The organism is Chondromyces crocatus (assembly GCF_001189295.1).
GTDB lineage: Bacteria > Myxococcota_A > Polyangia > Polyangiales > Polyangiaceae > Chondromyces > Chondromyces crocatus.
In genome coordinates, this window is the sequence record NZ_CP012159.1 from 8,292,501 (window position 1) to 8,407,843 (window position 115,343).

Genomic DNA, 115,343 nt, shown 5'->3' on the forward strand with positions numbered 1-115,343 from the left:
CGAGTTCCTCTGACGAGGAGCAGCGTTCCGACTCTGCGTTGCGCCTCGCTACACCCCGGAGATCACGCTCCGCTGTGCCGTTGGCGAATCCCTCTCGGCACTTTCGCGCCGCCAGGGAGGGCGGAATCTATTCAGGACTCCCCGTATGTCAACCCCTCTCCCTGTCGATTGTTGAAACACTCGGTTTCTCGGGGGAATTCGGCGCTCACACGGCCCGTGAGAGCGCCCTCCCCCGCCGCAGGAACTTGCTGACCCTGATTTCGCGCGACTGCTGACTCTGGTTGGACGTGGCGAACTGCTGACTCTGGTTGGGCGCGGCGGGAGGAGGCGTGTCGCGTCAACTGGTGGAGGGGTGTCCTGCATGAAGGCGTCTCCTCGGTTGTAGAATCGTGGCCCTCGCCCGGCGGTTGCTCGGCGCAGCTTTCCAAACAGGGGTCTCTGTGCAACTCGGCCAGCTTCTGGGGAACGGCGTGCGTGCATGCGTCGATCGGGCGAGGAGCACTTCGAGCCAGGCTCTGGGATCGGTTTCATGGTGACCGTCGTGGCGTGCCGTCGCTCGCTGGCGCGGGGAGAACTCATCTTCGGACGGTGAACGGGCTGGTTGGTTGGCCCGCGACGACGGTCGGAGCGCCGACGGACCCATCCGAGTCGACGATGGCGGTGCCTTTTCTCGCGGGTGCGGAGGAGTAACGTGTCGCGGCGTACGTGGCGGGGTGAGCGAGCTGCTGGAAGCTGGGCGAGCTGCTGGAAGTCGAGCTCTGGCTGGGAATCGAGCGCTGAGAGAAGGGCGCTGGGTGGGGAGTGCGTGATGGAGCGCGAGGGGGTGGGCAGGCGAGGCGCGGCTGCAGGCGGGTGGTGGGTGGCTGCGAGACGCGCTCGAGGTGGGATGAGGCCTGGTGGGTGGAGCTCAGCCGTCGACGCGCTCGTCGGCGAACCAGTGTCCCAGCCGCTCACGCACGAGGAGCATCTCGGCGCCGTTGTGGAGGCGGATGCGGAATCCTTGTTCGCGTGGTCGCAGGCCCAGCATGAATCCCATCACTTCGACGGGTTGCCAGTCGCCTTCGCCGCGCGTCCCGCGCAGGCGAGCAGGTCGGCCGCGATCCATCTCGACGTCGACGCCGTACCAGCGGGAGGAGGTGCGGGGTTGCTGCCAGCCGGCTTCCAGGCAGATGCGTGCGTCGGCATCGAGCAGGGCGCGATCGGATACGGAGAAGGCCGCCCGGGGATGGAGCAGCAGCACGATGGCGTAGCCTGGCTGGAGCTGACGGATGATGTAGCTGTGGGACCGGGCGCGGACGATGAACTGGCGCAGCGGCCCGAGGGGAGAGTCCGAGATCTCCGTGAGGACGATCAGCCAGTGCGCGGCTGCGACCTTCAGCTCGTAGGGATCCACGCCTCCGGCGTAGTCGACGGTCTCCCCTTCGAAGTCGACGAGCGCGGCGCCTCGGGCGCCAGGTGTCGAGGCGACCAGCTGCTCCAGGATGGCGGTGAAGGGAGAGCGCGCTTGGTCTCTGGGCGGCGAGGCATCTCGCCTGTGCGTCCGGGGAGGGCTCATGGCTCGATCTTGACGAGGGCAACGCTCGCATCGGCGTCATCGACGATGCGAACGAGGTTTCCGTGCTGCCGACGTAGCCCTTCCATGAGGGCGAGGTGTGCCGTGCGGGCGCGGGCGGTCATGACCTCCTCGTGCACCATGCGGCGACGCTCTTCACGGGGGAACACGGAAGCGGGGACTCTCTCGAGCAGCATGGCCACGTGCAGGCCGTGCGCAGAGGGGAAGACGCCGGTGATGTCGCCCCGGGCCTCCAGCTTGGCGACCGCACCGGAGAAGGCGATGTCGAACTGCTGGGGCTCGGGCCGGAGGACGCGACCGCTGGCCGTGACGGGGCTCAGGGCTTCCGCGGTCACCTTGAGGTCCTCGGTGGCGACGCTGGCCGCTGCGTCGAGGAAGGCTTTCTGAGCGGTGTCGGGGTTCTGGGCCCCGCGCTGTGTCTCGGGGGGCGGGTCCTGACGGGCGATGTCACCGCTCGGGACGACGGCAGCGCGGATCGCCTCTGCGATGCGCGTCGCCTTGGCGCGCGTCGCAGGGTCGGCATCCTCGGGGATCTGAACGACGGCGTGGACGGTGCGAAAGGCTTCGGGGCGATCGAGTTCGAGCCAGCGCCGGGAGGAGACTTCATCAAGCTCTGTGTCGGTGACTGGGCCAGCGCGCTCCGCCTCATCGAGGAGTGCTCTCAGCAGTCTCCGGCTCAGCAAGATGTTGCGCCGGTTCTGGAGTGCTCCAGCGGAAACCAGCCCGCGCTCGTGGGCCTCTCTCGCGAAGAGTTCGTCGTCGATCTGCTTCTCCAAGGCGAGCTGGGGCGAGACCCCCTGGGCCACCGCGACCCGAGCGACGGCGGCGGCGGTGATGGTGGCGTCGCCGACCCGGGCGACCACGCCTTCGAGCCGCTGTGTCGACGGCGGCGGGTCACCCGGTGGGCTCCCCTCATCGCGACAGCCGAGACCACACGCTGCGATACCGAGGCATCCAGCCAGCAAGAGTTCGTGGCTCACTGACCCCCTCCGCGGGGCCGCAGCATGTCGGTCGACGCACGGAGCGCCAGGGCTCCCACGATGAGCAGGTACAGCGCCTTGAAATCCTGTCGACTTCCCAGCGCATAAACGCCGAAGGCAAACGAGGCAGCTGCCGCGACGAGGAGGAAGCTGGCGAAGACGTCGATCACCCTGGACACCGCGCGCAGTGTACCTCGGTTCGGCTCGCCGAGGGGATAGCGCCAGCGATCTGGCGACGCTCATCCCCGTCTTCTTCCGCATGGGCCGTCAGCGGATCGCGAGGAGGACCGCTCCTCCGACCGCAAATACCAGCAGGCCGAGCAGCAGCTTCATGCCGTGGGGGGTCAAGCGGCGGGGTGGTTGCGTGCGGCGTCCCAGCGCGACCGCCACGTCCGCGGCCGCGGTCATGAGCGCGATCGCGCAGGCGATGGCGACGGCTTGCGCCATGAGGCCGCGGTCGACCTCGCGGACGCGCCAGGCGAGGAAGAGCAAGCCGAGCGCGGACAGCACGCCGATCGACGCGATGAGGCGCGCGGTGGGAGGGAGCCGCGAGCGGGCTTGCAGCACGGGCGCGTCGGTCTCGGGCGTCTGGGATGGACCACTCGACCAGCGATCACGCCAGGAGAGGGCGAAGACGCCCCACGCGATCGCGCCGATTGCGGCGCGGATGGGATCGAGGCGGAGGGGCTGGAGGGCGGTGGACGACAGGAGCCAGGTCAGCGAGGCCAGGGCGACGAACACGGAGATGCCGAGATGGCGCCCGAGCCTTCTCCGCACCAACGCGAGCGGCGGTGCGGCGAGTCCGCACGCGAGCGCCAGGACCGCCACGAAGCGCGCTTGCCCGAGAGAGCCCCGCGCGAACGCAGCGGGCGCGATGGTGATGGACCAGGCGACGAGCGCAGCGAGCATCGCCTGGATGGTCCTCACGTCGCGGAATCCGGCGAAGGCGCGCGTGAGCGGGACCTTCGCTTCCTCCGTCCGTGAGCCCTGGTCGCCAGGTTCTTCGGCGCCGAGAGGACTCCCCTGTCCTCCCGAGGCACGGACGGGCGATGCGTCTTCCACCTGGCTCCCCTCCAGGAGATCCGACGCAGGGGGTTCGTCCGTCGAGCTGACCATGGGCCTGTTGCTCAAGCGTTATGCGGTGTCCCGCAACAGACGCGTCGTCGGGACCATGTCGCCCAGGTCGCGTCCTTCTTTGTCGGCGCGTTCGTCCTGTGCGACCTCCAGGCCGAGCTGCTTCCAGAGGCGCTTGTCGAACAGGTGGCTCGGGCGGACGTTGCCCAGCGCGGCCAGCATGTTCTGGCGCACGCCGGGGTGGCGCGCTTCGAGATCTGCGAGGAGGCGGCTCACCGCTTTGCGCTGGAGGTTGTCCTGGGAGCCGCAGAGATCGCAGGGGATGATCGGGAATGCTTGCTCTGCCGAGAAGGCGGCGAGGTCGTCTTCTGCGCAGTAGATGAGCGGGCGGATGACCACGTTGTCGCCGTCGTCGGAGATCAGCTTGGGGGGCATGGCCTTGAGCTGTCCGGCGAACACCAGGTTGAGCAGCAGGGTGTTGATGGCATCGTCGCGGTGGTGTCCGAGGGCGATCTTGGTACACCCCAGCTCCTTGGCGAGGCGATAGAGGATGCCGCGCCGGAGCCGGGAGCAGAGAGAACAGTAGGTTTTGTTCTCCGGGATCTTCTCGGTGACGATCGAATAGGTGTCCTCCGAGACCATCATGAATTCATGCTGGCCTGCGGTCATGTAATCGCGGAGGAGGTGGCCGGGATAGCCCGGGTGCCCTTGATCGATGTTGACCGCGATGATGCTGAACCGCACGGGGGCGCGACGCGCGAGCTCGACCAGCAATGTGTGCATTGCATAGCTGTCCTTGCCGCCCGAGACCGCGCACATGATCCGATCTCCTTCGGAGATCATCTCGAAATCAGTCACGGCGCGGCTGAACGCCCGCTCGAGCTTTCGACGGATCTGCACAGCGTTACCGCGCGTAGCTCTCGACGAGCCTCAGGAAGGTGAGCACGCCGTGGCCCGTCCCGCCTTTGGTGTAGATGCCGTAAGGCTTGCTGGCCATGGAGGGGCCGGCGACGTCGACGTGGATCCAGGGGATGTCGCCCACGAACTCGCGCAGGAAGAGCGCGGCCGTGATGGCACCTCCCCAGCGGTCGGCGGTGTGCTTGAGGTCGGCCCACTCGCTCTTGAGGCCGTCGCGCAGCTCTTCCACGAGGGGCATCTGCCACATGGACTCTCCCGCGGTGCGGGCTGCAGCGCGCATCCGGTCGGCCAGCTCGTCGCGGTTGGCGAAGAAGGCGGACACGGTGGTGCCGAGGGCGACGACGCAGGCGCCGGTCAGGGTGGCGTTGTCGAGGATGAGGTCGGGCTTGAGCGTCCGGGCGTAGGCGAGGCAATCGGCCAGCACGAGGCGGCCTTCGGCGTCGGTGTTGATGATCTCGACGGTCTTGCCGTCCAGGGAGCCGAAGATGTCGCCGGGGCGGTAGGCGTCGCCGTCGGGCATGTTCTCGGCGGCGCCGATGATTCCGTGGACCTCGACGGCGGGCTTGAGCGCTGCAATCGCTGCCATGAGGGCGACGACGTTGGCCGCGCCGCCCATGTCGCCTTTCATCTCTTCCATACCGGGGGCCGGCTTGATGCACAGGCCACCGCTATCGAAGGTGAGGCCTTTGCCCACGAAGACGAGCTTGGCCTTGGGCTTCCCCTTGGGGACGTAGGCCATGTGGATGAGGCGAGGGTCGCGGGCGCTGCCCTGGCCGACGGCAAGCATCAGCTTCATGCCGCGCTTGGTGAGGGCGGCCTTGTCGAAGACGGTGACCTTGAGGCCGCGCTGCTTGCCGACGGTGGTGGCAAAGCGAGCGAATGCCTCGGGGTAGAGTTCATTGGGGGGCTCATTGATGAGGTCGCGGGCAATGCAGACCGATTCGCCAATCTGCTGGCCGAGGGCGACGGCGTCGCGACCCGCTTTGGTGACCTTGCCCTGGACGAGGACGCTGCCGCGCTCGAGGGTGGTCTTGGGGAGGCGATCGCCGGTGAAGTAACGGGTGAATCTGTAGGAGCCGAGCACGAGGCCTTCGGCTGCGGCCCGCTCCGCGCCGGCGATGCCCTCCGGCACCGAGAGGGTGATGGACTGGGCGCGGGCGCCGGTCGCGAAGCGGGCGCCTCGGGCCGCGAGCAACCTGACGTCGGCGTCGGAGAAGGGGCCCTTCCCCATCCCGAGGACGAGGACGCGGGCAGGCTTGATCCGCTCGTAGGTGGTGAACTCGACGCTCTGGTCTTTCTTGCCGGTGAAATCGTCGCGCTTGAGCTGTCTGGAGACAGCCTCACCGAGGGACTCTTGCAGCCGTGAGAAGACGCTTTCACTCAGTGCTGCCCCCTCGGGCACGCCCACGACGAGGACGTCGGCGGGGGTGCTCAGCGGGTCGGAGGAGGCGATTTGGATCTTGATGGGCATGCGCTGTCCGAATCTCAGTTCGTGAGGAATTTCATGTCACGAAGGGGGGGAGAGGGGCGGGAGTTAACCACGACAAGTCCCCTCTCCGGAATGCGGTTTTTGAGAGAAGCGGCGGCTTCTCCGCACCCATCGGGAGCGGACGGGAAAGCCGGAGCGCGCAAGCGTCCGGCTTTCGAGGCCCGGATCCGCACGGATCAGGGAGTGTCCTTGTAGATTTTCATGACGCCGGCGAGAAGCTTCAAGGCCTCGTCGCGGGGGCGCTGGAAGGCATTGCGGCCCATGATGGAGCCGAAGGAGCCGCCCTTGGCCAGCTCGCTGACGTCGGCCAGGACGTCGTCGATGCTCTTGGACTCGCCGCCCGAGAAGATGACGATGCGCTTGCCGCCGAAGGTGGCTTGCACGACGTGGCGAATGCGCTCGGACAGAGTGGCAATGGGGATGTTTTGCTGCTCGTAGAGCTTCTTCGCGGCGTCTTGCTCGATGTGCGCCGTCGGCGGCTTGACCTTGATGATGTGGGCGCCGAGCTGGGCCGAAATGGTGGCGGCGTAGGCGCACACGTCGATTCCGGTCTCGCCGGCCTTGGAGAGGCCGGTGCCGCGGGGGTAGGCCCAGACGACGACGACGAGGCCCTTGCGCTTGGCTTCGAGGGTGATCTCGCGGAGGTCTTCGTACATGCGGTTCCGGCCGCTGGAGCCCGGGTAGATGGTGTAACCGATACCGACGCAGCCCAGGCGGAGCGCGTCCTCGACGGTGGCGGTGATGGCGGAGTGGGGCTCGACCTTGGCGAGGGTGTCGCTGTTGTTCAGCTTGAGAATGAGCGGGATCTGGCCGGCGAACTTGACGGCGGAGGCCTCGAGCGAGCCCAGGGGGGCTGCGTAGGCATTGCATCCCGAGTCGATCGCGAGCTGATAGTGATAGTCCGGGTCGTAGGCTTCCGGGTTGGGCGCGAAGGAGCGCACGGGGCCGTGTTCGAATCCCTGATCCACGGGCAAGATCACCATCTTGCCGGTGCCCGTGAGGGCGCCGTGATTGAGGAGGCGGACGAGGTTCGTCTGGGTGCCGGGATTCTCGGAAGCGTACCAGGACAGGATCTGCTTAACGCGATCGGTGAGCGCCATGAATTGCTCCGTCAGGTTCGTACTGGGGACAGCTCTTGGGACGCAGGCATACTCCGGCTTGGCCGCCGACCCAACCTCCAAACGCACCAGGCCAGGGGGCCCGTCGACCTGGCCAGCGCGATCGGGCAGGCGAGCATCGTTCATCGTCCAGGCGAGCGTCGTTCGTCGTCGCGCTGCGATGGGTGCGGCGGTCGGGTGGGTCGGTGCGTCCGGATGCAGGCGGTGGACGTGGGTGGCGTGGCCGTCCTTACGTGAAGGGTTGCGACGTGAGGGGCGGCGACGCGAGACGTGAGGGGATGCTGCATTGTGTCCGTCGCGGATGGGTCGCATGCGTTCGGCGGGGGATGGATGTCGTCGAGCATGAGGGGGGCTCGCGAGGGGAGCGCCCTCGTCCGACGTGGCGAGTACGAAACTCCTGCGCGTTCTCGCGGCTCGCGTATGGTTTCCCCGAGTTCTCGATGCAGATCACGTACGCAGCTCTCGCCGTCATCGGTACGCTCCTTCCGCTGAGCCAGTTCGCGCCCTGGTTGGGGGTGCATGGTCTGGATCTGCCGCTGCTGGTGCAGCTCGCGACGGCGGATCGGATTGCGGCGTTCGCATGGGCAGACGTGCTCGTCTCGGGGGTGACGGTGCTTTGTTTCGTGCTCGTGGAGGGGCGCCGGCTCGGGATGCGCCAGCTGTGGTTGCCGCTCGTGGCGCTCTCGGTGGGGCCGTCGCTCGCGCTGCCGCTCTTTCTCTTCCTTCGCGAGCGGCATCGGGACGCCGTAAACAGGTGAGGTGAGCGAGTCGATGCGGCCCGATGTCTCGTGAGGGCGGCGAGGCTGGCAAATGTGAGGAGATGAGGGGTCGATATGTCCCGGGTGTTGCGGACGCTCGTGGGACATTTGCGGCGAGCCTCCCGGAGTTTGCTGCGAGCCTCCCGGAGTTTGCTGCGAGCCTCCCGGAGTTTGCTGCGAGCCTCCCGGAGTTTGCTGCGAGCCTCCCGGAGTTTGCTGTGAGCCTCCCGGAGTTTGCGGCGAGCCTCCGGGAGTTTGCGGCGAGCCTCCCGGAGTTTGCTGCGAGCCTCCCGGAGTTTGCGGCGAGCCTCCCGGAGTTTGCGGCGAGCCTCCCGGAGTTTGCTGCGAGCCTCCGGGAGTTTGCTGCGAGCCTCCCGGAGGTTTCGACAGGGGGGTCCCTTCAGTAAGTCATTGAAAACTGAGGAGGATTTCTCGTTCGGTGTGCGTTGAGGGAGGAGGACGCGAAGCTGCGTTTGCACCTTGGGCGGAGGTGCGTAAAAAAATCGACCGAGCCTGCGAATAACTTCACGCAGCCGAGCGTCTAGTGGGTCGCCCCGGGGACAGGAACGTCGCCGGCGGCAGTCGTCCCACATTGATGAAAGCTCAGGAGACAACTCATGTCGTTCGATCCGTCGACGCTCTCTGCTCAGGCCAAGGCGAGTTACATCGCGGTAGGGAAGCACTACAGCTCACACGATACGGTGGCACAGGCCAATGCCACGCTGGCAGCGCTGGGGAAGCATGGGGCGGCGCTCGTCGACCATGGTTTCAGCGCTGCGGATGGTGACTTGCTCGCAGTGGCGCGGGATGCGTTGATCTCGGGAGAGGTGACGCGCACGGGGCAAATGGGGGTCATGCGTCAGGACCGGCTGGCGTATGGGGATGCGCTCCAGGAGGCGAAGGCGCAGCGGGAGTCGGCGCGGGCGGTGTTGCTCGCAGTGATGACGGTGCTCCGCGCAGCAGGGGCGGCGGAGGAGGTTCAGCGTCGGGTGACGACGACGCTGGGGCAGACGTCGCGGGTCCCGAAGGGGCGGGGGGAGGCGATGCTGCTGCACGCGCACCTCGGGTTGCTGCTGGCGACGTTCGAGGTGCCCGATGTGGCGGCGGCAGCGGCGTCACGCGGGGGGCCCGGGGTGGCGCTCGGGCTGGGGGCGGCGATGACGAAGCTCTCGGCAGGGCTGGAGCAGCGGCCGGCACGGCGAGGGCCGATCGAGGAGACGGAGTATCTGAACCTGCTCGATGGGATCGTGGTGACGCTGGCGCGGCAGGCGCGGCGCGCGGCACGGAATGCAGGGCGGGCGCTGGGGACGCCGGTGGTGAGGCAGGCGTTCGCGCTGCGGTTCCTGGATGGTCCGCCGAAGAGGAAGGGCGGGGTGAAGCCGCCGCGTGGGGCGATGGAGGCGATGAGCGGGGCGCTCGCGCAGGAGAAGGTCGAGGACGGGAGGAAGAGCGGTGAGATGGCGGCGTCGACGCGGAGGGAGGCCGAGGCGGCGGGGGTCAGTGCGCCGGTCTCGAGGCGGGAGACGGTGAGCATGGAGACGTCGAGCGAGCCTGCTTGAGACGATGCGTCGAGGCGCGATGAGGGCGGCGCGATGAGCGCTCGATCGCGCTGAGATGAGATGAAGGGAGAGGTGGCGCCGGCGGGGTCCGAGGGTGGGGCCGTCGAGGGAGGCTGTACAGGCCTGGTCCTGAGCAGCTGATCCGTCAGTTCCCGCTGTCGCCAGCGTCTGCGCCACCGCCTCTCACTGTCATCGGCGTCTGCGCAACCGCCACCCTCACGTGATTCACGGTCCGTTGCGCGGACGCTACCCGCTCCACGCGCGCCACGCGCCTGCCCGCTGCGCAACTCCTCCCCTCAGCGGCCCTCGCGCTGCGTGCGCAACTCGACTCCCCTGCGCAACTCGACTCCCCTGCGCAACTCGACTCCCCTCCCCTGCGCAACTCGTCTCCCCTCCCCTGCGCAACTCGTCTCCCCTCCCCTGCGCAACTCGACTCCCCTCCCCTGCGCAACTCGTCTCCCCTGCGTCAGCTCTGCCGCCATGAAGTTGAAGGGCTGAAGCTCTTCTCCGTCACAGGGAGAAGGTTTGCCATCCCAGGAAGGACGTCTTCGCCATCATCAGGGTGAAGGACTGCCATCACCCTGTGACGTCTCTGCCGTCACAGGGTGATGGGATGGAGGCGCCGCTGTCGGGGAGCGCGGGGCTGATGTCTGTGCGTTCGTGGGGCGAGGAGCGGGCGTCCGTTCTCGGTGCCATGCGCGTCCGGGAGGAGGGCGCATCCGTCTGCGGTCTGGGGGAGGTGGGAGCGGGGGTCAGGGGCTTCTGGTGTCGCTCCAGTTGAGAAGAGGCTCTGGATGGGCAATCCTCGGGGCAGAGTCATGGGATGGAAGCTGGTGGGGCGTGATGCATGCCTCTTCGAGGTTTCCTGAGGGACGACATGGGGACTGAACCGGAGGGTCGATTGACGCAGAGCTGGACTCAACCGCCCGCGGCTTCGCGCGTGGGGATCACGCTGGAGACCTACATTCTCGATGGGATGATGGGGTTCCCGGAGGCGACGGGGGCGTTCACGTCGCTGCTCAACCAGATCGGGCTGGCGGCGAAGCTGATCACGTCGAAGGTGCGGCGGGCCGGGCTGGCCAACATCCTGGGGTACACGGGGGAGACGAACGTCCAGGGGGAGCAGGTCCAGAAGCTGGATGAGGTGGCGAACGAGACGCTGCTCAGCTCTCTGGGGCGGCGAGGGCACTGCGCGGCGGTGGCGAGCGAGGAGCTGGAAGAGCCGCGGGTGCTGTCGACCGATCCGAGGGCGCGGTACGTGGTGGTGACGGATCCGCTGGATGGGTCGTCGAACATCGATGTGAACATCTCGATCGGGACGATCTTCGGGATTCTGCGGAAGAAGGAGGACCGGGCGGGGGCTGAGGCGGCGGACTTTCTGAGGCCAGGGCGGGAGCTGCTGGCGGCGGGGTACGTGCTCTACGGGTCGTCGACGATGCTGGTGATCACGACGGGCGTGGGGGGGGTGCACGGGTTCACGTACGATCCGACGGTGGGGGAGTTCTTTCTGTCGCACGAGAACATCCGGATTCCTTCGGGGGGTGGGCTGTACTCGATCAACGAGGGGAACTCGGGGCGGTGGACGGAGGAGGTGCGGCGCTGGAATGCGTGGGTGAAGGAGGAGGACAAGGGGACGGGGCGGCCGTATGCATGCCGTTACGTGGGGTCGCTGGTGGCGGATGCGCATAGGACGCTGCTGAAGGGGGGGCTCTTCGCGTATCCGGCGGACAGGAAGAATCAGCGGGGAAAGCTGCGGTTGCTGTACGAGGCGAATCCGTTCGCGTTCGTGTTCGAGGCGGCCGGTGGGCGAGCGACGACGGGGAGTGAGCGGATTCTCGACATCGAGCCGACGGAGCTTCATCAGCGGGTGCCGGTGGTGCTCGGGGGGACGGAGGAGGTGACGCTGTTCGAGGAGTTCATGCGCGGGAAGCGCTGAACTCGATGGGGGGGACGCGCGAGGGCACGAGGCGCTGAGGTGGCCGAGGCGAGGTGGCCGAGGCGGTGGGGGCGCTGAGGCGCTGAGGCGCTGAGAAGGAAACGTCAGGAAGAGGGGTCGAGGCGTCCGTCGTAACGTACGCTGACCTCTCCGGCGGCGATCGCGCGGACCTCGCCGGTGTCGCGTCGGATGAGGAGGTGGCCCTCTGTGTCGATGCCGCAGGCGGTGCCGGAGAGGTCGCCGATCGCGACGTTGCGGCCGCGGAGCCAGTCGCGCTGGGCGAGTTCGTCGGCGAAGGCGCGGAGGCCTTCGCGTGCGAAGCGGTCGACGCTGTGGCCGAGGAGGGCGAGAAGCTCGGCGGCGAGTTCTTCGCGGGAGCGCTGGGCGCCGAGGAGGGCGAGGGAGGTGGCGCGGGCGGCGAGTTCGTCGGGGAAGCGCTGGGCGCTGACGTTGAGGCCGATGCCGACGACGAGGCTCTGGAGGGTGTCGCCTCGAATCTGGCCTTCGACGAGGATGCCGGCGATCTTTCGGCCGTTCACGAGGACGTCGTTGGGCCATTTGACGGCAACGTGGGCTGCGGTGTCTTCGCGCGGGGCAAGGGCGCGTTCGACGAGGGTGGCGACGGCGAGGCCGCAGACGAGGGAGATGGGGGCGGCTGCGGTGGGGGGGACGCGAGGTCGGAGGACGACGGAGAGGTAGAGGTTCTCTCCAGGGGGGGAGTGCCAGCGGTGGCCGCCTCGGCCTCGGCCAGAGGTCTGTTCGTCGGCGAGGAAGGTGGCGCCCTGGGGGGCTCCGCGCGCGGCGGCCTGGCGGGCGTCGTCGCTGGTGGATCCGGTCTGGGCGAGGAGGGTGAGCGGGGTGCCGAGGGTGGCGCCGTGGCGGGCGAGGGCGTGGCGGAGGGCCGCTTCGTCCAGGAGGGTCATGGGAGGTTGCGCGGGAGGGTCAGGAGAGGTCGAGGTCGTGAAGGAGGGTCAGGAGAGGTCGAGGTCGAGGGCGATGTCGGCGGCCTTGGCGGAGTGGGTGAGTGCGCCGACGCTGATGAGGTCGATGCCGGCTTCGGCGAGCTCGCGGATGCGTTCGAGGGTGATGCCGCCCGAGGCTTCGAGGAGGGGGCGGCGGTGCGGGATCTGGTGGACGCGGGCGACGGCGGTGCGGATGTCGTCGGTCTGGAAGTTGTCGAGGAGGATGATGTCGGCGCCGGCAGCGAGGGCTTCTTCGAGCTGGGGGAGGGAGTCGACTTCGACCTCGATGCGGGAGGTGTGGGGGGCGCGCTGGCGGGCGCGTTCGATGGCAACGGTGATGCCGCCGGCGGCGATGATGTGGTTGTCCTTGATGAGGACGGCGCTGCCGAGGCTGTCACGGTGGTTGTGGGCGCCGCCGATGCGGACGGCGTAGCGTTCGAGCGCGCGGAGGCCCGGGGTGGTCTTGCGGGTGTCGGTGATGCGGACGGGGGAGCCAGGGGGGAGGGCGGCAACGTAGCGGTGGGCCTGGGTGGCGACGCCGCTCATGCGCTGGGTGAGGTTGAGGGCGACGCGCTCGGCGGTGAGGAGGGAGCGCGCGGGGCCGCGTACGGTCCACAGCTGGGCGCCTGTGTCGACGGGGGTGCCTTCGGGGATGTGGAGTTCGCCTTCGACGGCGGGGTCGACACGCTGGAAGACGCGCAAGAAGACGGCGCCTCCGCAGACGACGAGGGGCTTGCGCGCAACGGCGTGGGCGACGGCGCGGGCGCCTTCGTCGACGCAGGCTTCGGTGGTGAGATCACCGCCGGCGAGGTCTTCGTCGAGGACGCGGTCGATGAGGGAGTCCAGCAGCCACGGAGCGAGCATCCCCGATCCGTATGTCATCGGGGAGCAGCGGTCGACGGGGATTCAGAAGCGGACGACGGCCGCTCCCCAGGTGTAGCCGCTGCCAAATGCGGCGAGGAGGGTGGTGGCGCCTTCGTGGAGGCGGCCTTCGGCCCAGGCTTCGCTGAGGCCGATGGGGATGGTGGCAGCGGTGGTGTTGCCGTAGCGCTCGATGTTGTGGACGACCTTGTCTTCAGGGAGGCCGAGCTTGCTGGCAACGAGCTGGTTGATGCGCATGTTCGCTTGATGAGGGACGAAGAGGTCGACGGCGCTCACGCCGAGGCCAGCCTTTTCGAGGACTTCGAGGGAGACTTCGGGCATTTTTTCGGTGGCCCAGCGGAAGACCTGTTTGCCGTTCATCCTCGGGAAGTGGTCGCCACGCTCCATCATCTCGGGGGTGAGTCGGGGGATGTGGCTGGAGGCAGGGGCCTGGAGCCAGAGGTCCTGTGCGCCAGCGCCGTCGGCGTGCAGGGCGATGGAGAGCAGGCCGCGTTCGTCGCCAGGGCTCTGGCCGATCAAGGCGGCGCCAGCGCCGTCGCCGAAGAGGACGGCGACGTCACGGCCGCGCTCGGAGAAGTCGAGGCCGGTGGAGTGGACCTCGGCGCCAACGACGAGGATGTTGCGGTAGGCGCCGGCGCGGACCCAGGCGTCGGCGATGCTGAGGCCGTAGAGGAAGCCCGAGCACTGGTTGCGGATGTCGAGCGCAGGGACGCCAGGGAGGCCGAGTTTGTGGCCGAGGAAGCAGCCGGAGCCCGGGAAGTTCACGTCGGGGCTGAGGGTGGCGAAGATGATCATGTCGACGTCTTCGACCTTGCGGCCGGCTCGTTCGACGGCCATGCGCGCCGCAGGGACGGCGAGGTCGCTGGCGCCGGTGCCGCTCTCGGCGATGAAGCGGCGTTCACGGATGCCCGTGCGCTGCTGGATCCAGGCGTCACTCGTCGGCATCAGCCGAGCCAGATCGTCGTTGGTGACCACCTTGTCAGGGACGTGATGCCCTACCCCGAGGATTGCTGATCGCGGCATGGGCGACCGGGTAGTCCGATGTTTGCGTCCAGGGAAGGTCGGATCGACCGACACAATGCGTCAGAGGCGTGCCAGACTGCAGGCGTTACGAGCCGGCGGTGGAGCTGCGCGGCTGCAGGGATGTCAGAATTTCCTGTTGCACCCTCGGGCTCCTCCGACGTACCGCGACTTCACAAGACAAGCAGGCTGGACGTCCAGGAGGCCAACCGTGCCTTCCGGTCACACGAAATCGACTGACGTCCGTCTACAAGCTTGTGAGACTCTCCCAGGACCTTCCCCACTCCCGACGGAATCCCATGCGCCCGCAGGTCGGTCAGGTCATCAACAACAAGTACCGTCTCGTCCGCCTCATCGGTGATGGGGGTATGGGGAGCGTCTACGAGGCGCGTCACGAGATGCTCGGGACGACGGTGGCGTTGAAGTTCCTCCACCCGGAGCTGTCGCGCCGTCAGGGGCTGGTGCAGCGCTTCCTGCAGGAGGCGCGGGTGTCGGCGCAGATCCAGAGCCCGCACGTGGTGCGGGTGAGCGACGTCGATCAGAACAGCAGCGGGCAGGCGTTCATCGTGATGGAGTACTTGCAGGGGCGAACCCTGCAGACGCTCTACGAGGATCTGTACCGGGCTGGGCAGCAGCTGTCGTACGCGGACGCGCTCGAGCACTCGATGCAGATGCTCGAGGGGGTGGAGGCTGCGCATCGGGCCGGGGTGGTGCATCGGGATCTGAAGCCCGACAACGTGATGATCACGACGACGCCGCGGGGTGAGCCGCTGTTGAAGTTGCTCGATTTCGGCATCGCGAAGCTGAGGGTGACCGGTGAGCTGGAGCGTGGTCTGACCCGTCCCGGGGTGGTGATGGGGACGCCGGAGTACATGGCGCCAGAACAGGCTTACTCGGCGGACAAGGTCGATGGGCGGGCGGACATCTTCTCGATCGGGGTGATGGTCTTCGAGATGCTGGCGGGGCGGCGGCCGGTCGGTGGAGACGAGCCGCTGCAGATCGCGATGGCCTACCACTCGGGGCAGGTGTCGCAGTTGACGGACCTGGCGCCGCAGATTCCGCGCGAGCTGGCGGCGGCGGTGCATCGGGCGATCTCGCCTCGGCCAGAGGATCGGTTCCCGACGGTGGCGGCGCTGCGCGAGGCGATCGAGCCGTTCGCGAAGGCGGCGCGGGTGCCGTCGGCGCTGACGCCTCCGCCGCAGCAGGTGAGCCAGGCGCCGACGCCAGCGCCCGTGGTCGCCGCAGCCAAGGCGGCGGAGTCGCCAGCGCAGGGGGATGGTTCGGGTGACGCCAGCGCAGGGGCGGCGGCGAACCGGGCGGAGTCCGGTGACGGGGGGAGCGGGTATCCGTCGGTTCCGAAGACGGTTCCGCCGGAGGAAGGCGGGGATTTCACGCCTCTCGGGAGCATGCTGCCCGCGACGACCGAGGCCACGCCGCTGGCGATGCTGGGGAATCCGACGCCGCTGGGAGGGTTCTCGGCCAACGCGAGGGGGTCGGGGACGTCGGCGCTGTCGCCCGTGCCAGGGATGTCGGAGCCGCTGGTTCCCGTGGCGGCGCTGTCCGCGGTGCGGGAGAGTCCGGTGCTGCCTTCGACGGTGAGCGCGCCGCCTTATGCGCCGATGAACGGTGGGGCCGGCGGTACGATGTCGGCGTTCCCGATGGAGCCTCCGCAACGGCCGGGTGGGACGGCGGTCGGAGGGTCGCCGGCGTTCGCGCCAGGGAACCAGGGGCATGGTGGCGCTCCGGCGTACGGGGGCGGGTATGGTCAGGGGCATCCGGCGGTGCATGCGCTGCCGGGGACGGCGTCGATGGCGCCGATGCCCTCGGCTGGGATGGCGGGGCAGCGCCACGGGAAGCGCTCGTCGGGTCCGCCGCTGATGCTGATCTTGCTCTCCGCGGCGGGGATCGCTGGTGCGGTGGTCGGCGGGGTCTACCTGGCCAATGAGCTCGGGAACGATCGGAGCAGCGGCCATCAGGAAGACCTGACGCCACCGACGCTGGGGCAGAGCCAGCAGGTGGAGGCGGAGACGCCGCAGGTGTCCACGCAGCCGACGATGACGTCGCCCACGCCGACGATCACGTCGCCTTCGGTGCCAGCGACGACGGCGCCGCCAGTCAGGACGACGACCACCACGACCACCACGACCAGGCCACCGGCGACGACACCGACGACGCCGCCGACGGTCACGACGTCGACGACGACGACCACGACGACCACGACGACGACCACGACGCCGCCGATCATCGTGATCCCGTCGACGCTTCCCACGACGCTGCCGACGTTCCCCGGCAACTGGCCGCTGCCGACGCCGACGCTTCACATCCCGACGTCGCCGAAGCCGCCGAACACGGCGCCGACGGCCACGTCGACGAGCACGTCGACGGGCACGTCGACGAGCACGGGTGGCGGAAGAAAGCCGATCAACTGGGGAATTCCGAAGAGCAACTGACCGTAGCCGTCAACGGGGCTACGATGGACGACCCATGAGCAACAACCCCAACGGCAGTCCCCCCGGATGGCCGGCTCCTCCGGCAGGTGCCCCCGGGAAGGGTCAAACCATCGTCGGAGAGCCGCTCTTCGTGGACAATGCGCCTCCGGGCACCTTCCCTGTTCCCGGTGTGGGGCCGCTCCCAGGGGCGGTCGGTGGGGCGGGAAACACGGTGGTGGATGGGGGGCCGCTCCAGGCTCCGCCTCCGGGTGCGGGTGCGGGGCCCTATGGGGGGCCGCCTTCTCCAGCCGGGAGGACCGAGGTGGGGGGGGCGCCGTATGGTGGCGCTCCGCCGCACGCGGGTGGGTTTCCTGGTGCGGCGCCGATGGGAGCGCCAGCGCCGTTTGCTCCGCCCGGGGGAGCAGCGCCCTATGGGGGGCCGCCGCCTCATGGTGGTCCGGGGCCCTATGGGGGGCCGCCGCCTTACGGGGGACCAGCGCCTTATGGCGGGCCGCCGCCCGGTGTCGGCGCGGCTCCGCCAGGGTATCTGGGGGGTCCGGCTCCTTATGGGGCGCCTCCGCCTGCACGGGGGGGAGCACCGCTGATGCTCATCGGGGCCGGCGCCTTCGTGGTCATCGGGGGGCTGGTGACAGGGTTCTTCCTGCTCAGCAGCGGGGGCAGCAGCTCGTCGGAGGAGATCGCGCCGATGCCCACGATGACGGCGCCAGAGGCGACGGTGGCCAGCGATGAGCCCGCGGGCGAGGCGCCGCCTGCGGTCGCGGAGGTGCCACCGGTCGCGGAGGTGCCGCCGGTGGTCACGCCGCCGAAGACGACGGTGCCAACGACGACGGCGACCACGACGACGACGGCGACCACGACGACGACCACGACCACCACGGCGCCGACCAGCACGACTACCGTCACGGTGCCGACGACGACGACCACGACGCCGAAGCCCGCGCCCACGACGACGGGGACGACGACCACCACGACCACGCCGACCTCGACGGGGACGACGACGACCACGACCACGCCGACCAGCAAGCGCGGCAAGATCGTGATCCCCAACCGCCCCAGGTGAAGGGCAGCGCGCGATGGGCCGGGCTCTCAGCGCGGCGGCGCTCGGGGTCCTTGAGCCCGGGGGGGCTCAGTAACCCCAGACGTACTCGGCGCGCGCGTAGAGCGTGAGGTAGCTCGTCGGGAACTCGGTCGAGGGGAGCAAGATCGAGTACTTGCCGGCGACGCCAAGGGAAAATTCGCGGGAGATGGCGTAGTCGAGGCCGAAGGGGACGCCGATGCCGAAGCGGCCATCGTGGCAGGCGGGGTCGCCAGGGCCGCCACACTGGCTGGCGCGGACGAGGTCGTAGCCGCCCACGGTCAGCCCGACGTAGGGGACCCACTGGAGGATGTCGATGACGTAGGTGGCACCGGCCGAGCCGCCGAAGGCGAAGAACTGGCCTCCAGGATGGGTCGCGAGATCGACCTCGACGAGGGCGTTGAACGCGTCGGTGAGACCGTAGGCGACGTGGAGGCGGCCGCCGAAGCCAGGGTACGTCCCGGGGTCGGCGAGCATGGCGTAGCCGAAGGCGGCGCCGGCGTGCCACTGGCGCTCGAATGCTTCCGCAGGGGACGCGGCGCCAAACGTCGCTCCCAGGGCGAGGGCAGAGAGCAAGATGTTCCGGATGCGCATGGGATGAGAGCGCCCGGAGGTGCAAGGAAGCCGGGGCACGGGCCGGAGGCTAGCACGCGGCAGGATCAGCGGGTCCGTTCCTTCCTCCATCGGGCCTGGTCGGCTTCCTCCGCTGCCTGGGCTTCGATCTCGGCCTGTTGCCAGTCGCTGCCGTCGGTCGCTGCCACGCGCGCAGGACCTGTTTCCGGTGGGACGAAGCGGCCTGCCTTGCCCGGGGGAGAGCCCCCAGGTCCCGCTGGGCGGCGCTGAAACCCGGGGAAGGTGTAGAGGATTTCTCCCTGGTCGCTCACCTCGACGCCCACTTCGTCCGGGCGTGATTTCGCCAGCTCGGTGAGCAAGGCGTCGGCTTGCTCCAGCGGGATGGCGAGGGCGTTCGAGGCGTCGCGGGCGGTGACGATGCCGCCTCGGTTCTGGGCGAGGGAGAAGAGGGCCTGGTTGCGTGCGCCTTGCTCGGCAGCCGCGCCGCTCTCGCGCAGTTTGCGGCCGCCGAAGAGGAGCAGCATGGCCGTGGCGAGAGAGGCGAAGCCGATGGGGAGCGACACGACCCATGGCGCGAGGGTGCCCGGGAAGATGGCCGCGAGCAGGAGGCCGAACAGCAGGGCCAGGGAGAGGCCGCCGATGAGGACCACCCAGCCGAACACCCGGGCGACGGTGCCACCTACCTGAGATGGCTTGCCAGCCAGATCCATGGGGCGGCCCGACATGGGCAGGCGTGCTTTGCCGCAGGCGGTGCAGGTCGCGGTGAGACCGCGGTGGACGATGGGAGCATTTTTGCCGCAGTGCGGGCACATTCGGGATCACCTCGCGGAGCGATGAGCGACAACGTACGAACGGTGTCGCTTCTCCGCCAGTCCGGAGCGCTCAGAACCCGAGGAACCGGGCGATCTCCGCCCGCTCGGGATCCGCGATCAGGGCGCGGAGTGTCTCGTAGCGGCGTTGCCAGGTCGCGGCGTGCTCGGTGTCACCTCGCCATCGGGCAGCGCCGGCGCGGGACAGGGCGAGCTCTCGGAAGGTGAAGCGGCGCGCATCCAGCGCCATGAGTGCATCGAGCCAGGTCTCGACGTCGCCTTCGCCTTCGGCAAGGAGTTCGCCGCCGAGGATCAGGTAGGCCCAGAGCGCAGGGGGGGCGTCGCCTCGGCGGCGGAGGGCCGCGAACCGGAGGGCGCGGCGTTCGGGAGGGGGGGCGCTCCGCGTGGCTGCCCACCGTTCGAGGGCGGTGCGGAGTGCAGGCTGCTCCGGGCGGGTCCAGGGGGCGTCAGGATCCGCAAAGCCGACCCAGGGCCACGGGAAGAGATGGGCGCCGTCGGAAGGGTGCGGGAGGACGGGTGCCATGCCTGGGGGCAGCGGTGCGGTGTTCGCGCGCCGCGAGAGGGCGAGGCGGGTCCAGCGGGCGCGCGCTTCGAGGCCAGGTGCCAGGCCGCCTGCGATGATCTCGTCGGCCTCCACGGCAGCGCGTCCGGCTTCGTCACGTCGTCCGAGGAGGGCGAGCAGCTCGGCACGCTGGAGGGTCACCGCGGCATGAGCGATGCGATGGGTGCCCGAGAGGTCCGGGGGGCGCGCGATCGACGCGAGTGCTTCGAGGGCACGCTGAGGGTCTCCGGCCAGGTACCAGACGCTCGATCGCGCAAGGGCGAGGGCCGTCGTGTCGATGGTGCGCTCATGCCGGTCGAGGACGTCCAGGGCCGCGGTGGGGTTGCCTGCAAGGGCGAACTCGCGCGCGGCCTCGAAGGCGAGGGCGCCGGCGGCGTCGAGGAGGAGCTGCCGGTCGTCGTTCCCGAGCTCAGGGCTCATCGCGAGGGTCGCCATGCGGGCGGCGGCAGCGACGAGGTGCTGCCCTGGCACCACGGGACGCCGCAGGCCCGGTGCGCGGAAGGACGGCAGCGCGAGCTGGAGTCCAGGTGCGAGGCGGGTGTCGTGGATCTCTGTGCGGGGCTGTACGAGGGCCACGAGAGTCGCGGGGTCGAGGTCGTTGGCCTCGGTGAGGACGGTGACGAGCAGCCCCGCGCGGCTCTCGGGAGGGCGATCGGACGAGAGGAGGAGCTCCTGGGCCCACGCTGCGACGCGGTGTAGGCCCGCTCGATCGTTGCGCGCGAACGCCAGCCGCCATGACTGGACGGCGCGCACGTCGACCAGGTCTTCGTCGCCTGCGTCGATGCGGGTGGGTCTGGGAGGAGGTTCGAGCCCTGCGCGGGCAGCGCACGCGATCAGCAGCACGCGGACGTCTCCCCAGCTGCGAGACATGCCCGCATAGCGCCTCGAGGCGCGGTCGTCCTGGGTGAGCGTGAGCATCTCCATGCCTCGCCGTGCGTCGTCGCCGAGACACAGGGTGGCGGCGACGGTCACCCGGAGATCTTCGTCGCGAGGATCGAACTCTGCGTAGCGCGCGGCGAGGGTCTGCGCGCGGGGCAGGTCGGCTTCCATGAGCGCAGCGCGCAGCGCGTGGAGGCGCACGTACCAGTCTCCCCAGGCGTCGGAGAGCTGGAGCAAGGTGCGGCGATCACCGAGCAGGCTGGCCTCTCTTCCGAGTCGGGGGAGAGGGGCAGGTGGGCCGAAGTCCTCGAAACGGAGCCGCTGCGACCCTTCGAGCACCAGCCGCTCCGCATTTTGCAAGGCGCCGCTTGCATGGTCGAGTGAAGCCCGATCGGGGTGCCCGACCGCCGCATCGGTGTACGAGGCGAGCGCTTGCCGTACCTGGAGTTCCTCAGAGGCATAGGTGGCGGCCTGGCGGGTCCACGGCACATGGGAGGGCACGGAGAACCAACGCTGTTGCTGGTTGCAGTCAGGCAGGGAGGGTCCGCGGGGCGCCTCGACCTCGGCGAGGCATGCCGCAGCGCGCCGCGATCCCACGGAGAGCAGCCACGAGGGCGCGAGCAGGGAGCCCACCGCGAGGGTGGTCAGGAGGGCTGCTGCGAGCGTCCGCCCAGCACCGAGCGGGATCGAGGAGAGACGGCGCAGGGCGAGGCGGACCACCGGGCGGTGGTTGTACTCGACGAGCCCGCGGGATCGAAAGCGTGACCCGCTCAGGCCCCTGGCCCGAGGGTGGACCACGCGACGGCCAGGCCGGCCGCAATCGAGGCGGTCGCGGCGAGGCCTTGCAATACCCGCACGCGCTCCGGGGCCCGACGCGCGACCGAGCGGAGTGGCAGTGCCAGGAGGCCCGCGACCGCAGCCATCACCAGCAGCGAGACGATGCCGAACACGGCGACGAATACGAGGGCTTCCGTGCGCTCGGGGATCGTGGTGGCGACCAGGAGCGGGATCGCTGCGGTCCCCGAGGCACCGTGGACCAGTCCGACGGCCAGGGGGCGACGCGCGGGAGGCTGGCGGTTCATGGCGTCGGTCGCGGGGGTTCGAGCCTTCGCCCGGAGGCGCCGCAACGAGAGCAGGGCAGCGACGCCCAGGCCGACGAGCATGCCTGCAACGGCCAGATCCAGGACGAAGGCCAGGGACTCTGGCACCTGGGCGCCGGTGGCGACCAGCGCGCCTCCGGCCACGACGATCACGAGGGAATGGCCGAGACCCCAGAGCGCGCCGGTCTTGGCCGCTCCGAGCACGCCGCCCCCCTGCGAGACGAAGTTGCAGACTGCGGCCAGATGATCCGCCTCGAGGGCGTGCCGCGCCCCGATGCCGAGGCCGAGGAGCGATGCTGCCACCAGGCTCATAGGTCGTGGACTCGTAGCACAGCGTGTTGAAATGGTGCTACTGACACCCGGTTCAAGAGGAGGAGTCGTCGCTCCAGGGCGGCCGACTGTCCCTGACCTGGCGCTCGAAGTCGAGGCCGCAGTCCTCGCACACCAGTGGCTGCGAGGAGGGTCCCCAGAGGAATGGGTTCGCGCGCAGCCGACGAGGTGCGCCCCCTGCGCCTCCACAGCGCGGGCAGCGACCGTCGGGCAGCGCCTGCGCGAGCTGGAGGGCAGGCGGCATGCTGGAGTGGCCCACCTCTCAAGGGTGCCATGATCAGGCGGCCTCGTGAATGGTCGGGGGCGCGAATCTCCCCGAAAACGCGTCTTCGGCAACCCTCCCCTGGGGGCCTGGGGTCCGGGCGTGCTCGACTCACCCCAGCAATGCCGTCGTCGGATCGTCCAGCTCGGAGAGATCTTCCACGGCGGTGACACGCACGTCGAGCGCACGGGAGAGCTGGGGAGCGCTTGCCAGGGCGAGGTCACGCACGGAAGGAGCCTTCCCCGTCAAGGCGAGGAGCGAGGACACGCCATGATCTCGGATCCCGCAGGGGACGATCAGCCGGAAAGCGTCCAGATCGACGTCGGCGTTGAGGGCGAAGCCGTGCATGGTCACCCAGCGAGAGATTCTCACGCCGATGGCTCCAATCTTGGCGAGCTCGCGTGACCAGGGCGCACCAGCCCACTCTCCGGGGGAGGCCCGGTCGACCCATACCCCGATCATGCCGTCCACGACGCCGGCTTCCACATGGTGTTCGCGGGCGAGAAGGATCATCACCTCGGCAAGCGAGCGCACGTAGCGACGGACGTCACAGCGATCGGGCTTCAGATCGAGGATGGGGTAGCCGACGAGCTGTCCGGGGCCGTGGTAGGTCACGTCTCCGCCGCGGCCCGTGACGACGAGGTCCACTCCCTTCGCAGCGAGCGCTTCCTCGGAGAAGAGCACGTTCCCTGGCTCGGCACCGCGCCCGAGGGTGATCACGGGAGCGTGCTCCAGCAGCAGGATGACGTCCCCGATCCGGTCCTCCACCCTCGCCTCGACGAGCTGCCGCTGGAGGTCGTGGATGGGTGCGTAGCGTCGGCGCCCGAGCCAAACGGCGCGCGCGTGGCGCTCGCTCACTCCGGCACCTTCTTCCCCAGCGCTCTCTGCTCTTCGCGCCAGTCCTCGATGAAGCCAGTGAACGAACCCGCGACATCGGGGTCGAACTGGCTCCCGGCGCAGCGCTCGATCTCCGCGATGGCCACCTCGTGGGGAAGCGCGCGGCGGTACGAGCGATCGCTGGTCATCGCGTCATACGTGTCGGCCACGGCGATGATCCTGGCGATGACCGGGATCTCGTTGCCGCGCATCTTGAGGGGGTAGCCTCGACCGTCCCAACGCTCGTGGTGCAGGTGCACGCCCGGGATGAGGGGGTGGAGGAACTTGATCGGGTCGAGGATGTCGCGCCCGTAGATCGGGTGCCGCTTGAACACCTCGTACTCGTCGTTGGTCAGCTTGCCGGGCTTGTTCAGGTTGAGCACGCAGCCGATCTTGCCGATGTCGTGCATGAGCGCGCTCTGCCGGACGATCTCGACGTCGTGAGCCGACATGCCGAGCTGCTTGGCAAGCATGACGGCGTAGATCGCGACCCGGTCGGAGTGGCCGGCGGTGTAGCGATCCATCTTGTCGATCGCCTTCGCCAGTCCCTCGATGGTCTGCTGAAAGGTGGCCTGTAGATCCTCGTAGAGTCGGGCGTTCTCGATCGCCGCTGCAGCGCGGGAGCCGATGATGCTGAGCAGCTTGCGCTGCCCCTCGTCGAAGCGTCTGGAGCGTGTGAAGGATGCCGCCGCCACGAAGCCGATCATCCTGCTCTTCACGCGGAGGGGGACCGCCGTGAGCGACGACAGGGGGAGATCCGGCGCTTCCTCGAAGAAGCGCAGCCCGCGCTGACCTTGCTCCAGCAGCGAGGCCTCGGAGCGGAGGTGCTCCAGGACGCTGCTGCACGAGAGCCGCCCCAGCGATGCGCCCTCGGGCAGCGTGCTCGATTGCAGGTTCTGCCGCTCGAAGTGGCCACCTTCACCGCTCTCGAGCCACGTCGAGACGAGGTCGGCGTCCATCTCGCTGAGGCAGCTGTCGGCCACCGTCTCCAGGACCTGATCGAGCGACAAACTCGCGGCGATCGCCTCGCTGACCTTGTAGAGCGAGAGCGCCTCGCGCAAGCGCAGGTTCTCCGCCTGCATGCGCCGCTTCTCGATGCCTCGCTGCACGACGTGGATGACCTCGTCGAGCTTGAAGGGCTTGAGCACGTAGTCGTATGCCCCCCTCTTCATCGCGTCGATCGCTGTCTCGACCGTCCCGAAGCCGGTCATGATCACGGTGAGCGCGCTCGGGGCCGTCTTGCCGATCTCATCGAGCAGCGCGATGCCGCCCATCCGCGGCATCTTGAGATCGCTGATGACGAGGTCATAGTGGCCCTTGGCCAGCTCGTTCACCGCAGCAGCACCGTCCTCGGCCGTGCGGACGTCGTACCCCTCCATCCCGAGGAAATCCGCCAGCATGTCGCGGATCACCTTCTCGTCGTCGACGACGAGGATGCGAGGTCGGTCTTCCGAGGGCAGTGACACGGGGTGGAGCGTACCAGATCGATCGTGCAGCGACGGCCTACTCGTCGTCACCGGTCGGGACGATCGGGTGCCGCAGGGTTCGCGGCGAATCATCGAGATCGGGCACCCGGATGGAGATGGGCATCGGCACCCGTATCGACGGCGGGACCGGCTCCCCTTCCTCGGGGATGTAGTAACGGCTGCTCGGCGCGGGCTCGTCCTGGACTGGCGAGACGGCGCTCACGCGGTTCTCACCGAGTGCGTGCTTCTGCTCGAGGAAGCGGATCACCGAGGGCCCCGTGGAGCGCTGCAGCGCAGAGCGCAGGTCGCCAGGGAGCGTGGACTCGATGATCAGCTTCACGCCGGTACGCGGGTGCGTGATCTCGATGCGCACGAGGTGCACGAACGAACGATCGAGGCCGTGTTTCTCCTCGAAGTATCGGTTCGTGGGGACGTGTCCGTAGCGCTCGTCGCCCAGCACCGGGTGCCCGATGGCCGCGAGATGGCGCCGAATCTGGTGTGTCCTTCCGCCATCCGGGATCACGCGGAGGATGGAGTGACCCGAGGCCACGGCCAGCCTGCGGTAGCGCGTACGCGCCGAGTAGACCCGGTTGCCCTCCCGCAGGTCACGCGTGATGGCTCCCTTGCCCGGCGTCACGCCCTTGGCGGCCGCCACGTAGATCAGCCGGCCCGTCGTGGCGAGCGCCTCACCCCAGCGGGCGAGCGCCTCCTCGTCTCGGGCCAGCATGCACAGGCCGCTCGTCCCAGGATCCAGTGCGTGGACCACATGGAGCAGATCGTTCACGCCCGGGATGCGCGCGCAGCGTGCCAGCAACGACCCCAGGTACTCCTGCTGCGGCCCCACGGGCTCGTGGGGACCCTTCTCCACGACGAGCACCCCGTCGTCGTCGTAGATCACCCGCGGTGGAGGCGCAGGGGTCCGCCGCAGCGCGACGATCGTCTCGACCTCCTCGGTGAGGGGGATCATGTCGAGGGGCGTCAGCTCGGTGGAGCTGTAGCCGAGCCGGCTCATATGATCGAGGTCGCGCGCGAGCGTGTCCGGATCGCACGAGACATAGACCAGCAGTGGCGCTGCGAGACGCGCCACGGCTTCCCGCGCGGTCGGTGAGATCCCGCGCCGCGGTGGGTTGATCACCACCGCGTGGAACCGCTCCCCGGCAGCAGCGAGCTGTGCCACGACGTCGGCAACGTCGCCGGTCCGCACCTCCATGAGCGACGACAGGTTTTGCGACTCGGCGGCTGCACGCGCATTCGCGGCCGCAGGCGCAAAGGACTCGACGCTGAGCACCCGGTTGCCACCGTGCGCGAGCGCCAGCGCGATCGCCCCCGATCCACCGTACAGGTCCAGCAACCGGAGCGGCTTGCGCTCGGTGATGGAGACGGGTGCGGGCTCGGTGTCGGTGGTCTCGGCGGTCGGGCTCTCGCGCTCCAGTGACGTGATCTCGCGCAGCAACATCGCGTGGACACGGGCTGCTTGCGTGCGGTGCGCCTGCACGAACGAGCCGAAGGCCGCGATGTGGTACGTCGGCCCGATCTGATCGGGGACGTGCGACACGCCGTCGAGCAAGATCGTTTCCGGTCCCAGGATCTGGGGCGCCTCCGCGTCATGGAAGTTCGCCGCCACCCCGACCACGCGCGGGAGCAGAGGCCGGATCGCCTTCCCAGCTTCGCGCAGCTCCTCCCGCGTCACGGCGCGCTCGCGCTGCAACACGAAGGTGATCAGCACGAACGACGGATCATCCTCCCTCGCGCCCAGCTCCTTGAACAGCGGAGAGCTCGCCGGCAAGTGGACCTCCCGGAGATCGATGGCGCGCAGCACGCCGCCCCGCGTCGGGTCGTAGGGAAGGAGAAGCGCGCGCGCCTCCGGAGGCGGCGCAGCGATGAGCTCGCGCAAGCGCGAGGTCACGGCCGAGAGCGCGGGGGCGAGGACCCGACAGCTCGGGATGTCGATCACCTCGTGGTGACCCGTGCGACCGTAGAGACCGATCGCGCCTGTCGGCGACACGATGAGCTTGGCGCGCCCCCGGTAGCCGACGATCGGATCGGCCGGGATGACGGGCTGTGTGTACAGCAGCTCGAGTGACGGGTAGTGCGCCACAGCGCTGCGCACACGAGCGCGCTTCGCCTCGAGCTGCTGCGCGTAGTCGTTCGCGATGTGGGGGCACCCCGCGCACTCGACCGCGTGCTGGCACTCGATCAGTGTGCTCGGGATCTCTCCTGCCTTGAGCGTGCGTCGCACGGCCGCGGACAAGATGCCGCCAGAGCCCTGAGTCCTCGGGCCATCACCGAGGCCGTGCGGTCCTTCGATACCTGCGCCGGAAGCCATTCTGGTGGAGCTTACAAGGGGTACTGCCCAGCGTCGAAGGTGGAAAATGGACGTGGTGAGAGCTTTTCCGCTCGACGCGACCCGGAGGATGACGGCTCGACCCCGCGACATCGACCTCCTCCCGCGCCTCCGACCGCACCCTGGGGCCTGAATTTCGGGCCCGCTCCGGGCGTCCTCATCCCGTCGGCTCCCCTACGGGACCGCTGCCTTCTCCGTGGCACTCTGCCCCGGACCGTGCGCTAGGATGGGCCACCCTGCGCGCCTTCCTCGCCGTTCTCGCTGCTTTGTCTTGCATCATGCTCCTCGGCCGACCTGCACTGGCGGGCCCAGGAGACGCAGAGGCCAATCGGGGCATCGCCCTGGCGAGGCGGGGAGATTGTGTCCAGGCGGTGCCTCTTCTGGAGGAGGGGGAGTCCAAGCGCCACCGACCCAACTCCGCCCTCGCCCTCGCAGAGTGCTACGCGAAGCTGGGGGACCTCCTTCGAGCCAGTGAGCTGTTTCACGCCATCGCAGCCGAGAAGCCCGGGCGAAAGTACGGATGGTGGGACAACGCTGCCATCAAGCGTGCCGCCGCAAAGGCCAAAGCGGTCGACGAGCGCATCCCGACCCTCACCCTCGAGATCGAGGAGCTCTACGGAGCGCTGGAAATCGAGATTGACGGGCGACCGGTCGAGGATACCACCCAGCCCATCAAGATCCCCCCGGATCGACCTGTCGCCCTCGTCGCGCGCGCCACAGGACGACAGGATCTGAAGGAAGAGGTGACGCTCCACGAGGGAGAGCGGCGCGTCATGAAGCTCAGGCTGCTGGCGCTTCCACCACCTCCTCCGAGAAAACCACCTGGGGACCCGGAAGAAAGCGATGTGTCCCCACATCCCGAGCCCCGTCTATGGATCGGCGGCGGCTACCAGGGGTTCATCGTCCCTTGGTTCATGTTCGGCTTCTTCGGAGACGGAGGCCGCACGATGCTGGTTCCCGGTGGGACCGTGTCGCTCGGCTTCAAGACCTCCGCCATCGACATAACCGTGGCGGCATCTTACGCGAGCTTCCGCCTCGGTGAGACCCCGTTCAAGCCGGCAGGATCACCAGACACCGACTACGAGATCATCGAGAGTGATCTGCAAGCGCTCCTCGCCAGCGTCCACGTGGCGTGGGATCTGCCTCTCGACGCTCGGGGGCGCTTTCATCTCCGCATCGGAGGCGGCCTCGGTCTCGGATGGGCGTTCACCGGCGATCTGTATCGATCCCAGGCCTATCCCCTCCCCGGAGCGGCAAACGATCTCGCACGATGGAAGCGTTGCCGTGGTCCGAACAACCCCGAAGGCACCTTCCTCTACTGCAATCAGCTCGATCACGACGCCGATCGCTACCCTGGCTACACCGAACCGAGCTGGTTTGCCGGCGGCTACCGGCCGACGTTCTTCCCTTACCTCGCGCTGCCAGAGATCGGCCTCGCCATCCACCCTTCCCCCAAGATCGCCATCGATTTCACCGTGGGAGCGTCCCTCACGGGGCTGCTCACCCGGGCGGGGGTCCGCTTCGGCCTTTGATCTCGCCGCGCCTCACCCACGTACGGCGCCGACGCCGCACCGCAGCAACCATCACGGACATCCCGAACAGCGCGATCGCGCCGCCTCCTGCCGTCGACGCGCTCGCTGGTGACATGCCGCAGCGCCCTGGCGCCTGATCGTCTCCACACTCGCGCGCAAAGCCATGACGCGGAATCGGGTTGCAGTGCCCGCTGCCCTCCTCGCGGGGCGGATACGTGGCGCAGATCCCTGCCGCATCATCCGGAGAGAGCACCCTGAAGTCCGTCGAGTACACGTCGTACACGGGGCGCATGGTCGCATCATCGGTCAGCGCGTGGCCCATGCCCAGGAAGTGACCGGCCTCGTGGGTCAGGACCGATCGGAGATCGTACATGTCCCCATCCACGAACTCGTAGTTGGCGGTGTTGACCTCGATGTCGGCGTTGTACAGCTCGCCGTTCCTGGGATCGTAGCTGACGGTGGTGAGCGCGATGTTGTGCTGCCCGTCGACGTGGGGCCACACCTCGTCGCGGAAGACGAGGATGTTCGCGTTGCCCGCCTTCTTGTTGTACTCGGTCTGATCGCAGGTCACCGTCCCCATGTTCTCGACGCTGATGCCCGGCGTCGCTCCTCCACAGTCCGCGGTCTGCCAGGCGTCGAAGGCAGCGTCGAGCGCCTCGTTTGCACGCTCCAGCGTCACATCGCTCGATGCATCTTCCTGGAGGGCGAAGCCGATGCACGAGCGCTTCCACTGCAGGGGCAAGCATCCCTCGATGATCTCCCCGTCACACGCATCCACCCCTCTGCAGGTGGTGGAGCGACAGTATGCCGCCGCCTCGCTCGTCGCGAGCAACGCAAAGGCCGAGGCGACGACCACCGCCGACGCACGCGAGCCAGAAGCCATCGTCAAAGAAGAGCGCCCGGGAACGCGGCATGCAAGCCCCTGCGCTTCCTCAGCACCATCCCCTGCGTTCAATGCGTTGCGCCAGGAGCCGCGCCCTTCGTTCACCTGGCCAGATGGATGGGCCTGCCGAGCTTCCGGGACAGCACCGCGTCCACAGCGTTCCAGAGCTCATCCCCGCTCTTCGATGCCACCCAGCGCCCTTCGTTGTGCCGGTAATCGAAGTGCCAGGCCGAACGCTCCGCGGCCATCCAGATCTGCCGCGCCGCACGGTGGCTGTTGATCACGAACTTCACCCCATCCTCGAACTCGATCGTCAGGATGCCGCTCGACAGATCCGACTCCGGTCCGTCGGTCAGATCCATGATCCGATCCTGCAGCTCCCGGAGCGTCCGATCTGCGGCCGCCTCATACACCTGCTCCGGAACCGACGCGTCGCTCATGGCAGGCGGTTATACCCGCACGCACGCCAGACGTCGCCCTGTAGATTTGGCCGTGCTCGCTCGCCGAGCCCCCTCTCCTGCCGACAGAACGCCCGCGTCCCTCTTCGAAGACAACGTCTGGACAGCCAGCAGGCCAGGCCGGAATGGCCTCCTGTAGCAGGAGGGATGAGCATCGGCGACAGCGACACACGCGCGTCGAAGGTTTGCCTCCGGTCCTGGGGCGTGCAACGCCCGACCCATCGATGCTCCGTTATCAGACCGTACTTTTCGATCTCGACGGCACCCTGGTCGACTCGATCCGTCTCATCCTCGACAGCTTCCACCACACCTTCGCCGCGTTCGGCCTCCCCCCACGCGACGAGGCCGAGCTGCTCCGCGGCATCGGCGTCCCCCTCGCCAAGCTGCTCTCCGGATGGAGCCCCGATCCCGCGACGGCCGACGCGATGCTGGCCACGTTCCGCGCATACAATCAGGAGCGCCACGACGCCACCATCCGCCCTTACCCCGGCATCCTCAGCGCCGTCGACACCCTCGGGGCGCTCGGCGTTCGCCTCGGCATCGTCACCAGCAAGACCCGGCGCTTCGCCGAGATGGGCCTCCGGGTGACCGGCCTGGAGGCGGCGTTCCCCGTCCTGGTCTGCGGGGACGAGGTCACCCACCCCAAGCCCCACCGGGAGCCGGTGGACCGCGCGCTCGCACTCCTGTACGCCGCGCCCGAGGAGGCACTCTTCGTGGGCGACAGCCTGCACGACCTTCACGCTGGCAACGCGGCCCACGTGGCCACCGGCGCCGCCCTGTGGGGCGCCTTCACACGCGAAGACCTGGTCAGCGGGAACCCCACACACTGGCTCAGCACGCCCCACGAACTGCTCGAGGTGGTGCAGGGGGAACGCCTGTCCACCACCAGTGGATCCGGGTAAGATGCCCCCAACCGTGCCCTTCAAGTCGACCATTTCCGTTCCAGCGTCGAGCGCCTCGCGCTCGCTCCGACGCCTTGCTCCCCTCTTCGCAGCCTTCGCCCTGCCTCTCGGGGCAGGAGGATGTTCGCTGATCGTCGAGCAGAGCACCACGCAGTGCGAGACGAACGACGACTGCGTGAGCTTCCCTGGAGCGATCTGCTCCGCGGAGAAGGTCTGCGTCTCGAGCGCCAACGCCGCCTGCTCCACGAACCAGGAGTGCGTGTCGCGACTCGGCAACAACTACGTCTGCGTCCCCTCCGCAGGTACATGCAAGAGCCTCGTCTCCGAGCAGTGCCAGACCATCGTCGGCACGCCAGCTCCGGATGACGCCATCATCCTCGGCTCGATCGCCCCGACCACCGGCGTCGATGAAGGCATCGGCGTCCCCATCGAGAACGCGGCTCGGGTCGCCGTCCACGACTTCCGCGATACTGCCGCCCAGATCGCCGACCGCCCCCGCCAGCTCGTCATGGTGGGCTGCACCGACGACAGCAGCTCGGAGACGGCACGGACTGCGACCCGCCACCTGCTCTCGCTCGACTCGCCCGCCATCATCGGGGCAGCGTTCAGCGGCATCACCATGGACATCAAGGACGAGACCATCGCCGCCGGGACGCTCCTCATGTCTCCCTCGGCGACCGCCGTCGGGCTCGGCGATCTCGTCGACAAGAGCCTGGTGTGGCGCACCGCGCCTCCCGACACGTACCAGGCCCAGGCGATCGCGCTCTACATCAGCCAGTACCTCGAAGGTCAAGTGGCCGAGTCGCCCCTCAAGGTGGCCGTCCTACACCGCGGCGACGATTACGGCCGGCAGCTCCGGCAGGCGCTGGAGAACGAGCTGATCCTCAACGGCCAGCGCCCCACCCACCCGACCAACAGTGCGAACTACCTGCGCTTCGACTACGGCGACCCCGACAACCCCGATACCAACCCGCCGAAGCTCCAGGAGGCCGTCAACGCGGCGCTGACGAGCCAGCCGCACATCGTCGTGCTGGTCGGGTACTCCGAAGCGGTCAACGACATCTTCGTGCCGCTGGAGAAGGCGCTGGCCGAGCGGCCCCCGGCCACGACCACATTGCCTTACTACGTGATGACGGACGGCGTGGTCAGCTCGGATCTCTGGGATACCATCGGGACCAACAACACACTTCGTAAGCGGGTCAGTGGGACGACCCCAGGGAGAGCGCGCTCGAACCCTGTGTTCCAGGCCTTCGCCAAGACCTACAAGGCGCGCTTCGACGACGGCGGCTCCGAGGTCTTCGGCGCCGCAGAGGCCTACGACGCCGTGTACGTTCTCGGCTACGCCGCAGCCACGCTTGGCACGAATCCGGTCACGGGCCCTGGGCTCGCAGAGGGGATCGGCAAGCTCATCCCGCCGGGCACCCCCATCGACGCCGGCGCCGCCGCCATCCCCGACGCGATCACACGGCTTCGCGCAGGCGAGAAGATCGACTTCACCGGCGCCTCCGGTCCCCTCGACTTCGATCTGGGCAAGGGCGAGGCAGCCGGCGACATCCAGATCTGGTGCATTCCCTCCGGCCTCGATGGCCGCGCCAGGAGCAACATCCTGGCTGGCCTCTTCCTCGACGCGGCGGATCCTGGAACCCTCAAGGGCTCCCTGAGCAGCGCCTGCGACTGACCAGCAGAGAACGCCTCGCTCTCACCAGGCCAGGATCGACAACGACACCATGTCGATGCTCCCTGAGTCGTTCGTGTCCCCATCCGCCACGCAGACCCGCCAGCTCCCGGTCGCGGGTTTCCCATGAAAGTCCGAGAAAGCGGTCCCAGGTCCCCTTTCCGGTGCGGGCGCGTAGTCGCAGCGGTTGTCGTCCTTGCAGACCACGCTGCCGCCACCGATCGAACTCCCCATCGTCTGCGCGGAGCGCGCCTCACCATCCGCGAAGCGGATGGGATGGGCTGCCTCGAGGTTCGAGGAGTCTCCGTTCGATCCGAAGGAAGAGTCTTCGGGATCGTTCACGCCAGGACGGCTCATGACCGTGAGCACCGTCTCGTCAGGACTGGCCACCTTGATGACCAGATCACCCAGGTAGGGATGCTGGATCCCAACGCTGAGTTCCACCTGCCGCACGAGAGCGTCACTGGCCGTCGTCACCGCGATGGGCACGCACACCATCGAAGCCAGACTGCCGTCATAACGCGCATCATCCGGGATCGAGATCCCCAGACGGGGCCCCTCGGTGAACGGCGTGAGCGTGGCTTCCTCACAGACGCTCGGCGCGCCGCTGCACGTGTACCCGTCGTCGACACCGCACGCCGAGCAGCCGTCTCCCGAGACCCCGTTGCCATCGTCGCAACGCTCACCGGCATCGATCGCGCCGTCACCACATCGCGGCACGGGCTCCCCCGAGCCTCCCTCTCCACCGGTTCCAGGTCCGCCACCGCCGGCATCGCCTCCCCCCTCGCCCGCACTGCCAGCGCTTCCCGCACCTGTGCCGCCGTTTCCATCCGGATCCGCCGCATCGGGTCCCGTTCCCATCACATCGAGGGTGCAGGAGAGCGCACTCATCGCCGCAGCGACGAGGAGCGCGACGCCAACACCTGTGCCGAGCTGTCGATCCGGGGTCCTCACAAGGACGAGCCTAACACGTGCTGACTCATCGTTTTTGCTCAGCTTTTACCTTCGAGTCCCGGCGCGGCGGGATCCGATCCAGCGAGCGTCGACGGCTTCACCCGGAGAAGAAAAGATCGGTGATGCGTACGCACACTGTCGCCCTCGACCTTCTTCGGCTCGTCATGATCCGGCCGCGCAGTGTTCGCCACCTCGCGCCGAACTGCAGCGCGCACCACCGTTCCACGCCTTCATCAGCATGAGGCTCCACGAGAACGCCCCGCCCCGCAGCGGCGCAGGCCGCGCACCGACTGCATGACGTCGATCCGGTCGGTGTTCTTCATCGAACGCGCCGGGAACAGGCCCGACGCAGCGCTCACATCGCTCTACCACGCATCATGTCCTCAGCGTGCTCTGTCCACGGACGCGTCGCTCACGCACATGCGTCGCGGCTCGTTCCGGCGCTGCATGCCGCGTCACCCTTGCCTCCACGGCAACCTTCGTGACCCTACCGCACGCGCTTCATGGCTCGCTGCATCGCCACATGCCGCGTCACCATGCCCGTGCAGCGACCTCCTTCACCCCTTCGCCATCACGGCCTCTCTCGCCGTCGGCATTCCGACTCGACGCGACACTCTCCCCCCTTACGGGGACGCGCCCCCGGCTGCCTCGATGCCGCACCTGCCAGCGCCCTCCCGCTCCTCCCACGAGGCCCTCGCGCGCCCTGCAGAACCCGCCTTCCCGAATGAGCGCCCCTCTCGCCCGCATTTCTTGCGCATCCCCCTCACCTCGTCCTCTTCGGCGCGGCTGTCTGGCACCTACCCGGGGGAATAAGGCACGCCACTCGCGCGTCCAGTCTGAACGTGTGGTGCCTGCGGCCGGCCCACCTTGAGCGAGTTCTCTCCCACGAGCGGTGGCAAAGCGACGGATCCGTCGATATAAGGACCGCCCAGAAAGGAGCCTCTGAATGTTCACCTCTCGAGAAGGTCAGCGCGTCCCTGACGTGACCCTCCGTGTTCGCCAGGACGGCGAATGGAAGGACATCACCACCAAGCAGCTTTTCGGAGGCAAGACGGTCATCGTCTTCGCCCTGCCCGGAGCTTTCACGCCCACGTGCTCCACGGCGCACGTGCCCCGCTACAACGAACTCTTTCCCGCGTTCCAGGCGCGCGGCGTCGACGAGATCGTCTGTGTCTCCGTCAACGACTCCTTCGTGATGGACGCCTGGAAGCAGGACCAGAAGGCCGACAAGGTCTCGTTCGTTCCCGATGGGAACGGCGTGTTCTCCGAGGCCATGGGCATGCTCGTCGACAAGGCGGACCTCGGCTTCGGCAAGCGCTCGTGGCGCTACTCGATGCTCGTCCGTGATGGCGTGATCGAGAAGCAGTTCATCGAGCCCGAGAAGCCCGGCGATCCCTACGAGGTCTCGGATGCAGACACCATGCTGCGCCACCTCGGCGGCACCGCGCACCACGACGTCCTGCTCTTCACCAAGCCCGGCTGCGGTCACTGCGCCCGCGCCAAGCGGCTCCTGGAGGAGAACAAGCTGCCGTATGCCGAGCTGCCCAGCTCCCCCCGCGTGCTCCGCGCCCTCCCGGGCGGCGGCACGACGCCCCAGGTGTTCGTCGATGGCAAGCACATCGGCGGCGCCGACGAGCTGGAGAAGTGGCTCCAGACGGCTGGCAAGTAAAGCCGACCGAGTCCTGTCGGTCGCGACGCAGGGTGCATCGCGCATCCTGCGTCCGCGCTCGAGCTTCCCCCCCTTCATCCCTCACGGCCATCACGCCGAGAACGACGCTCGAGCTGCCACGCAGCACTCGACGCGCCCTGCGCTCGACCTCACGCGTCATGAGCGACGGAGGTGCGTCCACGGGGCGCCCCAGAGCGCCCGCGCCCAGCGTTCAACCTTGCCTGAATCGAGCGATGGTGAGACCAGCCCCCCCGGCAGGGAGCTCCCGCGCCGCCACGTTGATCCCGGCCAGGTAGCGCCACCCCGTCCCATCGTGACGAAAGTCCGACAGCTCCACGAACGAGCGATCCCGCCCCCGCTCGAAGATCTTCGCGAGAAACAGCACCCGCGCGACGCCCACCTCGTCGACGTCCTCCGCGTCGAGCAGCGTGAGCCCCATGTAACGGAGCTGGCCATCCTTGATGGCGCGCGTGTACAGCGTCGCGTCGAGCGCGCGATCTGGATGTGCGGCGTCCAGCGTGCGCACGAGGTACGCGGCCTCCTTGAGCGCGAACGCCGCATACCGTGAACGAACGAGGGTCCGGGGATCCGGCGGCTCTCCCCCTGCGTGGAAGGGCGCGCAGCACGCGCGGTAGGACAGGCCGGAAGTGCAGGGACAGAGCTGAGGTTTCGGCATGGCTCGCGGCGCTGGGGTCAGTTGGCGCGGCCCCTCGCCGTCATCATCCTGCCGGCTGCCGGGAGAGAGGCCATCCTCTCGAAATCACTGGCACGCCCGGCAGGATTCGAACCTGCGACCCGCGGCTTAGAAGGCCGCTGCTCTATCCAGCTGAGCTACGGGCGCGTGCGACGCGGGCCCCTCGTAGCGCATCACGGGCTCAGAATCGAGCTTTCGCGAAAGCTCCCGACATTTCGCACGAGCCCCTGCTCCTCAAGGCACCGCGACGCGGCCGGCTTGCTCGCCCGTGCGGCCGTAACGCCGCTGGCGACGGCCATACGCAGCGAGGGCTTGGTCGAGCACGGACTCGTCGAAGTCGGGCCAGAGCACGTCGGAGAAGAACAGCTCCGCGTACGCGGACTCGTAGAGCAAGAAGTCGCTGAGCCGCTTCTCTCCACCCGTGCGCACGATGAGATCCGGGTCGGGCAACTCGCTCGTGGTGAGGAAGCTGCGCAGCGACGCCTCGTTGATCTCCTCGGGGATCACCAGCCCGGCCTGGGCGCGCGCGGCGAGGGTCCGCATCGCGTTCACCATGTCGCGCCTCCCGCCGTAGCTCAGCGCCAGCGCGAGGGTCATCGCCGTACCACCACGGGTCGCTTCGACCATGTGCTCCACCGCACGGCGGGTGAGCGTGGGAAGCTCGTCCAGATCGCCGATGACCTGCACGGCCACGCCCCTGCGGATGCACTCCTCGCGTTCACTCTCGGCGAACTCGAGGCAAACCCGCATCAGACCATCAATCTCGTCCTTGGGTCGCGCCCAGTTGGCGACGCTGAAGGCATAGAGGGTGAGGTTGGGGATCCCACGCTCCCTGCACGAACGCACGGCGAGGCGCACGGCCTTCAGCCCTTCTTCGTGTCCCTTCGGGCGCGGGAGGCCGCGCGTCGACGCCCAGCGACCGTTTCCATCGAGGATGATCGCGATGTGCCTGGGAAGGTTGGGATGCGCCATGAGCAGGTCCTTCTGGAAGTATGTTTTCACTCTGCACCAGAAACGCGCCTGACAGGCGCGGGTCCGATGGTGCCCTCATGGAGGTTTCGTGGAGGCGGAGCAGGCTGGCCCACGAGGGTGAAAACACACTGTCTTTGTGGAGGGTGCCATCGTCGCCGGGAAGGGCCCAGCAAATCCGCCTGGATCGGCGCACGGGCAGCCCCGAGCATGCTTCCGGAGGTGTCCCAGGCAGCGCGCGGGCGGCGCGCAGGCTGGAATCCTCACGCTGCAGGCAAAGAAAGCTGGACCTCCACGTCGGGAGGCCCACGCTCGATGCACTCGGCCGACCCACTGTGGGCTTCGGCGATTGCCCTCACGATCGCCAGGCCGAGCCCGGTGCCACCTTTGTCGGCCCGCGTGGTCACGAAGCGTCGGAACATCCGCCCCGCGATGTGACGCGCGATCTGACCTCGGCTCTTCACCGACAGGAGCACCTTGCTGTCCGCGCGCGTGAGCGCGACCCGCACCGGCGCCTCTGGATCGCCGTGCATCCGCGCGTTGTCGAGCAGGTTGTCCAGCGCGCGACCCAGCCACAGGGCGTCACCCCGCACGATCGCGCCCGCACCGGTCACCACCACGGCGCTCCCCCGCTCGCGCGCGCGGTCCGCTGCCGCCTCGGCCACGCTCATCAGATCCACCACCTCCATCTGCTCCACACCGCGCGCCTCCATCCGCGCGAGCGACAGCAGATCCCCGAGCATCGCCTCGATGCGCGCCGTCGCCTCCTGGATGCGGCCCACGAAGCGCGTCGCCTCCTCTCGATCATCGAGCGCGCCGCCCTCCAGCACCTCCGCGCTCGCCCGGATCGCGGCCACCGGGTTCTTCAGCTCGTGCGAGAGATCGGCGGCGAACGTCTCGACGAACGGCCTGCCCTCCAGATCGCGGCGCATGGTATCGATCGCGCGCGCGAGCCGCTGCACCTCGCGCCCATGCGCAGGTGGCGGCGGCGCCCTCCGCTCCCCCTCGCTCACGCGCACGGCGAAGTCGGTGAGCGACTCGATGGGCGCGGCGATCGCGCGCCCGATGATCAGCGACGACACCGCGGCGGCGGCGACCAGCACCGTGCTGAGCACCAGGATGGGCGGCGCGAAGTCGGCGACCATCCGCTCCACCACGATCGTCGGCTTGACCACGCGCACCGCCCCCACCCGCTCGCCGCGCACCAGCACCGGCGCGGTGACGAAGACGTTCCCTGGCTCCCCCGGGGAGGGGCCGCTCGACCTCACCGTCCTCCCCTCTGGATCGAGCAGCGCCAGGTTCAGCACCACGTCGAGCCCCCCCGCGTCGACGCTGCGCACATCCTCGAGGCGCACACCCCGCGTCTCGATCTCCATCGCCACCACGGCCGCGAACACCGCCGCCTCGTCACGCGCCGACCCCTCCGCGAGGAAACGCGCGCGCGCCTCGATACGATCGATGACCAGCACCCCCAGGCCCAGGGCGAAGGCGCCGATCACCGCGCCGAGCGCGATGAAGATCTGCATCCGGACGCTCATCCCGGCGGTGCGCGTCCGCACCAGGCGCGAGACGAAGATGGCGACGAGGAGGATGAGACAGATCGCGGCGGCCGCCGTGATGACCAGCCGGATCATGCTTCTCCCTTGCTCCCCTCCCCGTCCTGCGCGGGCCGATCCGTCACCCGGTAGCCCACCCCGCGCACGGTCTCGATGAGCGCCGCGTCTCCCCCCGCCTCCACCACCTTCTTCCGCAGCGCCTTCACGTGCGAGTCGATGGTCCGATCCGTGATCGCGAACCCGTCTCCCCACACGCGATCGATGAGCTGCGGCCGGGTGAACACCCGCCCTGGCGCGGCCAGCATGCAGGCGAGCAGATCGAACTCCACCCGGGTGAGATCGACCTCCTGACCACGCACGTGAGCCCGCCGCGTCGACTCGTCGACCTGGAGCGCGAGGGGCGCCGCCACGGGCGCCGGGGGCAGATCCGACGGCGCCGTCGCCACGGCGTGCCCCGCGGCGCGCCGCAGCACCGCCCGGACCCTGGCCACCACCTCGCGGGGGGAGAACGGCTTCGTCACGTAGTCATCGGCGCCGGTCTCCAGCGCAGCGACCCGATCCGCCTCGCTGTCACGGCTGGAGAGCACGATGATCGCCGGCCCGGCTGCGCTCCGCCGCGCCAGGCTCAGCAGCTCGAAGCCGCTCCCGTCGGGCAGCGTCAGATCCAGGATCACCAGATCGGCCCGAGGCAGCTCGCGCTCCGCGTCCGCAAGCGTGTTGACCACGGTGGTGCCGAAGCCGTCGCGCCGCAGAAAAAAGGCAATCGACTCCGCGATCGCCGGCTCGTCCTCGACCACCAGGACCTTCGCCATCGGCGCGAGCCTAGCGGAAACCAGAGGCCGTGCGCACCGCTCGACGCACGCCTACCTGGCGACGGCCGCGTCCACGATCTCCCGGACCGCCGTGAGCAGCAGCTCGTAACCACCGGGATGAGGATGCGCCCCGGCGAGGTGGACCACGACACCACCACGCGCCCGCAGCTCCAGGTGCCCTTGAAACCCTCGTTGCGCGAGCAGCCGTCGGAGCCGCGGGTGGAACGCCGCCGCCGCCACCTCGGGCGACGACGCGAACGTCGCCGCGTGCTCGTCCCACGCCGGATCACCGATCTTCACCGGGATGGGCGGCGGCCCTTCGAGAAAGATCGCCCGCGTGGTGAAGTGTTCACCGAAGCGCACCGCGGCCCGCCGCTGGACGCCGTTGTGCACGGCGAACCCGAGCAACGTGCGCTCCAGCGGCACCTCACCTTCGGCGGCGTACCACGGCTCCACGATGCAGATGTGGCCTCCATACGCCGTCCACGTGCAGGCGTTGTAGTACGTACCCGGCGGCGTGAGGGTGACGTACGGCTCCCACTGTCGAAACCACCCCTCGTCGGGGTGCGCGACGTAGGACAGGTGGCGCGAAGCAGCCCAGTGCGCGATGGCTTCGGATCCGAACGGCAACGGCATGACGACCTCGATCTAACCTCATCCGGGTCGTGCGTGACGCACATCGCGCCGAAGACCCTTGCCACGACGCCGACGCATCTGGTCCCCTCGGGGATCATGCAGCAGCCCCCTGGGTATCCGCCACCGCCCGGAGGCGCTTACGGTCCGCCGGGTCCACCCCCTGGCGGAGGTCATGGTCCTCCAGGCGGAGGGTTCGGCCCTCCGGGCTACGGCCACCCAGGCGGCCCCCACGGACCGGGAGGCTTCGGCCATGGCCCCCCGGGTGGCGGCAATGTTCCCCCGGGTGGCCCGTTTGGACCCCCGGGCTATTTCCCTCCCGGCGCAGGTCACCCCGGTGGCCATCAAGGCCCCCCGGGCGGCGGGTATGGCCCGCCCCCTCCACGGAAAGAGGGCACCTCGATCGCGGTCATCGCCCTCATCGCGTTGATCGGCTTCGGTGTCTTCGGCCTGGGAGGCTGCCTCGTCTGCTTCTACCTGGGAGCGTCCACATCGCCGACGTCGACGCCGACGGCCTCTTCCACCACCCCCACCGTCGCGCCGACTGCCACCGAGACCTCGACCTGGATCACGAGCGAGCGGCCGTTCGTGAAGTTCCTCGCCCCGCCCCGCTGGGACAAAGCGCTCAAGGACGACTGGGGGGTCTTCACCTCGCCGGACGGCCAGGCCGTCTTCGCCTTCACCACCTTCAGCCGCCCGGGCGAGTCCACCGCGCGCCTGAGCAGGGCCGCGTGGGCCCTCGGCGTGACGGACATCCAGTGGGGCTCGCCCTCCACCGGGACCATCGGCGAAGAGAAGTTCAGCGCGCGCACGGGCGAGGGCACGTGCAACTTCAACGGCCCGGGTGGCTACATCTGGTACGCCACGGTCAACCCCGGATCCGTCGAGCAGATCCTCCTCATCTACACGGTCAGCGCGAAGGGCGACCGCTCGCACAAGGACGCGGCGCTCACCTCGGTCCGCTCCCTCAGGCGACGCCCCTGATGACCGCTCGCCGCGACGAGGCCGACCTCGTCGCTTCGAAAAGCGAGCGACGTCCCCGGCCGCATGCATGAGCCCACGTCATTGTGGTCTCCGTGAGCGCCGCCCTGGCGGCGCTCGGGTCCGCCATCGTCAGAACGAGCCGGAGATCGACAGGCCGCCGAAGCCGTACCCCACCGAAGGCGCAATGTCGATCGAGGGGCCAGGAGGCGGCGCAGCCTCGCTGCCCTGCGACCCACCGCCTCCGTTCGCCGACGACGCCGTACCCGAGGCCCCCTGTGTCGGGTAGACCGGCACCGGCTTGTTGAAGATGAAGTGCCAGGCGAGGCCACCACCGACCGCCAGCGCGCCCGCGCCCATCACCACCCCGCCGATGGCCACTTGACTGCGACCTCGGTTGCCCTTGTCGGCGACCACGGGATCGCAGTTCGTCCGGCCACCACCGCAGTCCTTCTCGGCAGCCGAGATCGTGGAGAGCCCGATCGGGAGCAAGATCGCTCCCACGGCGACGGCCGCACCACCCGCGCCCGCGAGCACCAGCGGCGCATAGCCATAGGGGCGCACCATCTCCGGCTGGGGAGGCGGCGGTTTCACCACGACCGGCGGCGGTGTGGTCGTGACCGGCGGCGGCGTCCGACGCTCCTGCTCCGCCTTCAGGACAGCCTGCAGGTTCTGCACGCGCTCCTGGATGGTCAGCGCGTCCGGCGCGTCCGGCGCCCGCGTCAAGTACGTCTCGAGGGTCGCGACCGCCGCGGCCCGGTCCCCCTTCCGCTCGTACGCGCTGGCGATGTTGATCAGCACGCCGTGGGCGGTGCAGTCGAACTCATAAGCGTCGTTCCAGTAGCGGATCGCGCGGTCGTAGTCCGCCCGCTCATAGAACTGGATGGCCGCCTTGTGCGCCCCTTTCGCTCCCTCCAGGTCCGCCTCGGTGGGCGTCCGGGTACAGATGGGATCGTCAGCGGCCGGCATGGTGGGCTCTTGCGCAAGGGCCCAGCCGGTCGCGAGGAGCACTCCAGCGCCGAGACCGACCCGACAAGCGCGCATCACCCGCATGCGTTCCACCTCCAAAGGAGCGGCGGCAGCATACTTACGAGGCACGGTAGCCGCGAGAAAAACGTATAGCTTTCGGAACAAAGCGGACCTGCCTCGGCAAAGGAGCCACGGGAGAGAGGAAGGAGCCCGGCCGCCTTCGGCGTCATCCATGCGTCGAGCGGGCCTCGAACCCCTCGGGTTCTGGTACGCTGCCGGCCGTGATGCTCCCCGAGAAGAAGCAGATTCTCGTCGTCGATGATGAGGCGAACCTCCGCAGGGTGCTCGCCGCCCAGCTCAGCCGAGATGGCTACGAGGTCCACACCGCCGAGGACGGCGAGGAGGGCATCGCCTTCCTCAAAGAGCACCACATCGACCTGGTGCTCACCGACCTCCGGATGCCCAAGGTCGACGGGATGGACCTGCTCCGCGCCTCCCTGCGCGACGATCCCAGCCGCCCCGTCGTGATGATCACCGCTTACGGTACGGTCGACAACGCCGTGGAGGCCCTGAAAACAGGCGCCTTCGACTACATCACCAAGCCCGCGGACCAGGCCGAGGTGCGGATGGTGGTCAAGAAGGCCCTCCGCACCCGGGATCTGGAGCGCGCCGACGCCACCCGGGACCTGCCCCAGGCGCCCCACATCCGGTCCGAGTCCACCCGCTTCGGCATCATCGGCGAGAGCCAGGCCATCCAGGACCTCTACTCCATCCTGGAGCGGGTCGCGGACACCCCCACCACGGTGCTCATCGCGGGCGAGAGCGGCACAGGCAAGGAACTCGTCGCCCGGGCCCTGCACGACAACTCCAGCCGCCGCGAGCGCCCCTTCATCAAGGTCAACTGCGCCGCCATCCCCAAAGATCTCATGGAGTCCGAGCTGTTCGGCTACGAGCGCGGCGCGTTCACCGGCGCCGTCGGCTCCAAGCCCGGCCGCTTCGAGCTCGCCTCGGGCGGCACCCTCTTCCTCGACGAGATCGGCGAGATCCCGAACGAGATGCAGGTGAAGCTCCTGCGCGTCCTCCAGGAGAGCGAGTTCGAGCGGGTGGGCGGCATCAAGACGATCCGGGTGGACGTGCGCCTCGTCGCCGCGACCAACCGCGACCTGAAGCGCGAGATCGCGGCCGGCACTTTCCGCGAAGACCTCTTCTACCGGCTCAACGTCGTCCCCATCACCCTCCCCGCCCTGCGCGAGCGGAAGAGCGACGTCCCGCACCTCGCCGCGCACTTCGTCGCCAAGTTCAACGCGCGCCTCAAGAAGAACGTGGAGGGCGTCGAGCCCGATGCCCTCGAGCGGCTCACCTCGTACGAGTGGCCCGGCAACATCCGCGAGCTGGAGAACGTGATCGAACGCGCCGTGCTCTTCGCCGACGGCCAGCGCATCCGGGTGGAAGATCTCCCGGAGGACGTGCGCCTCGGTCGCTCCCAGACCGCGGCGACGGGCGTCTCCTTGACCGCAGCCCATCCGGTACACGAGGGCAACAACGGGCCCGACAGCAGCGCCGGTCAGGCCCCCGCAGGCGCCGAGCGCCGCGGGACGGAGGGGCTCAAGGAGCAGGTGAAGGCCGCCATGAGCAAGCTCGAACGCGACCTCATCGAGCGCGCCCTCAAGCAGACCAACGGCAACGTGACCCACGCCGCTCGCCTCTTGAAGATCTCGCGCAAGGGCCTCCAGCTCAAGATGAAGGAGCTGAACCTGCGCGAGCGCGATCCGGACTGACGATGCGCCGCTTGCTCGCCGCCCCACGACACACCTCTCGCGGGCGCGCGCTCCTCGGGACGGTGTCCCGCTGGTCGATGGCCCTCACCGTAGCCTTCACCTCCCTCGCCGGTTGTAACCGCGGCGGCGGCAACGCCGCTTCCGATCCTGACGCCGCACCCCCGTGGGCCGTCCCGGAGCCTCCCCCCGAGCCCCGTCCTGGCATGGCCTGGATCCCCCCTGGCGTGCTCCTCGCTGGCACCCCGCCCGACCGCATCCCGCGCATCGCCGACGAGGAGATGGCCGGAGAGCAGGTGGTGATGCGCGGCTTCTACATCGACCTCTACCCCTGGCCCAACGAGGTTGGTGCCATCCCCACCACCGCCATCACCCAGGACCAGGCACGCGCCCTCTGCGAGGAGAACGGCAAGCGCCTCTGCTCCGAGCTCGAGCTGGAGCGCGCGTGCAAGGGCCCGAACAACGCCACCTACGAGTACGGCGACGTCTACAAGGCGGCGACCTGTGGCACCGGACAGACCAGGAACCTCATCCCGAACGGCTTCAACGGCGCCTGCGAGAGCGCGTTCGGCGTACACGATCTCCACGGCGGCGTGTGGACCTGGACGTCGAGCCAGTGGCAGCGCGGCAGCGCGAAGCCGGGCCTCGTCGCCCTGCGTGGAGGCAACGGCCCGAACGGCGATCTCGTCGGACGCTGTGCCCACGGACGCGGCATCCGCCCCGACATGCGCCGCCCCGACATCGGCGTGCGCTGCTGTGCGGGCGAGCAGAACACCTTCGAGGTGGTGCTCGAAGTGACCCGCGGCCAGCCGCTCCGCCTTCTCAACCCCATGGATGAGCAGCTCGCCGCCCAGCTCGCCCAGATCTCGACCGTGGACCAGTTCACCGTGGAGCGCATCTGGATGTGGCATCCCCTCGGGAACGAGGAGCTGCTCCTCGGCGGCGGCTGCGCGCACACGCCCGGCCAGCGCAACCAGTGCGGCATCGTCGCGGCCCGCATGCGCTTCGACCAACCCGTGCTCCTCTCGTTCGTGCCCTCCGACTGGTGGACGCCGACCCTCGGTGAGTTCGAATCCGCCCGTGAGCTGATGCTCTATGGTGGCGACAACGAGGGCGCCTTCCGCAGACGCATGAGCTACGAGTGGGGCCGCATCGGCCTCGGCGACAAGGAGCGAAAGCTCAAGCGCAAGGGGAAGCGCGAGCCGACCTTCGACTGAAGGAAGAGGCGACCTCCAGCAGCACCCGGCGCCTCGTTCTCGCAACGGCCCACCGTGGCAACGAGCCCGGAAAGACGCGCGTTTCGGCCTCCAGCAGCGCAGAGCGCGTCGGACCAGCCCCCCTCCCCCCTGTCGCCTGAGCAGGACCCGACGAGAGGCCCGAGGGAAACTGCGAGCATCCAGCGCCGACGCCCTGACTTTCGCGGCGAAACTCCCCCGGTTCACGCGCCCGATCAGCAGGAGTCGAAGCCCTCTTCCTCATGCCGTGAGCCGCCGATGCCCCCGGTCTCGCAGCAGCACCCGTGGCCATGGCCCAGCGGGTAGCCGTCCCTCGGGAAACGCCCCCCTGCAGCGCCGACCCCGGGATTCGCACCAGCGAAAGCGCGACCATCACCCGCCGACGTACACAGTTTCGCAACGACAGCGCCCCCGTCAGGAACCGGCGGCGCACTCGGTTTCGCCAACCTCATCGCCACCGGACCGCCGACGTACCCAGTTTCACCGGCGACTCTCCCTGCGGGGCGCCGACGCACCCAGTTTCGCCAGCGGAACCGCGAGCATCAGCCGGCGACGCATGCACTTCACGGCGCCGCCTCGTCCCCCGGCCACCTCGACGCCGCTCCCCTGGGCTCGGGAAAAGCCCCTGAACGCCCCGAAAGCCCGCCACGACCGCGACGCGCTCGTCGCTCACGGGCCACGACCGCGGCATCCAGAGCGCTGGCGTCACCTGGGACGCTTCACCTGCGCCAGGATACTGCGCTCACAGCGACGCTTCACCCGACTCCGGCCCGAGCTGATCGACCTCGGACCACAGCGCGTCCAGATCGAGCGTCATCCCCTCGGCGCCAGGAACGAGCGTCACCACGCCATCCACCGCGGCGAGCGCGTGGACGTAGCGACCGTCGGCGCCCAGCTCCAGGATGTCGAGCGTCTGGTTCTGCGGATCGATGAGCCAGTACCAGCGCACGCCGAAGGCCGCATACTCGTTCAGCTTCTCGACCCGATCGCGGCGCGCGTCCCGTGGCGTCGGGGACACGACCTCCACCATGAGATGCGGTGGCGTACCGATCACGCCACGCCGCGGAGGCATCTTGCTCCCCGGCAGGTACGCCGACGCGTCGGGCTTTCGCCCTCGGGGGCCGCTCACGGCAAACTTCGCTTCGGAGCCCAGCACCAGCCCCCGCTGAGGAACGAGCCAGCCTCGCAACGCGCCGATCACCCAGGCGACGACGACCTCGTGAATGGCGTCCGGCACCTCTTCCTCCACGAGCCAGCCATCGACGAGCTCACCCGATTCGTCCTCGGGCAGACCGACCCACTCGGCGAGGCTCAACCTTCGCGCGCTCGAGAACTCTGCGAAAACGACGCGACCCATCACCGTACCTTCAACGTAGCACGCTTCGGGGAAGCCTTGCGCCCCTGTCAAGGCGCTGGCCGGCCGTTCGCCGTGCAGTGGGACCGGACCGCAGGGGCGATGGCGAGCCGTGGCGCTGCGGTCATCGCGACAGCGCGCCGCGGGCGACATGGCTGAAGACCGAAATCACTGCGGGCTGGGAGGCACGATGAACGCGATCTCCCGCGGTGCGCCCAGGTAGATCTCGTTCTGCGCCGAGCCGACGCGCGCACGCACGCGGAGGTTCGCCTTGAACACCTGCGGCATGGCCTGCTGCGGGAACGCCACGTTCGGCTTCGGCACGACCTGGAAACAGATCTTCTGACCGGGGACGACCTTGCGGGCCGTCTCGTTCACGCCATCGGGCTGGTTCACCGTGCCCTCGGGGCCGGTCCACTGATCCGCGAGCTGCTCGATCGCGTTCAGCGCGATGCAAGGGACACCGGGCTCTCCTTCGTCGTTGCCGCCGGGCGCGTTCACCGCGATCCGCTCGATGAAGGTGCTGATGGTGTTGGGCTGGCCCTGCACGGGCGCGGCCAGCACACGGACGTCGAGCTGGATGCCGCGGAGCAGCGCTTGCACGCCGGACACCACGCTGTTGGTGATGCCCACGCCGCCGGAGGTCACGTCGAAGATGAGCCGGCAGGTCCCGCCGGGGGACTGCTGGGTGGCCGGGCCGTCGGGCAAGATGAAGGCGCCGCTGAGGCCCGTCGCGCACAGGGTGCCGCCGAAGACCGAGGTGGGGACGTACGAGCCGAGCTGGTCGGCGAGGTAGGCCATGTCCTGGTACGGGTCGGCGCTGCCACGCACGCCGTCGGCGGTCGAGATGCCGAGGAACCTCGCGCCTCGCGCCTGCATCTCCGGGATGAGGGTGTCGATGGTCGGCGTGGGATACGGGGGCTGACCGTTGAACGAGTAGGGATCGTGGAGGAGGGAAGCGTTCTGAGCGCGCCTTCCGTTGTGGAACGGCGCGTCGGTGATCAGCACGAGGATGGGCAGCGCGCCCGAGCGGAAGTGGAGCGAGCCGTAGCGGCCCAAGGGGGCGCCCGTCGGCGCGAGCTGGCCCGAGTCCCAGATGAGGAACTGATCGGTGAGCGCGCGGTGCATCGCGGCGACCTGCGACTCCGGGGCGTCTTCCCCGTCGTGTACGTTCAGCGCCTGCACGGCGGCGAGGTTGTTCGCGAGCGAGGTGCTCACGTGACCCGTCGCGCCGGAGACGTAGAAGGGCAGGTCGAGCCCTGGCGTGCCGTAGTTGCCGGTCGGGAAGTCGTCGAAGCCGGCCACACCCACCGCCAGATCGGGGATGTGCTGGTAGAGCTGCTGGATGATGGTGCTCATCCCCGCCTTCAGGTTCGCGATCGCGCCCCCCATGGTCGCCGTGGTGTCGACGATGAACGCGACGTCGCCCTGGCTCAGGAAGGTGCGGAGCGGGATGATCCGGGTGAGCGGCTGGACGGGCTGCTGGTAGGGCAGGACGAAGTAGGACTTGCCCAGGGTGGCCGGGGTCTCCTGCGGGTTCCTGGGGTTCGAGGCGAGGGTCACCTCGATGAAGTCGCTGATGCCGTCGCCGTCGGTGTCGACGATCGTGGGGCTGGTCTCGTTCGGATCGAGGATGCAGTTGTGGTTCGCGTCCTCCACGGTGTCGAGGAGGCCATCGCCGTCGGCGTCGAGATCGAGGTGGTCGAACTTGCCGTCGTTGTCGGTGTCGGGCGGCATCGTCGCGAGCGTGTGGCCAGGGAGCACCTCGCACGCATCCGGGATGCCGTCGCCGTCGCTGTCCAGGTCGCGGAACGCGGGAATGCCGTCGCCGTCCGGATCCGTCAAGCCCTCGAAGATGTCGGCGATGCCGTCGCCGTCGCTGTCGAGGTCGTCCAGATCAGGGATGCCGTCGCCATCGGTGTCGACCCACGCGCCCGCGTTGAGCTCCACGGTGTCGAGCAGCGAGTCGCCGTCGTTGTCGGGATCGGCGTAGTTGGGGAGGCCGTCGCCGTCCGTGTCCGCCGGGTTCGGGCCGGAGCGAGCCGGGTCGTAGGGCTGGCCGTCGGGGTAGACCTCTTGCCGGTCGAGGAGGCCGTTGTTGTCGCTGTCGGTGTCCTGGAAGTCCGGGATGCCGTCGCCGTCCGAGTCCTGCGGGAAGTCGCACCCGAGCGTCGCGGTCTGGCCTTCGATCGCGTCGGGGATCGAATCGCCGTCGCTGTCGAGATCGAACATGTCGGGGATGCCGTCCCCATCGGTGTCGCCAGATCCTTCGATGTGATCGGGGATGCCGTCGCCATCGGCGTCGGGCGGGCAAGGCGAGATCGGTGTCTGGCCCCCCTCTCCACCGACACCACCGGCTCCGCCCGAGCCGGGTGACCCCTGTCCTCCCTGGCCCCCGCCACCCTCACCGTGGCTCGACGAGGAGGTCGAGGTCGTGAAAGATCCCTGCGCGCCGTCACCTCCAGGCGTGCAGCTTGCCGTCAGCGCTCCGGCCACGCTCAGCGCGATGACCCACTTTCTTTGATGTATGGCCATCGGAAACCGCACAATAACCTTGCACCCGAGGGCGGGGAAGAGCAGCGCATGGTCCAGCGCATGAAGGGCGACAGCCTGAACGAGGGAGGCTCCAGGAACCTGGAGGGAAGCGGAAGCCCGGACACAGGCCGAGCCCGCGCCGCCGCGGCCATGCACCGGCGGATGCGCGCCGCCGTGGCGCTCGGCCGGGAGCGGCTGGGGCGGACCCGGGGAGGTCGGTTCGGCCTGTTCGCTGCGATGGGGGTCGCACTGGGACAGGGCGCCTTGCTGGCGCTACTGCAGGACGGAACGAGCGCCGCCCCCGCACTCGACGGGACGCTGCGCTCGGCAGCGCAGTGGCTCGCCTGGATGGGCGCAGGGCCGCTGGCGCTCGCGGCGGCGAACGATCGGCCGGGCGCGGACCGGAGCGAGGGCATCGAGGTGCTCGCCGCCAGCCGTGGGACATACCCGGCGACATTTCATGCCGCACAGACGCTGGCCGCGATGCAGATGGTGGCGCTCGTCATCGCGGCCCCGGTGCTCCTCCTCGCGCTGCTCGGCGCTGGCCTCTCCAGCACACCAGCGGGGGCCATGCGCGCCCTCGGGCTCGGTGGTGGGGTGCTGGCCTTCGCCGTCACGACGGGGATCCTGCTGGGAGGGCTGGCGTCCATCAGCGGGCGCATCGCCGGGCCGCGGGGGCGCAGCCTGCTCGCGGCCATCGTCCTCGTTCCCTGGATCCTCGCCGACCTCGCTGGCAACGCGCGGTGGTCCATCCCCGGCGCGCTGGATGCCTTCCTCTCCCTGGCCACCGGAGGTGCGTCGTGACCGAGCCCAGATCCCCGGTCGACGACGCGCAGCCCCCCGCAATGCCGCCCGAGCATCCCGTCGACGACACGCTGTCGACCGCGGCGCCCCCCGAGCTGCCCGTCGACGACGCGCAGCCGCCCGCGGCGCCCCCCGAGCAGCTCGTCGACGACGCGCAGCTGCCCGCAACGCTTCCCGAGCATCCCGGCGACGACGCGCTGTCGACCGAGGCGCCTCCCTGGGGTCACGCCGTCGACGCGCAGCCGCCCGTCGTCTCTCCGGAAGCGCCTGTCGCGCCACCTCCGATCGTCTCGCTCGAACGGGTCGTCGCCCACGACGAGGCTGGCCCACGGGGTCGACCTCGGGGACGCCTTCATCACACGCAGATGGCCCTCGGGCCGGGGCGACACGCGATCCTCGGGAGCCCCGAAGACGGCACCCTGGCGCTCGCCCAGCTGATCACGGGTCACCGGCGACCCGTCAGCGGGCGGGTGCGCGTCGAAGGCCACGATCCCGCACGTCATGCGCCGACGCGCGCTCGGCTCGGCGCCCTGTTGCCCGAGCCCGACACCTGGGCCACCCGCTCGGTCGAGGCGTTCGTGGAGATGGCGCGGCGCGCCCGAGGTGAGGCATCCGGATCGGCAGCAACGATCCTGGAGCCGTTCGGCCTGGGTCGCCTCCTCCCCCGTCGCCCCGGGTCGCTCTCGTTCGCCGAGGCACGCGCCGTGGAGCTGGCGCTGGCGCTGAGCACGCCCTCTCCGCGTCTCCTCGTCCTGTTCGAGCCCTTCGCCGACATCGCGCTCCCGGCCGACGTCACGCGCGCTCACCTGCGGGCACTCGGGAGCGAGGGCGTCTGCGTCGCGCTGATCACGTCGTCGCGTGCCGACGCGCTGGCCGAGGCCGAGCAGATCCACGTGCTCCATCGGGGTGTGATGCTGCCCCCGGTGCCGACAGGTCGCGGGGGTGAGCTGGTCGTGCAGGTGGAGGAGCCTCCCCACGGGGAAGCTGGCCCCCCGGGCATCCGGACCCTGGCCGCTGCGCTGCTCGATGCGCCCAGCATCCAGGCGCTCGCCTGGGAGCGAGCCGAAACGTCGGCCCCCTCGGGCGCACCGGCTTCCCCCCAGCCGGGACCAGCCGTCCGTCCTCCTCACGCCACCCTGCGCGTCCGCTCGCCGGATCTCGAAGCGGCCTCGCTCGCCATCCTGGAGGCCGCGTCGCGCACCGGCGTCACCCTCGCCTCGATCCACGCGGCGCCGCTGAAGCTCGGGGAGTCACGTCGGAGGCACCCGCCACAGCACGGAGGTGGTCGATGAGTGTCATGGAAGCAGCGCGCACCGGCTTTGCCCTGAGCGGGCGGCGCTTGCTCGGGTCACGGCCCCTCGTGGTCCTGGGGCTCGGCCTCGTGCTCACCGGGACGAGCGCGGCCATCGAGATCTCCGCGTCCCCTCTCGGCGCGGTCGATCGAACCCTCGCAGCGACCTTCAGGCTGCTGATCCCCTTGGTCGCCTTCGCGCTCGCCACCGACGCCGCGGGGCGCGAGCACTTGCGCGAAGCGGCCTGGCCTGCAGCCCGCTTCGGGCTCGGGCGGGGCGCCGTCGTGCTGGGGATGGTGGCGGCGACCGTGGTGGGAACCGCTATCGCGGGCGCTCTCCTCGCCGTCCTCGCGGCGATCGCAGCGCACACGGCGCAAGCACCGCCGCTCGCCGGGGACGCGGTGACGAGTGGCGTCGTCGGAGCGCTGGCGGGCGCGGCATACGCTGGGTGGTTCTCTCTCGGGGGGACCCTGTTCAAGCGCGGCCGAGGTCGGGTCGCGCCGCTCCTCGCGGACCTGCTCCTGGGTGGCTCCACCGGCGTGCTCGGTGTCGTGCTCCCGCGCGGACACACGACGAACTTGATCGGCGGCGCGCCACCGCTGGGCCTCAGCCAGCCCGCGAGCGCCGGGCTCCTCGTGGCGGCCGCGCTGCTCCTGGGGCTCGCGGCAGCGCTACGGACGCGGGATTAGGTCGGCGCGGCCCGCGCCTCGATCGTCCGCTCTTCCCTGCACGCGCTCTCTACGTCACGATGGGGCGGTGGCCGAGCTGAACCTCGATCCTGCCGCTTCCCGCCTGACCCTCCGCACCCGCGCAGCCGGCATGCTCGCTCGGCTGGCACACGATCTCGAACTCGAGGCCAAACACCTCCGCGGTCACGCGCGCGTGGAGGGCGACACGTGGACCGCCGAGCTGCAGATCCCTGTCGAGAGCCTGTCGGTCGCGGGCACGCTCCGCGGAGAGCGCCTCGATCCGAGCGCCCTGTCGGCCAGCGATCGCGGCGAGATCGAGCGGCGTGTGCGGGACGAAGTGCTGCGAGGCACGCAAGAAGTGAAGATCCAGGCCTCCGGGCGGACCCGCACCCGCGCCGAGGTCCGGATCGTACTCCAGGGCGCGGAGACGCGGCTCTCCGCGGCGCTGGATACGCGAGAGGGGCCAGGTGGTGCGCTCACCGTCTCGGGGTCCTGTCGCCTCTCGCTGCGTGACCTGAAGATCGCCGAGATCAAAGGACCGCTCGGCGCCTTCAAGATCCGCGATGACGTCGAGGTGCGCTTCGACATCACGCTCCGCCCGACGTCCACCTGATCGAGCTCGCCGCCGCGTCTCACTCGCCCCCAGGCCTCACTCGCCGCCAGGCGGTTGGGCAGAGGAGGTCCCCGAGCCGAGCGACGGCGGCGCGATGGCGGCCGTGGTCACGCCCTGAGGCGCGGCGTCGCCCCGGCCGCAAGGACCATGCACCTGGTAGGCCTGCCCCTTGAGGCGCTTCGCGGCCGTGACTCCGCGGGTCATCAGGTAGGCCTTGTTGAACTGCATCATCTGCTCGGGGGCGAGGTAGGGGTTCCGCAGTCCGCTGAGCCCCACCAGGGCGAGCACCTGCTCGGCGACGCTCACCGGGCAGCCTTCGAGCCGCACGGTGGGCTCGTTGCGCGAGAGCGCCAGCTTTCCGGTCACCTTCACCATCTTGGCGAAGATGTCGTCATGGCGCGCTCGGTACGGGTCGAGCAAGCTCCGGTCGCGGTACAGGCTCTCCACCTGGACCAGCTTCCCGTTCAGCTTTCCCTTCCAGTTCGTACAGTCACCGATGAAGACCACCTTCTCGCCTGGCTTCGCGTCGATCCCGCCCGCATACGAGCCAAAGACCACGTGCATCCGGGGGATCTTCGCGTCGCACTGCGCGTCGTACTGCCGGAGGATCTCGATGGCCTCCTCGATGGCGCCCGGGCAGCCGCCCCAGCAGTAGTCGGTGTACTCCGTCTCCGGGGGCGGCCCGGCATAGGCGGTGATGTTGGTTCCCTCGAAGTACTTCTCCACGCGCACGAGGCCGACCTTGAAGCCGCGGGCCTTGAGCTGCGCCTCTTCGAGCGAGACGTCGCCGGTCACGTCGATCTGATCGAGATCGACGGGGCCGAAGCCGGCTTCGTGCGAGAGCCGGATGTGATCGACGGTCATGGGATCGATGCCGAGGATCCAGCAGCACACGGTGTCGAACGCCACCTGGTTGTTGCCGAGGATCACCAGGCCCAGATCCACGGGCGTGGGGGTGAGCATCCGCCCCTCACCGGCCGTGATCGCGTCGATGGCGATCAGCTCGGGCTGGAGGATGAACTGGAGGTCTCTGATCTTCTCGTTGAGCCGGTGGTCGTGATCGATGAGGCGGTGGCGGTCGTCCTGGATGCCGATGTAGGCCTTGATCGAGAAGGTGACGGTGGTCCAGGGGTGTGACTTGAACTTGGGGCAGTTGACGAAGAAGTCCGCCTTGGCGACCGGCTCGGGCGTGAAGAGGTAGTCGCGGAGCCGCCCCTCGTGGGTGAGGGGGATCTCGAGCTGGGGCTCTTCCTCGAAGTGGTAGTGCTTGAGCGCGAGGCGCTTGAACATCGGGTAGTAACCCGCGCCCTCGAAGGCCATGCGCGTCGGGATGGTGATGCCGCAGCGCTCGCCGACGGCAAGCTCGGCGACCTGTCCGTCGTCGCGATCCCGCAAGGCCTGGACGACGCCTTCGAGGAACTCGGGCCGTGTGTAGGCGTGCGGGAAGAACTCCCCCGAGGCGACGGTGTTCGGCTTGATCAGCGTCCGGCCGCGGGGGCGCAGGTCCAGCTCCTCCATGCCTTCGCGGACGATCCTGCGGATGCGCTCCACATCGTACGTCGGACAGCGGCGGATGATGACCCGAGGTCGGCGCACGATCTGCATGAGAGCGAGCGTAAAAGGCGCCCGGGGGTCGGGCAACGGTGGACGGGACGCGCCGGGATGAGCGCGCAGTGAACCACGCGCTCGGCGTCGTGAGGGGCGTCGCGGCGCAGCGCGGCATTCCACGTAAGGCGTCCGGGATCCGTCTCGGCTGGCCTCGGCTGGGTGCGCAGCAGGCGCTGTCGGGTGCGCAGCGGGCGCTGTCGGGCGCGCAGGGCCGCTGCTGAAGCGCAGGGCCGCTGCTGGCGAGGCTGTTACGTGGGGGGCACGGGCCGAGCGAGTCCGGCCAGCTCCGTTCGCATCTCGCGGTTGGCGTCGATCAGCCTTCCCTCGATGACGAAGGTGCTGCCGCTCTCCTCGCGCTTGCAGCGCGCCACCTTCAGCCGGATCGGCTTCTGGGATCCGACGGTCAGCGCGCCGTCGAGCGGGGTTCCAGGGGCAGCGGCGCGCGTGGAGCGCACGCTCACCAGGTCGTCGTCGACCTTGATCAGATCGGCCTCACCACCCCGCGTCCAGTTCACCTGTGCCATGGTCATCCTCGCCGCGCGCGCGCGACTGCCGCACGCGCCTCTCGGTCGGCCTCTTTCTCTTTGAGGCTCTCGCGCTTGTCGACGGCCTTCTTCCCCTTCGCGAGCGCAAGCTCCACCTTGGCGCGGCCCTCCTTGAAGTACATCCGCGTGGCGACCACCGTCATGCCATCGCGATCGACGGCACGCTGGATGTCCTCGATCTCTTCCTTGTGGAGCAGCAGCTTGCGCGGCCGCTTGGCGACGTGACCGAAGGCGGCGCCCGGCAGCTCGGGGATGTTGGCGCCGTTGAGGAACGCCTCTCCCTGGTGGATGGCGCACCACGCATCGGACAGGTCGGCCCCGCCGGCGCGCAGCATCTTCACCTCGCTGCCGATCAGCGACATGCCCGCTTCGTAGCGCTCTCCCAGCTGGTACTCGAAGGTCGCCCGCTTGTTGCGGACGATCAGCTTTTCGCCGGGGGCTTCCTTTTCTTTCTTCGTTCCGCGGCCCACTGCGACGCCGTAGCGCGCGGTCTTCCCGGCGTCCACTGCGCCGGGCGCACCCGACCAGGCCACTGCGAGCAAACCGACCCTTCCGGATGACCCGCAAAACTTTCGGGAGCGATCTTTCACCCGAACGGCGCTAAGCAACCCCGCCCGCCATCACCGGCTTTCGGCTCCGGCTCAGGCCTCCGGCGTGGCGCTCCAGTCGCTCCCTCTATGCACCCCATCCGACTTCGCGGCGCGCGCACCCACAACCTCCAGAGCATCGACCTCGACTTCCACCCCGGCGAGCTGGTGGCCATCACCGGCGTCTCGGGGGCCGGGAAGTCGTCGTTGGCCCTCGACACGCTCTACGCCGAGGGACAGCGGCGCTTCGTCGAGAGCTTCAGCCCCTACGCGCGGCAGTTCCTCGAGCGTCTGGAGCGGCCGCCGATCGAGTCGCTCGATCCGGTCGCGGCCGGTGTCGCCGTGGATCGCCGCGCGCCGGTGAAGAGTTCGCGCTCCACCGTGGCGACCATGGCCGATCTGGAGCCCTACCTGTCCGCGGTGTTTTCCCGCGAGGCCATCCCGGTGTGCCCGGATTGCCATGTCCCCGCCCAGCGCACGGATCCCGTCGCGGCAGCGGAGCGCGTCGCGACGGCACACGCGGGGGCGAAGGCGCTCGTCACGTACCGGGTCCCGGTGCTGGGTCCCGAGGCGTACCTCGATGTCCGCGAGTCACTCGCAGGGGCGGGGTATCGCCGGTTGCTGGTCCGCGGCGAGGCACGAGATCTCGACGAGATCGCGCCCTCGGAGGCTCTTTCGGGAGGGACGGCGATCGACGTGATCGTCGATCGGCTCCGGCTCACGGAGCAGGATCGGCGGCGGCTCGGCGCGGCGATCGAGGAGGCCTGGCGGCAAGGAGGTGGCGCGGCTGCGCTTCACGTCGTGCGGCCGGAGGCGAGCCCGTCCACGAACGGGTCGGTCGGGGGTGTCGCAGAAACAGAGGCAGAGGCGGCGCCGCTGGAGCCGCAGGAGAAGAAGCGAGGGAGGAGGGCCAAGACGCCACTCCACGATGCCTCCGTGGCGATGACCACGGCGGGCCGCGGCAAGGGTCGAGGCGCGACGAGCCGTGGAAAAAAGAAGGCCGCAGCCTCCGCCCAGGGGTCGGAGGCGCTCGATGCGAACGGGGCGAGCGTCAACACGCCCAGCGCAGTGAGTAGTGACGGGACGAGCGGGCAGGGTCTCTCCCGGGTTCCGCTCGTGCGGGGCCTTTCCTGTCCGTCGTGTGCGCGCTCGTTCGATCCGCCTCGCCCCGGGCTGTTCTCTTACCAGAGCCCAGCCGGCGCGTGCCCTGCGTGCCGCGGCTTCGGGCGCACCATCGGCATCGACTGGAACAAGGTCTTCCCCGAGCCGCATCGCGCCCTCGACGACGGCGCCATCCGTCCCTGGTCCGGCAAGTCGACGACCTGGGAGCGCCGGGTGCTGAAGCGCTTCTGCGAGCGAGAAGGGATCCCGTTCGATCGTCCCTGGTCGGAGCTGAGCGAGGCGCAGCAGAACCGTGTCCTCGATGGCGAGGGGTCGTGGAGCGGGGGGAAGTTCCCCGGTGTCCGGGCCTGGTTCAAGTGGCTGGAGACGCGGACCTACAAGATGCACGTGCGCGTCCTGCTCGCGCGCTACCGCGCGTACGATCCGTGCGATAGCTGCGGGGGGAAGCGGCTCTCCCCGGAGTCGTTGCTCTACCAGGTCGGCGGGCTGGATCTCGCGGCCTGGCACGGGCTGGAGCTGCGGGACGCGCGGACGCGCCTCGACGCGCTCCGGGCCACCACGACACAAGGGGAGCTCTCCCGGCGTGAGCTGTCGGCACGGCTGACGTACCTGGAGCGGGTCGGGCTGGGCTACCTGACCCTCGATCGGCAGGCCCGCACGCTGTCGGGCGGCGAGGCGCAGCGGGTCTCGCTCACGGCCGCGCTGGGGACGTCGCTCACCGGGGCGCTGTTCGTGCTCGACGAGCCGACGGTCGGGCTGCACCCCAGCGACATCCCGCCGCTGCTCGGCTGCATGCGCGAGCTGGCGGACAGCGGGAATGCGGTGCTGGTCATCGAGCACGAGCCGCTGGTCATCGAGGTCAGCGATCGGGTCGTGGAGCTGGGGCCGGAGGCCGGTCGCAAGGGCGGGAAGGTCGTCCACGATGGGTCGCCGGCAGCTCGCCCGCGCTTGCCACCCCCTGCCGCCAGCGTGCCCGCGCGCCGGTCTTTCAACGAGACGATCACCATCGTCGGCGCCCGCGCCAACAACCTGCGCAGCGTCACGGCGCGCATCCCGCTCGGGTGCGTCGTCGCCGTGACCGGTCCCAGCGGCTCGGGGAAGAGCACGCTCGTGGAGGAGATCCTCTACCGGCACATCGCGCGGGCGCGGGGCTACAAGGACGTCGACCCCCCGGGCATCTACACGCGTGTCGAGAACACGGCGGGCATCCGGGCCGTCACTCTCGTCGACCAATCGCCACTCGGCCGCACGTCACGCGGGAACCCTGCGACGTACAGCGGCGCGTGGAACCGGATCCGGGCGCTGTTCGCGCAGCAGCCTGGCGCGGTCGAACGCAAGCTCACGCCGAGTCACTTCTCGTTCAACGTGGCGCTCGGGCGCTGCGAGGCGTGCGCCGGCGAGGGCAGCGAGACGATCGAGATGCAGTTCCTCGCGGACGTCTCGGTCACCTGCCCGAGCTGCAAGGGGCGCCGCTTCCAGGACATCGTGCTCGAGGTGAAGCTCGACGGCCGCTCCGTGGCCGACGTGCTCGCGTTGACCATCGACGAGGCGCTGGAGGTCTTCTCCAGCGAGGGCGCCATCCAGCGCACGCTCCGGCCGCTCCAGCAGCTCGGCCTGGGGTATCTCGGGCTCGGGCAGCCGCTGTCCACGCTCTCGGGCGGCGAGGCGCAGCGGCTGAAGGTCGCGCGCGCGCTGGCCGACGCCTGTGTGGGGGCGCTGTTCCTGCTCGACGAGCCCAGCGCGGGCCTCCACCCGAGCGAGGTCGCACGGCTGAATGCAGCGCTGAGCGCCCTGGTCACTGCGGGGGCGAGCGTCATCGTGGTCGACCACGATCTCGACGTCATCGGAGCAGCGGACTGGATCCTCGACATCGGGCCAGGCGCCGGGATCGAGGGCGGGACGCTCGTCGCCGAGGGTACGCCGGAGGACGTGGCGCGCACGGACACGCGCACCGGCAAGGCGCTGGCGGCGTGGTTCGCGCAGGGAGTGCGTGCGGAGGGTGCGGCGGATCGAGAGGCTGGCGTGGCCTCGGCATCGCGCCCACGCCGACGGGCCGACGCGAAGAAGCAGGCTCCAGATGGCGCGGTGGCCTCGGCGGACGCTCCCGGAGCGGAGCGCAGGGAGGGGCTCCGCAGGCCTGCACACGCCGAGCTACCGCACGCGATCGAGGTCACCGGCGCGCGCGAGCACAACCTCCACGAGGTGTCGGTCTCCATCCCCCATGGGAAGCTCGTGGTCGTCACCGGGCCAAGCGGCTCGGGCAAGAGCACCCTCTCCTTCGACGTCGTCTTCGCCGAGGGCCAGCGCCGCTTCCTCGAGACGCTGACGCCCTATGCGCGGCAGTTCTTGCCCACGCTCCCGCGCCCCGACGTCGACCGGGTGACGGGCGTCCCGCCGTCGATCGCCCTGGAGCAGCGCACCACGCGCTCCGGCGCGAACTCCACCGTCGCCACGGTGACCGAGATCGCGCACTACCTGCGGCTCCTCTACGCCAAGGTGGGGGATGCGCACTGTCCCAAGTGCGACATCCCCATCCAGGGACGCGCGGCAGAGGCTCTTTACGACGACCTCCGCGCCACGCGGGGCAAGCGCACGCTGCTCGCGCCGGCGGTGGTCGCGCGCAAAGGTACCTACCTCGACGTCTTCACGGCGGCTGCGCGCGCCGGCATTCAGCAGGCCATCGCCGATGGGGTCCCTTGCTCGACCGACGTCCCGCCCAAGCTCGACAAGCGCAAGGAGCACTCGATCGACCTGGTGATCTACGAGGGTCGCCTCGCGGATCTCGATCGGGCGCTTTTCGACCGGGCCCTCACCTTCGGCAAGGGCTCGCTCAAGATCGTCGACGCCAAGGGGGACACGCAGCTCCACTCGACCACGCGGACCTGTCCCCGGTGCGGGCAGGGCGTCCCCGAGCTGGATCCTCGCTGGTTCTCGTTCAACACCAAGCAAGGTCGCTGCGAGTCGTGCGAGGGCACCGGGGTCTCCGGGCACGCGGACGACGCGCTCCAGACCCCCGAGCCGTGCGAGGCGTGCGAAGGTTCCCGGCTCGCGCCAATCCCACGCGCGGTGCGGCTCGCGGGAGAGCGCTACCACGAGGCCGCAGGGCGCGCCGTCGGGGATGCGGCGAGCTGGGCACGGACCCTTGCGTTCACGGGGGACCGTGCGCGCATCGCCGAAGCGCCGCACCGGGAGCTGTGCCGTCGCCTGGACTTCGTGACGGAGGTGGGGCTCGACTACCTCGCTCTGGATCGCCCGGCAGGGACGCTCTCGGGCGGCGAGATGCAGCGCCTCCGGCTCGCGGCGCAGCTCGGCAGCGGGCTCACGGGCGCGCTGTACGTGCTCGACGAGCCGACCATCGGCCTCCACCCGCGGGACACGCAGCGCCTGCTCGGCAACCTGCGGAAGCTCGCCGACACGGGGAGCACGATCCTGATGGTCGAGCACGACGCGGACACGATCCGCGCCGCCGATCACCTCGTGGATCTTGGCCCGTCGGGGGGTCGGAGCGGAGGCCGTATCCTCGCGGCCGGTACGCCGGCCGAGGTCCTCTCGTCGCCAGCTTCGCCCACGGGTCGCGCACTCGCCGCCGAAGCGTCGCTCGCCTCGCCAGCGCGACCCCCCAGGCCGCCGGCCGAGGCGCACGTCGAGCTGATCGGCGCCCGCGCGCACAACCTCCGCGTCGACCGGCTGCACATCCCGGTGGGTCGGATGACGGTGGTCGCGGGCGTCAGCGGATCCGGCAAGAGCACGCTGGTGCAGAAGGTCCTCTACCCGGCCATCCGGCGCGGGCTCGGCCTGGAAGCGCCCGAGCCAGGGCCGCACGAGGCGCTGCGGCTCCCGCGCGGGCTCACCCGGGCGCTGGCCGTCGATCAGTCCCCCATCGGGCGCACCTCTCGCTCGGTGCCAGCGACCTTCCTCGGCATCTGGGACGAGATCCGGCGGCTCTACGCGGCGACGCCGGACGCGCAGATCCGGGGCTACGACGCGGGCCGGTTCTCGTTCAACACGGCGAAGGGGGGGCGCTGCCCGACCTGCGAGGGGCAAGGCGTGATCAGCCACGAGATGGCGTTCCTGCCGGATGCCGTCACCGTGTGCGAGGCCTGCGGGGGCGGTCGGTTCGAGCCGGCGACGCTCGACGTGCAGTACAACGGGCGCAGCATCGGCGACGTGCTCGGGATGACCGCGGAGGAGGCGGTGGAGCTGTTCGCGAACCACCTCAAGATCCGGGCACCGCTGGCGACGATGTGCGACCTCGGGGTGGGCTACCTGCACCTCGGACAGGGGTCCCACACGCTGTCGGGTGGAGAGGCGCAGCGCTTGAAGCTCGCGAGCGAGCTGACCGCGGGCCTGCGCCCGAAGCCCACGCTGTACGTGCTCGACGAGCCGACCACGGGCCTGCACCTGGCCGACGTGGCGCGGCTGCTCGACGTGCTCGATCGGCTCGTGGAGCGTGGGGACACACTGGTGATCGTGGAGCACCACCCGGCGGTGATCGCGCGGGCGGATCACATCGTCGAGCTGGGTCCGGAGGGCGGCTCGGGCGGCGGTCAGCTCGTCGCCGAGGGGACGCCGCGGGAGATCGCGAAGAAGAAGACGGCGACAGGGAAAGTGCTGAAGGAGCTGTTCGGTCGGGTGGGGTGAGCGTGGAGCGCCCCCTGTCCGGCCCCTCACCGTGGTAGGTCGATCTCGATGAGACGCGCCTGGCTCTTCGCGCCGCTCGCCCTCGCGTGGGGCTGCGCCCCCGCCATGCCTCCCACGGCTCCGGCCCAGGGCTCACCGACGGGAGCCGCCTCCGGGGCGCCAGCGCCCTCGGCGACGCCTTCCGGCGATGCCCTCTCCACCCCCTCGTCCCTCCCCGCTCCCCACGTGGACTTGCCCCCCACACCCCCCACCGTCACTGGCACCATCGGCGGCAAGCCCTTCTCGCCCAAGGCAGCGCTCAACCTGGGGGGCAGCGACAAAGGGCGCGTGCTCATCGGCCTCACGGACTACGCGACGTCGTGCGACGACCTGGTCACGCCGGTGGCGGGCAACCAGATGCTCACCTTGCAGATCGAGTGGAAGGCCGGGCAGGTGGCGTTCGGAGCCGACCCGGGCAACCCGGCAATCATGAACCCGACCCACATCCTGACGACGTCGGATCCGGGACGACCGAAGCGCACGGTGCTGCCAGCGCAGGGCTCGGTCCAGCTCGTCTCGGCGCCCGAGAAGTCGGGCAGCCGCACGCGGATCAAGCTCGACCTCGCGACGGACAAGGACAGCGTGAAGGGAGAGATCGACCTGCAACTCTGCTGGGATGTGACCAGCGTCGACCTGTCCGCGAACTGACCGGCTGGCCGGAGCCAGCGGGGTCACCGCCCGGGTCGAGGGGGCTCGATCGCTCGAGCTTGCCCCTGATCGCTCAAGCTTGCCCGAGAGGCTGCGTGGCCGCGGCGGAGGCGATGCTCAGGATGCGCTGCTCGGTGGCGTCGAGATCCTTGCGGATGGCCTCCAGGCGCTCCGGAAGGACATCGAGCGGAGGTGGCAGCTCGGCCCCCGGCCCGAGCTGCGCGAGGCGACCCTCCAGCTCTTTCACGTAGGCCCGGGCCTCCCCCTGGGCGCCCCTCGCGGCGGCGAGTGCTTGCAAGCGCCACGCGGAGGCGCTCGTGGCTTCCGCGCTGGTGAGCCAGCCACGGGCGTTGTCGAGCTTTTGCCCTGCGCCGCGCAGCGCGGCGAAGATCGCGTCCAGGTAGCTCGTCTCCTGCACATCGGACGGCATGTTGGTACTCACGCCATAGTCTACCCCGTGAAGCACCGCGCGTCGTGGCCCGTGCGAGGGTCGAGCCCCCCCCTCCCCTCCAGCGCCGTCCCGAGCGCGTCGTCCTCCCCGCCCCGGTGTGGGACCAGAGGTACACTCGATGGCGCCGCCGCCCATGCGCTCGCCCAGGCACATCCCTCTGCGTCACCCGCCCCGGCCCCGCTCCCTGGGGCGTCTGCTCGGCGCGCTCTGCCCGTTCTTCCTGCAGATCACCACGGGCTGTGTCGGTCCCGCGGTGGTCGGTTCGCCCAGCCCGGGAACGACCCCACCCCCCGTCACCTCGAAGGCCGACCCCTCGACCCAGGGGCAGGTCGCCTCTTCATCCACCCCTTGCCAGACCCCGGTCGATGCCAGGACGTTCGGCGCCGGCCAGGGCGCTCCCGAGGGGGATGGTCCTGCCATCCAGCGCGCCATCCGCGCAGCCAGCGCGCAGCAGGCCCCCTGCGTGCAGTTGCCCTCGGGCGACTACGTCATTCGCCAGGCGCCAGGCCAGGCGCTGCGCGAGGTGCCCATCCGTCCCGAGGTCGATGGGCTCACCCTCGAAGGCGCGCCCGATGGCACCACCCGCATTCTCCTGGAAGCCGACAGCTTCGCGATCCTGGTCAACAAGGGGGATACGCGGCCCTTGCTGCCCGTGCGTGGGCTCAGGCTCCGCCACCTCACCATCGAGGTGCCCGGGGGGCATGGGGTCAGCGACGCGGGTGCGATCCAGCTCAACCGCTGCCCTGACGTCCACGTGGCCGACGTGCGCATCCGCATGAACGCCCGCGCCCAGGTGGCGCGCGGGCTGAAGATGTCCGGGCTCGCCACATCGCAAGGGACGAGCGGCCTGCTCGAACGGATCCACGTCGATGGCATCAGCAAGGCGGGGATGTACCTCGCCAGCGGCACGCACCACCTCACCGTGCGGGGCTGCGAGACCCTCCACGCCTGGAACGAGCCACCCATCAACGCGCCGCCGCCAGGGCTCTCCATCTCGGACGCCCACGAGATCACCGTCGTCGACCATCACGCCCACCACAACCGCGGCGCTGGGCTGTTGATCGGCACCAACGGCGGGCCGCCGATCCGGGTGCCGGAGCTCCCGTCGGACGCCTATGGCGCGTATTACCCGGGCGCGCTGGCCCACGGTCCGGCCACGCGCATCCGGGTGGTTGGTGGCTCCTTCTCGGACAACGGAGAGGTCGGTGGCGCAGGGATCCTCATCGGGAGCGGCTACCCCGAGGTCCCCCGCGAGATCACGCTCACCGATGTGCTCGCGCGCGGCAACCGCGGGCCCGGGATCGTCATCGAGGCCGGGGCGGACATCGCCATCGATGGCGCCGTGGTGAGCGGCAATGGGGCGCAGGGGATCCTGGTGCGCGACGTCGTGTTGCCTGGAGCTGCCGGCGCAGGACCGAGGACCACCGGGGTGCGCATCTCGAACGCGCTGATCCACGACAACGGGCGCGCGGTCCGCGTCGACGTGGGGGGACTGGAGGTCCGGGGGGGCGCGGAGGGGGTGGGGCTCATCGGCGGAATCATCGCCGTGGGGGACGAGGGCTCGCGCCAGCGCCTCGGTGTCCGCCTGGTGCCGGAGGGGGAGCGTCGGAGTCGGGGCTTCTTCACGGTAGGCGCGCCCAGGATCGCGGCGCCCATCCTGTTCGACGGCGTGGACGCTCGGTAGTCCACGCCATCCATCGTCGCGGGGAGGTCGCGCTCGCTACCGGGCGGACCAGCGTGTGCCCTGCGGCGAGTCTTCCACTTCCACACCGGCCTCGATGAGGAGCTTCCGGATCATGTCGCCCTTGGCGAAGTCCTTGTCCTTCCGCGCCTGGGTCCGCAGGGCGAGCAGCCGGTCCACGACCTCGTCGCCACCTCGACCCGCGGCCGCTCCCGAGCTGGGAGGGACGGCGTAGTCGACGCAGACCTCGGCGTGCAGCTCCGGTCGCGCGATCTCGACGCCGAAGATGGCGAGGTGCGCGGTGAGGCAGCGGTAGACGGGGAGGAGCTCGGCCACCTCCGGGTGGGCCTCGATCCCTGCGGCGTAGAGCCCGCTCACGTACTCGAAGAGCGCGGCCATCGCGGTGGGGGCGTCGAGATCGTCGTTCATGGCGGCGGTGAACTTCTCGATGAACTGCTCGCTCGCCGCGCCGAACTTGCCCGTCGTGTAGGTGTGGCGCATGCGGGGCACGCGCAGCTCCGGGGGGCGCTGGCTCGGGTAGCTCCCGCGAGGCAGCTCGAAGACCGAGGCGGGGGCGCCGCTCAGCCGCTCGGCGAGCACGTCGACCAGGCGCTTGATCCGCTGGTAGCCCGCCGCGGCCTGCTCCAGGAGATCCCAGTCGAAGGGCAGCTTCGTGCGGTAGTGGTGCGTCGAGAAGAACCACCGCACGACGTCGACGCCGTGGCGCTCGACCAGATCGGACACGCCGACCACGTTGCCCAGGCTCTTGCTCATCTTCGTGCCGCGCAGATCCAGGTGCTCCGGGTGCAGCCAGTAGCGCACCCAGGGGTGGCCGCAGAGGGGCTCGCTCTGCGCGACCTCGTTCTCGTGGTGCGGGAAGAGGTTGTCGATCCCGCCGCCGTGCACGTCGAAATGATCTCCCAGCAGCGCGGTGCTCATCGCCGAGCACTCGATGTGCCACCCGGGTCGCCCTTGAGGCCAGCCCTCCTGGCCCGTCGTCCACGCCGGCTGCCCCTCATCCGAGGGCTTCCAGAGCGTGAAGTCGTTGGGGTGCCGCTTGCGCGCGATGTCCTCTTCGAGCCGGCCGCAGGCGCCCACCTCCTGCTCGGCCAGCACCCGGTGCGACAGCGCGCCGTAGCGCGGGAAGGACGCCACCTCGTAGAAGACCTCACCGTCCTTCACGTAAGCGTGCCCCTTCTCGATGAGCTGCGCGACCATGCTCACCTGCTCGTCGACGAAGTCGGTCGCGCGCGTGTACGCCGCGTAGTCCTTGATGTGCAGCGCGCGGCAGTCGCGGCGGAAACCAGCGATCATCTGCTCGGCGAGATCGACGCAGCCCCGGCTCTCCTCGCCCCCTGCGATGATCCGGTCGTCGATGTCGGTGTAGTTGATGACGCCGATGACGTGATAGCCGCTGTGCTCCAGCCAGCGCCGGAACGTGTCCCAGAAGCAGTACGTGCGGGCGTGTCCGATGTGCATCGGCGCGTACACCGTCAAGCCGCACACGTACATGCGCACGACCTTGGGGTTGGCAGGAACGAAGGGTTCCAGCGCTCGCGAGGCGGTGTTGAACACGTGCAAGGGCATCGGCGCAGCTCTCCGGGGGTGAGGGCAGTGAAAGAGGTGGGTAGATACCACGGGGAAGGCCTGTGTGAAAAATCAGGGAATGGGCAGGAAAGCGATGGGTTGTCAGGCGCACGCGCGGCCACGAGCGCTGGTCGGGCTGTCCGTGCGGCGGTCCATCGCGCAGAATTCCTGAGGAGTCCCTTCCAGGGGGAGGGGACGTGAAGGTGGGGACCGATGAAAACGCTGCTGCGATGGGTCTCGGCACTGTTCGTCCTCCAGGCCTCGCTGCTCGGGGGATGTGTCTTCGAGGAGGCCAAGGAGGGGACCACACGCGCTCCAGGCGAGGCCTTTCCCGAGGGGGTCGATCTCGCTGCCACGACCGAAGTGAGCAGCGCCTCCGCCGACCTCGCCCCTCCGGACTGCGATCCGAACCACGACTGTGAGGTCGCCGGCCCCCAGGTGCAGTGTGCCAGTGGGCCTGCCATGAACGCCTGGCAGACCTCCGACGGGCGCTGGTGCATCAACCGGGATGCCTGCGGCTGGAACAACCCGATCTGCCCCTTCTGAGCAGGGGACCGCCCGCATGCGTACGACGCCTCGTTTCCTCCGCGCCTCGTTCGTCCGGATCCAGGGCCAGCGCGGCCGCATCTACGTGCATCGCAGCGACGGCAGCGAGGTGTCGTGGGTCTTCCCGAGCGCAGGCGCGTTCTTGCCGCACGACCTGTTCCACCTCGTGGCGGAGGGGGCCTTCGGTCTGCGCGCAGGGTTCTGGGGGCGCGTCGACGGGGGAGCCGACCCCGCGCGCATCAACGATGAGGCGAACCGCATGAGCGGGCCCGAACGTTACCGAGGGTTCGGTGACGATCGGCGGGAGCTGCTCCAGGCCGAGGCGCTGGTGGGCGCGCTCTGGTCAGGGAACGAGCGCACCCCGGCCGAGCGTGTGGAAGCCATCGTCGTAGCCTGTGCGGGCTTCGGAGTCGCTCCCCCAGCCTCCCTCGGGGAAGCGCGCGTGGTGGCGGCGCTGCGCGGCCTCCAGCACCTGGATCCCGCGTGGAAGATGCTGCTGCCGAAAGGGACGATCGTCCTTCCGTTCGACGTCGACGACCCGCAGCGCGGGTTCGATGCCTGGCTCGCCAACACGGTGGGTGGGAGTCCGTAGGACAGATCTCCGCCTCCTGCCCATCTTCGGGACCTATCGTGTGTCTCATGCGGCCAGGGCGCGGGCGCTCCATCCTGGAGGCCGGTCCCCGGCAAGAGGCGTCGATGAATCCCGAGACACATCCTTCACCCCCTGGTGGCGCATGGCGGCAGCTCGTCCGCGCCGGTGCCCTCTGTAGTTCCCTCGGAACGGCGGGCTTTCTCGTCGTCCAGGCCGGCGTGGGAGGGTGCACCCGCACCACCCCCGATGCGCAGCCCCCCTCCGAGTCAGGCTCCTCGCAGGCCTCGTCCCCAACCAAAGACCCCGCGGTCCCCCCGACCACGCCGACCGCGGGTCATGCAAAGGGAGCCAGTGACGCCATCCTCCCGCGTCCAGGGGGGTCACAGCCTGCGCAGGACGAGGTCCCCCTGCCAGGTGGATCCCGGACGCCGTCGCCCACCCAGACCGCATCCCCAACCTTCTTCCCAGGCACGAAGTCGGGCTTCGTCTCCACGCCAGAGCGGATGCCGGGTGCGAACCCTGTCCCCCTGCCAAGCCAGCCATGACGCCTCTCGCCTGGCTTGCCACGAGCACCGCGGCCACCGCCTCCAGTCTCCTGATGATCGCGCTCGTCTTCGCCCCGCTGGAGCGAGCCTTCCCGGCACGCCCCGATCAGCGGGTCTTCCGCCGAGCGATCGGCGTCGATCTCTGCTTTTTCCTCGGGCAGCACCTGGTCTTCGCCGGGCTGGTGACCGTGGCACTGGGCGCCGTGGCCCGTGGTCTCGACGTGACGGCCCTCGAAGCCATTCGCACGACCGCCGCCGCGTGGCCCCTCTGGATCCAGGGAGGCATCGCGCTCGTCCTGGGCGACGTGCTGGTCTACTGGTTTCACCGTGCGTGTCACCACTACGACTTCCTGTGGCGGTTCCACGCCGTGCACCACAGCGTCGAGCAGCTCGACTGGCTCGCCGCGCACCGCGAGCATCCGCTCGACGGACTCTTCACCCAGCTCTGGCTGAACCTGCCGGGCATCCTCCTGGGTCTACCCTTCGAAGCGATGGGCGCGCTGGTGGTGGTGAGGAGCCTGTGGGCGGTGTTCATCCACGCGAACGTACGGCTCCCGCTCGGGCCGTTGCGCTGGATCCTGGGAGCGCCGGAGCTGCATCACTGGCACCACGCGCGCGTGGAGCGCACGTCCCACAACTTCGCCAACCTGGCGCCATACCTCGACCGACTCTTCGGGACCTACCACTGTCCCGAAGGACCGGAGACGTACCCGCTCGGCCTCACGGAGCCCTGGCCACGCGGCTACTTCGCGCAGCTCGGCCATCCCTTCACCCGACCCCGCACGGAGGAGAGGTCGCTCCAGCCATCCTCCGGATCCATCCCTCACCAGACGCTTCGCACTCCGCCCCTGCCACGATGAAGGCGGAGGAGGTGCTCCTGACCTCTCTCTGCAGTGCGGAAGACCCTGCCCTGAATGTCGGCGGGGTGGCGCGCACCTCAGCATGCGCCGCCCAGCCTCGTCTCTGACCCCGCTTCGACGCCGAGCGAAGCGACAGGGCTCGTCACGCTCGTGTGCGCGCTCGTGGGTCTCCACCAGGTGTGCAGCACGGTCCGACCCGCTCGTGGAGGTGTCGATGATGCGCAGTGGACAGTGGCGAGAGCATTCCCGGGGTGGCGTGAAGCTGCCCGAGACGAGTCGCAGCGCCTTACAGCGCGCAGGGTCCCTGGCGATCGCCTTCGGCCTCGCGTCACCGCTCACGGCGTGCAAGGACCGCGAGGTTCCCCGCGCGGTGGAGACGGTCCACGAGGCCACCAGCCCACTCGTCGGCACCTGGATCATCTCCACGCCTCTCCCCGGGCCCCGTGGAAACTACACGGCGACGATGCTCGCCGACGAGAGGGTGCTCCTGGTCGGTGGCGAAGGTCCTGAGGGAATCCTCTCGAGCGCCCTGCTCCGCAACCCGGATAGCGGCCAATGGACCCTGACTGCGCCGATGGCCGCCTCCCGCATCCACCACACCGCCGTGACGCTTCTGGACGGGCGCGTGATGATCAGCGGGGGCACCGATCCCCTGAATCGAGCGCACCGTTCCGTGGAGATCTACGACCCGACCACGCAGCAGTGGACACAAGCGCCGCCCATGAGTGGGCCACGCACCAGTCACACCGCCACGCGCCTTCTCGATGGTCGAGTCCTCGTCACGGGTGGAACGACCAAGGCGTCGGACGATCTCGGGAACACTCAGGATTCCTGCGAAATCTTCGATCCTCCGACGAACGCCTGGAGCCCGTGCTCCCCCATGAGCAGCCGGAGCCACAACCATACGGCCACCCTCCTGAGCAACGGCGACGTCCTCGTCGCGCACAACCACCCCAGATCATCCCCCGAGCGTGTCCACGCACAGGTTTACCATCCACCGACGGATACCTGGAGCGACACCCCCCTCATGGTGCATCCGCACATCGGGCACGTCGCTATCCTGCTCCCGGACGGTCGGGTCCTCGTCGTGGGAGGCGTGAATCGGTCCAAGGAGGACGCCGAGATCTACGATCCCAGCACCAACACCTGGGCAGCCGCCCCCGGCAGGGTCGGCGGCAAGGAGGAGGCTCCGTACTCCACCTACGGGCTGAGGTCGCTCACCGCCCTCCTGCTCCCTGACGGCCGGGCCTTGATCACCAACGGCATCGAGCACGTGCGGACCCCCTGCTACAGCGCGTCCTGCACCCTCACCTCCCAGACCTACCACACGCCCACGCGGCTCGAGATCTTCAACCCTGTCACGAACGCCTGGTCTCTCGGCCCTCCCATGAACCAGGGTCATGGCAGGGCGACCACGGTGCTCGTGAAGGGCAGACTGCTCACCCCGGGAGGTGAGCCCGCCGAGCCTGGTCCCCTGTCGACGAGCTTCAGCCGGTACGTCGAGGCGTTGCCGCTCGTCGCGCCGGGCACGCCTTGCAGCGCGTCGCTCGACTGCCAGGGCGCAGCCTGTGTCGACGGCGTCTGCTGCGACACGGCGTGCGATGGGCCGTGTGAGGCTTGCTCGATCGCGGCGGGTGCATCGCAGGCCGGCAAGTGTACGCCCCTGTCCGGCCCGACCTGCGACGACGGCAACGCATGCACTCAGGCAGACACCTGTCAGCAGGGCATCTGCCGCGGAGCTGCCGTGGCCAACGGCACGCCCTGCGATGATGAAAGCCCCTGCACCCTCACCGATGCCTGCCAGGCAGGAGCATGCACGGGTTCACCGGCAGCGGATGGCACCCCCTGTGACGACCACGATGCGTGTACTCAGGTCGACGCGTGTCGGTCAGGCGCATGTGTCGGCGGGGCGCCCGTCCTCTGTGCGGCCCAGGGGACATGCCAGAGCGCGATCTGCGATCCGGTCAGCGGCGCGTGCATCCAGGGTCCGAGCCCCGGTGGCACCCCTTGCGACGATGCCGATCGCTGCACGATCGATGACCAGTGCCAGTCGGGCGTCTGTGTCAGTCGGCCGCTCAGCTGCGGGAGCTATAGCAAGAAGTGCCACGCCTCGGTCTGCGATCCCGCTCTCGGCGCTTGCACCTTCATCCCGTTGAGCGACGGAACGAGCTGCAACGATTACGACTCTTGCACCCAGACCGACACCTGTCATGCGGGGACGTGTATCGGGACCGACCCCCTGGTCTGTACCGCCTCGAAGAGCTGCCATGTCCCCGCAGTCTGCAATCCCACCGGGATGACGAACGCCTGCGGGCCCTCCGTTCCAGGACCGGACGGTGAGTCCTGCCCGGACCCGACATCGGCGGGGTGGTTGATCGCGGCGCCATTGCTCACGGGCCGCGGCTACCACACGGCGACCCGTCTCCTGGACGGCACCGTGCTCGTCACCGGTGGGGCTCGACCGAGCAACATTTCCTGGTACAGCGTCACGTACCAGGACAGCGCCGAGCGCTACGATCCGAGCACCGACACCTGGACGTCCGCGGGCTCCCTCGCTCAGGCCCGTGGTCTGCACACGGCGACCCTTCTCCTGGACGGCACGGTGCTCGTCACCGGTGGCGTGAAGAGCCCGGCCCTCGCCAGCGCCGAGCGCTACGACCCCATCACGAACAGCTGGACCACGGTCGCCCCCATGAGCCGACCCCGACAAGGACACACGGCCACACGGCTGGACGATGGGAAGGTCCTGGTCGCCGGCGGCGGCGCGACCGAGAACAGCGCAGAACTCTACGATCCCGTGTCGAACACGTGGACCTACGCCATGCCGATGGCCCATGGCCGAGAGAACCACACCGCCACGCGCTTGCAGGATGCTCGGATCCTCATCGTCGGCGGAAGGTCGGACCCCACCAGCGAGATCTACGATCCCACGCTCGACACCTGGACGCTCACCGGGCCGAACAGGTCGTACCGCATCCGGCACACGGCAGCCCTGCTCCAGGATGGCGACGTGATGGTCGTCGGGCAGAGCAACTGGCCAGAACGCTACATGCCCGCAACCAACACCTGGCGAGCGGGGAAGGAGACCGAGCAGCGCCGAAATCTTCTCACGACCGACCTTCTGCCCGACGGCACACTCCTGGTCGTCGGGGGTTTCGTGGGGACCCCCGCCAAGCTGATCACCCGGGTCGAGCAGTACGATCCGGACGATGGGGCGACCGGCTCCTGGAAGGATGTTCCTTTGCTGGCCGCCGGCATGTACGCGCATGCCTCGGTGCCGCTCGAGGACGGCCGCATCCTGGTCACGGGTGGATGCGATTCCAAGGGCATCTGCACCACGACCGACACCCGGATCTTCGTCCCTGGGGAGCCATTCGAGGGCTCCGGCGTGTGTTTGCTCGGCTTCTGCGTCTCCAGCGGTGGCCCGGGCTCGACGGGGCAGGAGGGGTCAGGGAGTGCGAGCGCAGGGACAGGCGCTGGGACGGGAGGCGGGGGCGGCACGGGTGGCATGGGCACAGGAGGTATGGGGTCCGGCGGCATGGGCGCGGGCGACGCCAGCGCGGGCGGCATGGGCGCGGGCAGCATTGGTGCGAACAGCGCAGGCTCTGGCGGTGCAGACGCAGGGGTCACGAGCGCAGGCAGCACGGGCTCGGGCGGGATGGGTTCAGGCGGTGCAGGGGCCAGCGCGGGCGGCGCAGAACCTGGTGGCGCTGGCGGAGCCGGTGGCGCTGGCGGAGCCGGTGGCGCTGGCGCCGAGCATGCGTCGAGCAGCTCCGCCACGTCGGGAAGTAGCGGCGTGGGCTCGGGAGGTGGCGCTGGCGCCGGGCACACATCGAGCAGCTCCGCCACGTCGGGAAGTGGCGGCGTGGGCTCGGGCGGCGGCGCCGGCACCGGGCACACATCGAGCAGCTCCGCCACGTCGGGAAGTGGCGGCGTGGGCTCGGGCGGCGGCGCTGGCGCCGGGCACACATCGAGCAGCTCCGCCACGTCGGGAAGTAGTGGCGTGGGCTCGGGCGGTGGCTCTTCCGCGACGGGTTCCACGTCCGCTGCCAGCGGTGGTCAGACCAGCGCAGGAGGCCTCCCCGCGGAGGAGGAAGGAACCATCGAGGAGGACGACGCAGCCCCGTCTCCCCTCGTCTTCGGGGGGTTCACCTGCGAAGTCCCCTCCCAGGGCCCCCGCTCGGGGGTCTCGACCTGGCTCGTGCTGGCAAGCTTGTTCGGCCTCCGTCGCACGAGAAGGCGCCATGACGCGAGCGACCGGCGTCACGCCTGAGTCGGCGCCACCGCCTGCCATTCAACGAGGGCGGCCCCCCTCGGGCGGCACCGCAGGGTTCACGCTCCGAACGTCCTGCGCGATGCCCCTCGTGCGGGGCTCGCTCGTTCTGCGCGACGTTCCACGGTGCCTTGCGCGCACGCGGGGCTCTCTTCTTCTCCACCCGCCTGGATGCTCGACTAGCTGCTTCACAACGACGCGAGGGAGGCCCTGAAGACGATCGTCCCCCTTTCAGCGAGAGCGAGCGTGCGTGCATGCACGGAGCTTCTGGGTCTGGAGCGCGGGTTGCTCTTGTCCTGGGCGCGTGCCTCGGCAGTTCGTCAGGGCACGCAGACACAAGCACTCTGCGGCTCGGTCCATCCCGGCACCGAAGCGCAGAGCGCCCGCGAAGCAGGGGGAGTAAGGTCATGTTGCAACTCGGCTCGGCAAGCTATTACCGCTCGATCATGATCACCGCCGCGCTCGGGATATCCGCCGCGACGGGGTGCGTGGGCAGCGGTGACGACCTGGAGGACATGGAAGCGGCAGGCTCCGAGGAGAGCTATGCCCAGGGGCTGGATGGCGAGGTCGGTGCCTCCGACGCCGCGCAGGCTGCCGTGGAGGGGCAGGCTGCCGTCGATGATCAGGAGAGCAGCGTCCTCGAAGGGGGTGGAGGCGTCCCCCTGTTCGTCTCCGACGCCGAGATCACGGGCGTCATTCGCGACTTCGCCCAGCTCCAGATCTCGCACTGCAATGGCGCGACGGGCCGCGCCATCGCGGGAGAGGTGCTCGGGTTCGCCAACCAGATGGTCAACTACTACACCGGCTTCCTTGGCCGACAGGGCGCCATCTGCGACCAGTACAGCATCGTCCCCATCGGGGGCGCGCAGTGCGACTCGTTCATGGGCGAGATCAACGGGCTGTTCGGACCCGTGGGGCTGGCAGGAGCCGCCGAGTTCGATCGTCACTACATCGGCGCGCAGATCGGCCTGCACACCAGGATGCTGGACCTGTTCGACAACCACATCCTCTCGCACTGCACGAACGAGGCCCTCCGTGGCGAGCTGACCGGGTTGCGCTGGATGACGCTCCGGCACCTCATCCAGGCGCAGTTCATCGGCTGCACGCTCGAGGGCGCAGGCGTGGATGCGTGTGCCGCGCAGTCGTACAGCGCCTACGGGAACCTGGGGGCCGAGTACGTCGGAGAGTACTGCCCCTGATCTCCGAGGGCTCTGGGCGCAGGGGTCGAGCACCCCTGCCCCGGAGATGAAGCTGGAGATGGACGGCCAGAGGGCGCAGGCCGTGTGACACCAGGGTCAGCCTGCGCCCTCCTGTTCTACGCACGAGACACGCCTCGACGCGCCGGAGCGTGTACGTGCTCGACGACGTCTTCCTTGCACGAAGCGCGGATGAAGCCCCATCCCGGGCGCGATCCTGCTCAACCACGAGTTGCGACGATGGAGTTCCGGGGTAAAGCTGACCGCAACGGCGGATTGCGGTCGCGTGGCGTTGTGGGGGATCTCGACACGAATGCCCCGAACGACACGGCCCGGGGGGGGAGGCATCGTGACATCGACATCCGGCACATCACCGAGCTCGGACGCCTCTCCGCGACGAGCGACGTTCTTGCTGACCAGCTCCACCCTGCCAGGCCACCTGCTGCGTGTGCTCGATCTGGCGCAGCAGCTCTCCGTCCGCGGTCATCGCGTGCTGTTCAAGACGAAGGCCACCGCGAGCGCCGAGGTGGCGGCGGCAGGGGCCGAGCTGATGCCTTACGAGCACTGCGTCGACCTGGCCGATCGCATGGCCGTCTTTCAGCTCTCTCAGCCACCGTGGTGGATGCCGAAGATCCCCTTCGGCATCGCCATGGGCCGCGCCACCGTTCACACACACGGCGTGCAGCTCGCCCGGGAACTCGAGCCCATCCTGCGTCGCGAGCGGGTCGACTGCGTGGTCTACGATTTCTTCGAGTTCGGAGCCGCCTGGGCCGCGGAGCGCGTCGGCGTCCCCGCTGCGAGCGCGGGGAACATGGGGACGGCGCTCACGCCTGACGAGCTTCCGCTCCTGTTCGAGGAGCTCCCTGCGATGAAACCGCTGACCCGGGCGCCAGCGCTCGCACACGGGCTCCTCGATCAGCTCATGCCCCTCGCGCCTGCACGCGCGAAGCTCGGCCTCTCACCGTACGAGGGACGGACAGCAGATCTCGTGCGCGCGATGATCTCGCGGGAGCTGCACATCGTCATGGCCCATCGAGGCTTCGCTGGCGGCGTTCCACTCCGCGATCACCAGGCGTTCGTGGGACCGACGTCCTTCAACCGGGCAAGCCCCATCGACGAGGACGCCCCGCAAGTCGCCCCGGGCACGGTGGTCGTCAGCACGACGACCACCGGCAAGGATGGTGGCCTGTTCCGGCGGGTCCTGGAGGCCGTCGCGCCCTTGCACGTCCCCATCCTGGCGACCGCAGCGAGCGCCGACGACATCCCCTCGGGGCTCGGCGACCACGTCCGCATCACGCAGTACATCCCTCACGACACCGCGTTCCCGTCGGCCCGGGCGCTGATCACCCACGGCGGCTGGGGGACGGTGGGGCGCGCGCTCACCCATGGCTTGCCCATGCTGGTGATTCCCCTCTTCGGCGATCAGATCCTGAACGCCACCCTGGTCGAGCACGCGAAGCTGGGCCGGCACCTGCCTCTGGCGAAGGCGTCCCCCGAGGCGATCCGCGCCGCGCTGCAGGAGCTCCTCTCCGACGAGGAGATTCTCGCCCGGGCGCGACATGCGGCAGACGAGATCAAGCGGCTCAAGGACGACCAGGTCGCCGCCCGGGCGCTCGAACGGCTGGTCTTCGAGCGAGAGGCCGGACGCCAAACGGAGCGCCCATCGAGGGCTGCGGCATGATGGTCGGCTGACGGGAAGGGTCGCCGCGCCAGCCGCCGCCGCGGGTACGACGAGCAATCCGGGCGGCGCCGAGGACCCGCCGCATGGACGCATCCGCGACCCCCCAGCCCTCCCCCATCGTCGAGCGCATCGACTACGCGAGCACGCTCCCACCGCGCACGAAGGCGCTGGTGCTCGCTGGCGTGATGATGGCCCTCTTCCTCGCGGCGCTCGACCAGACGATCGTCGCCACGGCGCTCCCCCGCGTCGTCGCCGAACTCCACGGGATGGAGCTTTTCGCCTGGACATCGACGTCGTACCTGCTCGCCAGCACGACCACGGTGCCCATCTACGGGAAGCTCTCCGACGGCTTCGGTCGCAAGCGGATCCTCCTCGTCGGCGTCGGCATCTTCCTCCTGGGATCGGTGCTCTGCGGCCTCGCCCCATCGATGGTCGCGCTGATCGTCTTCCGAGGCGTCCAGGGGCTCGGCGCCGCGGCGATCACGTCGACCGCGTTCGCCGTACCCGCCGATCTCTTCGCCCCTGCGGAACGGCCGAGATACCAGGGAATCTTCGGCACGGTGTTCGCTCTGGCGAGCGTCATCGGCCCCTTGCTCGGCGGCGCCCTGACCGACGGGGTGGGATGGCGCTGGGTCTTCTTCATCAACCTGCCGTTCGGCGCCATCGCGGTGGCCTTCATCGTCGCCAAGATGCCGCGCCTGCACAGCGGACTCCCGAGCAAGGTGGACTGGCTGGGAGCGCTGCTGCTGATCGTCGCCACGGTGCCCTTCTTGCTGGCCTTGCGTGGAGATCGGCCGCTCTCGGAGTGGCTCTCGCCCAGCGTGCTGGGAGCGTTCGGGCTGTCGCTCGGCGGCCTCGTCGCGTTCATCCACGTGGAGCGTCGGACGCCACACGCGATCATCCCCTTCGCCCTCTTCGAGAACCGCGTCTTCTTGCTCGTGTGCCTGACCTCGGTCTGCACGGGCGCTGCGTTCTTCGCGGCGCTCTTGTTCCTCTCGATCTTCGCGGTGAACGGGCTGGGGGCGACGGCGCGCGAGGCGGGCATGGCGCTGATGCCCCTCACGGCCGCGGTGGTGCTGACGTCGGTGGCGACGGCGAGGATCGTGAGCCGCACCGGACGCTACAAGGTGGTCATCGTCGGCGGGCTCGTGGTGCTCTGCTTCGGCCTCTTCCTGCTGAGCACCCTCAGCGAGGAGAGCACGCTGTGGGGCATCGGGATGCGCACCTTCATCTTCGGCTGCGGCATGGGCCCGGTGTTGCCGATGCTGACGCTGTCGGTCCAGAACGCGGTCGCACCGCGCGAGGTGGGCACGGCGACCGCTGGGCGCCAGTTCTTCCAGCAGCTCGGGCAGGCGGTAGGGAGCGCCGTGTTCGGCCTCGTGCTCACGATGTCGCTGGCCCACGCGCTACGAGACGAGCTCGCCCCCGTGCGCGCCGAGGTCCCCGCGGACATGCGGGCGCATTTCGATCGCTGGTTCGACCCACGACGGCTGCAAAGCGGCGGGACGGCCCACGAAGGGCAAGGCGAAGAGGCTCGGATCCCGGAACAGGAACTCCGTATCCAGGAGATCCGGCGCCACTTCGATGCACGACGGCGAGCGCCAGGCGCCGACATCGCGGCGATCACCGAGGATGAAAAGCGGACGGTGGCAGCGATGGAAGCTGGCGTGCGAGGGGTGCGGGCTTCATTCGCGCGCGCGGTGGCGCAGGTTTATGCGTGGTCGCTGCCGCTCGGGCTGTGCGCGCTGGTGCTGGCGCTCTTCACACGGGAGATTCCGCTGCGCTCCCCCGCGCCTCCTGCGGGGGCGCGGGGAGCGCGCGCGTCCTCACTCAAGGAGCGGCGTTGAACCAGGCGACCACGGCGTCTGGCGCCTCAGGGATCCACTCGTGCCCTGCGGTCGGGTTGATGACGGTCGCGGTCACGTGCCCCGCCTCTTCCAGGCGGCCGTGATAGATGCGCATCGTCCAGATCGGCACCGTGAGATCGGTCCACCCGTGCAGGAAGAGCGTCGGCGGGTGATCGGTGGGGAGCGTGGAGGGCACCACGCAAAGCGGGCCCGAGCAGCTCGCGTACGAGGCCGACTGGACCGCCAGCGCCTTGAAGCGGCCCGGGTAGCTCACCGCCATCCGGCTCGTCATGTAGCCGCCGCTGGAGATGCCGGTGGCGTAGAGACGACTCCCATTGAGCTGGCCGAACTCACCGGCCTCGATGGCGTCGAAGATGGCGAGCATGAACCGATCGTCCGGTGAGCCCGACCAGGCAACGCTCCACGGAGGCACGTTGGTGTCCCAGAAGGTGTTCCCCCCGAGGTGGGCTTCCGGCGCGATGACGGCATAGCCGGCGTCGAGAAGCTTCTTGAGCGTGAGGGTCTGATAGTAGGCACCGAAGGGGTGGAGGCGGTTGGCCTCGAAGCTCAGCTCGGAGGAGAAGAGGGAGCCCTGGAACATGAACGCCACGGGCCACCCACCAGGCGGAGGAGTCCCGAGCGGCGTCTGGTAATGAACCTTCCGGTAGATCAGGGGCGCAGAGTTCACCACCAGTGTCTTCCGCGGGCAGCTGACCTTCAACGAGGTCGCCGAGCAGCGCGAGGCCGAGAGCGCGGCCTCCGGAGGCAACGCCGCGTCGTGGCCGTCGAAGGCCTGGTCCCCACCAGGCTCGTCACTGGCGGAGGCGGACTCCGTGCCATCGACGGCATCGCTGGCGGACGCCTCATCGTCTGCTGCAGCCGTGCCGGCGCCATCGTCGGCCCCATCGACGGCAGAGGATTCCGGCCCCCTCACGAACACGCCTTCGTCGTCACCGCTCGAACACGCCGGGACGGACGTGACGGCCAACAGCACGGCAAGAGTATGGTGGAGCTTCATGCGACCTCTTCACTTCTGCGCAGGAAAGATGGGGAAGTGCGAAGTCAGCGGTTTGTCACGGCGAAGGCCGGTATCGCAAGCGCGCCGCGCCGGTAGGCGCCAGGACCGATCCCTCGCCAGCGCTTGAAGGCTTTGCTGAAGGCCACCTCGCTCAGGTAACCGGCCCGCTCGGCGATCGTGGCGATGCTGTCGCCGGTCTCGCGCAGCCACTGCGCAGCCTTCGCCATGCGCCACTCGGCGAGGTACTGCATCGGCGGGGTACCGACCAGCTCGTGGAAGCGCGCAGCAAACCCGGAGCGGGAGAGGCCGACGGAGGCGGCGAGGCTCTCCACCGTCCACGCTTCGGCTGGTCGGGTGTGGATGCGACGGAGCGCGACACCGATCGCGGGATCCGCGAGCGCCTGCCAGCGACCGAACCCCTCGCCAGCGGACAGTGCCTGCATGCGCAACGCCTGGACGAGCAGCACATCGGCGAGGCGGCCGAGGATGAGATCCGTGCCCGGGCCCGGTGCCGTGCTCTCGGCGGCGAGGAGTCTGGCCGTGGCCGCGAGGGAAGGCGACGCGCCAGGCGCTCCTGGCGAGAGGCGAATCGCAGGGGGAAAGGCGTCGAGCAAGGGGTTGGTCATCCCGGCGCTGAACCTGAAGCACCCCGAGATGAGCTCGCAGACGGGCCCGTCCCCTCCGAGCCGGCGTGGTGAGGCGATCGCGCTGCGGAGCTGCTCGGTGGACACGAGGCTCCGGTCATCGCGCGTGGACTTCTCGCCATCGTCGAGGTCGTGGGCCGCGCCGTACGGGATGAGCGCGATGTCCCCCTCCGACAGCGAGAGAGGCGCCTCGACCCGTGACACGGTGAGCCGAGCGCACCCGCGCAGGATCACGTAGAACGACGAGGTCGCCTTCTCTGGCGCCCGGACGGCCCACGGCGCGCCCAGCTCGACGCGGCCGAACAGGAGCGTGGTGAGGCGCATCGTATCGAGGACATCCGAGATGACGTCGACCTGCTCCTCCAGCGCACGTGGACGCTCGGACAGGGATTCCGGACGAGCGGGCATGGTGAGTCCATAACGCCCGGGGCCATGCTGCGTCCATCTCGCACCAGGGAGTGACGCATGGATGTCTCGACGGACATGGATGTCTCGACGGAGACGAGGACTGCAGCCAGCGTGCTGGAGGACCTCTGGGCGCTCATCACGACCGACACGGAGCGCTGGCTGGAGCTGTTCGCCGAGGATGGGATGGTGGAGTTCCCCTATGCCGGCTCCCTCGGCTCCCCGGGACGCCTGGAAGGAAAGGCGGCGATCCGGCGCTACTTCACAGAAGCGCTGAAGAGCTTCGAGGGGCTCGAATTCACGAGGCGGCGCAAGCACCTGCTCCACGATCCGGACCTGGTGATCGCCGAGGTTCACGGCTCGGCGACGATCACCACGACGGGGCGTCGCTACGAGCAGGACTACGTGATGGTGCTGCAGACCCGTGCGGGGAAGATCGTGCTGTACCGGGAGTACTGGGACCCCATGGCTGGCCTCGCGGCCTTCGGTCCCGCCGGGGGTCCGCTTGCTCCGCGGATCGCGGACGGATAGCTTCGACGGGTGGGCTCACCAGAGCAGGATGCGCGGGCCAAGTTCAGAGAGCTGACCCGGGTCTTCGACCCGATCTACAGGGCCTCGGAGGCCGAAGAGGCGGGCCTCTCGTCGTCCTACGTGCCCGAGGCCCACGGGCATTACCGGCGCCAGCTCGAAGCCTCGCTCGATCTGAACGACAACGCCAAGCTGCTCGTGGCCGGGCAGCCCGGCTGCGGGAAGACGACGCTGCTCCGGAATGTCGCGCACCAGCTCCGGCAGGAGGGGCGCGTCGTCGCGGTCGTCGACCTCGAAGCGCAGACCGCCGTGCAGGATCTCGGCTCGGTCGAGATGTACCTGGCCGCGATGGCCGAGCTGCTCTCCGAGGCGAAGAAGACGGCCACGCGGGTCCCCACCGACGCGCTCGAGAGCTGCCGGAGCTGGCTCGAACGACTCCAGGGGGGTGGCACGGTCGAAGGGAGTGCCCAGGCGGTCTCCGAGGCGCTCCGCCGGTATCTCTCGGCCCTGCGTGAGAGCCGGATCCTCCGCGACGAGCTGCGACTCCAGGTGAAGCAGGGCGGAGACGACCCGCTGGAGATCCTGGGACGCCTGCTGCAAGGCCTCGCCGAAGTGCGGCCAGTGGTGATCCTGGACGGCCTGGACAAGCTGCCGCCGGTACAAGCCCGCCAGACCTTCCTCGACGACAAGCGCAAGCCGATGGCCGAGGCACCGGGGGCCGCAATCCTCACCATCCCCCTGTCGCTGGTCTACGAGCCGACGTTCAACGTGCTGAGCGAGCGGTACAACAACGCGGACAGCGCCGTGCTGCCGGCGGTACGCCTCTGGGACTTCGACGGCCAGATGCGGAAGCGCAGGCGCTCGGAGCGGGGGATGGGGATCCTGCAGCGAATCGTCGAAGCGCGGGTCGACCCCATCGACCCGAAGATCGTGCTCCCCGACGCCGTGGACCGCGCCATCGTGGGCTCGGGCGGAAACATCCGGGAGCTCTCGCGGCTGATGCAGTCGAGCGTGGTGAAAGCCCATGTCCGGCGGGGCAGCTTCATCGAGCCTCAGGATGTGGAGGCTGCCATCGCGGATCAGCGGGAGTCGTTCCGGCGCTCGTACGATCCCAGGTTCCTGTCCGCGCTCGAGAAGGTGCGGCGGGAGTACCAGCTCGAAGATCAGGGGGATGTGGTGAAGCAGCTTCTCTATGGACTGTGGGTGATCGAGTACCGGAACGGCATCGCCTGGTACAGCCTGCCGGAGCCGGTGGAGCAGCTCCTGCAACACCTGGAGCGAGCGCTCTGATGACACCGGAAGATCGACTGGAGGAGCTCCAGGCCCGGCTCCAGCTCGCGCAGGGCTCGGCGACGCTGCTGTTCGCGATCGTGGAGAGCGACGCGGCGCTGGAGGAGACGCGGCGTGCGTTCCGGTCGCTGCTCACGTCGACCCCCCTCGACGTGGCGGATCTGGGCGCTTGCGAGCTGCACACGGGCCCTGGGCGCTGGGCCGAGCTGACACGGAGCCGGACGGCGGAGGTGTACCTGCTGTCCGCAGCCCCGCAGGCGCCCTTCGGGGTCACCGCCTTCGCCGCCCTCCTGAACGCGGAGCGCGAGTTCTTGCGCCAGCTCGCCGGGCCCCTGGTGATGGTGATCTCTCGCGCCACGGAGCAGGCACTGCGGCACCGGGCGCCGGACTTCGTCACCTGGGCGGCGCAGGCCTACGAGCTACCTCGCGCCGAGACGCTCTCGGCGCTCACGCCGCGGAACGACGAAGACCCAGGTCCCGCGACGGGCGCGTCCCGAGCGCCGGCAGAGACCCCCATCCGCTTCCTCCACATCTCCGACTTTCACCTGCGGCCACAGCGCGTGAAGCGCTACGACCAGGATCGGGTCCTCCGGGGGTTGCTCCAGCTCCTGGAGGCGGACCGGGAAGGCTTCCCCCTCGATCTGGTGTTCGTGACCGGGGATCTGGGCCACGGCGGGAAGGCCGAGGAGTATGCGCTGGCGACCGACTTCCTGCGCACGCTCATGGCCGTGTCCGAGGTGCCTCCTGCCCGCATCTTCGTCGTGCCCGGCAACCACGACGTGGATCGGGAGGTGGGGCGCTGGCTCCTCCGCTCGCTGTCCAGCGACGAGGAGGCCATCCGGTTCTTCGAGGAAGAGGAGAGCCGGCGGTTCCACGCGCAGAAGCTCGAAGGCTACCGGAAGAGCCTGACGTCCCTCCTCGGCCCCGACAGAGCGCTGGGCCTCGGGGTCGGGGCGGACGCCGTGGAGATCGTCGACATCCGTGGAGCGCGGCTCGCCGTCGCCTCGTTCAACTCGGCCTGGTTCGCCCAGGCGGACGACGACCAGGGGCGTCTCTGGCTGGGCGAGGCGAACGTCGCTGGCGCGGAGGGAAGGATCGCCGATGAAGGCGCGGACTTCGCGATCGCGCTGATGCACCACCCCTTCGATGACCTCCACGAGATCGAGCGGTGGATGGTGGAGCGCCGCTGCGAGCGGGTGTTCGACCTGGTGCTGCGCGGCCACCTGCACCAGGAGCGCACGCGGTCGATCGTGTCGCAGCGTGGCGGCTTCGTCGAGGTGGCGGCGCCGGCCGCTTACCAGGGGAGCCAGTGGGCAAACGGCTGCTTCTTCGGCGAGATCAGGCCGCGCGCTCGCAGCGTCACGCTCCGCCCTTACGCGTACAGCGGGGGCGCCGACCCGTGGGTGCTCGACACCAAGACCTTCCCCGACAGCAGGGCCGACGGCTACTGCCACACGTTCCGCGTCCCCGAGAAGAAGCGCCTCCGCACGGCCATGGGCAAGAGCCTCTGGAGAGCGGCCGAAGCCACGGTGCTCGCGACACCGCCGGCGATGCGGGAAGCGCTCGCAGCGCAGCTCGACATCCTGCCTCCTCCCGGGGCCCCCGTGGCGAGCGCCGCACAGGTGACCAAGGGTGTGCACGAGACGCTCCTCCAGGCGACGGCCCAGAGTCTGCTCCACGACCGCCGCGGTCCCCAGGAAGGACCGGGCATGATCCTGCGCTCGGACCCGCGGTTCCTGGAGAAGGCTCTCTTGCTCGCCGCGCGTCGAGCCAGGAGCGCCGTGGCGACGAGCGGCCTGGGACGCACGGTGACTGGCCACACCCTGGAGCACCTGTTCTGCAGCGCCCTGGAGGCGGTGGTGGAGGGCCCCGTCTCGGTGCTCTCGATGTCCCAGAGCGACGATCCCGATGTCCTCATCGGGAGCGAGAAGGACGCCCCCCACCAGCGTGCGGTCATCGAGCTGCGGCTGGAGGTACGCGGTGACGTGGTGAAGAGTTCCCTCACGCAGCTCGAACGCCATCTGACGGCGTTCCCCGCCGCACACGCCGCGGTGGTGCTGTCGGATCTCGCGGCCACCGAGAACACCGCCCCGAGCGTGGAACGGATCGAGAGCCCGACCGGGCGAGAGGTCCTCTTGCTGCGCATGTGACGCGCCGCGGTGCGACTGGACCAACCCTGCTCGCACCGTTTCACCCGCCGTCCCCCGTGCTAGGCGTGCGTGATGGAAGTGCTGGCGATCCTGCTCGGCGTCGGCGTCGCGGGGCTTTTCCTCATCGTGCCCTGGGTCGCCCTCGCTGTCGCTTCCGGCGCCCGCTTCCGCGCGCAAGGGCTGGAGCGACGGGTGCTCTTCCTGGAGCACGAGCTCTACCGGCTCTCGGAGCAAGCGCGCCTCCAGGCTGCGCAACCCCAGACGGTTCACGCCCCCGCCGACTCGACCCTCCCCGTGGCGGGTACGGCCATCGCCCCGATCCCGACGCCGGAGATGTCGCCCTCCGGCACTCCACCGTCGCCCACGCAGGTCCCTGTCGGTCCCCACGACGCCGCCGTTCCCGGTCAGCCAGCAGGAGCGTCCTCGTCGCCACCTCCCGGAGTGCTCACGCCCGAGGACGGCATCCACACCGCCGCGCAGGAGGCAGCCACCTCTCCTGACGGAGCAGCATCCGCCGAAGGCACTTCGCCTCCCGAAGGCGCCCCTCTCCCGGAGGGCGCGCCTCTCCCCGAAGGCGCTCCTCCTCCCGACGCCTCCCTCCCCGCCGCTCCGCCCTCCCCCCCCGGAAGTCAGCCGCAGCCGACCCCACGCCCCTCGCTGGAGGAGCAGCTCGGGCTCACCTGGCTCACCCGCGTGGGCGCGGCCGTGTTCCTGCTCGGTGCCCTTTTCTTCTTCAAGTACGCCGTCGACAACCAGTGGATCGGCCCGGCAGGGCGCGTCGCGGTCGGAGCCGTCGCAGGCATCGGTCTCTTGATCGCCTCGGAGGTGCTGCGACCGAAGACGCGCCCCGCGTTCGTCCACATCCTGGCAGGCATCGGCATCGCGGTGCTGATGGCCTCGGCATGGTCCAGCGTCGCCCTGTATCACCTGGTGCCGCCGCCGGTCGCGTTCGCCGCGGCGAGCCTCGTGCTCATCCTCGGCGCAGCGCTCTCGCTGCGGCACCGCGCCGAGGCGCTCCTGGGCCTGGTGTTGCTCGCGGGCCTCCTGAACCCCATGGTCCTCTCCACGGGTCAAGACCGCGCCTTCGCCCTGTTCACGTACCTCTTCCTGCTCACCAGCATCACCCAGGGCGTGGCGCTCAAGGCACGCTTCCGGGTGGTCCCGGCGCTCGCCGTGACGGGCGTCGTGGTGCTCTTCCTCGGCTGGTACGCGAAGTACTTCGATGTCCGCCCCCCGCACAGCTTCGGGCTGGATGTCCCGGAGCTGCGCGTCGGTGCCTACTTCAAGCTCTCGACCCGCATCGTCCCCATCGTGGCCGTGGCGCTCTTCGGCGCCCAGTGGGCGGCCCTCGCCCTCCGGCTGCGCTCGCGCAGCGAGAACGGGGACACGCATGCCTCCCGTGGATTCGCGCTGGCCTCGCTCGTCCTGACCCACGCCGGGGCAGCGCTCCTTCTCTACGATCGTCCGCGCCTCGTCGCGTTCGCAGCGATCGGCCTGGGCATCGCCGCGATCGCGCTCCTTCGTGCCGTTGCAGCGCAGGCCTGGCTGACGGTGCCGATGGGTGCGGCCTTCATCGCCTTCCTGGCCGTGAGCCATGGCGTGCCCCAGGAACAGCGCTCGCTGCTCGTGATGCTGCTGGGCGGCTGGACGGCGGTGTACGTCAGCGGCTTCCTCCTCGGGCCTGGCCGACGCGCCCTGGTCACCCCGGCGGGGGCCGTGGGCGCCAGCGTGGGCGCCGGCCTGTTCGTCATCCTCGCCGGCGTGCAGCTCGTGGCGGCGCGCCCGACGCTGTTCGTCTTCCTCGTCGCGGTCGCAGCCGCGCTCGTCGCCGCGCTCGCTGCGCGTGCGGGCATGCGCCTCCTCCATCTCCTCGCCGTCCTCTTCACCGCCGTGGCCGTGGGCATCGCCTCCGGGTTCGCGCGGCGAAAAGGCGTGACGACCGAGTCCGTCGACCCCGTCTTCCTCGCTGCACTCGGCGTGTGGGCGCTCGTCCACCTCGGCGCCGTGGTGGACGATGTCGTTCGCCGGAAGTCGGCGATCACCTGGGACATGGTCGTCACCGCCTCGCTCGCCCCCCTCGGCTTCCTGATGGCGGCGCTGACCACCACGGGCGGGAACGTGCCCACCTTGCGGGCCCTCCTCACCGCCGCAGCGGGGTGCGCGGATCTCGCGGTGGGCATCTTGCTGTTGCGCGCCACGCAGCAGTGCGAGGGACGCGCTCAGACCTGGGCCGAGGCGCACGCGCGCCTGTCCCTCCTCCTCGGCCAGGCGCTCGGTCTGTTCGCCGCGGCCATCGCGTTCGCGCTCAGCGGCGCGACGGTGACCGTGCTCTGGGCTGCTCTCGGCTGCGTGGCCGCAACGGTGGGCGCGCGCTCGCGCGAGGAGAGGTGGATCCCCTTCGCGGCGCTCCTCTTCTTCGCAGCCATCCTGCGGCTGCTCGGCGTGGACATCCACGGGACGCAGCAGATGGTGCGCGACTACTTCGTCTCGCAGGGACGCCTGGGTGCGATGACCGTACCGGTGCTGCTGAACCCACGCGCCTACGCCCTCGCGGGGCTCTCTGTGGCGCTCCTGCTCTCGGCCTCTCAGCTCGCCCATGCCGCGCGGGCCGGGAATGGCCGAGGCCCGTGGCGCTGGAGCTGCCTACTCGCCGTCGTCCTCGGCCACGGAATGTGGATCGCCCTGGCGATCCTTGAGGTCCGCTCGGCCGTGCGCTCCACGCCCCTGCCCCCTGCCGTTCCCCTGGACCTCGACGAGTGGGTGGTGTTCCGTATGCACGTGGACGCTGCGATCGCAGAGCAAGCAGGCCGCCTGTCGATGACCACCACGCTGGTGCTCGGCACAGCGGCAGCGGCCCTGCTCGCCATGGGCTTCGCCGCACGCAGCGCCTTGCATCGCTACCTGGGGCTGTTCCTCTTCCTCGTCACCGTGCTGAAGCTCTCGCTCTGGGACGTCTGGAGCGTGGAGCGCGGCTACCAGATCCTCCTGCTGACGAGCGTCGGCGCCCTCCTGGTCGCTGGAGGTTTCCTCTACGCGCGCTTCGGCCAGCGCCTCATGACGCTGATGAGAACGGGCGCGGTCGAACCTGGACCGAGCTCACCTCCCACAAAATCCGTGGCCAGCGGCGTGATCCTGGTGCTCCTCACCGCCCTCGCCCCCCGGGCCGAGGCACAGCCAGAGATACCCCGCCTGCCCGTCTCCAAGCTCGCCTCGGTGAGATCGGTCGCCGGCGTCGACGCCCCCGGGGATTACCAGGCGCCGGTCGACCTCGATCTCTACCGCGCCAGCTCCGCCCAGGAGCTCCTCGCCGATGTCCGCATCGCGGGGCCCGATGGGCGCGAGGTCCCGTACGTCGTGCAGTCCGTGGCGGCTCCCCGCATCGACAGCCCCACGCGCGGAGAGCTGCTCGATCCGACCGTGGACGCCGAAGGCATCTCGCGCGCCACCTTCCGCTTGCCACCGAACACCGCGCATTGCCGCGTGAAGCTCGACGTGTCGAGTGGCTCGTTCCTCCTCCGCGCGCGCGTGGAGACCGGCGATCACCGCGATGCGCTGGGCGTCATCGCGGAAGGCCCCTACATCTACCGGGTCGATCAGCCGGGGGGCCACGTCGAGCTTCTCGAGATCCCCTACCCGCGCTCGGAGGCGCCGCTCGTGCGGGTGACCCTCCTGCCCGAGCCGGGCGCCCCTACGCCGCAGCTCTACATCCGCGCCGGCTGGTTCACGTGCTCCGACCCGACGTCGAGCACACCGCCCACGGAGCGGATCGCGCTGACGATCGAGAACATCACCCGCGACGAGCCCTCCAAGACCACCGTCGTCACCCTGGATGCGGGCCACGAAGGCGTCCCCATCGAGGCGCTCCTGCTCGATGTGGCGACCCCCGAGATGAGCCGGCGCGTCGACGTCGCGGCGACCAGCTACCGCGAGGTGTGGCCCTCGATCGGTGGGGGCATGGTCTACCGGATCACGCCCCGCGCCGGCGTGGCCCTGGAATCGACACGGCTGCCCACGCAGCTCACGCGAAAGCGCTGGTTCCGCCTGACCATCCACGACGGCGACTCGGCGCCCCTCGAGCTGCGCGGCGTGCAAGGTGAGGTGCGGGTGCGTCGGCTCGTGCTCCGTGCCGACACGCCTGGCGAGCACGCCCTCTACGTGGGCTACCCGAACGCCACCCGACCCCGGTACGACCTGGAGGAGATCCTGGGGCGCGCCGAGCGCGCCGAGGCTCCCCGCGCCGTGACCCTCGGGCCTCTCGGCAAGAACCCGAAGTTCGGTCAGGACGACGTCTCCCCCTCGCTGCCGATCACCGAACGGCACCGCGGCTTGATCGGCATCCTCCTCGCCATCTCGCTCGTCGGGCTCTCCCTGTGGGCGGTGATCCTGCTGCGCCGCCCTGCTGCGCGCGAAGACGGCCCGGACACCAGCGCGTAGCTCGACCTTCCAATGTGCCGACGGAGAGCAGCCAGCCGTCATCGGACCGGGCGCCGCCGGCGCGCTCTTCGGCAGCGGTGCCGAGCGTGACGCGCTGCTGCACAGCACAGAAGCGCCACCGTCCCATGCAGCACCGTCACGTGGCCGCGCTACGGTGCGTGATGGTGCGGCCCCTCCCCCACGTCCTCGTCCAGACACTGGCTCTCGTCACGACGCTCGCTCTCGCCCCGTTGCACCTCTCCACCGCCCACGCGCAGGAGCCCACGCGCGTCGAACGTACCTGGTACGGCTGGCAGAACCTGATCGGGTTCGGCACGGCGTACGGTCTCCTCGGTGCCGGCGCGTCGGTCGAATCTGGCTCCACTGCGCTCCTGATCGCAGGCGCCGCGACCTACACGCTCAGCAGCCCCATCATCCACCTCGCGCACGGCAACATGGCCTCCGCAGCCAAGAGCGTGGGGCTCAACGTCGGGTTGCCGCTCTGCGGAGCAGCCCTCGGCGCCAGCCTGATCTGCGGCACCGGAGGCTGCAAAAGCAGCCGGTTCGGCACGGTCATCTCCGTGCTCACAGGGGCCATTTTGGCCACGGCGAGCGTGGTGACGGCCACGGTGATCGACGTGTCCTTGCTGGCCCACGAAGAGACCCCGCGCGGCGCTCCCCCGACCCCCAGCGGCCTCGTCCCCGAGGCGGCCCGCTACCAGCCCATCTTCCAGGCCGGCTGGACCTTCTGACCCGGATGCGACCGAGGCCGTGACCCCCTCACGGCGCCACGGACACCGTCATCGCGATGACGGGGAACGACCATTTCACGAAGATCCGACCAGGGTCGCATACCCCACGCAGACACGGTCCCAGGATAGGCTGTGAACGATGCCCCGCGCTCGTCGCCCCTTGCTGCTCCTCGCGACCACGCTCGCGGCCGCGCTCCTGGCCCCCCTCACGGCGGGCGCTCAGGAAACCTCCCGCGTCGAGCACGACTGGTACGGCTGGCAAAACCTCCTCGGCCTGGGAGGCGCGTACACCCTCACCGCGATCGGCCTCAAAGTCGACTCCGGCTCGGCCCCGCTCCTGGTCGCAGGCCTCAGCACCTACGCCTTCAGCGGCCCCATCATCCACCTCGCGCATGGCAACGGTGTCGAGGCCGGGGCGAGTCTCGGGTTCAACCTCGGCTTGCCTCTGGGCGCAGGCCTCATCGGTGCGCTCCTCGTCTGCGCCCCCGAGAACTGCGGTGGCAAGGGCAGCCTCGGCCTCTTCGCTGGTGCCGGCTTCGGCATCCTCGCTGGGATGCTGGCCGCGAACGTGATCGACGTGGCCTTCCTGTCGGTCGAGAAGATCGAGCGCCCGTCTCCCGCAGCGACGACCAGCCTCACTCCCGAGGCGACCCGCTACCGACCCCTCTTCCAGACCGGCTGGCAGTTCTGATGCCGCGACGGCATGACCGACGCCCTCGGCCAGCTCGGCGGACCAGCCCTCGCGATGGTGCGGGAACGGTCCCGCCACGACGCTCGATCGAGGACTCGGCGCCGCACGAGCCCCCTTCTTCAGGGTACGGTGGACGGTGATGCTCCGTGCTCGTCGCTTGCTGCGCACTGCCACGATCGCTGCCGTGCTCCTGTCATCACTCACCGCGGGAGCTCAGGAGCAAGAACGCTTCGAGCAACACTGGTACGGCTGGCAGAACCTCATCGGGTTGGGCGCCGCCTACAGCCTCGTCGGTGTCGGCCTCGGGCTCGACTCGGGCACGACGTCCGTCATCGCCGCTGGCCTCGGGACCTACGTACTCAGCGGCCCCATCATCCACCTCGCGCATGGCAACGGCATCGGGGCTGGCGTGAGCGCTGGGCTCAACCTCGGCTTGCCCCTCACCACAGGTGTCATCGGGGCATTCACGTATTGCGGCATCGCCAACTGCAAAGGCTACATGGGTGACCTCGGCTACGTCGTCGGTGCCGTGATCGGGGGGGGCCTGGGGATGCTCACCGCGAACGTGATCGACGTGGCGTTCCTGGCCGTCGAGAAGGTCGAGCGCCCCTCTCCCGCAACGACGGGCAGCCTCGATCCCGAGGCGACCCGCTACCGCCCCCTCTTCCAGGCCAGCTTCCGCTTCTGAGCCCGCGCCCACCTCGTCCCGGCCCGGCCACGACACGCAGCCGGAGCGCTCCCCGGTCCTGGCTCGACCGCCAGCGCTGCGCATGGCGCACCGCCATGCAGCGACGACGTGCCGGCATCGACCGAGGGCTCGACGCAGTACGAGGCCTTGCCACCATGCTATGTTTCAGGACGATGCCTCGCCCTCGTGGCCTCCTGCTCACCGCCACGCTCGCGGCCGCCCTCCTCGTCCCCCCCACCGCACGCGCTCAGGAGCAACCCCCCGTCGAACGCACCTGGTATGGGTGGCAGAACCTCATCGGCCTGGGTGCCGCGTACTCCCTCGGTGCGCTCGACCTCGCGCTCGACTCCCGCTGGGCACCTCTCACCATCGCAAGCATCGGCACCTACGCCCTCAGCAGCCCCATCATCCACATGGTGCACGGCAACCGCCTCGAGGCCGGAGCGAGCTTCGGGCTCAACCTCGGCGTGCCCTTTGTCACAGGCCTCCTCGGTGCCTTCCTCTACTGCAGCGCCGTCGACTGCAGATACAAGGCCACCCGCGACATCTCGACCGGGGCCATGATCGGAGGACTCGCGGGCATGCTCACCGCGAACGTGATCGACGTGGCCTTCCTCGCCGTCGAAAAGGTCGAGAGCCCGACTCCCTCGGTCGCGAACCCTTTCGCTCTCGAAGCAGCCCGCTACCGACCCCTCTTCCAGGCAGGCTGGCAGTTCTGAGCCCGCGCCAGCGCGGCCGACGTCCCCGACGAGCGGGGCGGACCAACCCTCGCGATGGTGCGAGAACGGCCACGCCACGACGCCTGACCCGTGCTTCGGTACCGCACGAGCGCCTGTCTCCAGAGTACGCTGGACGGTGATGCTCTGTGCTCGTCACTCGCTGCGCACCGCCACGCTCGCGGCCGTGCTCCTGTCATCGCTCACCGCGGGTGCTCAGGAGCAAGAGCGCTTCGAGCAACACTGGTACGGCTGGCAGAACCTCATCGGGCTGGGCGCCGCCTACAGCCTCATCGGCGCCGGCCTCTCGGTCGACTCGGGCACTGCGCCCCTCGTCGCCGCTGGCCTCGGGACCTACGTCCTCAGCGGCCCGATCATCCACCTCGCGCATGGCAACGGCTTCGGGGCTGGCGTGAGCACCGGGCTCAACCTCGGCCTGCCCCTCACGACGGGAGTCATCGGTGCGCTCACCGTATGCGGCATCGGCAACTGCAAAGGCTACATGGGCGGGCTCGGCTACGTCGTCGGTGGGTTGTTCGGAGGAGCCCTGGGCATGATCGCCGCGAACGTGATCGACGTGGCGTTCCTGGCGGTCGAGAAGGTCGAGCGCCCCTCTCCTGCGGCGATGAGCCCCCTCGATCCCGAGGCGGCCCGCTACCGACCCATCTTCCAGGTCGGCTTCACGTTCTGAGCCCACGCCTGCCGCACACGGCCCCCCCATGGCGCGCAGCGCCGCACTCAGCGCGTGCGCTTCTTCGCCCCCGCGAGCACGTGCTCGGCGATGAGATAGCCGAACCCCGCCCGTTCCAGCCGCACCATGAGCGCATCGCGCGAGGTCCGCAGCGCTTTGGCCGTCAGATCCAGGTTCCACTGACACGCCGCCAGCTGCTGGAGCAAGTACACGCGGCGCGTCTGCGCGCTCGAGAGGCGGTACGTGCGCGCGTACTGGACGGTGCGATCCTCGCTCAGGATCAGCTCACCGATATGGTTTTCCCCGCCGGGATCGAGATCGGTCAGGAAGCGGTCGAGCAGGAAGGGACCCGCCCGATAGACCCGCTCGATCGAGAGCGAGCGCCCCACGAGGCCGCTGGCAATGTCGACGTGGAAGCTCGCCACCTCCTCCCGGATGCGGGCCACCTGCGACCTCAGATCCGCAAGGGAAGAGACGCTCTCCGGCTGCAGCTCCCCGGTGAGCACCGGGCTCTGACCGCTCCACTCCGCGGCACGCAGCAGATCGAGGGCGAACCCATCCTCCAGCAAGGTCCGGTGGAGATCGCGGTAATCGTCGGGGTGGGACACGACGAACATCGAGGCCAGCGCGTCACCGATGAACAGCAAGACCCCGCACTGCCCCTCGTGGATCTCGAAGAGGCGCAGCGCCTCCTCGAGCCACGCGACGCCACGCCCGCCCACCGTCAGCTCCCCCCGTGGGCTGAGCCCTCGCGACAGAGCGCGACGCGAGTACTCGGTCCAGGCGATCTCGGGACCCTTGAAGTGCAGCGCGAGGAGGCCCTCCAGCGCGAGGTGCTGTGGAAGCAGCCGCAAGCGCTGCTCCCCCTCTCGCTTGACCATGCGGTGCAGCAGCTTCACGCCACGGAGTGCTCCGGAGAGGCGCTTCTCGTCCGAGGGCCCAGCGAGGGCCGTCCCGAATGCGCCGACGGGTGAGGCGTCGTCGGTCCAGCTGACCACGAGGGCGTGCGGCACATAGGTCGAGCAGTAGGCCAGGCGGTCTCCCAGATCGACGACCGTCAGCGTCTCCTCGTACTTGCGACGAGCGAGGCGCAGGTCCTCGCACACCCGATCGCGCAGGAGCGGTACCAGGCGGATGTTGCCGAGCACCTGCGATGGAGCTGCGCGCAAGCCTTTCAAAGCGAAGGCAGCGTGCACGGTGGAAGGGGGCGGCTTGACTCTCACGCGGACCGCGATGGTAACGAGGGCCTGTCAGGACGAGAAGCGTCGCATCGCGATGAGGAGCATCGCATCGCTCCTCCTCTGCACGGCGCCCGACCCGTTGTCTTCTCTCTGGAAGAGCGCGAGCATCCCCGCCGCGCACGCACCGCGCCAAAGCAGGAGCTTTCATGCCTCTCGACCACTACGTCACGCTCGGCCGCTCCGGCCTTCGGGTCAGCCCCCTCTGTCTCGGCGCCATGACCTTCGGTGAGGACCTCGGCTGGGGCTCCTCCGTGAAGGACTCCGAGGCCATCCTCGCTCGCTTCATCGAGCGGGGTGGCAACTTCATCGACACCGCCAACGCGTACACGAAAGGGCACTCCGAGAAGATCATCGGCGACGCCCTCGGCAAGGACAGGAACCGCCGCGATCGCGTCGTCATCGCCACGAAGTTCTTCGGCAACCTCTACCCTGGCGATCCCAACGGCGGAGGCGCGGGTCGCAAGGCCATCGTCGCCCAGTGCGAGCAATCGCTGCGCCGCCTGCAGACCGATTACATCGACCTGTACTGGCTCCACTGCTGGGACAAGCACACCCCCATCGAGGAGACGATGGCGGCGCTCGATCACCTCGTGCAGGCCGGAAAGGTCCGGTACATCGGCTTCTCCGACACGTTCGCCTGGAAGCTCGCCCAGGCACAGACCCAGGCCCTCCTGCGCGGGACGACGCCCATCGTGGCCCTGCAGATCGAGTACTCGCTGCTCCAGCGCACCGTCGAAGGCGAGCTGATCCCGGCAGCCCAGGAGCTCGGCATCGGCGTCACTCCGTGGTCTCCGCTGAAGAGCGGCGTCCTGAGCGGGAAGTACACCCGCGAGAACGCCGGCAAGGTGAAGGCCGGGCGCGGCGCGTGGGTCGAGTCGTCGCTGAACGAGCAGGCTTACAAGATCATCGACGTGCTGCTGAGCACGGCCAAGGCGCTGGACACCACCCCCGCCCGGGTCGCCATCGCCTGGGTCCAGGCACAGCCCGGGGTGACCTCGACGATCATCGGCGCGCGCACCGCGGAGCAGCTCGACGACAACCTCGCGGCCCTCGACGTGAAGCTGCGCCCCGAGGACCTCTCGGCGCTCGCCGACGTCTCGAAGCCTCGGCTCAACTTCCCCGCCGAGTTCCTCGCCAACGGGCTGATGTTCTCGCACGGCGGGATCACCGTCAACGGCGCGAGCCCGCCTCCGTGGCCGTTCGCGCCCAAGGACGACGGCGACCGCTACTGAGCCACCATCGCGCACGACGACACCACCGAGCCCCGACGGCCGCAGCGCGAGCGCGATGGCGGCCGGCGAGGCTCCTGGCGATGGCTACTTCCCTTCGAGTTTCTTCACGATCGCCAGCGCCTCGTTGACGTGCTTCGTCGCCTGGAGTTGCGACGAGAAGACGTGGCGCACGATCCCTTCCTTGTCGATCACGAACGTCACCCGCCCGGGAAGCAAGCCGAGCGTCGACTTCACGCCGTAGCGCTTCGCCGTCTCGCCGCCCGGATCGCTCAGCAACGTCATGGGCAGCCCGTACTTCTTCGCGAACTGCCCGTGGGATGCGACCGAATCGGCGCTGACGCCGATCACCTCGGCCCCGGCCTCGGTGAACGCATCGTGGCTGTCCCGGAACGAGCAGGACTCGGCCGTGCAGCCGGGCGTGTCGTCCTTCGGATAGAAGAAGAGCACCAGCGTCTTCTTCCCCAGAAAGTCGGAGAGCTTCACGGTCTCCGACGACTGCGACTGCAAGCTGAACTCGGGGGCGCGATCGCCCACGGCGAGAGAAGGCTTTCCGAACATGAGGGCTCCAGTGAGGGAAGGCGCAGCTTAGCCAAGCGGCGACGGATTGCGCCCGCTTTCGCGACGAGGAGGGTGAGGAGAGCAGGAGATGCCCCCGCGATCGGGGGATCAGGACGTCCAGAGACGGCGCAGGTGGAGCCGAGGCAACGACCGCCTCGGTGGAACCCGCTTCAAGGGGCGAGGTTGGCCAGGAACAGATCGTCTCCACCGGCGCTGGTGAGGGTCCAGCCGCCGCAGTTCAGGGTGCCCCGGAAGGAGCCGCCCACGAAAACCGAGCCGTTCGAGCGGATGGCCAGCGCCGCGTTGCCGTCGAGGGCCCAGCGATGGCTGTACGTGTGATTGCCCGACGGATCGAACCTGGCGACGATCAGCCCGGACGCGAGCGGACCTCCCCCGAGATCCAGGGTCGCCAGGATGCCGAGGTTTCCTGGGTCGGTGGTGAGCACGATGTTGTCGCTCGGATCGACCGCGACGTTCCGACCACGCCAGCTTCCCCAGGGGTCGCCCGGCTCGAACGGCACCGCCGAGAAGAACCGGCTCCAGAGGGGCGTGCCTCCCGAGGTCAGCTTGATCAAGCTCAGCTTGCTGCCAGGAGCGCCGTATCCCCCGTCCCACCCCGTGGCGATGATGTTGCCTGCGCTGTCGACGGCGAGCGCTCCGATGCTCGCTCCATCGCCTCCGCCCGAGGGGAGCGTCCGGGCGAAGCCCCAGAAGCCATCTTCACGGATCGTCGCGATGAACGTGTTCCTCAGGTTGGGGCCCGTCACCTCGGAGAGACCCGCGACGACCTCGTGGGTGAAGTCACCACCGACGATGATCTCGCCATGGACGCCGGCCACGATCGCCGAGGCGTTCTGAGGTCCGATGCCCCCGATGACCCGGTGCAAGACCGTCGTCCCCGCCGCGTTGATCTTCGCCACGAACACGTCCGGCCCCGAGCCGCTGGTCAGCGGGCTCAGGCCAAGGTTGATCGTTCCCTCGAACTGTCCCGTCGCGAGGACATGTCCCGTCGCGTCCAGGGCGAGGTCGTTCGCCGTCGCACCGAGGTTGCGGCTCCACACGTGGTTGCCGTTCGTGTCGAGCTTCACCAGGGCGGCGCCCGTCGTCGAGATCGGCCCGCCCCCGAAGTCGATGGGACCTGCACCGGTCACGTGGACGACGGTATTCCCCGCGGCATCTCCCACGACCAGGGTCGCGACCTGATCGCCCGAGGTGCCGAAGCGGCGCGCCCAGAGGGGCACCCCGCCCTTGTCGATTTTCACCACGAACGCGTCGGCCCCGCCGGCGCTGGTGTAGGTGACGCCGTTTACGACCAGGCTGCCGGAGAGCTGCCCCACGAGGGTCACGCTGCCACTGGCATCGGTGACGATGTCGAGCGCGCGCTGATCCCCCGCGCTGCCGAGGCGACGACTCCACAGATGATCGCCGGCGAGGCCCTGGACAGCCTCCCCGACTTCCTCGAAGGCCTCGTCGGCGGACGAGAGATCGGCCTCGTCGAGCACGTCCGCGGTACAGCTCGTGATGGAGAGGCCAGCAAGAACCAGGGTGAGCGTGATCGGTGGATTTCGGTACACGGAGGTCTCCTTGAGAAATGTCCCAGGAGGTCATGGCTCTCACCAATTGTCTACGGTGCCAAGGGAATTCTTCCCTGTACACGCTCCGTGACGCGCTCCGTCATGCCCTCCGTCACGCGCGTCACGGGGGCGTGCTCGCGCGGGCGCTCGGGTGAGCCATCACACGTACGAGCATCTCGGTGACGCGTCCCTCGAGGTACTGCTCCAGCTCGGAGAGGGGCGCCGTGCCTTCGGCGAAGCGCGCGAAGCCCAGCACGGTGGGAAGATCCTCCGCGTCGCGCAGGCCCACGGTGGGGATGGCCGGGCCGAGGCTGCGTGGAGCGTAGCGCTCACTGTCGAACACCGGGTTGAAGTGGACGATCGAGGTGCGTGCCTTCGGATCCAGCCGGGAGCGGAAGACATGAGCGATCCCACCTGCCATCCCTGCAGGATCGTTCTCGAACCCGTCGGACACGATCACGATGACCTCTGCCCCCCAGTCCAGCGCGTCCAGGAGGGGGCCCGCGAGATCCGTCTGCCCGCGCGGCGTGACCAGCAGCTCGTCGTCGGTGGGCACCGTCCAGAAGGCCCGGTACTCGCGCGCAGCCGCGCGGAGCAAGGCGCTGACGCCGAGGGCCACGCCGAGCGGCCGGCGACGCTTCTCGGTGGTCCCCGAGGACGAGTGGCTGCGATCGAGCACCGCCGCGACACGACCCAGCGCCGTGGGTGAGCGGCGCAGCGCGCGGTTGGCCGCCCGGGAGAGCGCAGCGCGAAGCTCTTCCTTGCGCGCGAGACGCTCCTCGATCGGGAGCGAGAGGAGGTAGAGGGCGAGCCGGGTGAGGGAAGCGCGGCCGAGATCGAAGGCGATCTGCACCCCTTCACGCGTCGCGGAGCGCTGCAAGCGGAGCTGCTCCCCGGCGGTCATCCGCCCTGCGCCTCGACGGAGGATCTCTTCACGAGAAAGGCCTCGCTCCGCGGCGATGCCTTCGGCCACCGTGAAGGGCAGCTCGAAGATGGCCCCCTGCGCGTAGCGCGCTTGCCGCCACTGCTCGAAGAGCGGTGTCACGAACGAGGACCGACGGCGGGGTGTGAAGAGGAACGGCCCCAGCTCTCCCTGGAGACGCAGGTGCGCGTGCGCCGCGATCGCGCGGACGAGCCCTCGGTACTTCACGGCGTCGAACGCCGGATCGGGGCGACCGTCGAGGTAAGCGCGAATCACCGCGCGCGAGCGGCGGTTGTTGATGCGCCGTTCGCGCACCAGCCGCAGCACCTTGAGCGCCCGCTGAGGAGGCAGTGCGCGCAGCGCCGCCGCGACGAGCCGCCCCTCCTCCGCACGCCCAGCTGGGCCTCGCCCCTGGGCGCCCTGCGCCAGCAGGTTCAGAAGGATCAACCCCTGGTTGAAGTGGTTGATGCCCGCCGCGAGCGTGCGCGCGTACAGGCGACGGTAGTTGCCGAGGATGTACTCGTGGAGGAACTCGATGGAGACCGCCTGGCCGCCCGCGGGGCCGTAGTACTCCGCCTGGCCGGAGCAGGCGAAGCAGGCGTTGATGAACATGACCAGATCCTCACGCTCGACGCGGGCCGTGTCGAAGCGGAGGCGGCCTGGAACCGCAGGAGGGGGCGACATGGGAAGAACGCCGCCCGGGGAGAGGAGGAGCGATCAGCTAGGACAGCTTCAGAGGCCGGATTCGGAAATCGCCCCGAAGTCCCACGGACGGCGTCCGGGAGCGTACCACGAGGGCCGGAAGAGTGTTCAGCACTTGCAGCCGCCGCCCTTTCCGCAGCACCCGTCGCAGCCGCCACCCTTTCCGCAGCATCCGTCGCAGCCGCCTCCCTTGGAACAGCATCCGTCGCAGCCGCCGCCCTTGGAACAGCACCCGTCGCAGCCGCGAGAACAATCGCAGCAGCTCCTGCACGGGTCGAAGCAGCTGCTGCAGATGTTGCAGGAGCTGGGACAGCAGGAGCTGCACTCCTTGCCGGGATCCTTGCAACAGCAGGGGCACTCGGAGCCCTTGCCACCGAAGAGCTGCTCGCAGGGCGCGGCGCAGGTCTTGAAGCACGATCCGCAGCCGCACGGGTCGCTGCCGCACACCCCTGAGCTCCCCTTCCCCGCGCCAGGGACACCTTCCGGCCCTTCCCCCGCATCGGACGCCACGGAGCCCGACGGGGCGGGCGTTTCCACCTCCACCCCGGCGTCGCGCGCATCGGCCCCCGACGGCAGCTCGGGCCAGCGCCAGCCAGCGTCGGCGTCGCCTCCAGCGCCAGCGTCGCCTCCATCACGCTCGTCGCTGCCGCCGTCCGCGCCAGCGTCCTTGCAGGGCTCGCGCCCCCCATCCCGCCCACCGTCGGCCCCTCCGACGTCGCCATCCTCGGGGCACGGCTCGATCTGCGCCTCCGACGTCGGAGCCATCGGCGCCGCGCGTGGCGGAACGGAGGGGCTCTTGCGCCGCTCGGTCTCTTGCGCGAGCGCGGTGGACCCCCCGAGGAGCCACGTCCACACCAGCACCGCGAGCACCGCCGCCTGCTGCATGACCCGCGCGAACCAAGGCAGGAGCGGCCATGCGAGCGTCAGCGATCCTTCCGGCGGCCGCGGTGCCTCTTCCGCGACCCATGCCCGCGCTTGCTGGATGGCCCGCCTCGCCGAGGTGCTCAGCTCGACGGAGACCACGCTCGCGACGACCTTCCGATGCCGCCGGAGCGGCAAGCGCGCCACGATGCGCTCGGCTTCGACGAGCGCAGCCCGGAGCCTCCGCACGCCCCGCTCGACCCGCGCCCCCGAGATCCGGAGCCCCACGCCCGCGCGCTCGGTCCCCTTCTCCCCGCCATCGACCACGAGAAACGGGTTGAACTCACCGCGACGTGCGTCCTTGCGCACGTCCTCCAGCGCGTCGATCCAGTAGATGATCCCGCCGAGGGCACGCCCCAGCGTCTGGAGATCGCGCACCGTCGCCGGCGCACGAAGGCTGGGGGGCGCTCCCGGAAGATCCGCGAGCCGTCCGAACAGGTCCCCGAGCACCTCCGCGGTCGGTCGAGCGGCTTCCTCGGGATCGCTCTCGCCGAGCACCTCGTGCTGCGCTTGCCGCGCTTCGAACCCTTCCACGCCTCGCGGCAACACCCCGAGCGCGGCGAGTTCCTCCCGCGCACGCGCGACCCGCGAGGCGAGCAATGGCCGCCCCAGGATCGCCAGCCGCCGCTTGGTCCCGCCCCTCGCGTCCGTGGCCCGATCGGCGAGCCACTGATCCGCAAGGAGCAGCTCCACGGCCGCCGCGAACCGCATCGGCACGCTGTCCGGTCGCACGGTCTCCCGGTGCACCACCGGGACGAGCGGGCACCGGCAACGATCCGGCGCCGCCGCCTCGTCCAGGAGGCCGTCCACGAGCAGCGCCAGAAACACCGCGTCGAAGCTCACGAGGGCCCGGCTCGGTGTGCCATACCCGTCCCCGAGGCTCTTGCAGAGCCCGCAGTAGAGACGACCGTACGCCTCCCGGTCTTCTGCCCGGAGCCCGCAGCCATGGGGCCGCAGCGTGCCGAACACGATCAGCGCTCCGCCGACGGGCTCGAGGCCTCGCGCCCACCCTGGCCCTGGCCCATCGCGCGAAAGGCGGGATCGTCGGACCGGCGCCGACACAGCGGGTGCTCCAGGTAGCGCTCGAGCAGGAAGCCATGGATCCAGGACAGGAGGGAGTTCAGCTCCCCGAGCGCGCCGAGGCGGGTGGCGAGCGCGCCCACGGGCTCTCCGCCGCGCAAGCAGATCTCGTCGACCCGGTGGATCGCCGCCATCTCGTACAGCGTCGCGGCGTCCCCTGCGCGACACGCGGGCAGGTAGCGCGAGGGCTCACGCTCCCACAGGATCCGCCCCACGAAGCTCGAGATCAGCCCGTCGCCGAGGTCCTTCTGCAGATCGGCCAGCGCATCGGCCCGCTGGATGTGGAACCCCCAGTCGTAGATCGCCTCCTCCTCGTCGTCGGTGAAGGGACGCGCGGCGTCATCGGGCAAGCTCCCGAGGAGGCTGACCATCAGCAGCCAGGCCCCGCTGATCCGTCGCGTCACGCCGGCGACCTCGGCGAGGCTCACCTGCCCGGGGTGGCTGCTCAAGGTGACCACGGCGTCGATCTGCGTGCGCCACCCCTCGGCGATGACCGACAGCACGTGGTCCAGTCGCACCCGACTCTGCGCGATCGTCCCGAGCTGCCTGCCGATCGCCGCGGCGAAGGCGCAGCGCGGCTCCGCGTTCGCCGCGAGCCCCGATCCGAGCGAGGCGAGCGTCGGCGCGAGGAACGCTTCCGTCTTCGCGCGCACCATCCGACGCCGCGCGTTCATCCCGCCGTGGAACTCGTGACGATCGATCACCTCGTCGTCGATCTTGGTGAGCAGCGAGAGCGAGGCGGCGGTGAGGCCCACCTGCTCGGCATGTGCCTTGCCACCCAGGGCTTCGTACGCGAGCACGGCGAGCTGACCGAGCGCCGCGCAGAGCAGCCGGCTGCGCGGGGTCACGCTCCCCTCGGGATCCGCCGCGCTCAGAGAAGGGCCGAGCACCTTCAGGTAAGCGTCCCCGGCCGCAAGCAGCCGCCCTCGCCAGTCCTTCACGCCCGCATCGCTCATGAATGCACCACCTTCAGAGCTGCCGCAGGGTAGAGAACCGTCCGCCCCTGGGCCAAGCTCGCGGCGGATGGCGCGGCCCTGTGGCACGGCTTTCCCTTGCGGGACACGTCCTGGATCGGCCAAATGGCGCGCATGCTCCGCCGAAGCGCCGCAACCTTCGCCACCCTCGCCGCCCTCGCCGGCTGCGCCCCCCCTCAGGAGCCGCCGGCCACGCCGGCTGCGCCTCCCTCGTCCTCGACGTCGAGCGCCCCCGCGGCGCCTGCCACGCCTCCCGCCGCCGAGGCCCCCTCCTCGTCGGGCTACGCAGGCCACGGCGCCGAGAGCATCAAGCCCGAGGTCCTCGCGAAGTACGCCGCGCCAGCGCTCCCTCCCGCCCTCTCCCGGAGCATCGGGACCCTCTTCGAAGTGCGCGCCCCCGGTGCTGGCATCCTCTCGCCGGACGCCAAGGCGCTCTACTTCACCTGGACGATCACCGGCATCCGCCAGCTCTTCCGCATCGATGGCGCCATGCGCTTCCCGAGCCAGCTCACGGGTGGCGAGGACGCCACCGTGATCGTGGACATGACGCCCGACGGCCGCACCCTGGTCATCTCGCGCGATCGCAAGGGTGAGGAGTACCCGGGCCTCTACCTGCAGGACGCGAAGGGCGGCCCCCTCGTCGAGATCCAGCACAAGGCGCGCGTGCAGACGATGCACGAGCTGATCACCGACGACGGCAAGTACCTCTACTTCCGCGCCAACGACATCAAGCCCACGTCCTACGCGATCTACCGCTACGACATCGCCGCGAAGAAGCGCGAGCTGGTCTTCGATCAAGAGGGCATCTGGCGGCTCACCGACATCGGCAAGGACGGGCGCATGCTCCTCGGCCGCGACGTCGGCGGGAACATGACCGAGTTCTTCGAGTACGACCCGGCGACGAAGAAGCTCACCCCGGTCATCGGGCAGGGCGAACGCGAGGAGCACGAGGCCATCTTCGGTGTCGCGCCCGGCGAGATCCTGGTGCTCACGCCCAAGCTCGGCGAGTACCGCCGCCTCTACAGCCTGAAGGGCGGCAAGCTCACCCCGGTCACCCCCGAGCTCAAGTACGACGTCGAGTCGTTCGAGGTCGATCGGGCGCGGAAGCGGCTCTACTACCAGATCAACGAGGAAGGCTACTCGCGGCTCAAGGTCATCGATGCGCGCACGTACAAGGACATCGCGCTCCCTGCGCTCCCGCGCGCCGATCACGTACGGTTCTCCTCAGCGACCCCCGACGGCCGCTACGCGACCCTCTGGCTCGATCCCGGGAACGGCCCCTCGGTGAGCTACGTGCTCGACTGGCAGGCCAAGAAGCTGACGCAGTGGCACGCGCCGAGCATCCCCGAGCTGGACGCCAGCAAGTTCGCCGTCGCCACCCTGGAGTCCTACCCGGCGCGTGACGGCACGAAGATCCCCATGCTGGTCCGCCGTCCGGCGAACTGCGAGAAGCCCGGCGGCGCCGCGGCAGCCACCGCGAGCGCGGGTGAGCCTTGCCCGGTCATCGTGATGTTCCACGGCGGTCCCGAAGGCCAGGCCAGGCCAGGCTTCAGCCCGCGCGTGCAGCTCCTCGTCGACGCCGGCTTCATCGTGGCCGAGCCCAATGTCCGCGGCAGCGATGGGTATGGCCGCACCTGGCTCCACGCCGACGACGGCGCGAAGCGGCTCGACATCCTCACCGACATCGAGGACGCCTCGAAGTACATCCGCGCGAACTGGGGCAAGAACGGCCGCGTCCCGAAGGTCGGCATCTTCGGCGGCAGCTACGGTGGCTACTCCACCCTCGTCGGCATGACCATGTTCGCGGGCGCGTACGACGCGGGCGTGTCCGTGGTCGGCATCAGCAACCTGCTCACGTTCCTCCAGAACACCGCGCCTTACCGCCGCATCCTGCGCACGTCCGAGTACGGCGATCCGGACAAGGACCGCGAGGTGCTCCTCAAGCTCTCCCCGATCACCTACCTCGACCGGGTGAAGGCACCGCTGCTCATCATCCAGGGCGCCACGGATCCGCGCGTCCCCGCCGGGGAGTCGATCCAGATGCACGAGGCGCTCGAAGCGAAGAAGATCCCCTCCGAGCTGATCCTCTTCGCCGACGAGGGCCACGGCGCGCAGAAGCGCGACAACCAGGTGCTCCAGTACGGCCACGTGGTGCGCTTCTTCCGCCAGCACCTGCGGGGCGAGCGCGTCGACTGATCCCGCCGCCATCCCGCCTCGCTCGAAGCATCACCCCACCAGAAGCCTCACCTCTCCCGCCACGATCTCTCGCGCACCGCCGTGGAGCCTCGGCTTCACGGCGCGGTGCTCACGGCCCACGCTGCGCGACGCGGACGGATCCCCGCGCGCCGGGACCTGGTCAACGCCCGGCCCAGCCCTGGATCCTCGTTGCTCCACCCTTTGCCCACAGCCAGCGGCGCTGGGGGTCAACCCCTTGGAATCACTGAGGGTTCCTCCATGCCGGCGGTGGCACTCTTCTTGATGCTGTGCAGGGGTCATGAGCATGTCCGCGGCCCCTCCGCATCGGAATGCAGCGACCCCACAGCGACGAGGTGCGCCCCGGGATGGCCGCATCTCCACGCTGCAGGACCCCCAGGCCTCCGCCACCGGCGTGCACAGCCAGGGTCCCCGGCCGGTCACCGTGGGCGAGTTCCGGGGCTCCTCACGCTACGAGCTGCTGCTCAAGCTCGCTTCGGGGGGAAGCGCGTCGGTCTACGTCGGGCGGGTCACGGGCTCCGCCGGGTTCTCGCGGCTCGTGGCCGTCAAGCGCGCCCACCCGCACCTCGCGCACGACGCCGCCGTGCAGAAGATGATGCGCACCGAGGCGCGCCTCGCGTCGAGCCTCAACCACGCCAACGTGGTCGCCGTGCAGGACGTGGAGAAGGTCGATTCCGAACTCCTGCTCATCCTCGACTACGTCGAGGGGGCCTCCCTGTCCGAGCTGCTCACCGCCGGCGTGCAGACCGGCAACCCCCTGCCCACGCGCGTGGCGATGCGCATCGTGCTCGACGCCGCCATCGGGCTCGCCGCGGTCCACGGGATCGAGGGCAACGACGGCCGCCCCGTCGGCTTCCTGCACCGCGACGTGTCGCCGCAGAACATCCTGATCGGCGTCGACGGCACGGGCCGCATCACCGACTTCGGCCTCGCCAAGCACATCTGCTCCGACGCGAGCCGAGGCTCCGGCATGCTCCAGGGCAAGCTCGCGTACCTCGCCCCCGAGATCATCGAGAAGGTGGCCTTCACCGTGCAGAGCGATCTCTTCGCCATGGCGGTGGTGCTGTGGGAGGCGATGGCCCGCCGCCGGCTCTTCCAGGGCGACACCTGGGCTGACACCGTGCGCAAGGTCGGCCTGGTGCAGCCCCCGCCGCTCTCGCGCGTGATCCCGGGCCTCGACGAGCGGATCGATCGCATCGTCGCCCGCGCCCTCGACAAGGAGCCCGCCCGTCGCCACCCCACCGTGCGCGCCTTCGTGGACGAACTCGAGGCCGTCGGCGTGGAGCGCAACCTGATCGCCACCACCTCCGAGGTCTCGGCGTACATGCAGTCCGTGGTGGGCGACGCGCTCCAGCGACGCCGCGCCCTCATCCGCCCTTTCCAGCCGCCGGTGGATCTCGAGGAGCTGATGACCACGCAGACCTTCGATCACATCCCGCGTGCGTCGTCGCTTCCGCCGCCGCCTCCCGCGCACACCGCGCGCGCGTCGTCGCTCCTGCCCCCTCCCGCGCAGCCGCCGAGTGCCGTACCGCGTCCGGCGCTGCCGCGCGCGAACACGCCCAGCGGGCTCCTGCTGCCGCGCGCGACCTCTCCGGGCGCGCTGCCCCGTCCCGTCCCCCCGCCGCGCTCGTTGCCGCGGCCGCAGCTTCCCCAGGCGCGCCCGCTCGGCCCGCTGCCGCGCACCACGCCGCCGCCGGCACCGCTGCACGGCCACCTCGGCCCGCTGCCGCGCACCACGCCGCCGCCGGCGCTTCCGAACAGCGCGTCGAGCCCGCTGCCGCGCACCACGCCCCCTCCGCCCATGTCCGCGGGGGCTCCCGCGCTGTCCCGCCTGCTCCCGCCGCCTCCGGCCGTCCCCCGTGGTCTGCTCAAGACGCTCCCCGTCGTCCCGTCCCTCGACGGCATCGACGATGACGAGAGCACGATCAACCGCACACCGCCTTCCGAGCTGCCGCCGGTGCCGCGCCCTCCGATGCCTCGGGATCGCCAGCGCGCGCCGGTCGATCTGTCGCTCACGACCACCGGCCCTGCGCCGTACCTGGCGGCCCCCCTTCCGCCCGAGCCTCCGTTCCCGAGCGAGCGCTCCTCGTCGTTCAGCTCCCTGTCGTTCACCGGCAGGGGCCTCGTCGAGTCGCCATCGCGCCTCGGCCTCACCGAGTTCACCGGCAGGGGCCTCGTCGAGTCGCCATCGCGCCTCGGCCTCACCGACCGGACGCCCTCCCGCTCGCGTTCTCACGCGCCCCCCGCCGTGGTGAGCGGCTCCTTGCTCCGGCGACCGCTGCGGCACGCGGGGCCACCGCCCGAGCCGCCGCCTCCCCCGGCGAACGCTTCCTACGAGCTGGATGCCGAGGTCGACGAGGAAGATCAGAAGCCGACCAGTGTGCAGCAGAGCCCCTGGGCGACCCCATCCTCGGATCCCTTCGCGCCCTGGGTTCCCCCCTCGCTTCCCCCGGAGGGCATGGTGCCCGCGAAGCGCGGTGGACGAGGAGCACTCCTCGGCAGCATCGTCGGCATGGTGGTCGCCAGCGTGGCCATGGCCGCCGTGTACGGACCCGTCGACATGAGGTCGCTCCCTGCCTGGGCAGCCAGCCGCCTCGCTGGCGCTCCGGTCGCCGCCGCAGAGAGGTCCGCGTCGGCGGCCGAAGGCGCTCGCGTCACCGCTGGCCAGCCCACCACCGCGCCATCGGTTGCCGACCACCTCGCCAGCGCGCAACCGACCGCCGCGCAGCCCGCGTCCACGGGGAAGTCGGCGTCGAGCGCAGGTGCGTCGAGCACCACCAGCAAGCCCGAAGGGGCCCCGGCGAGTGCAGTGGCTTCGAGCGCGCCGGCCGCTCCTTTGACCCCCGAGATGCTGCCTGACGCCACGACGAAGAAGGCGTCCCCCTCGGCCCCCTCTGGCCAGCCTCTGACCCCGGCCGACCTTCCGGACGTGAAGCGGAACCGCTGAGCGTCGACAGGAGCCGCGGTTCGTCGAGGCATCTCCGCGACGAGGCGAACTCCACCCCGGCACGACGCAGTGGCACGGATCTTGATGCTCGTCGAGCAGGATCCCTCTCTTCCCCCTCTCCTTTCCGCCGATCACGAGGCCTGCGCGCCTCCCTCACGACCCCTGGGCCCCACACACACGAGCGTCTCGACCCCTCAGGCACAGACACCTCCACCTTCTGGTCGTGACCCCTCGGCCTCTCGCTCTCGACGCTCCCCTCTCTCGCTCGTGATGCCTCGACGTCTCGGTCGTGACCCTTCGGCCTGACCCATCGCCTCTCCTGCTCACGACCTCTGGAGCCCTCTTCCACGACACCTCCGGGCCTCGTGTCAGACCCCCTCGGGCCTTCAGGACGACCTCTGGAGCCTCTCGCGCGTGTCCCTCCGACCTCTCGATTCGGGCTGCCAACTCGTGAACCAACCCACAAAACATCGCTCGTGACGACACGTTTCGCCTCACTGGGCGGAGTGTCCGAGCAGGGGCATCGGTCCCGGGAAGGAGCCATGGACGCCGATCGTCGAGCGTCGAACGACACGGCCCTCACCGCCGACCAGCAGCCGTCGGTCCACGAGCGCGTGGTACTGCCTGATGCACGCGCGCTCGGTAGCACGACGCGCACGGCTCGGCGTGGACGAGAGGGTGCACATCCAGCGACGCCGTGGCGCCTTGGTGGCCATGGAGAGAGTGTGTGCGAAGAGAAGGAGCTGTGCTCTCCGGCGCGAGAGAGCGGATGCGCGAGCGGTGTGAGGAGCCCCCTCCGCTCACGCAGGAAGAGGACGATCAGTCGGGCGTGCAGTCGGTCACGGCGCCGCAGCTCACGTCACGGGGAGCGTAGTCGGCGCACTTGTCACCGGGCAGGAGCTTCCACGAGCAGAAGTCGATCGAGCTGAAGCCCTCGAGGTGATCGAACGAGTGATTGACGGGGAAGGACGTCCTCGAACGGCAGGCATCCGAGCTCTGGGCGCGATACCAGACGTTCCTCGCGATCTCGAGGCGAGGCACGCCCTGGCCGAGGCTGACGTACAGGTAGTCGTCCGGCGCGTTCGCATCGACGCGGCTCACGCCCTCGATCCGGACCTTCGCGCCGGCCCACTGGCCGTGGAAGGCAGCGTCCGTCGGAGAGACGAGCTTCGCGACGTCGGCGCCGGTGAGAAGCTTCGCCGTGGGCACGGGCGCGCTGCCCGTCACGGTGACCTTCGAGACCTTGGCAAGCTGACGCTGGGGGATCTGGCTGGGGTTGTTCTCGGGCGCCTGCTGCGAGCACTGGTTCAGCAGGAAGGACGAGGCCTCACCCACGACGTCGAGGACATCGCCGGGCGCCACGTCGTCGGGGAAGGAGTCGCCAGCGGGTACCTGACCGAGGATCGGGCAGTAGAGCTGCCCGTTCGAGCCCGTCGTGGCGTTCGTGCCGTAGGAGAGGGCGATGATGCCGGTGTGCGGCGCGACCTCGGTGAGACCGGGCGCGGAGAGGTAGACGCCCCAGAGGCAGGAGCCCGAGGAGCCGCGCGATACCAGGTACTTCGAGCTCATCGCGACGGCGCCACGCACGGTGACCTTGGCCCCCGAGGGGATCGCGCCCGTGTTGATGTCGGGGATCGAAGCATCCGGCGGATCCGCCGCCGTGCCACCCCCCTCACCCCCCTCGCCGCCACCCCCCACGTTCGTCGATCCGCCGACACCGGGAGCGCTGCCGCCGTCCCCCGACGTGGAGGTCGTGGAGGCACCGCTGCCGCCCGTCCCGCCAGGTCCCGAGGGACCGCTGCTGCTGCCCTCGGCCTGACACCCGACGACGCCCATGGCGACTGCGGTGGTGAAGAGCACGCCCATACCAAGGAGTCCGAACCGACGATGCTGCATGGGAACCTCCGGATCAGCGTGCTGCGCCGAACGAGCCGGGCCGCGCGCTTCAAGGAATTGAAGCCTGGCCGCCGAACGATTGCGTAACGATCGAGGGGAGAATCGCCTGGCGGGTGGCCACACCACCCTACCACAGCTCCCCGAGATCGAATCTCGATTCGCGGCGTCCACCTGGTGACAGAACCATGTCAGCTGGGATTGCGCGAGAAACGCGGCGCCCTCGTGCGCAGAGACGAGGAAGTCGTGCGAAGGGCTTTTCCCGGGCGGGTTTTCGATCCTGGGGGCCGCGCGCCGGTGGTGAATGCGAGGAAGCGGGCGCGGGCGACGAAGCGTGAGCGAACGAGGGGGCGGCCGTACGCGAGGAGACGCAGCAGCGGCTCAGGCCGGCGTGCCCAGCCCGAATCCGTCATGGAGCGCGCGGACCGCAAGCTCGGCGTACCTGGTCGCGACCAGGCAGGAGATCTTGATCTCGCTCGTGGAGATGGCCTCGATGTTGATGTTCTCGGCGGCGAGAAGCTCGAACATCCTGGCGGCGACGCCGGCGTGCGAACGCATGCCGAGGCCGACGATGGAGACCTTGACGATGTCCTCTTCGTAGCGAACTTCTCGCGCTCCCACGACGACGCGCATCGACTCCATGACCTGCTGGGTGCGGGCGAGATCGGCCTTGGTGACGGTGAAGGTGACGTCGGTCTTGCGGCTGACGGCGCCGTCCGGCCCAGCGGGCGTGGTGTGCGCCGAGGGGCTCTGGATGATCATGTCGACGCTGATGTTCTCGCGCGACAGGGCCGTGAAGGCCTGCGCGACGATGCCGGGTCGATCGTCGACGCCGACCAGCATCACCCTCGACTCGTTGCGATCGAGGGCGACGCCCGTCACGGTCACCCGCTCGAGGGACTGCTCCTCGCCGACGACCCAGGTCCCAGGCGCCTCCGAGAAGGACGACCGCACATGCACCGGCACCCCGTACTTCATCGCAACCTCCACGCTCCTGATCTGCAAGACCTTGGCGCCCAGCGAGGCGAGTTCGAGCATCTCTTCGTAGCTGATGCGCTCGATCTTCTTCGCCGTGGGGCAGATGTTCGGGTCCGTGGTGTAGACCCCGTCGACGTCGGTGAAGATCTCGCAGGCCGCACCCACCGCGGCGGCGACGGCGACGGCGCTGGTGTCGCTCCCGCCGCGGCCGAGGGTGGTGATGTTGCCGGCCTCGTCGACGCCCTGGAACCCCGCGACGACCGCGATCGTTCCATCGGCGAGCTCGTCGTGCAGGCGCTGCGCGTCGATGGCCTTGATCCTGGCCTTGGTATACGCGCTGTCGGTGATGATCCCGAGCTGGTGGCCGAGGAGGCTCCGGGCCTTGCCGCCCTGGGCCTGGATCGCGAGTGCCATCAGGGCCGCGGAGACCTGCTCGCCCGTGGAGGCGAGGGCATCGACCTCGCGGGCATCGGGGAGCGGAGACAGCTCGGACGCGAGCGCGAGGAGGCGGTTCGTCTCTCCGGCCATGGCGCTGACGATGACCACCACCTGGTGCCCAGCGCGCTGGGTCGCGAGCGCCCTTGCGGCGGCGTTGCGGATGCGATCGACCGTGCCGACCGAGGTGCCACCGAACTTCTGGACGATGAGGCTCACGGAGGCGCCCCGACTAATCTCGGTGGCTGTCCCGGTCAAGGGATGGCTCGCCGGAAGAACGATGCATCGACGAGCGGTGGCTCATCAGGAGGTGGGCTCGTCGGGGTGACGAGGCGCGCGCCTCCGCGTGAATTCCGAGATGACGCGACCGCCTCGTCTCGGTGCGTTCCGCGGCTGGTCAGCTTCACGCTTTCCAGCTACCTAAGGTCGCCACCATGAGCTCTCTCGACGATCTCGTACGCGACTGGCCGCGCCCCTACGGTTTCGAGAACGTGGAGATCGGTGGCATCGATGGCACCCGGCTCCGGCTGGTGGTCGGGGGCCCGCGGACTGGTCGCCCCGTCGTGCTCGTCCATGGGGCGCCCCAGCTCTCCTATGCGTGGCGGCGTGTGATGCCGCTGCTCAAGGAGGATTACCGGGTGATTGCACCGGATCTGCGCGGGTACGGCGCGAGCGCCCCCGCGCTGACGGGGCGGTACGACATTCCAACGCTGGTCGGCGACCTGCAGGTCACGATCGACTGGGCGCGCAGCCGCTACGCCGAGGCGCTCGCGGGGCGCGCTGGCGGGCCGCGGGTCGGGCGCACGCTGCCGCCGGGCGTGGAGCACGACGGAGACACCCGCGTCCTTCTCGTCGGTCACGACTGGGGAGGCACGCTCGCATGGATTCTGGCGGCGCAGCGGCCCGACGATCTGCGGCACCTCGTGGTGACGAATGCGCCAGCGCCGGCCGCGCTGAAGGAGATCTTCCACCCGCTACAGCTCCTCCGCGCCTGGCACGTGGCGCTTTTCCAGCTCCCGCTCGTCGACCGGCTCCTCGAGCGGACGCACGCCTCGCTGTTCCTGTGGATGATGACGTCGTCCGCGGCCCCCGGGACGTTCGATCCCGCCGATGTTGCGTTCTACCGGAGCGCCTTCTCCCGGCCGGGTCGATGCACCGCCGTCGTCGAGGGGTACAGGCAATTGCTATGGGGTCGCCGCTATGATTTCGCCTCGGTGGCCAAGCGGCTCACCGTCCCCACCACGCTCGTCTGGGGAGAGGCGGATCGAGCGCTCCGGCGGGCGGTCGGCAAGGCGGCGAAGCGCTACGCAGAACAGCTCGACGTGCGCCGTCTGCCCGACGTCCGGCACTGGGTTCCGGAGCAGTGCCCAGAGGCCATCGCCCGAGCAGTTCTGGACGGTGACAGGGCCGGGGCAGAGTCTCTGTAAAAGGCAAACAATCTCGACTCGTTATGCATCAACTGCCGGTCCCTCGTGGCGAGGGGTGTCGACCTGTCGTTTCTCCACTGGCGCGGGAACAAAGTCCGAGGCTCGCCCATTCAGGAGGCGCCGATGTTGACAGCGATCCCTCCACCGCTAGGATGGCGCGGCCCCAGACCTGGGCAATCGAAGATCCAGGGAAATTCAGTGGATCGAGCGGGCGAAGTCAGGAGGGCAGACTTCGCCGACCCGGGGATGAAAAGCGAGCCCGCAATGGCAGCGCACACACCCCCGACGCATCGGGTGATGGCGCCGCGGACGCGGCCCAGCCCCCTCGGGTGGAGCGAGATCCGCCGCGGGGAGAGACGCAGTGTTCAGGGGAGCAGAACTCTCCCAAAGGCAAAAGGAGGTCGATCTTGACGGGCGATGTGATGATCGAGGCGAGCGCGCTCACCAAGCGGTACGGAGCGGTCCGCGCGCTGGACAAGGTGAGCTTCGAGGTCCATCGCGGCGAGGTCGTCGGGTTCCTCGGACCCAACGGGGCCGGGAAGTCGACCACCATGCGCATCCTCACCTGCTTCATCTCGGCTTCTGCCGGGATGGCTCGGGTGCATGGCTACGACGTGTTCGACGAGCCGCTCGAGGTTCGTCGGAAGCTCGGCTACCTGCCCCAGCGTGCCCCGCTCTACGGCGAGATGAGCGTCTGGGAGTACCTCTCCTTCGTCGCCGACATGCGGAACCTGGATCGCTCCGTGTTCCGCAAGCGCATGAAGGGTGTCGTGGAGGTGTGTGGCCTGGCCCAGTCGCTCGGCCGTGACATCCGCACGCTCTCGCACGGCTACCGTCAGCGCGTGGGGCTGGCGCAAGCGCTGGTGCACGATCCGCCGATCCTCATCCTCGACGAGCCGACGAGCGATCTCGATCCGAACGAGAAGGCCGAGGTCATTCGTTACATCAAGGAGATCGGCAAGGAGCGCACCATCCTCCTGTCGACGCACAACCTGAGCGAGGTGGAGACGGCCTGCGCCCGCGCGATCATCGTGTCCAAGGGGCGCGTGGTCGCCGACGGGCCGCTCGACGGGATCCGCGCACGGAGCGGAAAGGTCCGCTACGTGGTGACCGTGCACGAGCAGAAGGTCCTCGACGGCTCCTCGGGCCGCAAGCCGCCTTCGGCCGAGGAGGTGCAGGAGTCGCTGCGCAAGCTGCCCGGGGTCTCCACGGTGAGCGAGCTGCCGACCGACGACAAGGCCCACAGCTTCCAGCTGCTCGGCGCACTCGGGCAGGACATCCGGCCGGAACTGTTCTCCCTCATCGTGCAGAAGGGCTGGCTCCTCCTGGAGATGCGGCGTGACTCGCAGAGCCTCGAGGACGTCTTCAAGGCCCTCACGAAGGGTGACGAGCGGCGCGACCGCGGCCGTCCGCTCATCGACGTGGACGACGACGAGGACGACGCCGGCGACGACGACGACACCGACGAGGATGAAGGCGATGACGGCGCCGACGAGGATGCCGACGAGGGCGACGAGACCTCTCGCGAGAAGACGGACAAGAAGGACTGAACCGTGAGCACCACCTTGACGATTGCGAAGCGGGAGTTTCGCTCCTACTTCGATTCACCTCTGGCCTACGTGGTCGTATGCCTGGGCCTGGTCCTGCTGGGGATCTTCTTCTTCCTCGTGGGCGGGAACTTCCTGGGCGGCACCTTCTGGGACGTCGGCCGGGCCTCCCTCACGAAGATGTTCGAGGCCATCCCGCGCTACCTGGCGCTGTTGATCATTCCCGTCGTGACGATGCGCCTGCTCGCCGAAGAGAAGCGGAGCGGGACCCTGGAGATGCTGATCACCTTGCCGGTGAAGGACCATGAGGTCGTCCTCGGCAAGTTCATCGGGGCGCTCGGCCTGGTCCTCGTGCTGATCTTCGCCACGGCGCTCTACCCGATCCTGATGTTCGTGTGGCCCTGGCACCTCGGGGCGCTCGACACGGGCCCGGTCATCTCCGGCTACGTGGGGCTCGTCCTCTACTCGGCTGCGGCGACGTCGATCGGGCTCCTGATCTCCGCCCTCACGGAGAGCCAGTTCATCGCCTTCGTGGTCACCTGGATCGTGCTCATCGTGCTGCAGTTCGTCGGCCTCCTCGGCGACGTCTTCGGCTCGGAGGTGCGCAACATCCTCTACTTCATCAGCTTCGACACCCGGCTGGAGCCGTTCGCACGCGGCATGATCTCCACCCGGGACGTCGTGTTCTTCCTCTCGATCACCATCGGCTGCCTGATGGCGGCCTTCAGGGCGCTTGAGCGCCGGAAGTGGGCGTAAACCGCCATGGAACGGAAGACCAAAGCCGCGACGCAGACCGGTCTCTACCTGCTCATCGTGGCCGCCATCCTCGTGGTGGCGAACATCCTGTCGTTCGGCGTCCACAAGCGCATCGACATGACGAAGAACGAGCGCTTCACCCTGTCGAAGGGTTCAGCGCGTCTCGTCGCCGAGGGGCTCAAGCAGGAGCTCCAGATGGACGTCTACGTGATCCGGGGGCTGCCGAAGTTCGAGGCGTTCACCCGGGATCTCGAGGACATGCTGCGCGAGTATGAACTCGCGGGGAAAGGCAAGGTCCGCTACACGATCATCGAGGCCAAGACCGACGAGCAGCGCAGCGCGGCGAAGGAAGCCGGTCTGCGCGAGGTGACCGTCGGCGAGGGCAGCGAGACCGGCGGCGACCAGATGAACATCTCCCGTGGCTACATGGGGATCGCGTTCAAGTACGGCAGCGAGAAGGATGCGATCGAGATGTTGCATCCGGACTACTCGCAGGGCCTCGAGTTCTGGATCACGAACAAGATCCGCGAGATCCGCGATCGCGCCGACAACATCAGCCAGAAGTTCGGCGTCGTCACCGGCAAGGACGAGATCAAGCTGACCGACCAGAACCTGGTGCCGTCGCGCGGTGGCCAGGGCGGCGCGGCGATCCGGCCGATCATCGAGCAGAACTTCCCGTTCTACAAGTTCGAGGACGTGGACCTGCAGGGCGGTGACACGGAGATCAACAAGGAGCTCTCCGGCATCATCATCACCCAGCCCGCCAAGGAGTTCTCCGAGAAGGAGCTGCGCCGCATCGACGAGTTCCTGATGCTCGGGAGCAAGTCGCTCGTCGTGGCCGCTGGCGCGGTGAACCTGAAGGCGTCCGATCCCTCGATGAAAGCCACGCTGAACACGTGGGGCCTCGAGAAGCTGCTCGACGGCTACGGGATCGAGATGAAGAAGGAAGCGATCCTGGACTGGAGCCGGTCCATCGCCTTCCCGGTGCCGACCCAGACGGGTCAGGCGCTGTTCTTCCGGGCCCCTGGCATCCTGCAGCTCCAGGAGGATCCGCGCTTCGATCAGCAGGATCAGCTCCTCGACACATCGTTCGCCGGCTTCTTCCGCATCCCGGAGCTGTCGTTCGCATTCCCCTCGCCCCTCGTGCCGCACCCGGAGAAGCAGCCGGAAGCGCAGCTCCGGGTGCTTGCCCGTTCGTCGCCGAACACCACGGTGACCGACGACGAAGCGCTGGAGATGAAGCTCAGCCCCGAGTGGCGTCCCAAGGGTGAGTACGCGCAGCGGGCGATCGCAATCTCCGTCGAGGGCAAGCTGAAGAGCGCCTACGGCGGTCAGGAAGGGATGGGCATCACCGCGGCGGCACAGTCGCCCGAGGCGAGCCGAGTGCTGGTGATCAGCGCGTCGCAGTTCTTCGCCAACCCGTTCGCGCGGGCCGGCAATCCGCCCCCCATGCCGCCGCAGATGGCGATGATGGGCGGCGTCGGCGGCGACGAGAACCTGCAGACCGTCGCAGGTCCCTACGCGCAGCGCTACCTCTTGAACACCGTGCTGGCGTTCAAGAACATCCTCGACTGGATGAGCGGCGACAGCACGCTGCTCGCCGCGACCGCGAAGCTCTCCAGCGAGCCGAACCTCGCCTACTTCGACATCCAGCGGCCCAAGGAAGAGCCGACGGACAACGAGGAGCTGCGGGTCAAGAAGGAGGAGGAGTACCAGAAGGAGCGCAGCAAGGTTCAGAAGACCGTGTCTGCGAGCCTGACCCTCCTGCCGGCGGCGCTGTTCGCGGCGTTCGGTGTCTTCCGCTGGCGGCGACGCGAGAGCGCGCGCGACCACATCAAGCTGGACTGAGCCTTCCTGTGCTCGGGGTCGCCGCACCTCTCGCGGCGGCCTCGGGCCCTACCTGGTAGAGCCATGAAGACCGAGCAACGAATCTATATCGCTCTCGCGCTCCTCGTCCTCCTGGGCGGCGGGCTGTATTTCTCCCAGAAGAAGCAGAGTGAGGACCGGGCCCAGCACTCGGCCTCCGCCGCGACGGCCGATCTCCCGAAGGTCGGCGTCACGAAGGAGGACGTCGAGAAGATCACCAAGATCGAGATCAAGAACGCCGACAAGAGCGACGTCACGATCGAGAAGAAGGGTGAAGACTGGGAGGTGGTGAAGCCCGTCGCTGCCAAGGCGAACGCGGCGAACGTGCGGAGCCTCCTCGACAACCTGAAGGAGCTGAAGATCAAGGAGCCGATCGATCGCACGACCGGCACCTACGAACAGTACGAGGTCAACGACCCCAAGGCGCTCCACGTGGTCGCCTACAAGGGAGACGAGAAGGCCATCGATCTGTACTTCGGCAAGAGCGGCTCGCGCGGCCAGATGGTCCGCCTCGGATCGCAGGACGGCGTGTGGATCGCCGGCGGCTACTCGAGCTACCTGTACACCCGCGAGGCCAAGAACTGGCGCGAGACGGGCATCCTGAAGTTCGAGGACGCGAACGCAATCCAGGTCGAGGTCGAGAACAAGAACGGCAAGTTCAGCTTCTCGAAGAACGACGACAAGTGGTCGGGCACGTTCGCGGCGCGCAAGGGCGGGAAGCTCGGCACGCCGGGGAAGTGGGAGAAGTTCGACGAGGCGAAGGTCAAGGACCTGCTTCGCGCCTACAAGGGCCTGAACGCCGAGGACTTCGGCGAGGAGACGTCGGAGACTGGGCTCGCCGACGCCGTGGAGAACGGCGGCGTGGTGCGGATCGTCCTCAAGGACAACGCCGGGGACTACACCATCAAGGTGGGCAAGACCTCGAAGGGCTCGAGCCGCTTCGCGCAGAAGGAAGGCGGCGATGGGACGGTCTACGTGCTGTCCTCGTGGTCGGCCGACTGGGCCGTGGCGGAGCCGAAGAAGTTCGAGAAATCGGACGAGAAGAAGCCCGAGGGTGGCCCGGGCGACGAGCACGACGATCACCCCCACATGCCCGGCATGCCCGAGGGGATGTTCGGCGAGTAAGCGCGGTCTGCGCCGGGCGCTCTCGAAGAGGCGTCGGCCGGGCCCCACGACCCCACGCGGACCGTCCGCGTGGGCGTGGGTCACCCGCCCGGCGCCTCGGCGCTTTGTGGCCTCCAGGCGGCTCGGTGGCCCGTCGTGCCGGACGGGAAATCGTGCTAATCGGGCCGCCTGATGAAAGCGTCGCATGCGTGGATCTCGTCCCTCGTCCCCGGCCTCGATGCGTCACCCGCTGAGCTGGCCGCGCGGTTCACCCAGGCGGGTCTGGAGGTCGAGGCCCTGACGGAGTTCGGCGCCGGGACCGAGAAGGTGATCGTCGCGCAGGTGGTGAAGCTCGAGCCCCACCCCTCGCGCGCCAAGCTGCGCCTGGTGACGGTGGATCGTGGCGATGGCGTCGAGCAGCGGCTCGTGTGCGGTGCGCCGAACGTCCCCGATCCGGGAGGGCTGGTCGCGCTCGCGCCGCTCGGAGCGACGCTGCCCGCGGTGGGGATCACGCTGACGCCGCGCGAGATCGGGGGC

At 69.3% G+C, this 115,343-nt stretch carries 89 protein-coding genes and 1 tRNA gene (1 of these 90 only partly in view); 46 read left to right on the top strand and 44 right to left on the bottom strand.

From position 1 onward, the window contains the following. Positions 1-907: 907 nt before the first annotated feature. From CMC5_RS29790 to CMC5_RS29815, 7 genes are all read right to left on the bottom strand, one after another. On the bottom strand, positions 908-1,555 hold the full coding sequence (locus CMC5_RS29790) for a roadblock/LC7 domain-containing protein (protein ID WP_050433571.1): 648 nt from the start codon (positions 1,553-1,555) through the stop codon (positions 908-910). Continuing rightward, on the bottom strand, positions 1,552-2,553 hold the full coding sequence (locus tag CMC5_RS29795) for a peptidylprolyl isomerase (RefSeq protein WP_156338950.1): 1,002 nt from the start codon (positions 2,551-2,553) through the stop codon (positions 1,552-1,554). Before CMC5_RS29795 ends, CMC5_RS29790 begins: the two co-directional genes overlap by 4 nt. Then, positions 2,550-2,732, bottom strand: a complete 183-nt coding sequence (locus tag CMC5_RS45120; RefSeq protein WP_156338951.1) for a hypothetical protein — start codon at positions 2,730-2,732, stop codon at positions 2,550-2,552. Before CMC5_RS45120 ends, CMC5_RS29795 begins: the two co-directional genes overlap by 4 nt. An 88-nt stretch (positions 2,733-2,820) precedes the next feature. After that, positions 2,821-3,669 carry a hypothetical protein gene (locus tag CMC5_RS29800; RefSeq protein ID WP_050433573.1) on the bottom strand — a complete coding sequence of 283 codons (849 nt, stop codon included), beginning with the start codon at positions 3,667-3,669 and terminating at the stop codon, positions 2,821-2,823. 18 nt (positions 3,670-3,687) lie between these two features. Continuing rightward, positions 3,688-4,527 (bottom strand): tRNA 2-thiocytidine(32) synthetase TtcA, encoded by an 840-nt coding sequence (ttcA, locus tag CMC5_RS29805; protein WP_050433574.1) that lies wholly within the window; start codon positions 4,525-4,527, stop codon positions 3,688-3,690. A gap of 4 nt (positions 4,528-4,531) precedes the next feature. Continuing rightward, a complete protein-coding gene (locus CMC5_RS29810) occupies positions 4,532-6,016 on the bottom strand; it encodes a leucyl aminopeptidase (RefSeq protein WP_050433575.1) in 1,485 nt (494 codons plus the stop codon). 194 nt (positions 6,017-6,210) lie between these two features. Beyond that, positions 6,211-7,134 (bottom strand): class I fructose-bisphosphate aldolase, encoded by a 924-nt coding sequence (locus CMC5_RS29815; RefSeq protein WP_050433576.1) that lies wholly within the window; start codon positions 7,132-7,134, stop codon positions 6,211-6,213. A 458-nt stretch (positions 7,135-7,592) separates the two neighbouring features. Between CMC5_RS29815 and CMC5_RS29820 the strand changes: the two genes are divergently transcribed. From CMC5_RS29820 to fbp, 4 genes are all read left to right on the top strand, one after another. After that, a complete protein-coding gene (locus CMC5_RS29820) occupies positions 7,593-7,910 on the top strand; it encodes a DUF2834 domain-containing protein (RefSeq protein WP_050436207.1) in 318 nt (105 codons plus the stop codon). A gap of 23 nt (positions 7,911-7,933) precedes the next feature. Then, a complete protein-coding gene (locus CMC5_RS29825) occupies positions 7,934-8,317 on the top strand; it encodes an AI-2E family transporter (RefSeq protein WP_179955485.1) in 384 nt (127 codons plus the stop codon). 210 nt (positions 8,318-8,527) lie between these two features. After that, on the top strand, positions 8,528-9,469 hold the full coding sequence (locus CMC5_RS29830) for a hypothetical protein (protein WP_050433577.1): 942 nt from the start codon (positions 8,528-8,530) through the stop codon (positions 9,467-9,469). An 877-nt stretch (positions 9,470-10,346) separates the two neighbouring features. After that, positions 10,347-11,405: a class 1 fructose-bisphosphatase gene (fbp, locus tag CMC5_RS29835; RefSeq protein ID WP_082362925.1), complete on the top strand. Its 1,059-nt coding sequence runs from the start codon at positions 10,347-10,349 to the stop codon at positions 11,403-11,405. A 104-nt stretch (positions 11,406-11,509) separates the two neighbouring features. Here the strand turns inward: fbp and CMC5_RS29840 are convergent, their stop codons facing one another. The 3 genes from CMC5_RS29840 to CMC5_RS29850 are packed head-to-tail and all read right to left on the bottom strand — an operon-like array spanning position 11,510 to position 14,272. Further along, complete coding sequence (locus tag CMC5_RS29840) at positions 11,510-12,328, bottom strand: biotin--[acetyl-CoA-carboxylase] ligase (RefSeq protein ID WP_050433579.1); 819 nt, start codon at positions 12,326-12,328, stop codon at positions 11,510-11,512. A gap of 48 nt (positions 12,329-12,376) precedes the next feature. Next, entirely contained in the window at positions 12,377-13,231 is an 855-nt protein-coding gene (gene nadC / locus CMC5_RS29845) for a carboxylating nicotinate-nucleotide diphosphorylase (protein WP_050433580.1), read from the bottom strand. A gap of 42 nt (positions 13,232-13,273) precedes the next feature. After that, entirely contained in the window at positions 13,274-14,272 is a 999-nt protein-coding gene (locus CMC5_RS29850; protein ID WP_050433581.1) for a 3-oxoacyl-ACP synthase III family protein, read from the bottom strand. A gap of 296 nt (positions 14,273-14,568) precedes the next feature. Here CMC5_RS29850 and CMC5_RS29855 point away from each other — a divergent pair, with 296 nt between their 5' ends. Together CMC5_RS29855 and CMC5_RS46670 are read left to right on the top strand one after the other, a co-directional pair. Further along, positions 14,569-16,719, top strand: a complete 2,151-nt coding sequence (locus tag CMC5_RS29855; protein WP_050433582.1) for a serine/threonine-protein kinase — start codon at positions 14,569-14,571, stop codon at positions 16,717-16,719. 34 nt (positions 16,720-16,753) lie between these two features. Further along, positions 16,754-17,779, top strand: coding sequence for a hypothetical protein (locus CMC5_RS46670; protein ID WP_179955486.1), 1,026 nt, complete (start codon positions 16,754-16,756; stop codon positions 17,777-17,779). Positions 17,780-17,845: 66 nt separating this feature from the next. Here CMC5_RS46670 and CMC5_RS29870 read toward each other — a convergent pair whose 3' ends face one another. The 7 genes from CMC5_RS29870 to CMC5_RS29905 all read right to left on the bottom strand — a co-directional run bounded on the left by CMC5_RS29870 (position 17,846) and on the right by CMC5_RS29905 (position 26,911). After that, entirely contained in the window at positions 17,846-18,388 is a 543-nt protein-coding gene (locus CMC5_RS29870; RefSeq protein WP_050436208.1) for a hypothetical protein, read from the bottom strand. A 65-nt stretch (positions 18,389-18,453) separates the two neighbouring features. After that, positions 18,454-19,092, bottom strand: a complete 639-nt coding sequence (locus CMC5_RS29875; RefSeq protein ID WP_156338952.1) for a hypothetical protein — start codon at positions 19,090-19,092, stop codon at positions 18,454-18,456. A 157-nt stretch (positions 19,093-19,249) separates the two neighbouring features. Beyond that, positions 19,250-21,358, bottom strand: coding sequence for a hypothetical protein (locus CMC5_RS29880; RefSeq protein ID WP_050433586.1), 2,109 nt, complete (start codon positions 21,356-21,358; stop codon positions 19,250-19,252). A gap of 50 nt (positions 21,359-21,408) precedes the next feature. Beyond that, positions 21,409-22,041, bottom strand: a complete 633-nt coding sequence (locus CMC5_RS29885; RefSeq protein WP_156338953.1) for a HoxN/HupN/NixA family nickel/cobalt transporter — start codon at positions 22,039-22,041, stop codon at positions 21,409-21,411. A gap of 400 nt (positions 22,042-22,441) precedes the next feature. Then, positions 22,442-23,188: a lipoyl(octanoyl) transferase LipB gene (gene lipB / locus CMC5_RS29895; protein WP_245677825.1), complete on the bottom strand. Its 747-nt coding sequence runs from the start codon at positions 23,186-23,188 to the stop codon at positions 22,442-22,444. Continuing rightward, positions 23,185-24,765, bottom strand: a complete 1,581-nt coding sequence (locus CMC5_RS29900; RefSeq protein ID WP_245677826.1) for an HD domain-containing phosphohydrolase — start codon at positions 24,763-24,765, stop codon at positions 23,185-23,187. Before CMC5_RS29900 ends, lipB begins: the two co-directional genes overlap by 4 nt. Further along, complete coding sequence (locus CMC5_RS29905; protein WP_245677827.1) at positions 24,710-26,911, bottom strand: pseudouridine synthase; 2,202 nt, start codon at positions 26,909-26,911, stop codon at positions 24,710-24,712. The genes CMC5_RS29900 and CMC5_RS29905 overlap by 56 nt, the downstream gene beginning before the upstream one ends. A gap of 476 nt (positions 26,912-27,387) precedes the next feature. Here CMC5_RS29905 and CMC5_RS29910 point away from each other — a divergent pair, with 476 nt between their 5' ends. Beyond that, positions 27,388-28,548: a hypothetical protein gene (locus tag CMC5_RS29910; protein WP_050433592.1), complete on the top strand. Its 1,161-nt coding sequence runs from the start codon at positions 27,388-27,390 to the stop codon at positions 28,546-28,548. Here CMC5_RS29910 and CMC5_RS29915 read toward each other — a convergent pair. Next, a complete protein-coding gene (locus tag CMC5_RS29915; RefSeq protein ID WP_050433593.1) occupies positions 28,517-29,431 on the bottom strand; it encodes a matrixin family metalloprotease in 915 nt (304 codons plus the stop codon). The two genes, CMC5_RS29910 and CMC5_RS29915, sit on opposite strands and share 32 nt — an antisense overlap. A 101-nt stretch (positions 29,432-29,532) precedes the next feature. Further along, positions 29,533-29,871, bottom strand: coding sequence for an iron donor protein CyaY (gene cyaY / locus CMC5_RS29920; RefSeq protein ID WP_050433594.1), 339 nt, complete (start codon positions 29,869-29,871; stop codon positions 29,533-29,535). A 242-nt stretch (positions 29,872-30,113) separates the two neighbouring features. Between cyaY and CMC5_RS29925 the strand changes: the two genes are divergently transcribed. Both CMC5_RS29925 and CMC5_RS29930 read left to right on the top strand, forming a co-directional pair. Next, on the top strand, positions 30,114-30,791 hold the full coding sequence (locus CMC5_RS29925; RefSeq protein ID WP_050433595.1) for an HAD family hydrolase: 678 nt from the start codon (positions 30,114-30,116) through the stop codon (positions 30,789-30,791). A gap of 13 nt (positions 30,792-30,804) precedes the next feature. Then, on the top strand, positions 30,805-32,469 hold the full coding sequence (locus CMC5_RS29930; protein WP_156338954.1) for a type 1 periplasmic-binding domain-containing protein: 1,665 nt from the start codon (positions 30,805-30,807) through the stop codon (positions 32,467-32,469). A 21-nt stretch (positions 32,470-32,490) separates the two neighbouring features. Here the strand turns inward: CMC5_RS29930 and CMC5_RS29935 are convergent, their stop codons facing one another. Then, a complete protein-coding gene (locus tag CMC5_RS29935; RefSeq protein WP_050433597.1) occupies positions 32,491-33,420 on the bottom strand; it encodes a proprotein convertase P-domain-containing protein in 930 nt (309 codons plus the stop codon). Between the two features lie 946 nt (positions 33,421-34,366). Between CMC5_RS29935 and CMC5_RS29940 the strand changes: the two genes are divergently transcribed. Further along, positions 34,367-35,089: a glutathione peroxidase gene (locus CMC5_RS29940; protein WP_050433598.1), complete on the top strand. Its 723-nt coding sequence runs from the start codon at positions 34,367-34,369 to the stop codon at positions 35,087-35,089. Between the two features lie 211 nt (positions 35,090-35,300). Here CMC5_RS29940 and CMC5_RS29945 read toward each other — a convergent pair whose 3' ends face one another. From CMC5_RS29945 to CMC5_RS29970, 6 genes are all read right to left on the bottom strand, one after another. After that, on the bottom strand, positions 35,301-35,765 hold the full coding sequence (locus tag CMC5_RS29945) for a YchJ family protein (RefSeq protein WP_050433599.1): 465 nt from the start codon (positions 35,763-35,765) through the stop codon (positions 35,301-35,303). Positions 35,766-35,853: 88 nt separating this feature from the next. Continuing rightward, a tRNA-Arg gene (locus CMC5_RS29950) sits at positions 35,854-35,930 on the bottom strand. Between the two features lie 87 nt (positions 35,931-36,017). Continuing rightward, a complete protein-coding gene (gene uppS / locus CMC5_RS29955) occupies positions 36,018-36,755 on the bottom strand; it encodes a polyprenyl diphosphate synthase (RefSeq protein WP_050433600.1) in 738 nt (245 codons plus the stop codon). Positions 36,756-37,015: 260 nt separating this feature from the next. After that, positions 37,016-38,386, bottom strand: a complete 1,371-nt coding sequence (locus CMC5_RS29960; protein ID WP_050433601.1) for a histidine kinase dimerization/phospho-acceptor domain-containing protein — start codon at positions 38,384-38,386, stop codon at positions 37,016-37,018. Further along, positions 38,383-39,120 carry a response regulator transcription factor gene (locus CMC5_RS29965; protein WP_050433602.1) on the bottom strand — a complete coding sequence of 246 codons (738 nt, stop codon included), beginning with the start codon at positions 39,118-39,120 and terminating at the stop codon, positions 38,383-38,385. The genes CMC5_RS29960 and CMC5_RS29965 overlap by 4 nt, the downstream gene beginning before the upstream one ends. Positions 39,121-39,171: 51 nt before the next feature. Beyond that, a complete protein-coding gene (locus tag CMC5_RS29970) occupies positions 39,172-39,756 on the bottom strand; it encodes a hypothetical protein (protein WP_050433603.1) in 585 nt (194 codons plus the stop codon). 33 nt (positions 39,757-39,789) lie between these two features. On the opposite strand from CMC5_RS29970, the gene CMC5_RS45130 reads away from it, so the two are divergent. Beyond that, entirely contained in the window at positions 39,790-40,737 is a 948-nt protein-coding gene (locus CMC5_RS45130) for a hypothetical protein (protein ID WP_156338955.1), read from the top strand. A gap of 129 nt (positions 40,738-40,866) precedes the next feature. On the opposite strand, the gene CMC5_RS29980 is transcribed toward CMC5_RS45130, so the two are convergent. After that, positions 40,867-41,787 carry a tetratricopeptide repeat protein gene (locus CMC5_RS29980; RefSeq protein WP_050433605.1) on the bottom strand — a complete coding sequence of 307 codons (921 nt, stop codon included), beginning with the start codon at positions 41,785-41,787 and terminating at the stop codon, positions 40,867-40,869. A gap of 200 nt (positions 41,788-41,987) precedes the next feature. On the opposite strand from CMC5_RS29980, the gene CMC5_RS29985 reads away from it, so the two are divergent. Both CMC5_RS29985 and CMC5_RS29990 read left to right on the top strand, forming a co-directional pair. Next, entirely contained in the window at positions 41,988-43,481 is a 1,494-nt protein-coding gene (locus CMC5_RS29985) for a sigma-54-dependent transcriptional regulator (RefSeq protein ID WP_050433606.1), read from the top strand. A gap of 2 nt (positions 43,482-43,483) precedes the next feature. After that, the gene (locus CMC5_RS29990) at positions 43,484-44,695 is read left to right on the top strand and encodes a formylglycine-generating enzyme family protein (RefSeq protein WP_050433607.1); all 1,212 of its coding nucleotides are present in this window, start codon (positions 43,484-43,486) and stop codon (positions 44,693-44,695) included. A gap of 760 nt (positions 44,696-45,455) precedes the next feature. Here CMC5_RS29990 and CMC5_RS29995 read toward each other — a convergent pair. After that, entirely contained in the window at positions 45,456-46,070 is a 615-nt protein-coding gene (locus CMC5_RS29995) for a Uma2 family endonuclease (RefSeq protein ID WP_050433608.1), read from the bottom strand. Between the two features lie 165 nt (positions 46,071-46,235). Next, entirely contained in the window at positions 46,236-48,602 is a 2,367-nt protein-coding gene (locus tag CMC5_RS30000) for a hypothetical protein (protein WP_156338956.1), read from the bottom strand. Positions 48,603-48,650: 48 nt separating this feature from the next. On the opposite strand from CMC5_RS30000, the gene CMC5_RS30005 reads away from it, so the two are divergent. The 4 genes from CMC5_RS30005 (at position 48,651) to CMC5_RS30020 (ending at position 52,000) form a co-directional block, all read left to right on the top strand. Beyond that, positions 48,651-49,406, top strand: coding sequence for a hypothetical protein (locus tag CMC5_RS30005; RefSeq protein WP_245677828.1), 756 nt, complete (start codon positions 48,651-48,653; stop codon positions 49,404-49,406). After that, positions 49,403-50,698 carry an ATP-binding cassette domain-containing protein gene (locus CMC5_RS30010; RefSeq protein ID WP_156338957.1) on the top strand — a complete coding sequence of 432 codons (1,296 nt, stop codon included), beginning with the start codon at positions 49,403-49,405 and terminating at the stop codon, positions 50,696-50,698. The genes CMC5_RS30005 and CMC5_RS30010 overlap by 4 nt, the downstream gene beginning before the upstream one ends. Beyond that, positions 50,695-51,387 (top strand): hypothetical protein, encoded by a 693-nt coding sequence (locus tag CMC5_RS45135; protein ID WP_156338958.1) that lies wholly within the window; start codon positions 50,695-50,697, stop codon positions 51,385-51,387. The genes CMC5_RS30010 and CMC5_RS45135 overlap by 4 nt, the downstream gene beginning before the upstream one ends. 67 nt (positions 51,388-51,454) lie before the next feature. Further along, positions 51,455-52,000, top strand: a complete 546-nt coding sequence (locus CMC5_RS30020; RefSeq protein ID WP_050433612.1) for a hypothetical protein — start codon at positions 51,455-51,457, stop codon at positions 51,998-52,000. A gap of 36 nt (positions 52,001-52,036) precedes the next feature. On the opposite strand, the gene CMC5_RS30025 is transcribed toward CMC5_RS30020, so the two are convergent. Further along, positions 52,037-53,605 (bottom strand): DUF362 domain-containing protein, encoded by a 1,569-nt coding sequence (locus CMC5_RS30025; protein WP_050433613.1) that lies wholly within the window; start codon positions 53,603-53,605, stop codon positions 52,037-52,039. Positions 53,606-53,673: 68 nt separating this feature from the next. Between CMC5_RS30025 and CMC5_RS45140 the strand changes: the two genes are divergently transcribed. Beyond that, positions 53,674-53,829, top strand: a complete 156-nt coding sequence (locus tag CMC5_RS45140; protein WP_156338959.1) for a hypothetical protein — start codon at positions 53,674-53,676, stop codon at positions 53,827-53,829. Positions 53,830-53,856: 27 nt separating this feature from the next. Here the strand turns inward: CMC5_RS45140 and CMC5_RS30030 are convergent, their stop codons facing one another. Beyond that, positions 53,857-54,132 carry a hypothetical protein gene (locus CMC5_RS30030; RefSeq protein WP_050433614.1) on the bottom strand — a complete coding sequence of 92 codons (276 nt, stop codon included), beginning with the start codon at positions 54,130-54,132 and terminating at the stop codon, positions 53,857-53,859. Between the two features lie 2 nt (positions 54,133-54,134). Then, a complete protein-coding gene (gene smpB, locus CMC5_RS30035; RefSeq protein WP_050436210.1) occupies positions 54,135-54,623 on the bottom strand; it encodes an SsrA-binding protein SmpB in 489 nt (162 codons plus the stop codon). Positions 54,624-54,830: 207 nt separating this feature from the next. Between smpB and CMC5_RS30040 the strand changes: the two genes are divergently transcribed. After that, positions 54,831-60,503: an excinuclease ABC subunit UvrA gene (locus tag CMC5_RS30040; RefSeq protein ID WP_050433615.1), complete on the top strand. Its 5,673-nt coding sequence runs from the start codon at positions 54,831-54,833 to the stop codon at positions 60,501-60,503. 48 nt (positions 60,504-60,551) lie between these two features. Beyond that, positions 60,552-61,190: a hypothetical protein gene (locus CMC5_RS30045; protein WP_050433616.1), complete on the top strand. Its 639-nt coding sequence runs from the start codon at positions 60,552-60,554 to the stop codon at positions 61,188-61,190. A 73-nt stretch (positions 61,191-61,263) separates the two neighbouring features. Here CMC5_RS30045 and CMC5_RS30050 read toward each other — a convergent pair whose 3' ends face one another. Continuing rightward, entirely contained in the window at positions 61,264-61,632 is a 369-nt protein-coding gene (locus tag CMC5_RS30050; protein WP_050433617.1) for a hypothetical protein, read from the bottom strand. 127 nt (positions 61,633-61,759) lie between these two features. Here CMC5_RS30050 and CMC5_RS30055 point away from each other — a divergent pair, with 127 nt between their 5' ends. Continuing rightward, positions 61,760-63,325 carry a right-handed parallel beta-helix repeat-containing protein gene (locus CMC5_RS30055; RefSeq protein WP_156338960.1) on the top strand — a complete coding sequence of 522 codons (1,566 nt, stop codon included), beginning with the start codon at positions 61,760-61,762 and terminating at the stop codon, positions 63,323-63,325. 36 nt (positions 63,326-63,361) lie between these two features. Here the strand turns inward: CMC5_RS30055 and cysS are convergent, their stop codons facing one another. Next, a complete protein-coding gene (cysS, locus tag CMC5_RS30060; RefSeq protein WP_050433619.1) occupies positions 63,362-64,909 on the bottom strand; it encodes a cysteine--tRNA ligase in 1,548 nt (515 codons plus the stop codon). Between the two features lie 213 nt (positions 64,910-65,122). Between cysS and CMC5_RS30065 the strand changes: the two genes are divergently transcribed. The 7 genes from CMC5_RS30065 to CMC5_RS30095 all read left to right on the top strand — a co-directional run bounded on the left by CMC5_RS30065 (position 65,123) and on the right by CMC5_RS30095 (position 76,449). Next, complete coding sequence (locus CMC5_RS30065) at positions 65,123-65,455, top strand: hypothetical protein (protein ID WP_050433620.1); 333 nt, start codon at positions 65,123-65,125, stop codon at positions 65,453-65,455. A 16-nt stretch (positions 65,456-65,471) separates the two neighbouring features. Then, complete coding sequence (locus tag CMC5_RS30070) at positions 65,472-66,047, top strand: hypothetical protein (protein WP_050433621.1); 576 nt, start codon at positions 65,472-65,474, stop codon at positions 66,045-66,047. Positions 66,048-66,588: 541 nt separating this feature from the next. After that, positions 66,589-67,452 carry a sterol desaturase family protein gene (locus CMC5_RS30075; RefSeq protein ID WP_050433622.1) on the top strand — a complete coding sequence of 288 codons (864 nt, stop codon included), beginning with the start codon at positions 66,589-66,591 and terminating at the stop codon, positions 67,450-67,452. 214 nt (positions 67,453-67,666) lie between these two features. Then, positions 67,667-71,725, top strand: coding sequence for a tRNA wybutosine-synthesizing protein 4 beta-propeller domain-containing protein (locus CMC5_RS30080; RefSeq protein ID WP_169796709.1), 4,059 nt, complete (start codon positions 67,667-67,669; stop codon positions 71,723-71,725). A gap of 407 nt (positions 71,726-72,132) precedes the next feature. Then, positions 72,133-72,924, top strand: coding sequence for a hypothetical protein (locus tag CMC5_RS30085; protein WP_050433624.1), 792 nt, complete (start codon positions 72,133-72,135; stop codon positions 72,922-72,924). A 406-nt stretch (positions 72,925-73,330) separates the two neighbouring features. Beyond that, positions 73,331-74,602 (top strand): glycosyltransferase, encoded by a 1,272-nt coding sequence (locus CMC5_RS30090; protein ID WP_050433625.1) that lies wholly within the window; start codon positions 73,331-73,333, stop codon positions 74,600-74,602. Positions 74,603-74,685: 83 nt separating this feature from the next. Further along, positions 74,686-76,449: an MDR family MFS transporter gene (locus tag CMC5_RS30095; protein WP_050433626.1), complete on the top strand. Its 1,764-nt coding sequence runs from the start codon at positions 74,686-74,688 to the stop codon at positions 76,447-76,449. On the opposite strand, the gene CMC5_RS30100 is transcribed toward CMC5_RS30095, so the two are convergent. Then, complete coding sequence (locus CMC5_RS30100; RefSeq protein WP_156338961.1) at positions 76,433-77,467, bottom strand: extracellular medium-chain-length polyhydroxyalkanoate depolymerase; 1,035 nt, start codon at positions 77,465-77,467, stop codon at positions 76,433-76,435. The two genes, CMC5_RS30095 and CMC5_RS30100, sit on opposite strands and share 17 nt — an antisense overlap. Positions 77,468-77,511: 44 nt before the next feature. Further along, positions 77,512-78,519 (bottom strand): AraC family transcriptional regulator, encoded by a 1,008-nt coding sequence (locus CMC5_RS30105; protein ID WP_050433627.1) that lies wholly within the window; start codon positions 78,517-78,519, stop codon positions 77,512-77,514. Positions 78,520-78,576: 57 nt separating this feature from the next. Here CMC5_RS30105 and CMC5_RS30110 point away from each other — a divergent pair, with 57 nt between their 5' ends. The 9 genes from CMC5_RS30110 to CMC5_RS30150 all read left to right on the top strand — a co-directional run bounded on the left by CMC5_RS30110 (position 78,577) and on the right by CMC5_RS30150 (position 90,435). Further along, on the top strand, positions 78,577-79,047 hold the full coding sequence (locus CMC5_RS30110; protein WP_245677830.1) for a nuclear transport factor 2 family protein: 471 nt from the start codon (positions 78,577-78,579) through the stop codon (positions 79,045-79,047). A gap of 9 nt (positions 79,048-79,056) precedes the next feature. After that, positions 79,057-80,334: an ATP-binding protein gene (locus tag CMC5_RS30115; RefSeq protein WP_050433628.1), complete on the top strand. Its 1,278-nt coding sequence runs from the start codon at positions 79,057-79,059 to the stop codon at positions 80,332-80,334. After that, complete coding sequence (locus CMC5_RS30120; RefSeq protein ID WP_050433629.1) at positions 80,334-82,484, top strand: metallophosphoesterase family protein; 2,151 nt, start codon at positions 80,334-80,336, stop codon at positions 82,482-82,484. The genes CMC5_RS30115 and CMC5_RS30120 overlap by 1 nt, the downstream gene beginning before the upstream one ends. 72 nt (positions 82,485-82,556) lie before the next feature. After that, positions 82,557-86,918, top strand: a complete 4,362-nt coding sequence (locus CMC5_RS30125) for a DUF2339 domain-containing protein (RefSeq protein ID WP_050433630.1) — start codon at positions 82,557-82,559, stop codon at positions 86,916-86,918. Between the two features lie 125 nt (positions 86,919-87,043). Further along, positions 87,044-87,649, top strand: a complete 606-nt coding sequence (locus CMC5_RS30130; protein WP_156338962.1) for a hypothetical protein — start codon at positions 87,044-87,046, stop codon at positions 87,647-87,649. A gap of 139 nt (positions 87,650-87,788) precedes the next feature. Continuing rightward, positions 87,789-88,340, top strand: coding sequence for a hypothetical protein (locus tag CMC5_RS30135; protein ID WP_156338963.1), 552 nt, complete (start codon positions 87,789-87,791; stop codon positions 88,338-88,340). A gap of 139 nt (positions 88,341-88,479) precedes the next feature. Further along, positions 88,480-89,028: a hypothetical protein gene (locus tag CMC5_RS30140; protein WP_050433633.1), complete on the top strand. Its 549-nt coding sequence runs from the start codon at positions 88,480-88,482 to the stop codon at positions 89,026-89,028. Between the two features lie 173 nt (positions 89,029-89,201). Beyond that, positions 89,202-89,747 carry a hypothetical protein gene (locus tag CMC5_RS30145; RefSeq protein WP_050433634.1) on the top strand — a complete coding sequence of 182 codons (546 nt, stop codon included), beginning with the start codon at positions 89,202-89,204 and terminating at the stop codon, positions 89,745-89,747. Positions 89,748-89,886: 139 nt separating this feature from the next. Beyond that, positions 89,887-90,435: a hypothetical protein gene (locus CMC5_RS30150; protein WP_050433635.1), complete on the top strand. Its 549-nt coding sequence runs from the start codon at positions 89,887-89,889 to the stop codon at positions 90,433-90,435. Positions 90,436-90,482: 47 nt separating this feature from the next. Here the strand turns inward: CMC5_RS30150 and CMC5_RS30155 are convergent, their stop codons facing one another. Further along, positions 90,483-91,658, bottom strand: a complete 1,176-nt coding sequence (locus CMC5_RS30155) for an ARPP-2 domain-containing protein (protein ID WP_245677832.1) — start codon at positions 91,656-91,658, stop codon at positions 90,483-90,485. A gap of 164 nt (positions 91,659-91,822) precedes the next feature. Here CMC5_RS30155 and CMC5_RS30160 point away from each other — a divergent pair, with 164 nt between their 5' ends. Continuing rightward, positions 91,823-92,908 (top strand): aldo/keto reductase, encoded by a 1,086-nt coding sequence (locus tag CMC5_RS30160; protein ID WP_050433637.1) that lies wholly within the window; start codon positions 91,823-91,825, stop codon positions 92,906-92,908. Positions 92,909-92,992: 84 nt separating this feature from the next. Here CMC5_RS30160 and CMC5_RS30165 read toward each other — a convergent pair whose 3' ends face one another. From CMC5_RS30165 to CMC5_RS30185, 5 genes are all read right to left on the bottom strand, one after another. Continuing rightward, entirely contained in the window at positions 92,993-93,466 is a 474-nt protein-coding gene (locus CMC5_RS30165) for a peroxiredoxin (protein ID WP_050433638.1), read from the bottom strand. A 170-nt stretch (positions 93,467-93,636) separates the two neighbouring features. Then, positions 93,637-95,040, bottom strand: coding sequence for a hypothetical protein (locus CMC5_RS30170; protein ID WP_050433639.1), 1,404 nt, complete (start codon positions 95,038-95,040; stop codon positions 93,637-93,639). A gap of 121 nt (positions 95,041-95,161) precedes the next feature. After that, positions 95,162-96,646, bottom strand: coding sequence for a hypothetical protein (locus tag CMC5_RS30175; RefSeq protein WP_050433640.1), 1,485 nt, complete (start codon positions 96,644-96,646; stop codon positions 95,162-95,164). Between the two features lie 126 nt (positions 96,647-96,772). Continuing rightward, entirely contained in the window at positions 96,773-98,554 is a 1,782-nt protein-coding gene (locus CMC5_RS30180) for a DUF5685 family protein (protein ID WP_156338964.1), read from the bottom strand. Between the two features lie 2 nt (positions 98,555-98,556). Further along, positions 98,557-99,621: a hypothetical protein gene (locus CMC5_RS30185; protein WP_050433642.1), complete on the bottom strand. Its 1,065-nt coding sequence runs from the start codon at positions 99,619-99,621 to the stop codon at positions 98,557-98,559. A gap of 132 nt (positions 99,622-99,753) precedes the next feature. On the opposite strand from CMC5_RS30185, the gene CMC5_RS30190 reads away from it, so the two are divergent. Beyond that, on the top strand, positions 99,754-101,835 hold the full coding sequence (locus CMC5_RS30190) for a S9 family peptidase (RefSeq protein ID WP_082363544.1): 2,082 nt from the start codon (positions 99,754-99,756) through the stop codon (positions 101,833-101,835). Positions 101,836-102,133: 298 nt separating this feature from the next. Continuing rightward, positions 102,134-104,800 carry a serine/threonine-protein kinase gene (locus CMC5_RS30195; protein ID WP_050433643.1) on the top strand — a complete coding sequence of 889 codons (2,667 nt, stop codon included), beginning with the start codon at positions 102,134-102,136 and terminating at the stop codon, positions 104,798-104,800. Positions 104,801-105,619: 819 nt separating this feature from the next. Here CMC5_RS30195 and CMC5_RS30205 read toward each other — a convergent pair. Both CMC5_RS30205 and CMC5_RS30210 read right to left on the bottom strand, forming a co-directional pair. Further along, positions 105,620-106,696 carry a hypothetical protein gene (locus CMC5_RS30205; RefSeq protein WP_156338965.1) on the bottom strand — a complete coding sequence of 359 codons (1,077 nt, stop codon included), beginning with the start codon at positions 106,694-106,696 and terminating at the stop codon, positions 105,620-105,622. A 378-nt stretch (positions 106,697-107,074) separates the two neighbouring features. Next, on the bottom strand, positions 107,075-108,325 hold the full coding sequence (locus CMC5_RS30210) for an aspartate kinase (protein WP_050433646.1): 1,251 nt from the start codon (positions 108,323-108,325) through the stop codon (positions 107,075-107,077). A gap of 215 nt (positions 108,326-108,540) precedes the next feature. Here CMC5_RS30210 and CMC5_RS30215 point away from each other — a divergent pair, with 215 nt between their 5' ends. From CMC5_RS30215 to pheT, 6 genes are all read left to right on the top strand, one after another. Continuing rightward, a complete protein-coding gene (locus tag CMC5_RS30215) occupies positions 108,541-109,533 on the top strand; it encodes an alpha/beta fold hydrolase (RefSeq protein WP_050433647.1) in 993 nt (330 codons plus the stop codon). 407 nt (positions 109,534-109,940) lie between these two features. Further along, complete coding sequence (locus CMC5_RS30220; RefSeq protein ID WP_245677833.1) at positions 109,941-111,083, top strand: ATP-binding cassette domain-containing protein; 1,143 nt, start codon at positions 109,941-109,943, stop codon at positions 111,081-111,083. A 3-nt stretch (positions 111,084-111,086) separates the two neighbouring features. Then, the gene (locus CMC5_RS30225) at positions 111,087-111,836 is read left to right on the top strand and encodes an ABC transporter permease (protein ID WP_050433649.1); all 750 of its coding nucleotides are present in this window, start codon (positions 111,087-111,089) and stop codon (positions 111,834-111,836) included. 6 nt (positions 111,837-111,842) lie between these two features. Further along, the gene (locus tag CMC5_RS30230; protein ID WP_050433650.1) at positions 111,843-113,684 is read left to right on the top strand and encodes a GldG family protein; all 1,842 of its coding nucleotides are present in this window, start codon (positions 111,843-111,845) and stop codon (positions 113,682-113,684) included. Between the two features lie 63 nt (positions 113,685-113,747). Beyond that, entirely contained in the window at positions 113,748-114,827 is a 1,080-nt protein-coding gene (locus tag CMC5_RS30235; RefSeq protein WP_050433651.1) for a DUF4340 domain-containing protein, read from the top strand. A 171-nt stretch (positions 114,828-114,998) separates the two neighbouring features. Continuing rightward, a protein-coding gene (gene pheT, locus CMC5_RS30240) for a phenylalanine--tRNA ligase subunit beta (RefSeq protein WP_050433652.1) crosses the window boundary here: on the top strand, positions 114,999-115,343 show its start. 2,145 nt of this gene lie beyond the right edge of the window; the window shows 345 of its 2,490 coding nt (coding positions 1-345); the start codon lies at positions 114,999-115,001; its stop codon lies off the right edge, out of view.

Bases quoted from the DNA above. Each gene is read 5' to 3' on its own strand.
- CMC5_RS30150 (WP_050433635.1), top strand. From the start codon at position 89,887: ATGCTCTGTGCTCGTCACTCGCTGCGCACCGCCACGCTCGCGGCCGTG.
- CMC5_RS45135 (WP_156338958.1), top strand. From the start codon at position 50,695: ATGAGTGTCATGGAAGCAGCGCGCACCGGCTTTGCCCTGAGCGGGCGG.
- CMC5_RS29985 (WP_050433606.1), top strand. From the start codon at position 41,988: ATGCTCCCCGAGAAGAAGCAGATTCTCGTCGTCGATGATGAGGCGAAC.
- CMC5_RS30190 (WP_082363544.1), top strand. From the start codon at position 99,754: ATGCTCCGCCGAAGCGCCGCAACCTTCGCCACCCTCGCCGCCCTCGCC.
- CMC5_RS30065 (WP_050433620.1), top strand. From the start codon at position 65,123: ATGAAAACGCTGCTGCGATGGGTCTCGGCACTGTTCGTCCTCCAGGCC.
- CMC5_RS29945 (WP_050433599.1), bottom strand. From the start codon at position 35,765: ATGCCGAAACCTCAGCTCTGTCCCTGCACTTCCGGCCTGTCCTACCGC.
- CMC5_RS30230 (WP_050433650.1), top strand. From the start codon at position 111,843: ATGGAACGGAAGACCAAAGCCGCGACGCAGACCGGTCTCTACCTGCTC.
- CMC5_RS30100 (WP_156338961.1), bottom strand. From the start codon at position 77,467: ATGAAGCTCCACCATACTCTTGCCGTGCTGTTGGCCGTCACGTCCGTC.
- CMC5_RS30145 (WP_050433634.1), top strand. From the start codon at position 89,202: ATGCCTCGCCCTCGTGGCCTCCTGCTCACCGCCACGCTCGCGGCCGCC.
- CMC5_RS30080 (WP_169796709.1), top strand. From the start codon at position 67,667: ATGATGCGCAGTGGACAGTGGCGAGAGCATTCCCGGGGTGGCGTGAAG.
- CMC5_RS29850 (WP_050433581.1), bottom strand. From the start codon at position 14,272: ATGCCGCGATCAGCAATCCTCGGGGTAGGGCATCACGTCCCTGACAAG.
- CMC5_RS30165 (WP_050433638.1), bottom strand. From the start codon at position 93,466: ATGTTCGGAAAGCCTTCTCTCGCCGTGGGCGATCGCGCCCCCGAGTTC.
- CMC5_RS29940 (WP_050433598.1), top strand. From the start codon at position 34,367: ATGTTCACCTCTCGAGAAGGTCAGCGCGTCCCTGACGTGACCCTCCGT.
- CMC5_RS46670 (WP_179955486.1), top strand. From the start codon at position 16,754: ATGAGCAACAACCCCAACGGCAGTCCCCCCGGATGGCCGGCTCCTCCG.
- CMC5_RS30005 (WP_245677828.1), top strand. From the start codon at position 48,651: ATGGTCCAGCGCATGAAGGGCGACAGCCTGAACGAGGGAGGCTCCAGG.
- CMC5_RS30140 (WP_050433633.1), top strand. From the start codon at position 88,480: ATGCTCCGTGCTCGTCGCTTGCTGCGCACTGCCACGATCGCTGCCGTG.
- cyaY (WP_050433594.1), bottom strand. From the start codon at position 29,871: ATGAGCGACGCGTCGGTTCCGGAGCAGGTGTATGAGGCGGCCGCAGAT.
- CMC5_RS29970 (WP_050433603.1), bottom strand. From the start codon at position 39,756: ATGCCGTTGCCGTTCGGATCCGAAGCCATCGCGCACTGGGCTGCTTCG.
- CMC5_RS29990 (WP_050433607.1), top strand. From the start codon at position 43,484: ATGCGCCGCTTGCTCGCCGCCCCACGACACACCTCTCGCGGGCGCGCG.
- CMC5_RS30110 (WP_245677830.1), top strand. From the start codon at position 78,577: ATGGATGTCTCGACGGACATGGATGTCTCGACGGAGACGAGGACTGCA.
- CMC5_RS30095 (WP_050433626.1), top strand. From the start codon at position 74,686: ATGGACGCATCCGCGACCCCCCAGCCCTCCCCCATCGTCGAGCGCATC.
- CMC5_RS30030 (WP_050433614.1), bottom strand. From the start codon at position 54,132: ATGGCACAGGTGAACTGGACGCGGGGTGGTGAGGCCGATCTGATCAAG.
- CMC5_RS29810 (WP_050433575.1), bottom strand. From the start codon at position 6,016: ATGCCCATCAAGATCCAAATCGCCTCCTCCGACCCGCTGAGCACCCCC.
- CMC5_RS29980 (WP_050433605.1), bottom strand. From the start codon at position 41,787: ATGCGGGTGATGCGCGCTTGTCGGGTCGGTCTCGGCGCTGGAGTGCTC.
- CMC5_RS29995 (WP_050433608.1), bottom strand. From the start codon at position 46,070: ATGGGTCGCGTCGTTTTCGCAGAGTTCTCGAGCGCGCGAAGGTTGAGC.
- CMC5_RS29965 (WP_050433602.1), bottom strand. From the start codon at position 39,120: ATGGCGAAGGTCCTGGTGGTCGAGGACGAGCCGGCGATCGCGGAGTCG.
- CMC5_RS29960 (WP_050433601.1), bottom strand. From the start codon at position 38,386: ATGATCCGGCTGGTCATCACGGCGGCCGCCGCGATCTGTCTCATCCTC.
- CMC5_RS30040 (WP_050433615.1), top strand. From the start codon at position 54,831: ATGCACCCCATCCGACTTCGCGGCGCGCGCACCCACAACCTCCAGAGC.
- CMC5_RS30235 (WP_050433651.1), top strand. From the start codon at position 113,748: ATGAAGACCGAGCAACGAATCTATATCGCTCTCGCGCTCCTCGTCCTC.
- CMC5_RS29915 (WP_050433593.1), bottom strand. From the start codon at position 29,431: ATGGCTTCTGGCTCGCGTGCGTCGGCGGTGGTCGTCGCCTCGGCCTTT.
- CMC5_RS30125 (WP_050433630.1), top strand. From the start codon at position 82,557: ATGGAAGTGCTGGCGATCCTGCTCGGCGTCGGCGTCGCGGGGCTTTTC.
- CMC5_RS30085 (WP_050433624.1), top strand. From the start codon at position 72,133: ATGTTGCAACTCGGCTCGGCAAGCTATTACCGCTCGATCATGATCACC.
- CMC5_RS30175 (WP_050433640.1), bottom strand. From the start codon at position 96,646: ATGTCGCCCCCTCCTGCGGTTCCAGGCCGCCTCCGCTTCGACACGGCC.
- CMC5_RS30045 (WP_050433616.1), top strand. From the start codon at position 60,552: ATGAGACGCGCCTGGCTCTTCGCGCCGCTCGCCCTCGCGTGGGGCTGC.
- CMC5_RS29830 (WP_050433577.1), top strand. From the start codon at position 8,528: ATGTCGTTCGATCCGTCGACGCTCTCTGCTCAGGCCAAGGCGAGTTAC.
- CMC5_RS29800 (WP_050433573.1), bottom strand. From the start codon at position 3,669: ATGGTCAGCTCGACGGACGAACCCCCTGCGTCGGATCTCCTGGAGGGG.
- CMC5_RS29870 (WP_050436208.1), bottom strand. From the start codon at position 18,388: ATGCGCATCCGGAACATCTTGCTCTCTGCCCTCGCCCTGGGAGCGACG.
- CMC5_RS30055 (WP_156338960.1), top strand. From the start codon at position 61,760: ATGGCGCCGCCGCCCATGCGCTCGCCCAGGCACATCCCTCTGCGTCAC.
- CMC5_RS29900 (WP_245677826.1), bottom strand. From the start codon at position 24,765: ATGATTCGCCGCGAACCCTGCGGCACCCGATCGTCCCGACCGGTGACG.
- CMC5_RS29925 (WP_050433595.1), top strand. From the start codon at position 30,114: ATGCTCCGTTATCAGACCGTACTTTTCGATCTCGACGGCACCCTGGTC.
- CMC5_RS29825 (WP_179955485.1), top strand. From the start codon at position 7,934: ATGTCTCGTGAGGGCGGCGAGGCTGGCAAATGTGAGGAGATGAGGGGT.
- fbp (WP_082362925.1), top strand. From the start codon at position 10,347: ATGGGGACTGAACCGGAGGGTCGATTGACGCAGAGCTGGACTCAACCG.
- CMC5_RS30105 (WP_050433627.1), bottom strand. From the start codon at position 78,519: ATGCCCGCTCGTCCGGAATCCCTGTCCGAGCGTCCACGTGCGCTGGAG.
- CMC5_RS30130 (WP_156338962.1), top strand. From the start codon at position 87,044: ATGCAGCACCGTCACGTGGCCGCGCTACGGTGCGTGATGGTGCGGCCC.
- cysS (WP_050433619.1), bottom strand. From the start codon at position 64,909: ATGCCCTTGCACGTGTTCAACACCGCCTCGCGAGCGCTGGAACCCTTC.
- nadC (WP_050433580.1), bottom strand. From the start codon at position 13,231: ATGCTCGCTCCGTGGCTGCTGGACTCCCTCATCGACCGCGTCCTCGAC.
- CMC5_RS29855 (WP_050433582.1), top strand. From the start codon at position 14,569: ATGCGCCCGCAGGTCGGTCAGGTCATCAACAACAAGTACCGTCTCGTC.
- CMC5_RS30160 (WP_050433637.1), top strand. From the start codon at position 91,823: ATGCCTCTCGACCACTACGTCACGCTCGGCCGCTCCGGCCTTCGGGTC.
- CMC5_RS29820 (WP_050436207.1), top strand. From the start codon at position 7,593: ATGCAGATCACGTACGCAGCTCTCGCCGTCATCGGTACGCTCCTTCCG.
- CMC5_RS30215 (WP_050433647.1), top strand. From the start codon at position 108,541: ATGAGCTCTCTCGACGATCTCGTACGCGACTGGCCGCGCCCCTACGGT.
- CMC5_RS30070 (WP_050433621.1), top strand. From the start codon at position 65,472: ATGCGTACGACGCCTCGTTTCCTCCGCGCCTCGTTCGTCCGGATCCAG.
- CMC5_RS29875 (WP_156338952.1), bottom strand. From the start codon at position 19,092: ATGTCGGGCCGCCCCATGGATCTGGCTGGCAAGCCATCTCAGGTAGGT.
- CMC5_RS30025 (WP_050433613.1), bottom strand. From the start codon at position 53,605: ATGCAGATCGTGCGCCGACCTCGGGTCATCATCCGCCGCTGTCCGACG.
- CMC5_RS30135 (WP_156338963.1), top strand. From the start codon at position 87,789: ATGCCCCGCGCTCGTCGCCCCTTGCTGCTCCTCGCGACCACGCTCGCG.
- CMC5_RS29840 (WP_050433579.1), bottom strand. From the start codon at position 12,328: ATGACCCTCCTGGACGAAGCGGCCCTCCGCCACGCCCTCGCCCGCCAC.
- CMC5_RS29815 (WP_050433576.1), bottom strand. From the start codon at position 7,134: ATGGCGCTCACCGATCGCGTTAAGCAGATCCTGTCCTGGTACGCTTCC.
- CMC5_RS30000 (WP_156338956.1), bottom strand. From the start codon at position 48,602: ATGGCCATACATCAAAGAAAGTGGGTCATCGCGCTGAGCGTGGCCGGA.
- CMC5_RS29790 (WP_050433571.1), bottom strand. From the start codon at position 1,555: ATGAGCCCTCCCCGGACGCACAGGCGAGATGCCTCGCCGCCCAGAGAC.
- uppS (WP_050433600.1), bottom strand. From the start codon at position 36,755: ATGGCGCATCCCAACCTTCCCAGGCACATCGCGATCATCCTCGATGGA.
- CMC5_RS30205 (WP_156338965.1), bottom strand. From the start codon at position 106,696: ATGCAGCATCGTCGGTTCGGACTCCTTGGTATGGGCGTGCTCTTCACC.
- CMC5_RS30075 (WP_050433622.1), top strand. From the start codon at position 66,589: ATGACGCCTCTCGCCTGGCTTGCCACGAGCACCGCGGCCACCGCCTCC.
- CMC5_RS30185 (WP_050433642.1), bottom strand. From the start codon at position 99,621: ATGAGCGATGCGGGCGTGAAGGACTGGCGAGGGCGGCTGCTTGCGGCC.
- CMC5_RS30195 (WP_050433643.1), top strand. From the start codon at position 102,134: ATGAGCATGTCCGCGGCCCCTCCGCATCGGAATGCAGCGACCCCACAG.
- CMC5_RS30120 (WP_050433629.1), top strand. From the start codon at position 80,334: ATGACACCGGAAGATCGACTGGAGGAGCTCCAGGCCCGGCTCCAGCTC.